Below are 115,022 nucleotides of genomic sequence, written 5' to 3'. Positions count from 1 at the left end.
ACGTCGGACGCTGACGCGGCGATTTCCTTCGCCGTCTGGTCCCTCCCGCTTGATCCCGGCGTATCTTTGCGTCACCTGACCAGCCGACAAGCGATCAGGACACGCGATTTGGCCGAGCGCCCCACCAAGAAAAACGCCCCCCGCGCCTGGCAGCGCATGCTGTCCGGTCGTCGCCTGGATTTGCTGGACCCGTCGCCGTTCGACATCGAGATCGAGGACATCGCCCACGGCCTGGCGCGCGTCGCCCGCTGGAACGGTCAGACCATCGGCGAGCATGCCTTTTCGGTCGCCCAGCACTCGTGCGTGGTCGAAGAGATCGCGGCCCACATCAAGCCCGGCCTGGATCCGAAATGGCGTCTGGCCGCCCTGTTGCATGACGCCTCGGAATACGTCATCGGCGACATGATCTCACCGTTCAAGGCGGCTCTCGGGGCGGGTTACAAGGACTTCGAGGCCAAGCTGGAAGCCGCGATCCACCTGCGCTACGGCCTGCCGCCCAAGACGCCGCAGACGATCAAGACGCTGATCAAGAAGGCCGACAAGGCCTGCGCCTTCTTCGAGGCGACGCAGTTGGCGGGTTTCACCGAAAAGGAATCGCTGGGCTTCTTCGGCAGTCCGCCCGAGGGCTACAGCCTGACGATCGAACCCCAACCCGCGCCGGTCGCCCAGGCCCGCTATCTGGAACGCTATCGCGTCCTGGCGGGCGCAGTCGGCCTGATCCCCGCCGACGACGCCTGGCACACGGAATAGCGCAATGACCCAGGGGGCGGAGGACGGCGTTCGCATCGGTCTGTCGGCGGTCGTGATGACCTTGAAAGACCGACAGGCCGTCGTCCTGACGACCCCGACCGAGGACGGTTCGCGCGCCCTGCCCTTCGGGCCGTTCGATCCGGTGCGCGACCGAACCTTCGAGCGCGCCCTGCGGGACTTCGTGACTGTTCAGACCGGGTTCCGGCTCGGCTTTGTCGAACAGCTCTACACCTTCGGCGACGCGGGCCGCGCCTCGCCGCGCGCCACCCCCGGTCCTGGCCGTCACAGAGAGGTGTCCGTCGGCTACCTGGCCCTGACGCCTGACGCGGCGGAAGGCCAGACACACGACGCCCGCTGGGACGCTGTGTTCGAATTCTTTCCTTGGGAAGACCGGCGCTGCGGTCACGACGCGCGAATCACAGAAGGCTTGCACGCCTGGGCCGATGGCGACGAGCACCGCCTGGCCCGCGCTCGCGCCCTGTTCGCCCTGACGCCCGATCATCGCTGGAACGAGGAGCGGGTCCTGGAGCGCTATGAACTGCTCTACGAAGCGCGTCTGGTCGCCGAGGCCTGGCGCGACGCCGACCTGTCGCCCACGCAGCCTATGCCGGGCCGCATCATGTCCTCGGATCACCGGCGCATCCTGGCGACCGCGCTCGGCCGTCTACGCAGCAAGCTGAAATACCGCCCGGTCCTGTTCGATCTGACCCCTGGCGTCTTCACCCTGTCCCAACTTCAGGCGGGCGCCGAGGCCGTGTCGGGTCTCAGCTTGCACAAGCAGAATTTCCGGCGCGGCGTGGAACGGACGGGGCTGGTCGAACCCACCGGACAGCTGTCTTCCACCACGGGCGGCCGGCCTGCCGAACTGTTTCGATTCAAGGGCGTGGACGCCCAGACCGGCGCCGCGCCGGGCCTCTCTTTGCCCGCGCAAAGATAGCGTCGGATTTCTTTCACAGACGGGTTGCGAAGCGCTGCGGCTCCGACTAGAGAAGCCCCTCGCTCGACCAAGCGATATCGGCGCCGCGGAGAGGTGGCAGAGTGGTCGAATGTACCGCACTCGAAATGCGGCGTGCCTGGAAGGGTACCGTGGGTTCGAATCCCACCCTCTCCGCCACCGGCCTGACGAAGGCCTGAGCCAAGTTCCAATATTCCAGAACCGAGGTTTCGGCCTTTATCTGCGGACAGCTGCGCCTGCACCTCAGCCTCGCTGACATTCCGCGTTGAATGATTATGATACCGGTGTCAGGATTGGTCTCGTCGGATATCATATGGGCGACACAATCGATGATCACGCGACGTAAGGCGCTGCTGAGCAGTTTGGCGACCGGAGGTCTGCTTTCGGTCCCCTCCGGTGTTCTTGCAGCCACGGCCTCAAATCGCCTGGTGACCACCGCCGGGCCGGTCATCGGTCTGCGACAGGACGGGATCAGCGTCTTCAACGGCGTGCGATATGGAGCGCCGACGCGGCGGTTCCAACCGCCAGAAAAGCCGACGCCTTGGCGCGACCCAGTTCGTGCAACACGTTACGGCGCGGCCAGTCCGCAGCGCGGCGATGAGCCGAATCAAAGCGAAGACTGCCTGTTTCTGAACGTCTGGACACCGGGGACCGACGCGGGTCGGCGGCCAGTGATGGTCTATATCCACGGCGGCGCCTATTCGAGCGGATCGGGATCGGACCCGCTGTATGACGGCACACGTCTGGCGGCGCGCGGCGATGTCGTGGTGGTGACGCTGAACCACCGGCTGAATGTCTTCGGCTATGCCTATTTGGCGCGACTGGCGCCGGGGTTCGAAGATTCGGGCAACGTCGGCCAGCTGGATCTGATTCTGGCGCTGCAGTGGATACGGGACAATATCGCGGCGTTCGGCGGCGATCCTTCCAGAGTGATGCTGTTCGGTCAGTCCGGCGGCGGCGCAAAGATCGCCACCCTGATGGCGACGCCGGCGGCGCAGGGTCTGTTCCACCGCGCCGCGACCATGAGCGGTCAGCAGGTGACCGCGTCCGGGCCGATCAACGCCACGACGCGAGCCACGACATGGCTGAAGGCTCTGGGCCTGACACCGGATCGGGCGGCCGAAGCGGCGACGATGCCGGTCGAGCGGCTGCTCGAGGCGCAGAGCGCCGAGGATCCGATCCTGGGCTTTGGCGGCCTGTATTTCGGGCCGGTGCTGGATTTCCGCACCCTGCCCCGCCACCCCTTCTATCCCGATGCGGCGCCGCTGGGCCGGACGATTCCCATGATCATCGGAAATACGCGCGAAGAAACGCTAGGATTTATGGGCAACGATCCGAAAAACGTCGGCCTGACGTGGGACACCTTGGCGGCGCGACTGTCGCCCGGCGTCATGCGGATCGACATCACGCCCGAAGCCGTGATCGCCGGCTATCGCGCCATGCATCCCGAATGGTCGCCCGACCAGGTGCTGATCGCTGCGACGACAGCGGGCCGGTCCTGGCGCGGCGCGGTGATCGAGGCCGAAGAACGGGCCAAGGCCAGCGCACCGGCCTGGGTCTATCAACTCGACTTCCTTGGCGAGTTGGCCTCGGGTCGCAAGGGCGCCTTCCATACCGCCGACATTCCGTTGGTGTTCGACAATGTCGAGGCGCCCGGCTCGCGGACGCGCGGTCCGGGCGCGCAAATCATGTCGGACCGGATGAGCGACGCCTTCATCGCCCTGGCCCGCGACGGCGATCCGAATCATGCCGGACTGCCACGCTGGGACCGCTATGAGCTGCCTCGCCGCCAGACCATGTTGATGGATCTCCAGCCGCGCATGGTCGACGATCCGCGCGGGGACGAGCGGGCTTTCTTCGCGGCCATTCCCTATATCCAGCCGGGAACCTAGAGCGGAAAATCCAGCCGGGCGGCCCAGGCGCGCACTAGATTGGGCCAGACCTGGGCGGGCTTGCCCTGGATCAGGCGGACGCCGAAACCGTGGCCGCCTTCCTGGAACAGATGCGCCTCGGTCCGGACAGAGGCGGCTTTGAGCGCGGTCAGCAGTTGCAGGCTGTTCTCCACCGGCACGGACGCGTCGTCCATGGCGTGCAGCAGGAAGACGGGCGCCGCATTACGCCACTCCATCTGCTCCAGAGAATAGGCCGCGATCCGCTCGGCCGACGGCGTCTCGCCCAGCAGATGCGTCCGCGATCCGGCGTGGACGTACGGGTCCGCCATGGTCGCGACCGGATACATCAGAACGGTCAGATCGGGTCGCAAGGATGCGCTATCGGCGGCATCGACCGGTTCATAGGTCGCGTCCGTCCGGGCGCTGGCCAGCCCCGCCAGATGCCCCCCCGCCGAGGCGCCCAGCACGGCGATCTTGTGTGGATCGAAGCCATAGTCGGCGGCGCGGCTGCGAATCAGCCGGACCGCGCGCTGGGCGTCCTGAAGGGGTGCGTCGGCCCCGGCCGCCCAGCCGTCAGCCGGCAGGCGATACCTCAGGACGAAACAGGTCGTGCCGCTGGCCGCGAAGACGCGCGCGACGTCATACCCTTCCTTGTCCAGCACAGCCCAGCGATAGCCGCCGCCGGGAATGAGGAGCATCGCTGAACCGTTCGGCCGCTCGGGGCGAAAGACGGTCAGGATCGGATCGGTCGTGTACTGGGCGTAGCGGTCGTGGAAGGCGGGATCGGTCGAGCGCTCTGGCACGACCGGCGTGACCGTCACACCTTGCCCACCCGGCGCGCCGTCGGGCCATAGGCGGATGATCTCGGTTGGGTCGGCCGGACCGGCGCGGCCGCCGTCCGCCACTGTCTGCGCCCGCGCCCCGGTTGCGCCAACCACGGCCCCCATCGCCAGACCCAAAAGCGTCCTGCGTTTCACATCCATCACGGTTCTCTCTTCCTGAAAAGACGACGGCCGGACGATCGCTCGCCCGGCCGCAATCCTTGATGACGTCGCGGCGCTGAGCCACGCAGCCTTTCGTTAGACCTTGGCCAGTTCGTATTTCGGCGTGATCAGGTGAATGACCAGAAGCGCGATCAGATAGGCCGAGGCCGCCACGATGAAGATGGGCGTATAGGTACCGATCTTCTCCAGGACGTAGCCGGCGTATTTGGCCATGGCCATGCCGCCGATGGCGCCCAGCATGCCGCCGATGCCGACGACCGACCCCACCGCCGAGCGGGGGAAGACATCGCCCGGCAACGCATAGAGATTGGCCGAAAAGCCCTGGTGCGCGGCCGTCGCCAGTCCGATGATGCCGACCGCGACCCAAAGGTTTGACGCCTCGGCCGCGAAGGCCACCGGCACGGCGCACAGGGCGCAGATCAACATGGTGATCTTGCGGGCCTTGTTGATGCTCATGCCCCTATGCATGAAGCGCGACGACAGCCAGCCCCCGCCAACCGAGCCGATGTCGGACAGGAGATAGATGGCGACCAGCGGCGGGCCGAAGGTCTTCAGATCCAGCCCATAGGTCTTGCCCAGGAAGTCCGGCAGCCAGAACAGGAACATCCACCAGATCGGATCGATCAGGAACTTGCCCAGAGCATAGGCCCAGGTTTCCTTGACCGTCAGCAGTTTGGTCCATTTGACCTTTTCGACAACGTCGGCCGGGTCCTGCTCGATATAGGCCAGCTCAGCCACGGACAGCTTCTTCTGCTCGCGCGGCTTGCGATAGACCAAGAGCCAGATCGGCAGCCAGATCAGGCCCAAGGCCCCGGTGATAACGAAGGCCATCTGCCAGCCGAAGGCCAGCACGAGGCCCGGAACGATCAGAGGGGTGACAATGGCGCCGATATTGGTGCCGGCGTTGAACAGGCCCGTCGCGAAGGCGCGTTCCTTCTTGGGAAACCACTCTGCGACCGCCTTGATCCCGCCAGGGAAACCGCCGGCCTCACCGACGCCAAGGACCATCCGCGCCATCATGAAGTGCGACAGATCTCGCGCCGCACCGTGCATGATATGGCCGATCTGCCAGATGCCGAAGGCGATCCCCAGCCCCCACCGCGCGCCGATCCGGTCCATGATCCGGCCCCACAACAGGTAGGCCACGGCGTAGGACGCCTGGAACCAGAAGACGATGTCGGCATAGTCTGTTTCGGACCAGCCGAACTCGGCTGACAGCGTCGGCTTGAGGAAGCCGATCATCTGACGATCGACGTAGTTGATGACCATGGCCGCGAACAGCAGCCACATGATGATCCAGCGATACTTGCCGGGGGATGGCGCCTTGATCTGGATCGGCGGCGCGACGGAGGCGTCTGACATGGTTATGAAAACCCGTTCCTGAATATTCCTCGACACGTCCCTGCTCTTTTCCGTCCCTGAACGGCGGCGGGGTAGGCGTCTGATGATGTTACTGGGCTTCGGCCCTGACGACCGAACAGTGAAGTTCTGCGATACCCTTGAAGATGCACACGGCCTCGTCGCCCGCGTGAACACGGTGGACGCCGGTGACCGCGCCGGTCGAAACCAGCGTGCCCGCCTTCAGCGGGCGGCCCCAGCGCGCGCAATGTTCCAGCAAAAACCGCACAGACTCCATCGCGCCGCCCGCGAGGGACTGCGACCCTCCGGTGCCGACGCTGGCGCCATTGATCACCGTTTCGACCTCGATGCCGTCCAGACGCTCTCGCCAGTTCTCGACCTCGGGACCGATCATCAGTCCGCCATTGTTGCCGAAATCGGAGGCGACGACGGCTGATCCCAGGTCGTTGATCGTCGAAAGCGGACTGCCGGCCAGCTCGACGCCGATGAAGACCTTGTCCACGACGCCCATGGCGTCCTCGATGGTCCAGTCGGTCTTGGCTGGATCGGCGTCGGCGCCGATCCGAGCAATGAACTCAGCCTCCACCGCCGCGAACCCGCCCTCGATTTCGGGCAAAGGCACGACCGTATCGCCGGGCGCCGGCCAGACGTTGCGCGCGAAAATGGCGCCGGCCAGACGATGGATCCCCAGCTTCGGCTGCTGCTCGGGCGGGACACCGCCCACCTTCCAGCCCACGACCTCATCGGGAAACAGACCGATGGCGACGTCCTGGATGGCGTAGGATTCGGCCATGCTTTGAGGGATCACGCCCGGATAGTCTGGCGTGCTGCGCGCCGCCAGACGCGCGGCGACGAACTGCTGTGCGATCGCCGCCGGGTCGGCCGACAGCGCGTCGTCCTGGCTCGCAAGAGAGGGGGTCGAAGTCAAAGGTGTCGCCTCGTGAATAGGCTGCGATAAGAGCGACGAAGGAAACCGGTGTCAATGCGCTTTAGCGGAGCCCCATGGCGTCGGCCGCGAGTCGCGGCTATGCCTTCAAGCTGCACATAGGGAAGGAGCCGAGCCTTGGCTCAAGACGATCCGCGATCCGGCAAGCCGGGCAAGCGGGCAACCATCAACGATGTCGCCCGTGAGGCGCAGGTCTCCAAGAAGACCGTCTCGCGGGTCATCAATCAGTCGCCGTTCGTCAAGGAAGACACGCGCGAAAAGGTCAACGCCGTCATCAAGGCTCTGGGGTTCACGCCTGATCCACAGGCGCGCGGCCTGGCCTTTCGACGCTCGTTCCTCGTTGGTCTGATCTACGACAACCCCAGCCCGACCTACGTCGTGAACATGCAGCAGGGCGTACTGGATGCGCTAAAGGGGTCCGGCCTGGAACTGGTCGTTCATCCTTGTAATCGCAACTCCCCTACCCTGCTGGAAGACATCAGGGGCTTCGTCGAGCGCCAACGTCTGTATGGCGTCATCATGCCGCCTTCTGTGTCCGAGGACGAACAGGTCATCGACCTGCTGCGCGATCTCGACTGCCCCTATGTCCGCATCGCCTCGGTGGCGTTGGATGAACCTCAGGCGATGGTGGTCACCAATGACTGGATCGGTGCGGCCGAAGCGGCGGCGCATCTGGCCGACCTGGGACACAGACGGATCGGTCTGGTGCGCGGGCCGGACCTGTTCCGGTCATCGGCCGTGCGGGGCAAGGGGTTCCTGGACGCTCTGGCCGAACGCGGGATCCCGCTGGATCCGGCTTACGATTTCAAAGGCGCCTATACGTTCGAATCAGGTGTGGAGGCGGGCCACGCCCTCTTGGCGCTGGAAACGCCGCCGACCGCCATCTTCACCCTCAACGATGACATGGCCATCGGGGTTATGCAGGCGGCGCGAGATCGCGGCCTTGAGCTGCCGCGCGACCTGTCCGTCGTCGGCTTCGATGATCTGCCGATGGCGGCGCGGGTTTGGCCCAACCTGACTTCGGTGCGCCTGCCTATCCGCGACATGGGACGGATGGCGGCTGAAAAGTTGCTGGCGCCGATGCGCGGCGTCGATCCGGCCAAGATGCAGCAGCCGGAAGTTCGACCGGCCCTGGTGGTGCGCAAGTCGGCAATCCCGTCAGTCTGAGTTGGGCCGGCGCGCGTGATCGCGCGCCGACCGCTCTGCCTCAGGCCGTTTCGAGCGCAGGCTTGGCGGCGAGAACGCCCTTCAGATAGTCGCGAATGCCTTCGTCGGTGGCGTTGGCGAAGAAGTAGTCCTGGAATTTCTCGCCGGCGATGGCGGCCTTCAGCAGTTCTTGGTCCATCGTCTTCAGAACCGTCAGCATGTCGTGGCAGGTCACCGACTTCAGGTCGCTGAGCACGCCGCGATTCTTGCGCATGATCTCGGCGCGTTCCTTGGGATAGCCCAGGCCCCGCTCGCCCTCGAACAGCTTGCGATACACGTCCTGCAGATTCAGTTCAGCAGCCCAGCCGAAGCCCTTGGCATAGGGCATCGAGATTGCGTTGCCGTCGTTGATCTGGCCGAACAGGAAGGCGTCGGTCGGGTCGATCACCAAACCGCAGAAGACGCCCGGCATGCTGTTGCAGGCCAGCATCGAGCCCATGCCGGTTCCGCAGCCGGTGACGACGAAATCGGCCGCGCCGGAATTCAACAGAATTCCGGTCAGCAAGCCGTTCATGACGTAGGTCAGCGAGGCCTTATCGTCGGCCGCGTACATTCCATAGTGGAAAACTTCATGGCCTAGCGGTTCGGCGACAGCGGTTAGAGCGGAATGCACCGTCTCGCTTTTGGCGGCCTGGCTGTTTTCGATGATGAGAGCGATCTTCATGGGGGAATCCTCAAGACGGTGGCGAAGCGATGCCGACATATGTGAGCGGCGTTGGTCTAATCGATTGCATCATTATATGACACCGGTTACCTAGTCCACAGAAGGACGGGCGCAAGATCCGTTTCGGTGGCTCGCGCGGCGAGTTCGCAGGGAGACCGGCATGTACGACCCCATGTATGACAAAGTCTATCAGGCCACCCATCCCGATATGATGGAGGGCGCCTCGAACCAGCAGTTGCGCGATCGCTATCTGATCCAGGGCCTGTTCGTTCCGGGCAAGGTCAGCCTGAACTACTCCCACCACGAGCGTATGATCATCGGCGGCGCGACCCCGGTTGAGACCGCCCTGAACCTGCCCACGCAGTCGGAGCCGCCCTCCTTGGCCGGGGCGCCGTTCCTGCAGGCCCGCGAGTTGGGTGTGGTCAATATCGGCGGGGCCGGTTCGATCACCGTTGACGGCGAGACCATCAAACTGGGCTTTCGCGATGGCCTCTATGTGCCAATGGGATCGAGCGAAGTCAGCTTCGCCTCGAACAACCCCGCCGAGCCGGCGAAATTCTATCTGGTCGCCACACCCGCCCACGCCCGCTACGACCTGACAAAGATTTCGATCGACGAGGCCGTGCCGCTGGACATGGGCGCGTTGGAGACGTCGAACGAACGGACCATCTACCAGTATGTCGTGCCGGCGAAGGTGAAGTCCTGCCAGTTACTGCTGGGCGTGACGGTGCTGAAGCCCGGCTCGGTATGGAACACCATGCCGCCTCACATTCATGACCGCCGCTCGGAAGCCTATCTGTATTTCGGTCTGGGCGGAGACGACCGAGTCTTTCACTTCATGGGCGAACCGGACAAGTCGCGCCACATCGTCATTGCCGACGGGGAGGCCGTGATCTGCCCGCCGTGGTCGATCCATACCGGCGCAGGCACTTCGAACTACACCTTCATCTGGGGCATGGGCGGCGAGAACCTCGACTACACCGACATGTACAAACTCGACATCTGCCAGCTGAAGTAATCAGGACAAGAGGAAGAAAAGCATGAGCAATCCATTCGACCTGACCGGCAAGGTCGCGCTGGTGACCGGCGGCAATGTGGGCCTGGGCCAAGGCATCGCCCTGGCTTTGGCTGAGGCGGGCGCAGACATCGTCTCGGTCGCCCTGTCGGACTCTGACGACACGGTCGCCAAGGTACAGGCGATGGGCCGTCGCGCCCACGCCATCAGCGCCGACCTGACCTCGATCGAGCCGGTCGAGCGCGTCGTGCAGGAAACTCTGGCCGCCATGGGTCGGATCGACATCCTCGTGAACAACGCCGGCCTGATTCGCCGCGCCGACGCTGTCGACTTCACCGAGGCGGATTGGGACCTGGTGATGAACATCAACCTGAAGACCGTCTTCTTCATGAGCCAGGCGGTCGCCCGTCTGTTCATCAAACAGGGCGACGGCGGCAAGATCATCAATATCGCCTCCATGCTTTCCTTCCAGGGCGGGATCCGCGTGCCTTCCTATACGGCGTCCAAATCGGGCGTCGCCGGCCTGACCAAGCTGATGGCCAACGAATGGGCGCCGCACCGCATCACCGCCAACGCCATCGCCCCCGGCTATTTCGCCACCGCCAACACCCAGGCTTTGCGAGAGGACCCGGTCCGTTCGGCCGAGATCCTGGGCCGTATCCCGGCCGGGCGCTGGGGCGAGCCGTCGGACCTGGGCGGCGCGGCCGTCTTCCTGGCCAGCCGGGCCTCCGACTACGTCCAGGGCGCCATCCTGCCGGTCGACGGCGGCTGGCAGGCGCGCTGATCCGGGGCTAGCGTTGCGATCATGACCCAGGCTGCATCTTCCCGCCGCATCCTCTGCTTCGGCGAGATGCTGCTGCGGTTTTCGCCCAACGCCAACGAACTGCTGATGCAGTCGCCTGCCCTGACTGTGCGTCCGGCCGGCGCCGAGGCCAATGTCGCCGTGTCGCTGGCCCGCTTCGGCGCGCCGACCGGCATGGCGACGGTCCTGGCCGACAATGCGCTGGGCCGCGGCGTGCGTGACGAGGTGCGCAAGCACGGAGTCGACACCTCTCAGGTCGTCTTCAAACCCGGCCGTATGGGTCTGTATTTCCTGACGCCCGGCGCTGTGCGTCGTCCGTCGGAAGTCCTCTATGACCGCGCCGGTTCGGCCTTCGTCGAGCATATCGACACGGCCTTTGACTGGGACCAACTTCTGGACGGCGTAGAATGGCTGCACGCCTCTGGCGTGACCCCGGCGACAGGGCCGAACGGTTCGACCGCCGCCGTCGCCATCATCGAGGCCGCCGCTAGGAAAGACGTGAAGGTCAGCTACGACGGCAACTTCCGCGGCAAGCTGTGGGAACAGTGGGATGGCGATCCCCCGGCCACGCTCGGCAAGATGCTGGGCGGGGCCACGGTCGCCTTCGCCGACGACCGCGACTTCGCCCTGGTGCTGAAGACGACATTCGACAGCCCGGACCCGGCCCTGCGTCGTCGTGAAGCCGCCAAGGCCGCCTTCGCCGCCTTCCCTCGCCTGCAACGCGTCGCCTGCACCCGGCGCGTTCAGGACAGTGTCGCCGACCAGGCCCTGTCGGCCGTCATGCTGACGCGCGATGGCGACGACGTCATTGAGACTAACGCCGCAGCCATCCATATGGCCGGCGTCGTGGACCGGGTCGGCGGCGGCGACGCCTTCGCCTCCGGCGTGCTGTACGGCCTGTGGAGCGGCTGGTCGGATCAGGAGGCCCTCGACTTCGGCCTCGCCGCCGCTGGCCTCAAGCACTCCGTGCCCGGCGACTTCAACCTTTTCACCGCCGACGAGGTTCGCGCCGCCATGGGCGACAGCGGGTTCGATATCCGCCGCTGAGGCTGCAAACATTGAGATTGGGTGGAGGCCGCATGGAGAAGTCCATGCGGCCTTTTTCAATCGCGCCAAGGGCTAGGAAACCGGTGTCAATCATGCTTCAGTGACGGTTCGAAACGGTCGTTAGAAACCGTGCGAGAGAGGTCACACCAGGAGTTTCCATGTCCGTCACGTCCATGAACCGCCGCGCTCTTCTGGCCGCGAGCGCCGCCGCCACCTTCGTCGCCGCTTCAGGCCCCGCCCTGGCCCAGGCGTCGCCAGAGCGCGCCGCCATTCTGGACACCATGAAGCGCGCCGCTCGGTTCATGAGCGAAGAGGCCGCCGTCGAAGGCGGCTATGTCTGGCAATATCTGCCCGATTTCTCGCGCCGTTGGGGCGAGCTTGAGGCCAACCCGACGATGATCTGGGTCCAGCCGCCGGGCACCGCGACCGTGGGCCATCTGTTCCTGGACGCCTATCACGCCACCGGCGACGAATTTTACTATGAAGCCGCCAAGAAGGCCGCAGACGCCCTGGTCAAGGGTCAGCACCCGCTGGGCGGATGGAACTATGTGATCGATACCGCCGGCGAGGAGTCGCTGAAGCAGTGGTACGGCACTGTTGCCGCCAACGCCTGGCGGTTGGAAGAATTCCACCACTACTACGGCAACGCGACGTTCGACGACGCGGGGACAGCCGAGGCGTCGCAACTGTTGCTGCGGATCTACCTTGAGAAGAAGGATCGCAAATATCTGGCGCCGCTAAACAAGGCGATCAGTTTCGTGCTGGAAAGCCAGTACGAGAACGGCGGCTGGCCCCAGCGCTATCCGTTCGTCGAGAACGGCGGCCTGCACGGCCATGCCGACTATACGCCCTACATCACCTTCAATGACGACGTGGCCGGCGAGAACCTGGAGTTCCTGATCTACGCCTATCACGGCCTGGCGCGGAACGGCCGGAGCGATGCGAGGATTCTGGACGCCATCAATCGCGGCATGGACATCTTCGTAAAGACCCAGCAGCCGCAGCCGCAACCGGCCTGGGGTCTGCAACACTTCCCCGATACGCTGAAGCCGGCGGGCGCCCGGACGATCGAGCCGCAAGCCTTCGTCACCCACACCACCGGCACCAACATCAAGTCGATGATGGGCTTCTATCGCCTGACGGGCGACCGCAAGTATCTGGCCCGCCTGCCCGAGGCCATGGACTGGCTGGATCAGGTCGCGGCCAAGCCGCCGCTGAACACGCCGGGCCGCACGCACCCGACCTTCATCCTGGAAGGCGCCAACACCCCGATCTACATTCACCGGCGCGGGTCCAACATCGCCAACGGCCAGTACTACGCCGACGACAACCCCACCAATCTGATCGTCCACTACGGTTCGTTCCGCAATGTGGATACCCCGGCCCTGCGCGCCGAATACGCGCGCCTGTCGGCCATGCCGGTCGATGAGGCCACGCGCGGTTCGCCGCTGAAGGCTCGCCCCGGCTCGCTGAACCTGCCCAAGTATTTCACGCTTCAGGACGTCGATGTCTGGGACATGTCCAGCGACGCTCGTCGCCCGACCGCGCCTCACGCCGGTCGCGCGGCCGAAGTCATGGCCGGGCTGAATGCGCGCGGCTATTGGCCCACGCCGCTGACCACGACATCAAACCCATACAAGGGCCCCTCCCCCACCGCCGTGACCGGCGGCGAATACCAGATGACCCGCGTCGGCGACCTATGGGACACCTCGCCTTACAATACCGACTTCCCGGTCGAAGGCGTCTCCACCTCGGTCTTCATCCGCAACATGGGCGACCTGATCGAGGCGTTGGGGGCTTAGGACTTGCGAAGATGTGCGTTATCCCCGCTTTCACGTCGGGGATGACGCACTGATCCTGTGTCAGATCGCCAGCATCTCGTGGTTCACGCCCGCGATCGACTTGGCGCCGGTCAGGGTCATGGCGACGCGCATTTCCTTTTCGAACAGGTCCAGCAGATTTTCGACGCCGGCCTGACCGTTCGCCGCTAGGGCGTAGATGAAGGCCCGGCCGAGCAGGACAGCGTCGGCGCCCAGGGCGATGGCGCGGACCACGTCCAGACCATTGCGAATGCCGGAATCCACCAGAATCTTCAGCTCGCCCTTCACCGCGTCGGCGATGTCGGGCAAAGCGCGAGCCGAGGACAGCACGCCGTCCAGCTGCCGCCCGCCGTGGTTCGACACCACGACGCCGTCTGCGCCGAAGCTGACGGCGTCGCGGGCGTCTTGCGGATCCAGAATGCCCTTGATGATCATCGGCCCGTCCCAGAAATCGCGGATCCATTGCAGGTCCTTCCACGAAATCGAGGGATCGAAGTTATTGGCCAGCCAACCGATGTAGTCGGCCAGCCCCGTCGGCTTGCCCAGATAGGCCGAGACATTACCCAGATCGTGCGGTGTGCCGCGCACCCCGACATCCCAGGCCCAGGCCGGATGGGTCATGGCCTGGACCATGCGGCGGATTTCGGCATTGGGCCCGCTCATGCCCGAATGAGCGTCGCGATAGCGAGCGCCCGGCGTCGGCATATCGACGGTGAAGACCAGGGTCTTCACCCCCGCCGCCTTGGCCCGTTCCAGCGCATTCCTCATGAAGCCGCGATCACGCAGCACATAGAGCTGGAACCACATGGGCCGGTCGATAGCCGGCGCGACCTCTTCGATCGGGCAGACAGACACGGTCGACATCGTGAACGGCACGCCGCGCGAGCCCGCCGCCCTGGCCGCCTGAACCTCTCCTCTGCGCGCGTACATGCCGGTTAGGCCGACGGGCGCCAAGATGACGGGCAGGCGCAGGGTCTCGTCGAACAGCTTGGTCTCAAGGCTGAGGCTGGTCATGTCCTGCAGCACGCGTTGGCGCAGGGCGATGGCCTGCCAGTCCTCGACGTTGCGACGCAGGGTCTGCTCGGCATAGGCCCCGCCGTCGATGTAATGGAACAGGAAGGGCGGCAGCTTGCGCCGCGCGGCTTCCCGATAATCGCTCGGCGACGAGATAATCACGGCCCGGCTTTACTGGAAGTTGGCGAAGGCGCCGCCGTCCACCAGCAGCGCCGCGCCGGACATATAGCCCGCCATGTCCGAGGCCAGGAAGGCGACGACCGAAGCGATTTCCTCCGGCCGGCCCAAACGCCCCAGCGGAATGCGGCCCTCCATATATTCGCGCTTCTTCGGATCTGCGAGGTCGTCCTTGTTGATGTCGGTGGCGATGGTGCCGGGCAGGACCGAGTTGCAGCGGATGCCGTGACGCCCCAGGGCGACGGCGCAGGATTGCATCAGACTGTGCACCCCCGCTTTGGTCGGGGTGTAATGGGTCTGCATCTCGCCGCCGACGAGAGCCGAGATCGAACTGATGGCGACGATGGCGCCACCCTCCCGCTGCTTGACCATCTGATTGGCCGCCGCCTGCACCATGTAATAGGCGCCGTGCAGATTGACCTCCATCGTCCGGCGCAGGGTCTCGACCGGCATGTCGAGGAAGGCGTGGAACGGACAAATGCCGGCGTTCGAGACGAAGATGTCCACCCGGCCCAGCGCCTGGACGGCGGCGGCGACGAAGGCTGTGGCGCTCTCGGGCTGGGCCGCGTCGCCGTCGACGGCGATGGCCCGGCGCCCCAGCGCCTCGATCTCGGCGACCACCTGGGCGGCGGCGGTCTCGTCCCGGAATGTATTGAGGGCGACATTCGCGCCCTGGCGTGCAGCTTCGATCGCCGTCGCCCGCCCGATGCCCCGCGATGCGCCCGTGATCAGGACGACCTTGTTTTCAAGCAGCATGCGGGCTCCGGCGGTAGTTCGGTTTCAGGGTTTGGGCGACCAACCGAGGTCGGCGCTGATGGCGTTGGCGGCGTCGGTGACGGTCTTTGTCAGTCCGGCCATCCGCGCGTCGGACATGTATTGCGCGGCCGAGGAGACGCTCAGGGCGGCGACGATCTGTCCGTTCACCGACCGGATCGGAGCGGCGACGCAGCGGATCTGATCCTCGTTCTCTTCCAGATCGAAAGCGTAGCCCTTCTGGGCGTAGCCATGCATCCGCTCAAGCCAGACTGCGCGGGCCGACGAGTCGAAGGCGGCACCCGGCTCGGCGTAGAAGTCGATCCATTCCGGCTCGGTCTTGTCCAGAATCAGCGCCTTGCCCAGGCCTGTCGAGGCGATGGGGTGCCGCTCGCCCAGACGCGAGCCGATGTTGATGCGACGCCGGCCGGCGACCTTGTCCAGATAGAGCGCATGGCGGCCGTCCAGCACGCCGAGGTGCACCGTGTCGTCCGTTTGGGCCGACAGTTGCTCCAGCCAGGGCCGGGCCACGCGCGGCAGATGCATCTGCTGGCTGGCGGCGTGGCCCAGTTCCAGCAGTTTGGGACCGAGGGAATAGCCCTCGCGCGGGCGGAACGACAGCAAGCGACGCTCGACCAGCGCCGAGGCAAGACGGTGCGTCGTGCTGCGCGTCAGCTCCAGCTTTTCGGACAGTTCCGCCAAGGGCAGAGAGCCTTCGATCAGGGCGTCGATGACGTCCAGACCACGCAGCAGGGTCTGGCTGCCGGACGCCTTCGCTCCCGCCTCTTCTTCCCCATCGACCAGCACGGTCTTGATTGACGCCGATCGTCCCATTTCGTAATCCTCATTCTCAGAATGTAGCAAAACGCGCAAGTCGTCTGGGGCTACACAGGGGACATTGACGTGACGCACGGAGGAAAGCCAGTGAAATCCCGCATTATGGGAGCGGATCGCCAGTTTTCGGTGATCATGCCATGAACCGCCTGCCTCGCATCAAACACGTCCGCGCCTTCGTCGTAAAAAATGACGGAACCGGGGGCGGCGCGGACTATCACGATCAGGGCGACGGCCACTGGATCGACGACCATATTGCAACGCCGATGGCGAAATACCCCGAGTACCGCCAGAGCCGCCGCAGCTTCGGCATCAATGTGCTGGGCACCCTGGTAGTGGAGATCGAGGCCGAAAACGGCGTGGTCGGTTTCGCGGTCACGACCGGCGGCGAGCCGGCGGCCTATATCGTCGAGAAGCATCTGGCCCGCTTCTTGGAAGGTCGCGATCCGTCCGAGGTCGAGAAGATCTGGGACCAGATGTATTTCTCGACCCAGTACTATGGCCGCAAGGGTCTGGTGGTGAACGCCATTTCGGGCGTCGATCTGGCGCTGTGGGACCTGCTGGGCCGCCTGCGTCAGGAGCCGGTCTTCGCCATGCTGGGCGGTCCGGTTCGTGACGAACTGACCTTCTACGCCACCGGCGCGCGGCCCGACAAAGCCAAGGAGTTGGGCTTCATCGGCGGCAAGATGCCCCTGCACCACGGCCCCGCCGAGGGTGAGGAAGGCCTGCACAAAAACCTCGCCGAGTTGGAGGCCATGCGCAACGCCTGCGGCGACGACTTCTGGCTGATGTTCGACGGCTGGATGGCGTTGGACCTGAACTACGCCACTCGCTTGGCGCACGAAGCCCACAAACTGGGTCTGAAATGGATCGAGGAGGCGCTCAGCCCCGACGATTACTGGGGCTATCAGGCGCTGAAGAACAACGCCCCCAAGGGGATGCTGGTCACGACCGGCGAGCATGAGGCCACCCGCTGGGGCTTCCGCATGCTGCTGGAAATGGAATGCTGCGACATCATCCAGCCGGACGTGGGCTGGTGCGGCGGCGTCACCGAACTGCAGAAGATTTCGGCCTTGGCGGACGCCAAGGGCGTGCTGATGATCCCGCACGGCTCGTCGGTCTATTCCTACCACTTCGTGGTGACGCGCCATAACAGCCCGTTCGCCGAATTCCTGATGATGGCCCCCGGCGCCGACGAGGTCGTGCCCATGTTCCATCCGCAACTGATCGGCGAACCCGTCCCCGTAAACGGCCGCCTGAAGGTTCCAGATACGCCCGGCTTCGGTGTCGAGCTGAACCGCGACATCGCCCTGCATCGCCCCTACGCGCGTTAAGACGAAAGCCTCTCCGCCACCATGAAACTGCTGCGTTACGGGCCCAAGGGCCAGGAAAAGCCGGGCACGCTGGACGCCGAGGGGCGCATCCGCGATCTGTCGGGCGTTATCGCCGACATCACGCCGGACCAACTGCATGGCCCGGCGCTCGACGCGCTGAAGGCCATCGATCCGACCACCCTCCCTTTGGTCGAAGGCCAGCCCCGCTATGGCGTGCCGGTGAACGGCAGCCGCAAGTTCATCGCCATCGGCCTGAACTTCGCCGATCACGCCGAGGAATCAAACCTGCCGATTCCGGAAGAACCCGTCGTCTTCACCAAGGCGATCACCTGTCTGAACGGGCCGAACGACGATGTGGTGATCCCGCGCGGTTCAGAAAAGACCGATTGGGAAGTCGAACTCGGCGTCGTCATCGGCAAGCCCGCCTCCTACGTCTCCAAGGCCGAGGCGCTGGATCACGTCGCCGGCTACGTCTTGATCAACGACGTGTCCGAGCGCGCCTATCAGACCGAGCGCGGCGGCACCTGGGACAAGGGCAAGGGCTGCGACACCTTCGGCCCCGTGGGCCCCTGGATCGTCACCACCGACGAGGTCGGCGACGTGCAGAACCTGGACATGTGGCTGGATCTGAACGGCAAGCGGATGCAGACCGGGAACACCCGGACCATGATCTTCGGGGTCGCCGAAATCGTCTCCTATCTGTCCGAGTTCATGACGCTGGAGCCGGGCGACCTGATCACCACCGGCACCCCGCCCGGTGTGGGTCTTGGCCAGAAGCCGCCCCTCTATCTCAAACCGGGCGACACGGTCCGTCTGGGCATCCAGAAGCTGGGCGAACAGGGTCAGACCTTCGTGGAGTGGACGCGATGAGCGCCTATCAGGGCCGCTTTTCGGGCCGCACCGCCGTCGTCACCGGCGGCGCGTCGGGTCTGGGTAAGGCCGCCGCCGCCCGCATCGTCTCCGAGGGCGGCAAGGTCGTGCTGTGGGACCTGAACGCCGACGCTCTGACGGCCGCCGCTGCCGAGGTCGGAGCCGTCCATGTGATCGCCCTGGACGTCGCCGACCCCGACGCCGTCGCTGCTGCGGCCAACGCTTCGGCCCAGGCGCTAGACGGCCGCATCGACATCCTGGTCGCCTCGGCCGGCATCACCGGCGCCACCGTGCCGGTACAGGAGTTTCCCGTCGACAGCTGGAGGCGCGTCGTCGATATCAATCTGAACGGCGTCTTCTACTGCTCGCGCGCCATCGTGCCCTTCATGCTGGCCAACGGTTACGGCCGGATCGTCAATGTGGCCTCGGTCGCGGGCAAGGAAGGCAATCCCAATGCCTCAGCCTATTCCGCCTCAAAGGCCGGCGTGATCGGCTTCACCAAATCGCTGGGCAAGGAACTGGCCGGCAGGGGCGTCATCGCCAACAGTCTGACCCCCGCCACCTTCGAAAGCCCCATCCTGGAGCAACTGCCCCAGAGCCAGGTCGACTACATGCGCTCCAAGATCCCAATGGGACGCCTGGGCGAAGTCGAGGAAAGCGCCGCCATGGTCTGTTTCATGGCCTCGGAAGAATGCAGCTTCACCACCGCCTCGACGTTCGACACGTCGGGCGGCAGAACGACATACTAAGGACGAGCGCGTGGCTTCGGACCTTCGCATTGTCGACGGCCACGTCCACCTGTGGGACCTGTCGCGTGCGCGCTATGGCTGGCTTCAGGACGATCCCCTGCCGAACAATCCGGCGGGAGACATGTCGCCCATCGCCAACGCAAACTATCTGCTGGAGGACTACCTGGCCGACACGGCCGGCTGGCGCGTGGACAAGATCGTTCACGTCGAGGCGGGTCAGTCGATGGGCCAGCAGCTGGCCGAGACCGACTGGCTTCAGTCGATCGCTGATGACACCGATTATCCGCACGCCATCGTCGCCGGTGCCGATATGCTGGATCCTGACCTGGACGCTCTACTGGAAGCTCACGCGGCCCGCCCGAATGTGCGCGGCGTGCGCCAGATCGTCTGCTGGCACGAGGATCCGTTGAAGACCTACACCGACCGCGACCTGCTGCGTGATCCGCAGTGGGTCGAGGGCTTCGCCAAGCTGGCGCGCCACGGTCTGTCGTTCGACCTCCAGCTCTATCCGGCACAGATGGAGACCGCCGCGATCATCGCCGCGCGCCATCCCGACATCCCGATCATCGTCAACCACGCCGGTCTGCCGACCGATCGGGACGCGGCAGGGATGGAGCGCTGGCGCACAGGTCTGCGCCTGCTGGCCGCCCAGCCGCAGGTCTCGATCAAGATCTCGGGCCTGGGCATCACCGACCGCGCCTGGACGCCCGATAGCATCCGCCCCATCGTTCTGGAGTGCATCGACGCCTTCGGAACCGAACGGGCCATGTTCGCCTCGGACTTTCCCGTCGAGAGCGTCCACGGAACCTTCGACGCCTTCTATTCCGCTTTCGATGCGATCACGGCCGGCTTTTCGGCGGATGAGCGCGACCGGCTTTTCGCCCGCAATGCCGAGGCGATCTATCGCATCTGACCCATACGCCGAAGCCGCACCAAGACGGCAAGGCCCGAGAAACACCAGGAGAGTATCCCCATGGTCATCGAGACCGACGCCGCCCACACCTCCGGAGGGCTCGCCAAGCCCGCCAGGTCGCTGAAGGGTCCGCTGGCCTTCGCCATCGCCTGCTTCCTGATCTGGGGCCTGGCCTACGGCCTGCTGGACGTGCTGAACAAGCACTTCCAGGAGACGCTGAGCATCAGCCAGGCTGACAGCGCCTGGCTGCAGATCGCCTATTTCGGGGCCTATCTGCTGCTGTCGATTCCGGCAGGCATGCTGCTGCATGCGCGGGGCTACAAGTTCGGCATCGTGTCGGGCCTGACAGTCACCGCCATCGGCGCCTTGCTGTTCATCCCGGCGGCGGGCGCAGGCGCCTTCCTGCCCTTCGTCGGATCGATGTTCGTTCTTGCCGCCGGTCTGTGCATCCTGGAGACCAGCGCCGACACCTACGTCAATGTCCTGGGCGATCCGGCCAAAGCCTCACAGCGGCTGAACCTGGCCCAGTCGTTCAATGCGCTTGGCGTCTTCTTCGGTCCCCTGATCGGCGGCGCGGTCTTTTTCAGCCCGACGACGACCGAAGCCCTGGGCGGCGCGACCCGTTCGATCCAGATCGTGTACGGGCTGATCGCCGTCGGCGTGGTCCTGTTCGCCCTTGCCGTTTGGCGCGCCCGCCTGCCGGAGACCGGTCTGTCCGACCACGGCGGTGCGGTGCAAGGCGACGCCCCTGCCCTGCCCCTGTCCAGACAACCGCACTTCATCGCCGGCGTGATCACCCAGGCCCTCTACATCGGCGCCCAGGTCGGCATCGGCGCCTATTTCATCAATCTGGTGACGCACAACTGGCAGGGCCTGACGTCGCAGCAGGGTGCCTTCATGCTGTCGCTCGCGGCCATCGGCTATCTGGTCGGGCGCTTCTTCGCCACCGCCCTGCTGCTGAAGATCAAGCCACGCGTGCTTCTGACGGCCTATGGCGTCATCAATGTCGTGCTGACGCTGATTGTCGCCGCCGGCATCGACAAGGCCTCGCCCATCGCCCTGCTGGCCGTCTTCTTTTTCATGTCCACCATGTTCGCGACCATCTTCGCCCTGGGCACCGCCGGCCTGGGCGCCGGCACCAAGAAGGCCTCGTCTCTCATGGTCATGGCTATTGGCGGCGGCGTTCTGCTCCCTTGGCCGATGGGCCGGATCGCCGATCTGTACGGTGCCAATGTCGCCTTCCTCCTACCCGCCGCCTGCTTCGCCGTCGTCGCCTGGTACGGCTGGAAAGGTGCGGGGCTGGGGCTGAAGGCGGAGGCGAAGTGATGCGTCTTCGCACCGCCCTCCTCGCCTTCACGCTGTTGGCCGGCCCCACGGCTGCCTGCGCCCAGACAGGGACCCCGATCGTCGCCGTAGCGCCGGCTGCGCCGATCGACCGCCACGCGCTGGTCACGCGCCACAACGTGACCCTGACCGCCATCGATCGCCATGCGCCGATCATGCTGGGCAATGGTAATTTGGGCTTCACCGCCGACATCACCGGACTTCAAACCTTCCCGGAGCAGTATTCGGAACTCGCGCCCCTGCTGACCATGGCCCAATGGGCCTGGCACAGCTTTCCCAACCCAAACGGCTATACAGAACAGGACGGCCTGATCGATGTGCCCGTGCCGGGCCGGGGCGAACAGCCCTATGCCTGGATGAAGTCGTGGTCCGTGGCCGAGACGCAACCCGCCTACACCTGGCTGCGCGCCAATCCGCACCGGTTCTCGCTGAGTCGCATCGGCCTGAGCTTCGCCGACGGCAAAGCGCTGGAATTCGCCAAGATCGCCGACACGCAACAAACGCTGGACCTGTGGTCCGGCGCCCTTACCAGCCGCTTCACATACGACGGCCAGCCGGTCGAAATCGTGACCCGCGTCCACCCGACGGTGGACATGCTCATGGTCGAGATTGCCTCGCCTCTCGTTTCATCTCAGGGCCTCGGCGTCCAGGTCCGCTATCCGGGCGTGAACCCCGCCATCAATCCCGACCCGACGATGTTCCAGAGCGATGGCGACCAGAGCCTGAATATCGTCGCCTCCGACACAGGCGACGTCCACATTCGCCGCATCCTGGACGACACCACCTATTATTCCGGCATCACCGCATCCGGTAAGATCGAACAAAGCGGCCCCGACGCCTTCCGGGTGGCCGCTGCTGGTCGCGACCGGCTGACCGTCATGGTCCGCTTCGATCAGCAGGAGCCCGTTGAGAAGACGTCTGCTTACTCCGCTGGGGTCCAGGCAACGACTGCACACTGGAACAGTTTCTGGACCCAGGGCGGCGCCGTTGATTTCACGGGCTCTACCGATCCGCGAGCGGCAGAACTGGAACGTCGCGTCGTCCTGTCGCAGTACCTGTCGGCGGTGAACGGCGCCGGCGAACTGCCGCCCCAGGAAGAGGGTCTTTTCTCCAACAGCTGGTACGGCAAGTTCCACCTGGAAATGCACCCCTGGCACGCCGGCTGGCAGGCCATGTGGGGCCATCCCGACATGCTTGAACGCAGTCTGCCTTGGTATGTCGGCAATCTGGACAACGCGCGCGCCGAGGCCGCCCGTCACCACGTCAAGGGCGCCTGGTGGCCCAAGATGGTCGGGCCCGAGGGTCGCAATAGCCCCAGCCTGGTCTCGCCCTTCATCATGTGGCAGCAGCCGCATCCGATCCTTTTGGCCGAACTGGTCTGGCGCGCCGACAAGGATCCGGCCGTGCTCGACCGATACGGCGAGGTGGTCGAGGCGACCGCCGACCTGTTGGCCACCTGGCCCATCGAACGCGACGGCCAGTTGAACCTAGGCACGCCGATGATCCCGGCGCAGGAAAACTATGATCCTCTGACCACGGTGAACCCGACGTTTGAAGTCGAGTATTTCCGCTGGGCCCTCGAAACCGCGCAACAGTGGCGCGAACGCAAGGGTCAGGCCCGCCGCATCGACTGGGATCAGGCCCTGGCCAAGATCGCGCCGCCGCCAATGAGGGACGGCCTGTATCTGCCTGTCGAGAGCGTGCCGGACTTCTGGGAGACGGCCATGTCCGAAGCCTGTCGCCGACACGCAGCGGCGGCTCAGTGCAAGAACCGCGACCATCCCTCCTTCCTGATGGCTTATGGCTTCATTCCCGGCGCGCGGATCGATCCCACCACCATGCGCCGCACGTTTGAAGCGGTTGAGCAGAACTGGGACGTCCGCCAGACCTGGGGTTGGGATTTCCCAATGATGGCGATGACGGCCGCTCGCCTTGGCGAACCGGACAAGGCGGTGAACTGGCTGTTCGCCGACCTGAAGAACAATCAGTGGGGCGTAACCGGGATGACCCCGCGCGTTCACCTGGACGAACACGCCGACGAACTGGTGCCCGTCTCGGCCGGCGCCGGCGGCGTGACGATGGCGGTCAATCCCGACGGTCCCGGCTATCGCCGCGCGGCCGAGACCTATTTCCCGTCCAACGGGTCGCTGCTGATGGCCGTGGGTCTGATGGCAGCAGGTTGGGACGGGTCCAGCGGCCATGCGCCCGGTTTCCCAAAGGAAGGCTGGACCGTCCGCGTCGAAGGCCTGACCCCCGCGCCCTAATCCATAAAAACCCGAGAGGACCGCCCCAATGACGACCTCGAGACGCACCGCCCTGAAGGCCCTGCTCAGCGCCCCAGCCGTCGGCGCCTTCGCCACGACGACCGCTCAGGGGCAGGCCACACCGGCCGTCCTACCGGCGCCGGGACAGACCCCCGCCTGGCCCGCGCCCAACACTGCCCCGCCCTCGACTCAAGAGACGCCGGTCGAGCGGCCGCGCTGGGACGGCCCCGTGCCGACCGAGTGGGTCGATCCCAAGACCGGCCATCGCATCCGCCGCGTCTCGCCCGATGGCGGGGGCGGAAAGCCCTATTTCTACAAGAACATGTTCTTGCCCAAGAAGGTTGGGGCGCCCGACCTGATGGTCACCTCGACGCCTCAGGGCATCTCGACCGTCAATCTGGCGACCTGGGCCGTCGATATTCTGGTCCCCGACCATGACGCCGACCTGATGTTCACGGGCCGCAAGGGGCGCAACGTCTATTATTCGGTGACCGCGCCTGGCGAAGGCCAGTTGATGGACCGCGCCAAGACCCTGTTCGTCATCGACGTCGACACCAAGCAGCGTCGCGAGATCGGCCGGATTTCGAACGGCCAGATCAACTCGGTCAATGCGGATGAGACCCTGCTGCTGGGCTTCGTGGCCTTTGACAGCCAACCGCTCCAGCCGACCGTGCCCGATCCGCGCAACCGCCGCTTCGATCAGGCCGAATACGAAGCTGATGGGCCGGACGGAAAGCCGTTGAACTTCGCCCGCGCCAAGGGCGTCCGGATGCTTCAACGCTGGGCCGCGCGCTATCCGATGGAGATCTTCGTCATCGACCTGACGACGGGCGAGCGACGCGTGATCCACAAGACCAACGAATGGATCGGCCATACTCAGTTCTCCCCTACCGATCCCCAGCAGATCATCTTTTGCCATGAAGGCCCCTGGCACCGCGTGGATCGAATGTGGGCTATCCGCGCAGATGGCACGGGCCTGAGAAAGACCCATCAGCGGACGATGAACTTCGAAATCTTCGGCCACGAATGGTTCAGCCCGGACGGCAAACAGGTGCTCTATGACCTGCAAACCCCGCGCGGCCAGGTCTTCTGGGTCGCCTCGGTCGATCTGGAAACGGGCCGCCGGGTCTATCGTCGGGTCGAGCAGAACGACTGGTCGGTCCATTACAACGTCTCACCGGACGGCCGTCTGTTCGCTGGCGACGGCGGCGACGGCGACATGGTCGCTCATGCGCCCGACGGTAAATGGCTGGTCCTGCTGCGCCCCGAACCGATCGTCGATGAAGATCCGTCCAGCGACAAGGACAACCAGATCTTCGTCGAATATCTGCGCTCCGAGCGGCTCGTGGATCTGTCCAACCACGACTACCGGCTTGAGCCGAATCTGACTTTCACGCCGGACGCAAAATGGATCGTCTTCGTGTCGAACATGCACGGCGCCAACCACGTCTATGCTGTCGAAATCGACCGTGATGCTTAGAAAAATCGCCAATCGCTCGAACCCTAACGCCTGAGATGTCGAGGATTTACCGACGTACTCAGCGGAATCTCTCGGCCCTGACATCACCTTGTTGCAAAATGCGGGAAGCTGTTGCAATAAGCGACACGTCGCCAATCCGAATATACGCGACAGCATGCCACAAAATGACACCGGTGCCAGATGGACGCCGGGATGGGGAGAGAACGAATGCGACGGATCAACACCCGGACTCTGTGCGCGGTTGGCGTATCCCTGGCGGCCCTGATGGGTGCGTCGGCGGCTGCGGCTCAGGCGGTTCCTGCCTCAGAACCCATCACGCAAGACGCCGCCCAAGATGCAACCGTGGTCGATGAAATCGTCGTCACCGGCTTCCGGTCCAGCCTGCAACAGGCGCTGAACATCAAGCGCCGCGAAGCCGGAGCGGTGGACGCCATCCTGGCTGAAGACATGGCCGACTTCCCCGATCAGAACTTGGCCGAAGCGATCCAGCGCCTGCCCGGCGTGACCATCGACCGCGTCAACGGCCAGGGCACCACCATCTCGGTGCGTGGTTTGGGTTCCGATTTCACCCGCACCCGCATCAACGGCCTGGAAGCCCAGGCTGCGTCTGGCGGCAACCGCAACCGCAGCTTCGACTTCTCGATGTTCGCGTCCGAATTGTTCAACAGCATCAAGGTTCGCAAGACGCAATCGGCCGAGATCGAGGAGGGCTCGCTGGGCGCCACGGTCGATCTGCAGACGGGTCGCCCCTTGGACTTCGGCGGCAGCGGCCTGAACTCCGCCCTGTCTGTACAGGGTTCGTACAATGATCTGTCCGAGAAGACGGTGCCGCGGCTCGCGGGTCTGCTCAGCTGGTCGAACGAGGACCGAACTTTCGGCGCCCTGGTGTCAATTGCCTATTCCGAGCGGTCGCCAATCCTGGGCAGCTTCAACACGACGCGTTGGCAGAAGGGCGACCCGTCAAACGTCAACGCCGCCGGCAATCCCTATGGGCGCGGCCAGAACTTCGGCGGCTGCATTCCCTGCACCACGACGGCGCAACGTGACGCCGTCCTGAACGCCTTCTATCCCCGCATCCCGCGCTACACCTTGGGCAATACTCAGGAAGACCGCCTGGGCATGACGGGCGCGCTGCAATGGCGGCCAAGCGACCGCACCGAGGCGGTGCTGGACGTCCTGTGGTCGCGTTTCAACTCGGAACTGGAAAGCCCCAACATCGAAGCCTGGTCGTTCAGTCGCGCCAACGTCAACAGCGTCGTCGTGCGCGATTATGCGATCGACGCCGACAAGAACATCCTGTCCTACGGGGTGTTCGACAACATGCTGGTGCGCGCCGAAAACGGCTTCACCCGCAACGAAAGCAACTTCTACCAAGCCTCTCTGAACGTCCGCCACGATTTCAGCGACCGCTTGCATGGCAATCTGAAGGTCGGCGCCAACCGATCCGAAGCCCGCACGCCGCTCAATGTCGCCTATGCCTTCGAGGCCGCAGGCATAAACGGCTACACCTTCGACTTCCGCGAGGATGATCGCCGGCCGCGCATCAACTACGGCTTTGACGTCACCTCGGGTCAGCGCTTTACCCTGGTCAATGCGACGCGCAGCAACGCCGGCGGCAACTTTGACAATAAGGTCGGCGCCGGCTCCTTGGCCTACGACTGGTCCGACTCCCTGACCTTCAAGATCGGCGGCGAGTATCGCACATATGGGTTCGAGACCTTCGGCCTGACGCGGACCAAAACGTCTCCGACCGGCGCCGATCGGCTTACCGGGGTCGACAGCATCGGACGCGTCGTCAGCATCGGGGACGGTGTAAGCGCCGGCGCAGGTTCGGACCTCAGCTTCATCGTTCCGGACATTTCCAAGATTGCTGACTTCCTCAGCTTCTATGACGATCCCCTTGTCCCTAATCGCAGCGAGCGTGAAGTGGACGAAACGGATAAGGGCGTCTTCTTCCAGGCCGACTTCAATACGACTGTTGGAGGTATGGTCCTGCGCGGCAATGCGGGCATCCGCTATGCCCAGACCGAGGTCACGGCCAAGGGCTGGCAAACCATTGCGGTGGGGACGCCGCCGGTCACGACCTATGACTATGTCACGACCGACAACGACTATGACGACGCCTTGCCGTCCTTCAATCTGGCGCTGGAGCCGCGTGACGACGTCGTGATTCGCCTGGGCGCCGCCAAGGTGATGTCCCGTCCGACTCTCGGCGATCTGACCCCGGGCGGCAGCGTCTCACCGACAACCCGCACCGTCTCCTACGGAAACCCGCTTCTCGATCCGTTCCGCGCCACCAACTACGATTTCTCCGTCGAGTGGTATTTCCAGACTGAGGGCCTTTTGGCCGCCGCCGTCTTCTACAAAGACATCGACAGCTTCATCACATCCGAAACCGTCGGCATCCCCTACAACCAGCTGGGCCTGCCCAACGAACTGCTTCAGGGCGCTGCAAGCCCGACCGACATCTTCCAGGTCACGCGCCGCCTGAACGGCGAAGGCGGCGCGCTGAAGGGGATCGAAATCCAATATCAGCAACCCTTCACCTTCCTGCCTGGCCTTTTGTCCAACTTCGGCTTCACCGGGAATGTCACCTGGGTTGATTCCGAGGTCAGCTACGGCACGGCCGGCAAAAACCGTCTGACAGGCCAGTCGAAGAACACCGCCAACGCGACCCTGTACTACGAGGACGGCCCATTCCAGGCCCGCGTCTCGGTCGCACACCGCAGCCAGTATCTGCTGTCCTTCCCTGGCGCGAACGGCAACTCCAAAGAAGGGGTCAACGACACCACCAATGTCGATGCCTCGATGTCCTACGAGTTCACGCCGAACCTGACCTTCTCGCTCGAAGGCATCAATCTGACGGACGCCTACACCGACCGTTATGTCGACGTGACCAACCGCGTGTCCGACTACCGTCACACCGGCCGAGAGATCGCCGTGGGATTGCGCTGGAAGTATTGAGCCTCCCTCCCTGACGCCTCCAGCGCGACAAACTAAAGGCCCGGAGCGAACATCTCCGGGCCTTCTTTTTAGCCAAGCAAAAAGCGGCGATTGAGGTTTTCGGATCCCTCGCCGCCTCTACAAATACGCTCCGACCTGCCAGGGCACGAACTCGTTGTCGCCGATGCCGAGGGCTTCGGATTTGGATGGCTCGCCTGAGGCCACATCGAGCATTTTCTGGAAGATGACCTCGCCGACCCCGGCCAGGCTGGTCCCGGTCAGGATGGGCGAGGCGTCGATGTCCATGTCCTCGTCCATCCAGTTCGCCAGTTTGGCGTTGGAGGCGACCTTGATCGACGGGGCGGGCTTGGCGCCGAAGACCGAGCCCCGGCCGGTGGTGAAGACGATCAGATTGGCGCCCGAGGCGATCTGGCCCGTGGCCGAGCACGGGTCGTAACCGGGGCTGTCCATGAAGCTGAGGCCCTTGGCCTGGAGCGGTTCGGCGTATCCGATCACGTCGTTCAGCGGGGTCGAACCGGACTTTGCCACCGCGCCCAGCGACTTTTCCAGGATGGTGGTCAAACCGCCCTTCAGATTGCCGGGCGACGGATTGTTGTTCAGCTCCATCTGATGACGGTCCGCATAGTCGCGCCACCACACCAGGCGCGCATTCAGCTTGTCCGCCACATCCTGAGACGCCGCACGCCGCAGCAGCAGATGTTCCGCGCCCCAGATTTCGGGCGTTTCCGACAGCATGGCCGAGCCGCCGTGCGCGACCAGCAGATCGACCGCTGCGCCCAGGGCCGGATTGGCGGTGACGCCGGACCAGCCGTCAGAACCGCCGCATTGCAGACCGACAGTCAGGTGAGATGCGGAAACAGGTTGGCGCTGGACCTGCGCCGCCTCGGCGACCAGGTCGCGAACGATGTCGATCCCGGCCTCAATCGCACGAGCCGTGCCGCCGGCCTCCTGGATCGTCAGGGCGCGCAGCCGCGGGCCGGATTGAAGGCCTTCATTGGCTAGCCAGGCGGGAATCTGATTGGCCTCGCAGCCCAAGCCCACGATCAGGATGGTATGAAAGTTCGGATGCTTTGCATAGCCCGCTAAAGTCCGCTGCAGCAGCGTCACGTCGCTGCTGAGCGACGAGCCGCCGCAACCGCCTTGGTGAGTGAATGCGACCACGCCATCGACACCCGCAGGCAGACTGGAGTCCAAGAAGGCGTCGGCGATGCGGCGCGCCACGGTGGCAGAACAGTTCACGCTGGTCAGGACGCCGATGTAGTTGCGTGTGCCGACGCGGCCGTCGGGGCGAACGATGCCGTTGAACGTCGCGCCAGACAACGGCGCCGGCGGACGCAAGTCGGCCCCGACCTCAGCTTCACGTCCGTCCTCGGCCATAGCCAGGTTGTGAATGTGGACATGATCGCCGGCCGCGATGGCGACCTTCGCGCGCCCGATCACCTGACCGTAGCGGCGGACCAGACCGCCCTCCTCCACCGCATGACGGGCGATCTTGTGGCCGGTGGCGATGTCGGCGCGCGCCGGCGCGTTCAGACCATCGGGCGTATCGCCGCTGGCGATTTCGTCCAGGGCGATGGCGACGTCGTCGGCGGGGTTCAGGATCAGGACGCGAGACATGGACTACTCCGCGACCAGACGCGCGGCCTCGACGGCGCCGTTCTGGCTGAGCGACAGATAGGCGGACGTGACCGCTGCGGCGAACCGGTCGTCAGCGGCCAGCGCGGGCGGGAAGACGGCGGACAGGCTCAGCAAGGCCGAAACGCGCGACTGATCAGTGTCGGCGCCAGCCAACAGTTCAGAGGTCCTGGCCGCCAGAGGATCGTCGACGACGACCTTCTCGCCCGTTTCGGTCACGCCCGACTGCCACTTCATCCAGGCGGCGACGCCCAAGGCCATGGCCGGAATGCCCTGCCCGGCCGCCAGACGTTCGGCGGCGCCGGCCAGCAGGCGCTGAGGCAGCTTTTGCGAGCCGTCCATGGCGATCTGGCGGGTGCGATGCATCAGGGCCGCATTGGAGAACCGGGCCATCAGCGCCTCGCCATAGGCGGGGATGTCCAGACCCGGCGGCGGGTTCAGCGTGGTTTCGGCCTCGTCCCACAGGGCCTCGACATAGGCGCGGAATGCCGGCGCCGCGACAACCTCGTGGACATGTTCATAGCCCGACAAGGCGCCCAGATAGGCGATGGCTGAGTGTGCGCCGTTAAGAAGGCGCAGCTTGGCGTCCTCCCACGGCTCGACCGCGTCGGTCAGTTGCACGCCGAGAGAGGCGAAGTCCGGCCGCTCGCCGGCGAACCAGTCCTCGATCACCCACTGGGTGAAGGGTTCGGCCTTGACCATGCCCCGGTCCTCGGCTCCGAGACGCGCGGTCAGGCGAACGATGTCGTCGGAGGTGGTCGCCGGGACAATCCGATCGATCATCGTCTGGGGGAAGGCGCCCTCGGCTTCGATCCAGTCCGCCAGCGACGGGTCGATCCGGCGCGCCATGGCTATGACCCCGGCACGGATACGCTTGCCGTTGTGGGGAAGGTTGTCGCAACTGATGACGGTGAAGGGCTTCCGCCCCGCCGCCCGTCGCGCCTGCAACGCCGCGACGATGAATCCAGGCGCGGTACGGGGCGCGGCGATATCAACCAGATCGGCCGCGACATCAGCGTCGCTCAAAAGCAGGTCGCCGGTCGTCGGATCGAGGCGATAGCCCTTTTCCGTCACAGTCAGGGTGACGATATGGACATCGGCGTCGGCCATGGCGGCGACCAGGGCGGCGGGGTCTTCCGGCCCGACCAGAACGCCGCGACAGGCTCCGATCACGCGCAGATGTTCCTCCGACCCATCGCGCACGACCAGGGTGTACAACCCGTCCTGCGGGTTCAGTTGATCGCGCACGCCGGGCGATCGCAGCGACGCCCCCAGCACGCCCCAGCGCGGATCGCCCGACCTGATCGCATCGTCGAACACGACTGCCTGGTGGGCGCGGTGGAAGGCGCCGATGCCCAGATGGACGACACCCGTCTTCACCTGGGCGCGGTCGTAGCCGGGGACGGCGACGTCGGCGGGCAGCCCCTTCAGAACGGCTGGATTCAGTCTGCTCACAGCTTGTAGGCCGCTTTGACCAGGCCATAGGTCAGGGCGTGGGCCAGTTCGTGCGCCTCGTCCTCCTCCATCCGGTGCTCGACGACCAGTTTGGCCAGGAAGCCGCAGTCCATGCGCCGCGCCACGTCGTGGCGGGCGGGTATGGACAGGAAGGCGCGGGTGTCGTCGTTGAAGCCGACCGTATTGTAGAAGCCGGCCGTTTCGGTGACCTGTTCGCGGAAGCGACGCATCCCCTCGGGACTGTCGTGGAACCACCAGCTGGGCCCCAACTTCAGCGCCGGATAGTGGCCGGCGAGCGGCGCAAGTTCGCGGCTATATGTGGTCTCGTCCAGGGTGAATAGGATCAGAGACAGACGCCTGTCCGAGCCGAAACGATCCAGCAGCGGCTTCAGCGCGCGGACGTAATCGGTCTGGGTCGGGATATCGCAGCCCTTGTCACGGCCGAAGCGATTGAAGACGGTGGCCGAGTGGTTGCGGAAGCTGCCGGGGTGAAGCTGCATCACCAGACCATCCTCGACCGACATGGCGGCCATTTCGGTCAGCATCTGGCCGCGGAATAGTTCAGCGTCGGCGGCGCTGGCAGGGGCGGTCGAGACGCGCCGGAACAGGGCCTCGGCTTCGGGCTTGGGCAGGTCGGCAGTGAAGGCTGTCGGGTGGCCGTGATCGGTCGAGGTGGCGCCCATTTCGATGAAGAAGGCGCGGCGGGCGCGCAGGGCCTGCAGGTATCCATCCCAGCTCAGCGTGTCCCGGCCGGTCTGTTCGGCCAGGATTTTCAGATTGTCGCGGAAGCCTTCATATTCGGGATCCAGAACCGGATCCGGACGATAGGCGGTCAGCACCCGTCCCTTCCAGCCCGAGGCTGCGATGGTCCTGTGATGCTCCAGCGTGTCCAGCGGGCTCTCGGTCGTGGTCAGGACCTCGATATTGTAGCGATCGAACAGGGCGCGCGGCCTGAAGGCGTCGGTCTTCAGGGCCGCATCGATCAGGTGGTAATAGTGATCCGCCGTCTCGGCCGACAGGCGCACGTCGATGCCGAAGGCCTCGGCATAGACCCAGTCGTGCCACATCCGCGAAGGCGTCCCCCGGAACAGGTGATAGTTCTCGGCGAAGCGCCGCCAGATTTTGCGCGGATCGGTCTCGACCGGCCCGCCATCGGCGCGCGGCACGCCCAGATCCTCCATCGCCATGCCCTGCGAGTGCAGCATGCGAAAGACATAGTGGTCGGGCGTGATCAGAAGTTCGGCCGGATTGGCGAAGGGTTCGTTCAACGCAAACCAGCTCGGGTCCGTATGGCCATGCGGGCTGATGATCGGCAGCCCCTTGATCTCACCATACAGACGACGCGCGATCGCCCGGGTGTCGGCGTCCGCCGGAAACAGGCGATCGGGGTTCAGTTTGAGCGGATGAACCATAGCGTTCCTCATGGCCTCGTGGCGGAGGCTTGGTTCGCCTCTCGATCTTGATCCAACAAACCTACAACATGGGCTGCAAAAAGACACCGGTTACCGTAGTCAAACCTCAGCTTGTTTTCGGCGTCAGACGTCGGATTTTTCGCAAGCCTGCTCTGGCGCCTTGCGTCCGGACGCGAGGCTGGACATAAGGGCCGCTCACCGCCCGTGCGGGCCGGCTTAGCTCAGTTGGTAGAGCGCCAGTTTTGTAAACTGGATGTCGCGGGTTCGATTCCTGCAGCCGGCACCACGCCTTTCGACCATCGGGGACATGGCCGACACCACCAACAAGCTGGGCCACAAGATCGGTGCGCGAGGCGGCAGAACCCGCCAGGCGATTCTGGACGCGACCCAACGCCTGTTGAACGAGCGGCATTACGGTGAAATCCGCGTCGCCGATCTGGCCTTGGCCGCCGGTGTATCGCCTTCCAACTTCTACACCTATTTCAAGACGGTCGAAGAACCTGTTCTGGCGTTGTGCGAGGTCGCCGCGACGGATTTTCAGGGGCTGGCGGCGCATTTCCAGGCCGACTGGCCGGGCGACAAGGCCTTCGTCATCGCGCGCGCCTTCATTCTGGATGTGATGTCCATCTGGCGCAGCCACGGTCAGGTGCTGCGTGTCGAACATATGCTGGCCGACAATGGCGACGCCGCCTTCGTCGAAAGCCGGGTGCGCCGTTTGCGCCGGCTGCACTTGTCGATCGAACGCCGTGTGGCCCAGGCCCACGCCAGCGGCCTGCATCCCAGGGACTATAATCCGCGGCTCGCCTCGTACCAGATCGCCTCCATCGCGGAATCGACGGCGGCCAGTTTCGATCTGTTGCGGCGGGCCGATACGCCCGAAGCCATCCTGGATACGGCGGCCATCATTATCGTGAAGCTGACGACGGGACGTTAGAGGCCCAAAGGCCCATACAGCCAGGTCAACCAGATCCCGACGGCCAGGAAGACGCCGAAGGGCAGCTTCTCCGATCCGCTGACGCTGCGCCGGACCACCAGAATACCGAAGACCAGACTGAGCCCGACCGCGCAGGCCCACAGCAGCACGCTGGGCAGGCCCATCCAGCCGACCCAGGCCCCTGCTCCTGCGAACAGGAAGGGGTCGCCTCCCCCCAGTCCCTGGTGTTTTCGGACGAGCTGGTACAGCCAGCCGACCAGCCACAGACCACAAAATCCGACAGCCGCGCCAATCAGATTGGATAGACCGAGGCCCCAATCCAGAATCAGCGCGACCGTGACGCCTGTAGAGATTAAGGGCAGCGTCAGACTGTCCGGCAGCCAGAAGTGTTCACCGTCGACGATGGCGATCAGCAACAGCTGCCAACCCAGAACGGCCGTGGCGGCGATCATGAATGCCGAGGCGGCGCCTGTCGCGCCCCACACCCCCGCCCAGATCCCGACTCCGGCCGACGCCAGTTCGATCAGCGGATAACGCGGCGAAATCCGCGTGTGGCACCGCGCGCACCGCCCGCGCAAACCAAGCCAGCTGAAGACCGGCACAAGCTCCCAGGAACGGAGCGTCTGATCGCATCCCCGGCATCGCGAACGCGCGACGACGATGTCCTCGTCGCGCGGCAGGCGAACGCTGACGGCGGCGATCAAACTGCCGACGATCAGGCCCAGCCCGCCCATCACGGCGGCGGCGAGTACAGGGTTCATCAGGGCGTCCAGACGGCGGCGAACCGTTCAGGCTTAACCGCCTCCGAGCGCCACCGCCACATGATAGGTCACCAGCGACGCCAGATAGGCCAGACCGAACATGTAGCCGATCATGATCCACGTCCATTTCAGCGAGTTGGTCTCGCGCCGCACCACGCCCAAAGTGGCCACACACTGGGGCGCAAAGATGTACCAGGCCAGGAAGGACAAGGCCGTCGCCAACGACCAATGCGACGCCAGGGTCGAGGCCAGAAGGCCCGTCGCATTCTCTGCGTCTGCTATGGCGTAGGTCGTGCCCAGCGCCGCCACCGCGACCTCGCGCGCTGCCATGCCGGGGATCAGGGCGATCACCATTTGCCAGTTGAAGCCGATGGGCGCGAAGATCGGCTCCAGCGCCCGGCCGATCATGCCCGCGAAGGAATAGTCGATGGCCGGCAGGGTCGCGTTCTCAGGCGGATAAGGGAAGGTCGCCAGCACCCACAGAATGATCACGAGCGGCAGGATGATGCGGCCCGCGCGGTTCAGGAAGATCTTGGCCCGGAGCCACAGATTGAAGCCGACGCTGCGCAGATCCGGCGTCTTGTAGGCCGGAAGCTCCATCATGAAGGGCTCGACCGCCCCTCGCCAGAACACCTTGCGGATCAGCAGTGAGACGATCAGGGCGCTGACGATCCCGGCGGCGTAGAGGCCGAACATCACAAGGCCTTGCAGGTTTGCGAAGCCCCAGACCGTCTCATTCGGAATGAAGGCGGCGATGATCAGCGTATAGACCGGGATGCGCGCCGAGCAGGTCATCAGCGGGGCGACCAGGATGGTGGTCAGGCGGTCTCGGCGCGAATCGATCACCCGCGCCGCCATGACGCCGGGAATGGCGCAGGCGAAACTGGACAGCAGGGGTATGAAGGCCCGACCGTGCAGCCCCGCGCCGCCCATAATCTTGTCCATCAGGAAAGCCGCGCGGGCCATATAGCCGAAGTCTTCCAGCGCGATGATGAACAGGAAGAGGATCAGAATCTGCGGCAGGAACACCAGCACGCTGCCGACGCCGGAAATGATGCCGTCCACGATCAGGCTTTGCAGCAGACCGTCGGGCAGGACGTTGGCGACCAAGCCGCCCAACCAGGCGATGCCGGCCTCGATCCCGTCCATTACGGGCGCGGCCCAGCTGAACACGGCCTGGAACATCACGAACAGCAGGGCGAACAGGATCAGCAGCCCGCCGACCGGATGCAGCAGCACCGAGTCGATTTTGCCGGTAAGGGTATCGGGCCGTTCAGGCGGCCGGACACAGGCCTTCATGATCCGCTCGGCTTCGCGGGCGGCGGCTCGTAGCTCGGCGGCGTCCGGACTGCGCCATTGGCTTTCGGTCACGGCCGCGACGGCGGCCTGGTCCTCTATGGCGGCGACCAGATCGTCGATGCCGCGCTTGCGCGTGGCCACGGTGGTGATGATCGGCACGCCCAGTTCGGCGCGCAATCGCTCCAAATCTATGCGCATGCCCTGTCGCTGGGCGATGTCATACATGTTCAACGCCAGAACCATCGGCCGGCCGACGGCCTTCAGCTCCAGAATCAAACGCAGGACCAGGCGCAGATTGGTGGCGTCGGCGACGCAGACCACGACGTCGGGCGGCGTCTCGCCGGCCAGTCGCCCCAGAACGGCGTCGCGCGTGACCTCCTCGTCCGGGCTGCGGGCGCGCAGGGAATAGGTGCCGGGCAGATCAAGCACCGACATCGTGCGGCCCGAAGCGGCGCGGATCAGGCCTTCCTTACGCTCCACCGTCACGCCGGCGTAGTTGGCGACCTTCTGGTGGGCGCCGGTCAGGGCGTTGAACAGAGCCGTCTTGCCGCTATTGGGATTGCCGACCAGCGCGACACGAGCCGTCTTCAGCGCGATGTCCATCAGGCGGCGCCCAGCCGGATCGAAAGGCTTTCCGCCTCGTGGCGACGCAGGGCCACGCGCATGTCGTCCACCTTCATGGCGATGGGGTCGCGTCCGAACAGACCTTCGTGCAGCAGTTCGATCTGCGCGCCTTCGACAAAGCCCAGTTCCAGCAGACGGCGTTCCAGCTCGACCGCCTCGCCCTGATGGTGACAATGGGCGCCCACCTGAACGATGACGCCGCGATCGCCGCGTCGGGCCTGGCTCAACTTGATGGTGTCGGTCAATTCTACGCTCGCACGGGCGAGGCCGCTCCCCAACGGCTCCGCGTTTCTTTGACACTGATTATCAGGTGCGAGGGGGCTACGTCCAGCAGGACAGCTTGACCAATTGCCGCGCCGGTGCGTTGCGCTATCACAAGGCAAACAGGAAGCCGCCATGACCCGCCACGCCCTCGTCGCCCCCCTTCTTCTGGCCCCGCTTTTGACCCTGGCCGCCTGTGGTCAGGGTGAGCCGTCCGCAACCACGCCTGCCGCGCCGGTCCACGTGCTGACGGATGTGGAAAAGGCGACACTGCTGGCCTCCCTGCCCGCCCCCTACAATGCGGGCGATCTCGAGAACGGGCGTCGGGCGTTTGCCCGCTGTCGCGCCTGCCACACCATCGGCGAAGGCGGCCCAGACATGGCAGGGCCAAACCTGTACGGCGTGTTCGGCCGCAAGGCGGGAGATCGCCCGCGCTACAACTATTCCAACGCCATGCGCACGGCGACCTTCACCTGGGACGCCGAGAAGCTGGATCACTGGTTGGAAAACCCGCGCACCTTCCTGCCCGGCAACAAGATGACCTTCCCCGGTCTGCCCGACGCCACGGATCGCCGCGACGTGATCGCCTTCCTGAAGGTGGAGACGGGCTACAAGCCGGAACCTGCGCCCGCCGCTTGACCCGTCAGGCCTCGGGCAATTCCCTGGGGCCGCCTTCGCGCAGTTCCTGGGCTTCCCACTCCTCGATCTTGCGGGCGGTCCATTCCGGCGACTTGGTGAAGCGCGCCAGGACGCCATAGATCACCGGCACGACGAACAGAGTAAGGACGGTGGCGAAGATGGCGCCGGTGAAGATCACCACGCCGATCGTCTGACGGCTGCCGGCGCCGGCGCCTTGCCACAGCACCAGCGGCAGGGCGCCGAAGGCGGTTGCGATCGAGGTCATGATGATCGGACGCAGACGCAAGGACGACGACTCGATGATCGCCTCCCGGATCGTCCGCCCCTGGTCGCGCAGCTGATTGGCGAACTCGACGATCAGAATGCCGTTCTTGGCCGCCACCCCGATCAGGATGATCAGACCAATCTGGCTGTAGATGTTCAGGCTGGAGCCCGCCATCAGCAGGCCGAACAGACCGCCCGCCGCCGCCAGGGGCACCGTCAGCATGATGACCGCAGGCGTGATCCAGCTTTCGAACTGGGCCGCCAGAACCAGGAAGACGAGCAACAACGCCAGACCGAAGGCCGCGAACACGGCCCCGCCCGCCTCCTGTTGGTCGCGCGCCGCCCCGCCCCACTGGGTGACGACGGCGCCTTGCGGCTGCTTGGCCGCCTCGGCGTTCAGGAACTGGATCGCGTCGTCGATCGTGGTGCCGGGATTGAGGTCGGCCTGCAGGGAGATCGCGCGCTGTCGGTCCAGTCGGCGACGGTCGGGCGTGTCGCCGCTGGTCTTGGTCGTGACCACGGCTGACAGCGGCACCAGTTGGCCGCCCCCAGTTGCAACATACAGGGCTTCCAGGTCGGCGACCTCGCGACGATTGTCGCGCTCGGTCTGCAGGATGACATCGTATTCCTGACCGCCCTTGATGTAGGTCGTGGCGCGGCGAGAGCCGAACATGGTCTCCAGCGTGCGGCCGATGGACTGAGACGAAACGCCCAGCGCGGCAGCTTTCTGCGGATCGACATCGACCAACAGACGCGGCGAGTTCGGCTCATAGTTAAGGCGTGGACGCGAGAAGCCGGGATTGGCCTGGGCGGCGGCCAGCATGGGCTGAAGCCAGGCGTAGATCTGCTGATAGTCGCTGCCGGTCGCGATCAACTCGATGGAGTTGGAGTTGCCGCCGCCCCGCTGGAAGGCGCCGGGAGTAGAGGCGTTGACTTGGGCGCCGGTCTGGCCGCGCAGCTTGCCGTTCAATTCCTGAGCGATCTCGGCCGCCGAGCGGTCGCGCTTGGACCAGTCGGCGAGCGTAAGGACCGCATTGCCCGAGTTGAAGCTGCCGCCGCCGAAGCCGGGCGCGGACACCAGATAGCTGTCGGCCTCGCCGCTGGTCTTGTATTCGGCCAGCAGGGGCTCCAGCCCCAGCATGATCTTGCGGGTGTAGTCGAAGCCCGCGCCTTCGGGCCCGGCGACGCGCACCGTGACCCGGCCGCGATCCTCGTCCGGCACCAGTTCGTTGGGCAGGGTCAGGAAGATACCGCCCGCGCCCGCAGCAACTAGCAGGATCAAGGCGCCGACGCCGATCACGGCGATGCGACGGCCCAACAGCATGTCCAGCGACCGGCCATAGGACGACTTCAGCCGGTCCATACCCCAGTCGACCTTGCGCGCCACCCAGCCGCCGCCATGGGCGGGTCGCAGAATCTTGGAGGCCAGCATCGGCGACAGGCTGAGCGCCAGGAAGGCGGAGAAGGCCACGGCCGCCGCGATCGCCGCCGCCAGCTCTACGAACAGACGCCCGACATATCCGGGCAAGAACAGCAGGGGCGCGAAGACCGATAGCAGCACGATGGTCGTGGCCACGACCGCGAAGAAGACCTGGCGCGCGCCGCGTTCGGCCGCGACCAGGGGCGGTTCGCCCAGGTCCAGGCGACGCTGAATATTCTCGACCACGACGATGGCGTCATCCACAACCAGGCCGATCGCCAGCACCAGAGCCAGCAGCGTCAGCAGATTCAGCGAAAAGCCCAGCGGCGCCAAGACGATGAAGGTCGCCAGCAGACAGATCGGCGCCACGATGGACGGGATCAGCGCGGCCCGCAGACTGCCCAGGAAGATGAAGTTGACCAAGGCCACCAGGGCCATGGAAATGCCGATGGTGATCCAGACCTCGTCGATCGCGTGCGAGGTGAAGACCGAGTTGTCGGATCCGACCTCGATGGTTACGCCCGGCGGCAAGGTCGGCCGGATTTCCTCGATCATCTTGTGGACGCCGTCCGAGATGGCGAGGTCGTTCGACTGCGCCTGCCGGGTCACGGCCAGGCCGATCTGATCCATCCCGTTGCCGCGGAACAGACGACGATCTTCTTCCGGCGCCTCCTCGACGCGGGCGATGTCGCCCAGGCGCGTCACATAGGTCGGCTGCCCCTGGATTATGGCAGACGAGCCGCTGCCGGTCCCTGTGGCGACTGTCGCCGAGGTCGAGGCCGAGCCGCGCGTGCCGATTGGCAGTTGGCGGAAGTCTTCCGGTAGGGCGTAGGTGCGCGCCACGCGGACGGTGTAGTCCTTGTCCGTCGATTCCAGCGAGCCGGCGGGCAGTTCGACGTTCTGGTTCGTCAGGGCCGTCTCGACGTCGTTGACCGTCAGGCCCCGCGCCGCCATGGCCGCGGAATCCAGCCAGATGCGCATCGAGTAGCGCTGCTCGCCATAGATGTTGACCTGGGCCACGCCGGGCACCGTCGCCATCCGGTCGATCAGATAGCGGTCAGCGTAATCGGTCAGCTGAAGCCGGTTCATGCTGGTCGAGCGCAGGAAGACGATGATGATCGGCTGGCTGTCGGAATCGGCCTTGGCAACCTCGGGCGGATCGGCCTGATCCGGCAGGCGGCCGACCACGCGGCTGACGCGGTCGCGCACGTCGTTGGCGGCGTCATCGATATTGCGGTCCAGCGAGAACTCGATGTTCACGTTGGAGCGCCCGTCGCGGCTGGTCGAGTTGATGCGCTCGACGCCCTGGATGCCGGCGATCTGCTGCTCTACCGGCTCGGTGATGCGGCTCTCGATCACCTCGGCCGAGGCGCCGGCATAGCTGGTGTTGACCGAGACGATGGGCGGATCGACGTCCGGCAGTTCACGCACGGGCAGGAAGAAGAAGGCCGCCGCGCCGATGACGCACAGCACAATGGCCGCGACGGCCGCGAAGACGGGCCGCCGGACCGAAACGTCGGACAGCATCATTTGGCGGCGCCCGACTTGCGACCCTGGCTGCCCACGCTGACCGGGGCGCCCGGCTGAATACGGTTCAGGCCCGACCCGACGATGCGGTCGCCCGCCTCGATGCCAGACAGAATCTCAACAAAGCCGTTCTCGACGGCCCCAGTCTCGACCTCGACCCGCTGGGCGGTGGAGCCGTTCTGGCCGGGCGCGATGCGATAGACGAAGGCGCCGGCGCCTTCGTATTGCACAGCCGACTCGGGTACGGCGGCGCTCTGACGCTGGCCCTGCTGGACCGCGACACGCATCAGCATGCCGGGACGGATGCGACCGCCGGGGTTGGGGAACTCCGCGCGTGCGGTTGCGGCGCGGGTCGTTTCGTTGACGCGTGTGTCGATCAAGGCGATCCGGCCCGTGAACGGCTCGTCGCCATAGGCGTCTGCCGTCGCCGTCAGCTGGGCGCCGGGACGCAGCAGGTTCAGATGGCGCTCAGGCAGGGGGAAATCGACGCGGATCGTCGAGGTGTCGTCCAGCGTCGTGATCACCGCGCCCGGGTTGATCAGCGTGCCGGGCGTCACCGTGGTCAGACCGACACGACCGGAGAAGGGCGCCCGGATCACCCGGTCGCCGCGACGCGCCTGGGCCGCCTGCAACGACGCCTGGGCGGTTTCGAGCGCGGTCTCGGCCTGTTCCAGCATGACCTGGGGCGCGACGCCCCGGTCGGCCAGGGCCTTGTAGCGATCGTATTCGCGCTGAGCCTGATTGACGTTGGCGCGGGCCTCGATAATGGCCGCGTCTTCCTCGCGCGCCTGAAGCTCGACCAACGGCGCACCGGCCGAGACATACTGGCCGTCCGCGAACAGGACGCGGGTGATCAGTTCGGTGGTCGAGGAGGTGACGTTCACCGACCGCTCGCCGCGCGCCACGCCCAAAACGCGAACCTGATCGGAGAAGGGTCGCTGCGCCACGACGGCCTCGGACACCTGCTGCGCTCCGCGTCCGCGACCGCCGCCCGGCCCTGCCGCCTTCTTTTCATCTCCCGCGGAGACTTTGACGATGGCGGCGACGACCATCAGAGCGAGCAGGACAGCGGCGGCGACGAGGAAGAAGTGACGTTTGATCACGCGGGGGTCTCTCGGTCAGGGGGACGCCGCATGCATTACCGGGTAATGAAGTGCGCGCAATGTTACGTATCAGTAACGTGCCGGATCACATTATCCGTCGCAGAAAACTTCCCTAAAATCGTCGCCAGATCGCAATAACGGGCCCGCGGCTTATAGAAATCTCCTGGCCTGCGACGGTTTGTCTCCATCCGGCCTGCATGCTCCACGCGCCGAAATTGCGCACGACCGAGGCTTCCAGCGAGAGCCAACGCGCGCCGCCGTCGGCCGCGCCGCCGAACGCCTGACCCAGCACCATCCAATCCTCGCCGATCCGGGCGCCCGCCGTGGCGTCGATGCGGGTTTCATCCGGCAGACCGTCACGCAGACGGCGTGCCGCCTGAAGCTCGACAAATGCGCCGTCCATTCCCAAGCGCTCGCCCATGTCGCCGAGGGACCGGCCGACCGAGACTCGCGCCTCCCAATCGTGATCGCCGACGCCCGGCGCGGCATAGCCGGCGTTGCGCCCCTCCCCGGCCTGAGTATAGCCGCCGTAAAGGCTGACGGCGTTTCGGTCGTCGCGCCAGACCTGCCAGGTCGCACCGATCTCGATGGGGCCGCGCCCGCTGTACTCGACGAAGGCGTCCTCGCCGTCCTGCCAGTCCGCCTTCAGCTGAAGCGTCAGCCGATCCGCCACGCCGTATTGGGCGAACAGAGCCAAGGTCGCGTCACGCCGCCGGCCAGGCAGGTCACGCTCATCGCCAGCAGCGTCGAAGCCGGCGTCGGCGCTCAGCCGCTCGTATTTGACGATGGCCTGGCCCTTGCCCTTCGGCTGGGTCCAGGCGCCGGCGAGCGCTTGGGTCGGCGTCAGCGCCGCGAGGACCAGCGCCCCCGCGATAAAGGGAACTAGGCGTCGTAGCCCGGCGACTTGCGATCCAGCTGTCGCAACGCGCCCGGCCAGGCCAGAGACGAGATGAAGCCGATGCCGCGCCCCTGCTCTTTGGTCTCGGCCTGCGCCTCGTCCGGCGCCAACAAAATATGCTCGCGCCCGCCAGACAACGCCGCAACCTGCTGCGCGCAGGCTCTCTCCAGAAAGAAGATGCCGATCCATGCCTGAGCCGCCGTTTCCCCGACCGCCAGCGTGCCGTGGTTTCGCAGCAGCATCAGCGGTTTGTCCCCCAGGTCGGCGACCAGACGTTCGCGTTCGTCATGGTTCAAGGCCAACCCCTCGTATCCATGATACGCAACCTGATGCTGTAGTAAACACGCGTTCTGACTGACGGGGAGCAAACCTTCAGCCTGAGCCGCAACGCCCACCCCGTTCACCGTATGCAGATGAATGACGAACTTGGCGTCCTCGCGCGCGGCGTGGACGGCCGAATGGATCGTGAAGCCCGCCGGATTGATGAAATAGGGCGTGTCCTGGACGATATTCCCTTCCAGATCGACCTTCACCAGCGACGAGGCCGTGATCTCGTCGAAGTAGAAGCCGTAGGGATTGATCAGGAAATGATGCTCCGGCCCGGGCACGCGCGCCGAGATATGGGTGAAGATCATGTCGTCCCAACCGTTCAGGGCGACGAGCCGATAGAGGGCCGCCAGCTCGACGCGGACCTGCCATTCAGCTTCGGACACGCGCGACTTGATCGAGGGACTGGTGCCGTCCGCCATGATTTCCTCCTGCCTCTGGATGGGCTTTTACAAACCGTCACCCCGCGCGGTCGCGTCGTCAAGCCGACAAGGCCGCCGTTGACGTGACGTCACCCGCTGCGGCGACCTTGCTTAACCCGGTCTTCATCACGCAAGCATATGGTTAAGCATCGTCGCCGGTTCGGGGAGCCGCCTTGTCTGTCGTTCAACTGGAGCCGCCCCGCGACGCCTGGGACGACCGGACTGTGTCTGAGCTTCTGGCGCTGGCCAGCAGCCGTTCGGCCGACGACCGTCAGCGCCTGCTGCTCAAGGTCACCTCCCTCTGTGAATCCAATCCGCCGCCGCCCAAGGTCGCGCCGCTGCTCAGCGACATCTTCCTCGCTCTGACAGCCCAGGCCGAGCGGGATATTCGCCTGGCCCTGTCCGAACGGATCGCGGGCGTCGACTGGGCGCCGCCAGCCTTGGTCAACATGCTGGCGCTGGATGAGATCGAGATCGCCCGCCCGGTAATCACCTCCAGCCCGCTTCTACAGAACGCCGACCTGATACGCCTGCTGATCGAAGCGACGCTGGAGCATCAGATCGCCGTCGCCCGGCGCCCGCAGCTGGCGCGGCCGGTCGTGGACACCATCGTCGATCGCGCCGAACCCGTCACCATGACGGCGCTGGCTTCCAACCGCACGGCCGACATCAGCGAAGACGCCATGCGCAAGCTGGTCGATCACTCCCGCCGCATCGCGGGCCTGCGCGCGCCGTTGACGCGTCACCCCAGGCTGAACGAGCAATTGGCTCAGCAGCTTTATCAATGGGTCGGCCAGGCTCTGCGCCAGTCGATCGGCGAACGCTTCCGCATCGACGACGCCCAGTTGAATGCGGCGGTTCAGGACGCGGCGGCGAAGGCTGTCGGCAGCCCGGAATGGCGCGCCATGTCCGCCCGGATGACCGAGGATCGCGCACGCATCGACGCGGAACGACGACTGGTGGAAAAACTTCAATCCGCCGGTCAACTGCGTCCTGGCCTGCTGGTCCGCGCGCTGCGAGAACAGCGTTTCGAACTGTTCGAACAAACCCTGGCGGTCCTGGGCGGCTTCAGCGAGGCCCAGGTGCATCAAGCCATCCGCGCGCCGACCGCCGAGCCGCTTTACCTGGCCTGCATCGCCGTGGGCGTGGACAAGGCCGTCTTCGCCTCCCTGTTGGTCGAGGTGCGCAAGCTTTCGGGCGGAATGCCTGCCGACGGCGGCTGGAAGGCGACGCCGATGAGCGCGCACGCCGCCTCTCGCGCCTTCCATCAGATGATGCACAAGCCCACGACCGTTTGACTCTGGGCCCAAGCTCGGGCCACGTCGCCAAGTGACTCAGTCAAGCCCCACTCCCCTGCCGTCATCGCCGCGATTGGCCTTCGTCGCCAGCGACCGGCCCGAAGCCCAAGCGGCGCGCAAGGCCCTGATCGCCCGCTATGGCGCCGTGCCAGAAGACGAGGCCGATGTGATCGTGGCCCTGGGCGGCGACGGGCAGATGCTGGAAACCCTTCACGGCAACCTGCGCCAGCGCACGCCGGTGTACGGGATGAACCGGGGGTCGGTCGGCTTTCTGATGAACGACTACGCCCACAACGGTCTGCTGGAGCGAATCGCGACGGCTGAAAGAACGGTCATCCACCCGCTTCAGATGGACGCCTGGACCGAAAGCGGCGAGGTGCACACCGGCCTGGCCATCAACGAGGTGTCGCTGCTGCGCCAGACACGCCAGTCGGCCAAACTGCGGATCACCGTCGATGAGCGCGTGCGGCTTGAAGAACTGTCCTGCGACGGCTGCCTCGTGGCGACGCCTGCGGGATCGACCGCCTATAACCTGTCCGCGCACGGCCCAATCATCCCTCTGGACGCCCGCATCATGGCCCTGACGCCGATCAGCGCCTTCCGTCCCCGTCGCTGGCGCGGCGCCCTGTTGTCGCACGGCGCCAAGGTGCGGTTCGAGGTTCTGGAGGCCGACAAACGCCCGGTCTCTGCGACCGCCGACAACTTCGAGGTCCGCCGCGTCGCCCGCGTCGAGGTGCGCGAGCGTCGTGACGTCACCCTGACCATGCTCTTCGATGCGGGCCGGTCGTTCGACGAGCGGGTGATGGCCGAGCAGTTCGCCAACTGATCGGTCACGGCTTCTTAAGCCCGCTACCGTATCTTGGCGTGAACGTCCTATGGAGCCCGCCATGAGCAATCCGGCGCAGATCACCCCTCCGACCAACTCGCTGCGGCTCAAGGTCGGCGGCGGCTTCGGCATCAACGCCGACGCCATCGCCAAGGCTGAGGAGGCGCTGAAAGCCATGTCGGCCCAGTTCGGCCAATGGCTGAACGACGAGATCGTCAAGCTGGACAAGGCCCAGGCCGACATCCGTGAGCAGGGCTACACCCCCGTCACCGCCGAGGCTCTGTATTTCCGCGCTCATGATCTGAAGGGCTTGGGCACGACCTATGAATATCCGCTGGTGACGCGCATCGCCGGTTCGCTGTGCAAGATGCTGGACGACGCCGATCGCCGCATGACTGCGCCCATCGCCATCCTGGACGCGCACATCGACGCCATCCGCGCCGTCGTCCGCGACCAGATCAAGACCGACGAACATCCGACCGGCCGCGCCTTGGCCGAGACCCTGGAAGCCCGCGTCGCCGATCACCTCGCAGACTGAAGTCCCTCCAGCCGTTTGCGAAGGCCCGTCGTCTCCGGCGGGCCTTTTCTTTGAGCCTGATCGGTTGAGACGAATCGCTTCGCGATCTCGTCGATACCGTGAATCAGGCTCTCAGGATCAGGCTGCGCTGGCGGCGGTCAGGCTGAGCGACGGCGACTGATCCAGCCGCTCCATCAGATAGGCCAGATCGTCGCGCAGCACCGCCGGACGCTGGGTCAGGAACCGCTCCAGCATCTGATCGCGGAAATAGGCGCTCGATGTATCGATCCCCTCCGCCGCCAGCGCGCGCCAGGTGTCGACGCCCGCGCGGAAGGCCTGGAACAGGCGCGGCGGCAAACCCGCGCGATCATAGATGGCCTTCAGCCCAAGCGGACCGGCGTCGTGCACCATCAACCAGGCGCGGTGATGCGGCGTGTTGGCCAGTTCGGCCAGCCCGTACTCGAACATCGCCATCTGACCCCGCGCCAGTCCGCGCAACAGCAGTGAAGCGTTCAGGACGCGACGGGCGTTCAGCTGGGCCATGAACGCCGCCAGATCAGTGCTGACGCTGGCCTGATCGACCAGATCGACCGTCATCCGCTCACGAGAGTATTGGGCCAGACGGATCGCGGTTTCCGGCGCCACAGCGTGATGGCTGATCAGATGTTCGCGCACCGCCTCGCTGGCCAGTTGGATCAACCGTTCGGTCACATGCAGCGGCAGGACCTGGCGATAGGCCACGGCGGTCAGGACTTCGGGCGCTTCGGCGAAACGATCGACGACCGTCGCCAACGCGCCTTCGGACAGGTCGGCGTTGTCATTCGCCGCCAGGGTGCGAACCGACTGCTCGCATCCTTCTGCCGCCAGCACGGTCGCGACATCGCGCGACACCCGCGCCCGCCCCGCCACGGCGACTTGGCGCACGACCGATCCGGCGCGCACGATCTCGATCAGATCCTCGTCGCTGAACGCCGGCGACGAAGCGATGACCGGCAGGGCGATGCTGTCCAGATCGCCGGCCAGCTTGCGCGCCACGTCGTTGGGAATCAGATCGGACGCCTTCAGCGTGACGGCCATGGCGCGACGCACCAGTTCGGCCGCGTCATTGGCCAGCAGACGCAGGATTTTCTGCACCGCCGCCCGGTCGTCCTCATTCAGTTCCGCGCGCTCCATGTTTCGGCACAGCTTGTGCGCCGCCTCGGCCCGCTCATCGTCGTCCGTCGCCTTGATCAGGCGTCGAATGTCCACTTCTGTCAGGCGGGCGCGGAAGGCGGTCATGGACGGCTCGTGATGGAATCGGACGTTGATCCCAGAATGAGACTGCCATGCTTAACGGGCGGTTTACCATCGGTTGCAATGCAACGACTCAGGTTGTTTCCTTGCCATTTGGCGAGAAAGCGCCGCCGAAGCCGCTGCTCGACGATCCGTCCTGACCGAGCAGTAGCGCAAGCAGCCCTTGATCCTGCTTCAGCCGATCCAGACGCGCGGCCAGCATCTGGTCCTTGTCGCTCAGATTCGGCACAGCGTATTTCGTCTCGCCGGCTCCGGCGGCGGGTGCGCCCTCGCCGGCTGTGCGCTGAAGATTGGCGTGGACCTCGGCGACCGTGGCGGCGCGTCCATTGCGATAGAAGATGCTGCGATTGGCCCGTGCAGCGTCCGGGAACAGGGCTGCGGCGCTGCCGCCCGGATTGCGATCCATCGCCTCCATAAGCCCCGCCGCACCGGCCGGCCCCAGGAAGTGGGCCGCATACAGATCGCCCGCGCCCGGTTCCTTGCCGGTGCGTCCGCGCAGATAGGCGGCGTTGGACGCCGTCAACTCAGCCGCCATGGTCGAGGCCGCATGAGGATCGAACCGCAGGTCCAGCACCACATTGCGCGCCGAACCCTCGACGCGCCAACGGCCGTCCGAACCGCGATGGATCAGGTCGGCGTACTGGCCATAACCGTGCTGGGCCCCGTGCTGCTTGACCGTGCCCAGCCAGGTCTGTTCGATGAATTGAAACAAGCCGGCGGCCGACGAGGTCGGAGCCTTGGCCGACGGGTTCATCGCGCTCTCGCGCCGCGCGGTCTTGACCAGGAAGTCATAGTCCACGCCAACGGCGTTCGACGCGCGCCGGATGGCCGCTTCTACCCCGCCTGTCGATGGAATCGCTCCGATACCCATGTGCGAAGGGTCGGCGAACGTAGTTAATCAACTCTTAATTCTTAACGGCCGCGTTAACGCCTCGACCTTCGTCGAACGGGAAAACTTCGCCGTAAAGCCGCCACAACCTGCGCGCTCAACTTCCAGTTACGGGCGCTGCGGGGGCGGTGAACGAGGGAGTGACGTTATGATGATCCGTGCTGCCGGTGGTCCCGCCTTGATCAGCCCGATCGACTTCGGGGAACGCAAGAAACCTATCCCGCGCTGGATGCTGGGCGCCATCGGCGTGTCGGTGGTCCTGCACGTCGCGGCGGGGGTGGCGCTTTATAATCAACGGTTCGAGTTGAGTGCGGCGCCCATCGAAGACATCCTCGACCCGCCGGTCTCGGTGATGATGGCGCCGCCCAAACCCAAGCCCTTGCCCACGCCTGAAACGGCGGCGCCGCCAACGCCCATTCACAAGTCGGCGATCCCCGTGCCCTCGACGGTGCAGACGATCCCGCTGACGCCGCCCGAGCCGGGCGTCGTGACCGCTCAACCCGGTCTGCCGACCATCAGCGTCGCCCCCACCGGCGTCGAAGGCGGCACGGCAACCGTCGAGACGCCGCCGCGTCCGCCTTCGGTGATCAACAATCCATCTTGGGCCAGTCGCCCATCGGCGGCCCAGATGGCGCGGGCCTATCCGACTCGCGCGGCGGAAAACGGCACGCCGGGTTCGGCGACGCTCAGTTGCGTGGTCAATGCGGACGGCGGCCTGAACGGCTGCCGGGTCGTGGGAGAGACGCCGAGCGGCCAGGGCTTCGGCCGCGCCGCGCACGGCCTGACGCGGTCGTTCCGCATGAACCCGCGCACCGTGGACGGCCGACCTGTCGACGGCGCGACCGTCAACTTCACCGTCCGGTTCGCGATGGAGGGCTAGAATCGACCAGGGTCGAGGGCGCGGGCGTGCGGCGACGCCGTCCGCCCCTCGATCGCATCGGCGACCACGGCGCCGACCAAGGGCCCCAGCAACCAGCCGTTTCGACGCGGCGCCAAGGCCATGAACAAACCCTCTTCACCAGGCGCTGCGCCCGCAAGCGGCAGACCATCAGCCGTCGCGCCCCGGATTCCGACGCGCCATTCGATAGACAGCGGCTGAGGCGACCGACCCAGCGCAGCCCAAGCCGCCTGCGTCAGGCGCTCGGACGCCTCGGCATCCGGCGCCGTATCCCGCCGCCCCGGCTCCATCGTCGCTCCGATGACCGCGCCAGACGCCATCGGCGCGACATAGGCGCCCGGCCCGCGCACGACATGATCGACAAGATGTCCGGCTGCGACGCCGATCTGTCCCCGGATCGGCTCGATATCTGCGATCAAACGGCGCGCGGTCTCGGGCAGACCCGCAATGGCGTCACCAGCACCGGTGGCCAGCACGACCGCCTCCGCATCCAGCCACTGATCGCCGACTTCGAGCCGCCAGCCGCCATCGGTGCGGGCGATCGTCGTCACCCTTCCCGCGATCACAGCCTCGCCCAGCGACTGCCTCAGCGCCTCTAGAGCCTGTGCTGGCTCGACCTGATAATCGTCATCGGTCGTGACGCCGGCGCCGTCGCGCCGCGCGTCGAAGCCCAGCGCGCGCAACCGCGTCTCCATCGCCTCCAAGTCGCCGGCTCGCCATTCGGCGGGTCGATGCGCCAGAGCGATGCCGGCTGCCGTCGCGAACGCGGGCCACAAATCACGGCCTACTCGGAACAGCCGCGCGCGATCAACGGATACGTCGTCGATGGCCGATTCCATCGCCGGGGCGATCATCCCGGCAGCCACCAGGGAGGCGTTCACCTCGCCCGGATCAACCACCATTGCCGCCCGGCCGCGCCGATGCAGTTCAAACGCCGTGCAAAGGCCCAGCACGCCGGCGCCGACAATCACGATGGGAGAGGAAGACGTCACGGGTCGTCTGATCGACCCGCGACGATCCTATTGCAAGATGGCGTTCGCCTATTCCGCCGCCATCGAGGCCGCGCCGGCGTCGTCCAGACGCGCGACCAAGGCCGAGTGCTGGTCCCACAGGGCAGTCGGCAGACGATCGCCGAACTGGCGATAGAAGTCGGGGATCAGCGCCGCCTCTTCGGCCCAGACGCCCGCATCGACGTCCAGCAGGGTCGACAATTGAGCCGGCGTCAGGTCCAGGCCTGACAGGTCCAAGGCCGTGACTGACGGCACGCGCCCGACCGCCGTGTCGACCGCCTCGGCGTCGCCGTCGATGCGCTCGCTGATCCACTTCAGCACGCGCGCATTGTCGCCGAAACCGGGCCAGACGAAGCGGCCGTCCTGATCCTTCCTGAACCAGTTGACGAAGAAGATGCGCGGCAGTTTCGAGGCGTCTCGCCCCTGGCCAATCTTCAGCCAGTGGGCGAAATAGTCGCCCATATTGTAGCCGCAGAAGGGCAGCATGGCGAAGGGATCGCGGCGCAGTTCGCCCACCTTGTTCTCAGCCGCCGCCGTGCCTTCGGACGCCACGGTCGAGCCCATGAAGACGCCGTGCTCCCAATCGAACGCCTCCGTCACCAGCGGCACGGCGCTGGCGCGACGCCCGCCGAACAGGATCGCGTCGATCGGCACGCCCTTGGGATCTTCCCACTCCGGCGCGATGGCCGGGCACTGGCTGGCGGGCGCCGCGAAACGGGCGTTGGGATGGGCCGCCGGCTCGCCTGACGACGGATCGTGCGGACGGCCCTTCCAGTCGGTCAGGCCTTCGGGCGTCTCCTTGGTCAGACCCTCCCACCAGACGTCCCCATCGCTGGTCAGGGCGGTGTTGGTGAAGATGGTGTTGGAGGCCAGGGTTTCCAGCGCATTGTGATTGGTGTTGCGGCTCGTGCCTGGCGCGACGCCGAAGAAGCCGGCCTCGGGATTGACCGCATACAGTCGCCCGTCATCGCCGAACCGCATCCAGGCGATGTCGTCGCCGATGGTCTCGGCGGTCCAGCCCGGCAGGCTGGGCTGCAGCATGGCCAGGTTGGTCTTGCCGCAGGCGCTGGGGAAGGCGGCGGCGACGTATTTCGCCCGGCCCTTCGGATCCGTCAGCTTCAGGATCAGCATGTGCTCGGCCAGCCATCCCTCATCGCGAGCCATGATCGAGGCGATGCGCAGGGCGTAGCATTTCTTGCCCAACAGGGCGTTGCCGCCATAGCCCGAACCATAGGACCAGATTTCCCGCGTCTCGGGGAAATGAACGATCCATTTGTCGTCGTTGCAGGGCCAGGCCACGTCCGCCTGACCGTCGGCCAGCGGCGCGCCCAGCGTATGGACGGCCGGCACGAAGACGCCCTTATCGCCCAACTGATCCAGCGCCGGCTTACCCATGCGGGTCATCACACCCATCGACAGGGCGACATAGCCGCTGTCGGTGATCTCGACGCCCAGGGCGCTGATCTCGGACCCCAGCGGGCCCATGCAGAACGGGACGACATACATCGTCCGCCCGGCCATGCATCCGTCGAACAGACCATCCAGACGATCCCGCATCTCGATCGGATCGGCCCAGTTGTTGGTCGGACCGGCGTCAGCCTCGTCGTCCGAGCAGATGAAGGTGCGGCTCTCCACGCGCGCGACGTCGCGGGGATCCGAGGCGGCGTAGTAGCAGCCCGGCCGCTTAGTCTGATCCAGCGCCTTCAGGGTGCCCTTGGCCAGCAGGTCGGCGGTGATGGCCTCTTTCTCGGCCTCGGAGCCGTCGCACCAATGGACCTTGGCGGGCTTGGTCAGGGCGGCGATCTGCTCGACCCAGGCGATCAGCCCGGCATGGGCGGTGGGCGCCGGGCGCAAGCCAGGCGTGGAAGGATTGGACAAGGACGTCTCCTGAGCAAAAAGAGCCCGGCGATCTGACGCCGCCATGACCCGACACATAACGATCACGCACTGTTACAAGCGAAATGCGCCGTCGTATCCGCCGCGTCAAACCGCGCACGAAAGCGCCGATGTCCACCGGTGTCGTCGGCAAAAGATCGCAGATGCGATCGCGGCTTCAGAGCGGTAGAAGGGCCTGTGCAAACACTGGATTCTCTCACTGTGCTGCCTGATGGCGCGCTGACTTCGCCCGCCGCGCGTCGAAACGCCGAGGCGATTCTTCGCGTGCTCCGCGCCCATCTGCCGGCGCGTGGATCGGTGCTTGAGATCGCGTCCGGATCGGGCGAACACGCCGCCGCCTTCGCCGCCGCCCTGCCGGATCTGGATTGGACGCCTAGCGATCCCAGCGACCAGGCCCGCGACAGCATCGCCGCCTGGAGCCGTCAGTTCGCTGTGTCGAACCTGAACCCGCCGCTGGCCCTCGACGCCGGCGACCCTATGACTTGGCCGACCGACACGTTCGACGCTCTCTATTGTGCGAACATGACTCACATCAGCCCTTGGTCGGCGACCGAGGGTCTGATGGATCTGGCCGGTCGGGTCTTGAGACGCCCCGGCGGCCTGCTGGCGCTTTATGGCCCCTACTGCGAGGCCGAGGTTCCGCTGGCGGACTCGAACGCGGCCTTCGACGCCAGTCTGAAGGCGCGAAACGTAGACTGGGGTTTGCGTGATCGCGAAATGGTCGAGGCCCTCGCCCGCTCGCATGGCCTTGCGGCCACGCTGCGGGTTCAGATGCCGGCGAACAACCTGATCCTGCTGTTTCGCGCCGTCTGATCAGACGATCGCGCCGACCAGCTTCGACAACTCGGCCCGCTCGTTCAGCAGGGTCACCCCCCCGTCCTTGAACACCGCGCCCTCGGCATTGGCTGACACGCCGAAGCTATCGGCCGCCAGCGCGACGCCGTCCGCGAAGGCGATGACGGTCAGGCCATTCACGCGCGCCAGCTCGATCAGCGACCGCACGGCCGCCAGCGACGCCTCGTCCGTCGAACCGCCTGGCACGACCAGACCCTTCAGACGCCCCTCGGCGATATCCTTGGCCGTTGCGGTGGCCAGCACGGTCACGCCGCCGGCGATCAGGCTGGCGTCGCCCGTTGAGATCGGGGCCAGGCCCACGCCCTCGGCCCGCAACGCGCCCTCCACGTCGCCTAACTCGCCAAACGCCATGTCACGCCGCATCACCAACCCCATGCGCAGACGGGTGGGAACAGGACGGTTGTAACCGGTGCGACGGGGGCCTGAGGAAGATTTGTTTTGAGCGAACAAGACGTCTCCTTGAGATGTTTCAATACTGATACAGATCCGACAAGCGACGCTGTCGAACCACCCACGCCGATGACCAGAAAAAAGAAAATCGACGGGTCCGACGCGTATCGTCCCGCACTCTTGATCATTTGTGGAATGCCGCCAGATATAGTGGAGATCCCGTCTGGATCAACCTGCCAGTTCGAACAGAATGGTTTTGCTGATCCTGAAAATGGCGACCCGCTTGCTCGCGATCCCGCCCGGCTTTAGACACCCGCATCGACTGGACGACGGAATCGCATGGCCTTCACCCGCACCTATGACGGCGACGAACCCGTTCGCGTGAACAAGTGGCTGGGCCAGACCGGCGTCTGTTCGCGGCGCGAGGCCGATACCCTGATCGCCAATGGTCTGGTCTCCATCGATGGCGAGACGATCAGCGACGCCGGCCGAAAGATTCAACCCGGCGAAACCCTGACCCTGAACGAAACCGCCCAGGCGGCCTTGGCGACGGGCATGACCCTGGTGCTGCACAAGCCGGTCGGTTACGTCTCGGGCCAGCCCGATCCGGGCAAGACCCCGGCCGTGCGACTGCTGAAGACGCCCAATCGTATCGGCGAGGGCGAGACGCCTGCCCGCGACGCCTCCCTGCCCCCCATCGGCCGGCTGGACGAAGATTCACGCGGCCTGCTGCTGCTGTCATCGGACGGCGTCGTCGCCAAGGCGGTGATCGGCCCGGCGTCCGAACTGGACAAGGAATATCTGGTCGTCGTCGAAGGCCAGATCACCGAAGGCAAGCTGAGCAAGCTGCGCCACGGCCTGTCGCTGAACGACAAGCCGCTGAAGCCCGCCCGTGTGACCCAGACGGGTCCGCAAAGCCTGCGTTTCATCCTGACCGAGGGCAAGTATCGCCAGATCCGCCGCATGTGCGAACTGGTCGGGCTGGAGGTCGTGGATCTCTATCGCATTCGCATCGGCCCGCTGGAGCTGGGCGACCTGCCCGAGGGTCGCTGGCGCCACCTGACCGATCAGGAACGCGCGATGCTGATCGCGGCCTCGACGACGCCGCCCGCGCCCTGATCGAGCGCCCTAATCAAGCGCTCTGAACCACCGGTCAAGCAGTTGGGCCTCCGCACGGCGCGCCTCGGTGCGCTCGGCGGCCTCGGCGTCCACGCCCCACTGCTCTTCCTGGAACAGTTCGTCGATCCGCGACAGGTCGAACGCCGCCCCGCCATCCAACGCCCCCTGCTCCACCGCCAAGGCCAGCACAGCCGACCCCAGCAGCGGCACGGCCGTCGCCAGACCGGTCAGGCGGAAATCGTCCAGCGACAGGGCATGCGCTTTCACCTTTGCGATGGCGTCCGGAGACTGCGGTCGATGCACGATGCCTTCGACCGGCTCCAGCGCCACACCCATCTCGCGCGCGGCCCAATCGCGCCAGGGACCCCACTCCCGCGCCTGCCGTTCGACCAGCGGCGTCGGATGCTCAGCCAAGTAGCAGACCACGTCCGATCCGGCATAGGCGGCGATCTCGTCCGCCACCGGCTCGCGCGCCTGACCGATCCGGTCGATCGCGGTCGAGGCCAGCCGCGTCGCCGGCATGGTCGACGGATCCAGAAACTGCCCTTGGGCCGCCCATTCGTCGGCGACCAACTGCGCCGCAGCCTGGTTCGGCAGAACCAGCGGAGCTTTGGCCGGGGTCTTGGGCGCACGGCCATCTAACAGCACGGCCCAGCCCCCGTCTGCATGCGGCCCGACGCCCGCCTCGGTCCAGAAGCGGGAGATGCGATCCGGCGACTGTTCGACGAAACGCGGGCGATGCGGGGTGGCTTGGTCGGTCATCAGAAGGTCCGTTCAAATCAGGCCGGCACGACGTCGAACGCCAGCGTCAGACGCGACGCCTCGCCGCCGAACGGCTGGGTGCCATGCCACATATAGGAAGGAAACAGCACCAACGTGCCGGGTTGGGGCTGCACATAGTGTTCGGGTGCCAAGCTCGGCAGGCCGGGCGGCGCGCCGAACCGCAACCAGCCCTCGCGGCCCTCGCCCTGCACCGCCGGCGGCAGTTCGATATGGCAGGCCGAGGACAGCCAGCCGTTCGAATGGATATGATCGGCGTGAAATCCGTTCGGCCTCAACCGCACCGACCAACTACCCTGGATGCGATAGTCGCCCGTATTGCGCGCTCTCAGCGGATCGTCGCCACGGCCCAGCGCCGCCATATAGTCGCGGATTGGCTTGTCGATGGCCTGGAAGAAGGCGCGAATGGCCGGATCGTCGTTCTGGGCCAGGGACGCGCTGGTCTGCGATCCCCCGCGCAGCGACTGGCCTACCGGATGGGTCTTCAATGTGTGCAGATCGTGCAGCGCCTTTGCCAGATCGACCAGATAGGCCTCCAGTGACGCCCACCCTTCCGGCGCCTCCAGCCGACACGGCCGCACGAAGGCGTCGTAGTCATACAGCTCACAGTATCGAGGATCGCCCAGCATCCGCCACGCCGTCGCCTGAAAGGCCAGCACATGCTGGTTCAGCGGCTCGCGCGTCCGCAACGCCTCGATCGGGATCAGCGCCGCCTCGGCCTGACCCAGAGCCAGCAGGCATTCGGCCTGGGTCACCATAATCGCCGCGACCTCGCCGCCGGCCAGCGCCGCCGCCCGGTTTGCGTGGTCCAGCGCTCGGCGCGGATCCCGCTTCAGGCACGCCTGCGCCGCCGCCAATTCCCCCGGCCCATCCAGCGGCCCGGCGACCAAGGTGCGATAGGCCCGGTCACCCTGCCCTGCATATTCCAGCAGCTTCGCCTTGATCTGGCGCAGCAAAGGCGTCGTTGGCGATACGGCGATGGCGGCGTCCAGCGGCGCGCAGGCGCCCTCCAGATCGGCGTCGCGCATCCAGATCAACTGGCTGAGATCGCGCAGCGCGTCGCCATAGCCGGGCCGCCGCAGCAGCGCCTGACGATAGGCGTGCTCGGCCTCTTCGAAGCGGCTCTGCGCCTGCAACGCCCGCGCCAGCACCAGCCAGGTTTCCGGCGCATCGCCGCCGATCGACATGGCGGCGCGACACGCGACTTCGGCCTCGGCCGCCCGCCCAAGATCGCCGAGGGTGGACGCCAGATTATGCCACGCCGGCACGCTCTGCGGCCGAACCTCGACGAGGCGCTGCGACAGCGCCGCACTCTCGACCAGACGCCCCGCCCGCTTCATCAAATCAGCCTGAACCGACAGCGCCTGCCACGGCGCATCGGCCTGCCGCGCTATCGGCGCCAGCATATCCAAGGCCGCATTAAGCTGCCCGGCGGCGGCCAGAGCCTTGGCCCCTTCGACCCTCGCCTGCCAAACCTGCGCTTGGAGGCCCGACGTCACTGGATTCGCTTCACGCCCAGGAAGGGATCGTCTTCGGCCTCGTCCTCGGAGAAACCGAAGTGGGCGAAGCCGGCTTTCATCTCGGGGCTCAAGGGAGCGGTGACCTTGAGAACGCCGCCGCGTGGGTGGTCCAGTTCGATGCTGCGGGCGTGCAGTTGCAGCTTCAGGGGGCCTGACAGTTCGCGCGATTTCTCGTCGCCGTATTTCGGATCGCCCAGGATCGGATGGCCGATCCCCGCCATATGGGCGCGCAGCTGATGCGTCCGGCCTGTGAAGGGGCGCAGCGCCATCCATGACGCCCGGTGCGAGGCGCGGCTGATGGTCGAGAACGCTGTTTCGGCCGGTTCGGCGCGCGGGTCCTTGCGCTCGGCCGGTCGCATCATTTCGAAGTCGTTGATGCCGGTCTTCTTCAGCGGCATGTCGATCTGACCCGAATAGGGTTTCGGATTGCCGATGACGATGGCCCAATAGGTCTTCTTGGCCTGCCGCCGCGCAAAGGCGCCCGCCAGTCGCTTGGCCGCCTCCGGCCCCTTGCCCAGCAGCAGGACGCCCGAGGTGTCGCGGTCCAGCCGGTGGACCAGGCGCGGTCGCTCCAATCCCTCGCCCCAGGCCGACAGCAGACGATCGACGTGACGCCTCGTCTTGGTCCCGCCCTGCACCGCCAGGCCATGCGGCTTGTTCAAGGCGATGACCATGTCGTCTTCGTACAGCACCAGCGACTTGGCGAAGGCGATGTCCCTTTCGGACAAGGTGTGGGCGTCCCCCGCTTGGCGAGAAGTGTCATCGGGGATCGGCGGCACGCGCACGGCGGCGCCGGCGGTCAGTCGGCCTTCGGGCTTGATGCGGGCGCCGTCCACGCGGATCTGACCGCTGCGGGCCATTTTTTGCACCTGGATGTTGGACAGGTGCGGCCAGCGCCGGCGGAACCAGCGGTCCAGCCGGATGCCGTCCTCGTCCTCGGCGACATAGATCGTCAGGACTTCGCGTTTGGGCGCATCTGCTGCGGGCGGCTGATCGGTCAAGCTGGAACTCCAAAGGCGCGGCGGGCGACCATCAGGCCGACGAACAGGGCCGCGATCGCCAGAACCACCGAGCCAATCACATAGGCCGCGGCCAGGCCGATCTGGCGGCGCTCGATCATCTGCACCGCTTCAAGCGAATAGGACGAAAAAGTCGTGAACCCGCCCAACACGCCGACGGCGGCGAACAGGCGCACCATCTCCTGCTGCGCCCCGCCCCGGAACGCCAGCCAGCCGACGAGCAAACCCATCAGCAGACCCCCGGCGACATTGGCGGCGAAGGTGCCCACGGGCCAACCGGCATTGGGTGCGAGCCGCCCGGCAGCGAGGCCAAGGCCATAGCGCGCCATGGAGCCGATGGCGCCACCTGCCGCAACGAGAAGAAAACGTGTCATCGTGCGGCGATATATACGCCGCCCGCGCCGAAAGCGATGGTCAGCGCGGGATGGAGCTCTGGACCGCGCGCGCGTCATAGGCGTTCGGACGATCCGGCTTCTGGCCGCGTCCCAAAACGACTTCCAGCGTCGTCGAGGTCGGCTGCGGTCCGCTGAAGTTCAGACCGACGCCCACGCCGACGCCCGAGGCCGAATAGCCGCCATATCTGCTGCTGCCGCCGCCGATGGAAACGCTCGGGCTGACGCCGCCTGCGCCTCCCGGCCGCCCGTCGGTCCAGCTCTGCGTCACCTCGAACCAGTCGTAGCCTTGTTCGGTGGTCAGGTCGGCGGCGCGCACCAGCGCCCAATCAGCGACACGGCCCGCGGCGCCGACGCCGTTGTAGGTGACACGGTAGCGGTTGGATTCAATCCGCTGCTCGGAATACCCCTGTCCGTTCGGTCCCATCTGCGCGCCATAGGGCGCCAGGCTGGCGCAGGCGGTCAAAGCCAGGGCGGAAAGGCCAGTCAGGGCAAGGGCGAGACGCTTCATCAGAGGTATCCTTTCAACGACATAGCGCCGAAACGCACACGGCGTTCCCTGAAGCGCCCGCGCCTAAAGACCCAACGCCGCCCTGAGCGTCGCGAAATCCTCAGGCGGCGGGGCTTCGACCGTGGTCGTCCCGCCCTCGGGATGCGGAAAGCTCAGTTTAGCAGCGTGCAGCATCAGGCGCGGCGCCGGCCCGACCGCCGTGGTCAGGGCGCCGCCGTAGCGCACGTCCCCGATCAACGGCCGACCGATATGGGCCATGTGCACACGCAGCTGATGCATCCGCCCGGTCAGCGGCTCCAGCTCGACCACGGCCCCTTCAGGTCCTGCGGCCAAGGTCCGATAGCGGCTCTGCGACCCTTGCGCGCCCGGCGCGTCAAAGGTGACGACCCGCATATAGCTCTCGCGCCCAATCTCCTCGCGGCGCAACGGCGCGTCGATGGTCGCCGCCTTGGGATCAGGCGCGGCCGACAGCAGGGCCAGATACTGTTTCCTGAAACGCCGCATCTGCAACGCCTTGCCCAGAAAACTGGCCGCCGGCTTGGTCTTGGCCGCCAGGATCACGCCCGAGGTGTCGCGATCCAGCCGATGCACCAACTCCGGCCGCTTGCCGTTTGACCGCGCGAACGCCCACAGCAGGTCGTCCAGCGTATGCGCCTTGATCCGCCCGCCCTGACTGGACAGGCCCGGCGGCTTTGAGAAGGCGATGACGTGCGCATCCTCGTGGATCACCCACGACCGGACGGCGGCGATATCATCGGATGAAAGATCGGCAGGAACGCGGGTCACGGGGCGTCCATACGCGACGGCGCGCCCTGCGTCAGCCCATCAGCGCAGCACGCCGCGTTTGCGCATATTGAACGCATAACCAAAAAGCAGAATCGCAATCAGCAGGATGACGATCGGCATCCAGCTCATGGCCGCCAGTTCGGGCGACGCCGGCGGCGGAGGATCGATCAACTTGCCATAGATCAGGCTGATCAACGCGCCCACTAGCGACAGGCCGAAAGCCGGAACCGCCCAGCGCCGGCGCAGAAGCAGCATCACCGAACCGATCACCGCACCCCACACTCCCAGCGTCCACGGCAGATACATCCAGCCGGGCATGGCCTCGTAATAGGCGACCATGGCGTCGTCGAAACCCGCCGCCCGCATGTAGGCCTCGCCCCGCGTCGTAGTCTGGATGAAGTCGAACGCTCCGAACCCGTTCCACAACAAAGACAACACGCCCACCAGCCACAGATGCCAGGGCGTTTTAACCGTCTCGATCATCGTCCCCTCCCAAGGATGTCAAGCCGGAACGCTAACCCCCTTATCGACTGGCAACAATGAACAGCGTTCAGTCAGTCGCCGGACGCGTCCGCCCCCAGCCGTGCTCGCATCTCGGCCCAGCGCTCCAAACGCGCCTTGACCTTCTCTTCGTGACCCTCGCCCTTGGGCTTGTAAAAGGTGCGACGGTCCATCTCGTCGGGAAAGAAGTTGGCGCCCGAGAAGCCCTCGGGCGTGTCGGGGTCGTATTGATAGCCCTTGCCGTACCCCAGCGACTTCATCAGCTTGGTCGGGGCGTTGCGGATATGGGCGGGCGGCATCAGCGAGCCTGTCTCATAGGCCGCCTTCTTGGCCGCCTTGAACGCCTCATAGACCCCGACGGACTTGGGCGCCGTGGCCAGATGCACCACCGCCTGAGCCAGGGCCAGTTCACCCTCGGGACTGCCCAAGAAATCGTAGGTGTCCTTGGCGGCATTGGCGACCAGGATCGACAGCGGATCGGCCTCGCCGATGTCCTCGACCGCCATCCGCACGATCCGACGCGCCAGATAAAGCGGATCCTCCCCCCCGTTCAGCATGCGCGCCAGCCAATAGAGCGCCGCGTCGGGGTCGGAGCCGCGAACCGATTTATGCAGTGCGGATATGAGGTTATAGTGTTCTTCTCGGCTCTTGTCGTAGGCGGGCGCCCGGCGTTGCAGCACGCCCGCCAGCCCCTGCACGTCCAGCTTTTCGCCCTCAGGCAGGTCGAACAGCACCTCCGACATGGTCAGCAGATACCGCCCGTCGCCGTCGGCCAGGGCCAGCATCGCCTGACGGGCCTCCGGCGTCAGCGGCAGGGTCCGGTTCATATGCGTCTCGGCCCGGCTCAGCAGTTGATCCAGCGCCGCATCGTCCAGCCGTTTCAGCACATAGACCTGACTGCGCGACAAGAGGGCGCCGTTCAGCTCGAAGCTGGGGTTCTCGGTCGTGGCCCCGACCAGTGTCACCACGCCTGCCTCGACGAACGGCAAAAACCCGTCCTGCTGGGCGCGGTTGAAGCGGTGAATCTCGTCCACAAACAGCAGCGTGCTCTGTCCCGCCGCACGCCGCATCCGCGCCGCCTCGAACGCCTTCTTCAGGTCGGCGACGCCCGAAAACACCGCGCTGATCGCCTGGTATTCATAGCCCGCGGCCTGGGCCAGCAGGCGCGCAATCGTGGTCTTGCCCGTCCCCGGCGGTCCCCACAGGATCATCGATCCCAACCGCCCGGCCTCGATCATGCGCCGGATCGGCCCGCCTGGCCCCAGCAGATGATCCTGCCCCACCACCTCGTCCAGCGTGCGCGGACGCAGGCGGTCGGCCAAGGGGGCGTCGGGGGGCAGAATGCCGGAGGCTTCAAACAGGTCGCTCATGGGTGCGACCTATGTAGGCGTTCGCCAACGGCTTTTCACGCGCTAGTATCGCATCCCGACACGGAGACCGCCCTCATGACCGACGCCAAGCCCAACCAGGGTCCGACTTCCGGTGTGACGCCCCACCTGACCATCCCGTCGCGCGGGGCCTCTGCGGCGATCGACTTCTACATCATCGCCTTCGGGGCCGAGGTGTTGGACCGCCGTCTCGCCGACGACCGCGAGCGACTGATGCACGCTCACCTGAGGATCAACGGCGCCAGCGTCATGTTGAATGACGAGTTTCCGGAATACGGCGGTTCCCAAGATGTCCGCCCGGCCGGCGTGACCCTGCACCTTCAGGTCGCCGATCCCGACGCCTGGTGGACCCGCGCCATGACCGTCGGCGGCGCCGAACCAGTTCTGGACATGGCGGACCAATTCTGGGGCGACCGCTACGGCGTCCTGCGCGACCCCTTCGGCCACACCTGGTCGATCGGCGGGCCGACGAAGGCCTGACGACCTATCTCAGCACGCCGCGGATCTGACGGCCGCCACGGTTGACGACGACCTCCCAAGGACCGCGACCGGAACTGGCGACCTCGACATCGCGGGCTGAGCCGATGGCGCGGCCATTGATGCTGACGATCAGGTCGTTCTGGCGGAAGCCCGCACGGGCCGCATAGCCGCGGCCGGACACGCCGGTCACGATGACGCCCGTTGCAAACGGATCGCCCCCCAGGCGGTCCGCCAGAGCGGGGCTAAGCGCCACGACCTCGGCGCCGGCGAAGGGACCGGACTGGATCGTCACCCCCTGCTTGGGATCGGCGTCGCCCGGCAAGGTCTGAACCCGCGCGGTCAGCGTCTGCGCCCGACCGTCGCGCAGAATAGACACCTGCACCTGATCGTTCGGATTGCGCGAACCGACGCGGTAGTTCAGCCCGTTCTGGTCGTTGATTTCCTGACCATCGACGGCGGTAATGACATCGCCCTGACGAATACCGGCGCGCGCGGCCGGACCGTTGGCGTAGACGTCGGTGACCACCAAACCCTGCGGCCGGCTCAGGCCCAGGCTGCCAGCGATATCGCCGGTGACGGTGTCCCCCTTCACGCCCAGCCAGGGCCGAACCACAGCTGTCGCGCCGCCCAGCGCGCTGTCGACCACCCGCTTGACCATAGCCGCCGGCACCGCGAACCCGACCCCGGCCGAGGAGCCTGACCGCGAGAAGATGGCGGTGTTGATGCCGATCAGGTCGCCGTCCATGTCCACCAGCGCCCCGCCCGAGTTGCCGGGATTGATGGCCGCATCGGTCTGGATGAAGGACCCACTATCGGAAATGCCGGTCTCAGTCCGATTCAGGGCCGAGATGATGCCGTTGGTCACCGTCTGGCCCACGCCGAACGGATTGCCGATGGCCAGGACCAGATCACCGACCTGCTGCTCTTCCTGATCGTCGATGGCCAGCACTGGCAAGCGGTCGCTGACGTTTTCCAGCCTCAGCACCGCAATGTCGCTGCGTTCGTCGGCCAGGATGACGGTGGCGGGAAACTCGCGACGATCGTTCAGCACGACCTTGATCTGCTGGGCGCCGTCGATGACGTGGTTGTTGGTCACCACAATCCCGTCAGAGCGGACGATCACACCAGAACCGACCGATTCCGCCACCCGCGCCTGGGGAATGCCGCCGCCGAAGAACTGGAAGAACGGATCGGCCTGCACTCGCTGCACGCTGCGCGCCGAGATATTGACCACGGCCGGCGCGGCGGATCGCACCACCGGCGCGAAGCTGGACTTCATCCCCGCCGCATCGGCCGGGGCGGTGCGTGTCGGCTGGGCGAAATCGCCCTCCTGCGCCTTCGAATTCGAGGGATTGCCGCACGCCGACAGGGCGAAGGCGGCGGCGAGCACGATCGATCGGGTCTTCATGGGCATCCGAGACTGGGGCATCCGAGACTGGCAAGAGTAGAATGACGCCATTCCGCACCCCGTTTCGGGCCGGATCAAGGCGTGTGACTGTCATCAACGGACAAGCTTTACAGCCGTTCCGTTCGGCCCTGTGCCTGCCATATTTGCCCTTCGCGCGCAGGATCGCTACATCCGGCGCAACTCCCCATTCAGACGAACCCGAAGGGCGCACCGCACCTCATGGCGCAGCAATATATTTTCCAGATGCAGGGTCTGACCAAGACCTTCCCCGGCGGCCGCAAGATCTTCGAGAACATCTGGCTCAGCTTCTACAACGACGCCAAGATCGGCGTCGTCGGCGTCAACGGCTCGGGTAAGTCCACCCTGCTGAAGATCATGGCTGGCCTGGACAACGAGTTCAACGGCGAGGCCCGCGCCGCCGACGGCATTAAGCGCGGCTATCTGGAGCAGGAGCCCCAGCTCGATCCGGGCCTGAACGTGCGTCAGAACGTCGAGGCCTGGTGCGAAGAGAAGCAGTGGGTCAACCGCTTCAACGAAGTCGCCGCCGAACTGGGCGAGAACTACACCGACGAGCTGATGGAGGAGATGACCTCCCTCCAAGAAAAGATCGACGCTGGCGACGTCTGGGACATCGACGCCCGGATCGACCAAGCCATGGGCGCCCTGCGCTGCCCCCCCGACGACTGGGAAGTCACCAACCTGTCCGGCGGTGAAAAGCGCCGCGTGGCCCTGGCCCGCCTGCTGCTGTCCAAGCCCGACATGCTGCTGCTCGACGAACCGACCAACCACCTGGACGCCGAATCCGTCGCCTGGCTGCAGCACCACCTGGAAAACTTCCCCGGCTGCGTCATCCTCGTGACCCACGACCGCTACTTCCTGGACCTCGTCACCAAATGGACGCTGGAGCTGGATCGCGGCAAGGGCCACCCGCACGAGGGCAACTATTCCTCGTGGCTGGAAGCTAAGACCAAACGCGTCGTGCAGGAACAGTCGGAATCCGAAGCCCGCCAGCGCGCCCTCACCCGCGAATTGGAATGGGTCCGTTCGGGCGCCAAGGCCCGTCAGGCCAAGTCCAAGGCCCGTCTGGCCGCCTACGAGCGGATGGTCGAGGAACAGGAATCGATGCGCGGCGCCCAGACGCACGCCCACATCCAGATCCCGCCTGGCCCGCGCCTCGGCAACGTCGTTCTGGAAGTCGAGGGTCTGCAAAAGACCTATGGCGACAAGACGCTGTTCGACAACCTGACCTTCAAACTGCCGCCCAACGGCATCGTCGGCGTCATCGGCCCGAACGGCGCCGGCAAGTCGACCATGTTCAAGCTGATCACCGGCCAGGAACAGCCCGACGGCGGCACGATCAAGGTCGGCGAGACGGTCAAACTGGCCTATGTCGACCAGTCACGCGACGACCTGAAGCCGGATGAAACCATCTGGCAGGCCATCTCGGGCGGCACCGACGTGATGATGGTCGGCAAGCGCGAGATCAACACCCGCGCCTATGTCGGCAGCTTCAACTTCAAGGGCGGCGACCAGCAGAAGAAGGTCGGCCAACTGTCCGGCGGTGAGCGTAACCGCGTGCACCTGGCCAAGACCCTGGCCTCGGGCGGCAATCTGATCCTGCTCGACGAACCGACCAACGACCTGGACATCGAAACGCTGCAGAACCTCGAAGAGGCTCTGGAAGAGTTCGCCGGCTGCGCCGTGGTCATCTCCCACGACCGTTGGTTCCTCGACCGCCTGGCCACTCACATCCTCGCCTTCGAGGGTGACGGCCATGTGGAATGGTTCGAGGGCAACTTCGAAGCCTACGAACAGGACAAGATGCGTCGCCTGGGCGCCGACAGCATCATTCCCAAGCGCATCCAGCACCAGAAGTTCGGCCGCTGATCGCCTGACCTGACAAGAGGAGCCGCTGCATGACCCAACGCCCCGCCGTTCTCATCATGCAGCGGCATCTCGCCCCGCTCTCGGGATTTCTGGAGAGCGCCTACAACGTCTATCGCTTCTGGGAAGGTCCGCCGATCGAGGCCGCCCACGACATCCGCGTCATGGTCGTCGCCGGCGAGGCGACGCTGGACAAGGCGCTGATCGAACGCCTGCCCAATCTCGACCTGATCGCCTGTTTCACCTCCGGCTATGACGGGATCGACATTGACTGGTGCCGCCAGCGCGGCCTGCCCGTCACCCACGCTCCCGGCGTCAATCACGAGGATGTCGCCGATCACGCCCTGGGCCTGATCCTGGCCGCGCGCCGTCAGATCGCCTCAGGCGACCGTCAGGTTCGCGCTGGCGGCTGGACCTTCGAGACCCGCACCATCACGACGTCGCTCGCCGGACAGAAGCTGGGCATCGTCGGCTTGGGCCACATCGGCAAGGCCGTCGCCGACCGCGCCGAGGCCTTCCGCATGGCGGTCAGTTGGTGGGGGCCGCGTCCCCATGACGCCAAATGGCCGCGCGCCGACAGCCTGCTGGCGCTCGCCAAGGCCAGCGACATCCTTGTCGTCGCCTGCAAGGCGGATGAGACCAATCGTGGCCTGATTTCACGGGACATTATCGAGGCGCTTGGCCCCGACGGCCTGCTGGTCAACGTCTCCCGCGGCCAGGTCGTGGACGAGGATGCACTGATCGCCGCCCTTAAATCAGGAACATTGGGTCAGGCCGCCCTGGACGTCTTCGTCGAAGAGCCGACAGATCCGGCCCGCTGGGCCGACGTGCCCAATGTCATTCTCACGCCCCACACCGCCGGGGCCACGACCGCCGGGGTGCAGGGCATGCTGATGCTGCTGATCGAAAATCTGCAGGCGCATTTCGCGGGCGAGCCGCTGAAGACCCCCGTCGTCTGACTTCAGCGGGGACGCTGCGGCCGCTCGTCCGCCGTCACCACGCCGTCGCCGTTCTTGTCCATCGCCTTGAAGGCGGCGGCGAGGCCCACATCGAATTCCTCGCGAGTGATGCGTCCGTCCGCATCGGCGTCGAAGCGCGTCAGCATCCGGCCGCCGCGCGCATTGGCCAGTTCGCTGGCGTCGATCACGCCGTCTTCATTGGCGTCAAGGCGGTTGAACATTTGGGTCATGCGCGCCTGCATCTGGGCCAGATTTTCGCGCTCCGGCGGCCGCATCTGTCCGCCCAAAGGCTGCCCTGACATTTCAGGAGCCGAAGTCTCTGGAAAGTCGCTCTGGGCCAACGCCGGACTGGCGGCGGCGACAGCAAGAGCGGCGATGAACAGGCTACGCATGAGATCACTCCAAGACGGGTCTGCTGGCTTTAACGCGCGCACGAACCATTCCCGTCGATGCGTTTCAAAGAAACCGATTTCACTTGCCAAATCATATAAGGATATCTTTATATGAGCATATGAGTTTGTCCGCCGATCAGACTGTCGAAGCCCTCCGCGCCGCCGGCGAACCCACCCGTTTGCGCCTTTTGTCGCTGCTGGCGGGCGAAGAGCTGTCGGTCATGGAAATGTCGCGCATTCTGGACCAGAGCCAACCCCGGGTGTCGCGCCATCTGAAGTTGATGACCGACGCCGGGCTCATCGAGCGCTTTCCCGACGGCGCCCGCGTCTATTACCGCCTTTCGCATGACGCCCAGGCGCGCCGGTTGATCGACACGGTGCTGGACATCCTGGCCGAAGATGCCGGCGAGGCCGACCATCGGCGTCTGGACGAGGTCCGCAAGGATCGCGAGGAAGCCGCCGCCAGCTATTTCGAACAGGTCGCGCCCCAGTGGGACCGTTTGCGTTCGCTCTATGTCAGCGAAAGCGCTGTCGAGGCGGCGCTGGAGAAGGCTGTGGGGCCCGGCCCCTTCGAACGCGTCGTCGATCTCGGCACGGGTTCTGGCCGGATGCTGACCTTATTCGGCAAGAAGGCCAAGATGTCGGTCGGGCTGGACCTCAGCCAGAACATGCTGAACATCGCCCGCACCAACGTCACCAAGGCGGGCGTGGAGCAGGTCGAACTGCGTCACGGCGATATCTTCGCCACCCGTCTTCCCGCCGCCAGCGCCGATCTGGTGATCGTGCATCAGGTGCTGCACTACCTGTCCGATCCGTCCGCCGCCGTCGCCGAGGCCGCGCGTCTGGTCAGCCCGGGCGGCCGCCTGGTCATCATCGACTTCGCCCCGCACGACTTCGAACATATGCGTGAGGCGCATCAGCATCGCCGCCTGGGCTTCGCCGACAGCGAGATCAACGGCTGGCTGATTGACGGCGGCCTGACGCCATCGGCCCCCATCGCCCTGCCCCACGACGCCGAGGGCCTGACCGTGACCATCTGGACGGCGGAACGCCGCGTTCAGGATAGAAAGACCGCCTGATGGCCTCCTCCGCCTCCCTCAACCTGGCCGACGCCCGCGCCCTGCTGCTGTCGCCGCTTGGCCCCGTCGCCCGCGCCGGATCGAACCGCGACGCCGTGCGCGTCTCGTTCGAATTCTTTCCGCCCAAGACCGATGAGGCCGAGGCCAATCTGTGGAAGGCGATCCGCCGTCTGGAGCCGCTGAACCCCGCCTTCGTCTCCGTTACCTACGGCGCCGGCGGTTCGACCCGCGAGCGGACCCACCGCACGGTCCAGCGCATCATTACCGAGACTTCGCTACGTCCCGCCGCCCACCTGACATGCGTCGAGGCCAGCCGCGAAGAGGTCGATGAGGTCATTGAAGGCTACAAGACGATAGGCGTCGATCACATCGTGGCCCTGCGCGGCGATCCGCCTGGCGGCGCAGGGATCGGCGGCGTCTATCAGCCGCGCGCCGACGGCTATGCCAACGCCACCGAACTGACCACCGCCATCAACCGCATCGGCGGCTTCGACGTGACAGTGGGCGCCTATCCCGAACGCCATCCCGAAAGCCCCTCTATCGATCACGACATCGAGGTGCTGAAGGCCAAGGTCGACGCCGGAGCAACCCGCGCCGTCAGCCAGTTCTTCTTCGACATCGACGCCTTCCTGCGGTTCCGCGACCGGGTGCGGGCGGCGGGCGTCACCATCCCCCTGATCCCCGGCGTCATGCCGGTGTCCAACTTCGCCGGCCTTCAGCGGATGTGCGGCGCGTGCGGCGCCAGCATTCCCGACTGGCTGAAGGCGCATTTCGACGGCCTGGACGACGATCCTGAGACCCGCAAACTGCTGGCCGCCTCCGTCGCCGCCGAGACCTGCGCGCGTCTGCAGGAAGAGGGCTTCTCGGACTTCCACTTCTACACCCTGAACCGCGCCGACCTGGTCTATGCGATCTGTCGCGTTCTGGGCGTGCGCGAGACGGCGGCAGCCCAATGACCCGCGGGCAACGCATCGCCGCCCTGCATCAGGCGGCCAAGGAGCGCATCCTGGTCCTCGATGGCAGTTGGGGTGTCATGATTCAGCGTCGCGGGCTGGACGAAGCCGACTTCCGCGCCGACCGCTTCGTCGCCGGCAATGGCTATGACGAGAAACATCAGATGAAGGGGAACAACGACATCCTCTGCATCACGCGGCCCGATGTCATCGCCGACCTACACGACCAGTATTTCGCCGCCGGCGCCGACATCAGCGAAACCAACACCTTCTCCGGCACCACCATCGCCCAGGAGGACTATGCCCTGGACGCCCAGGCGGTGTGGGACATCAATCTGGAGGGCGCGAAACTGGCCCGCGCCTCGGCCGACCGCTGGACGGAAAAGGAGCCGCACAAGCCGCGGTTCGCCGCCGGCTCCATCGGCCCGCTGAACAAGATGCTGTCGATGTCGTCCGACGTGAACGATCCTGGCGCCCGCAGCGTGACCTTCGACCAGGTCTATGAGGCCTATCGCCATCAGGTGAAGGCGCTGAACGAAGGCGGGGTCGATCTCTATTTGATCGAGACCATCACCGACACGCTGAACTGCAAGGCCGCGATCAAGGCAATCAAGGACCTGGAAGACGAAGGCATGGACGCCCTGCCCATCTGGATCAGCGGCACCATCACCGACCGCTCGGGCCGCACCTTGTCGGGCCAGACGGCCGAGGCCTTCTGGAACAGCGTACGCCACGCCAAACCGTTTGCCGTCGGCTTCAACTGCGCCCTGGGCGCCGACCTGATGCGACCCTTCATCGCCGAGCTTAGCCGCGTCGCCGACACCCTGGTCGCCGCCTACCCGAACGCCGGCCTGCCCAACGCCATGGGCCAATACGACGAGGAGCCGCACGAGACCGCCCACTTCATCGAGGAATGGGCCGCCTCCGGCCTGGTCAACATCGTCGGCGGCTGCTGCGGGACGACGCCGGACCACATCCGCCACGTCGCCGAAGAGGTCGCGCCGCTGAAGCCCCGCACCATCCCGGAACGGCCCGTGGCCCTGCGCCTGAGTGGCCTCGAACCTTTTGAATTGGTAGCGTAAGTGCGTCCTGTCTTCATCAACGTCGGCGAACGGACCAACGTCACCGGCTCGGCCAAATTCCGCAAGCTGGTGGTCGAGGGCGACTATTCGGCCGCGCTGGATGTCGCTCGCCAGCAGGTCGAGGCCGGCGCCCAGATCATCGACGTCAATATGGATGAAGGGCTGCTGGACGGCGTTGTCGCCATGCGGACCTTCCTGAACTTGATCGCGGCCGAGCCCGACATCGCCCGCGTGCCGGTGATGATCGACAGCTCCAAATGGGAGGTGATCGAGGCAGGCCTGAAATGCGTTCAGGGCAAGCCCATCGTCAATTCGATCAGCATGAAGGAAGGCGAACAGGCCTTCCGCGACCATGCGATCAAATGCCTCCGCTATGGCGCCGCCGTCGTGGTCATGGCCTTCGACGAGGTGGGCCAGGCCGACACCGCCGCCCGCAAGATCGAAATCTGCACCCGCGCTTACGACATTTTGGTCAACGAGGTGGGCTTCCCGCCCGAGGACATCATCTTCGACCCCAACATCTTCGCCGTGGCGACGGGAATCGAGGAGCATGACAACTATGCCGTCGACTTCATCGAGGCCACGCGGGAGATCAAACGCACCCTCCCCTACGCTCGCGTCTCGGGCGGGGTGTCGAACGTATCGTTCAGCTTCCGCGGCAACGAGCCGGTGCGCCGCGCGATCCACAGCGTCTTCCTGTACCACGCTATCAACGCCGGCATGGACATGGGCATCGTCAACGCCGGCGACCTGCCGGTCTATGACGACATCGACGCCGAACTGCGCGAGGCGGTCGAGGATGTGATCCTGAACCGGCCGCAGCGGACCAATGTCTCGAACACCGAGCGGCTGGTCGACATGGCGCCCCGCTACAAGGGCGAGAAGGGCCAGGCCCGCGTCGTCGATCTGAAATGGCGCGAACAGCCGGTCGGCAAACGGATCGAACACGCCTTGGTCAACGGCATCACGGAGTTCATCGAGGCCGACACCGAAGAGGCGCGCCTGGCGTCCGAGCGCCCGCTGCACGTCATCGAAGGCCCGTTGATGGACGGGATGAACGTGGTCGGCGACCTGTTCGGCTCGGGCAAGATGTTCCTGCCGCAGGTGGTGAAGTCCGCCCGCGTGATGAAACAAGCCGTCGCCTGGCTGGAGCCCTTCATGGAGGCCGAAAAGGCCGGCAAGCCTCGCGAGCAGGCGGGCCGCATCCTGATGGCGACCGTCAAGGGCGACGTCCACGACATCGGCAAGAACATCGTCGGCGTCGTGCTGCAATGTAACAACTACGAGGTCATCGACCTGGGCGTCATGGTCCCGGCCGACCGCATCCTGGACGAGGCCAAGGCTCACAATGTCGATATCATCGGCCTGTCCGGCTTGATCACGCCGTCGCTGGACGAAATGGTCTTTGTCGGCGCCGAGATGGAACGGCGCGGCTTCGACATACCCCTGCTGATCGGCGGCGCCACCACCAGCCGCACCCATACGGCGGTCAAGATCGAGCCCGCCTATCGCCGGGGTTCGACCACCTATGTCGTCGATGCGTCGCGCGCCGTCAGCGTCGTTTCGGGGCTGCTGTCCAAGACCGAGCGCGCGAAGAACGAAGCCGCCACCCGCGATGAATACATCCGCATCCGCGAGCAATATGCCCGCGGCCAGGAGGTGAAGGCCCGCGCCACCCTGGCTCAGGCGCGCGAGAACCGTTTCCGCATCGACCCCGACCAGCCCATGCCCGGCAAACCGTCCTTCCTCGGCGTGAAGGCGTTCGAGGCCTGGGACCTGCAGGATCTGGCCGACCACATCGACTGGACTCCCTTCTTCGCCAGTTGGGAGCTGATCGGCCGCTATCCGCTGATCCTGGACGACGAGATCGTCGGCGAGGCCGCCCGCGACCTGTTCGCCGACGCGCAAGTTATGCTGAAGCGGATCATCAACGAAAAGTGGTTCACGGCCAAAGGCGTCGTCGGCTTCTGGCCCGCCCGCGCCGACGGCGACGATGTCATCGTCTACGCCGACGAAGGCCGCGACGCCGAGATCGCCCGCTTCCACACACTGCGCCAGCAGATCAAGAAGTCGAACGGCAAGCCGAACCTGGCCCTGTCCGACTTCATCGCGGATGAGGGCGACGACTATATCGGCGCCTTCGCCGTCACCGCCGGTCACGGCGAGCTGGAGATCGCCAAACGGTTCAAGGACGCGGGCGACGACTATTCCGCCATCCTCGCCACCGCCCTGGCCGACCGCCTGGCCGAGGCCTTCGCCGAACGGCTGCACAAGGAGGTCCGCACCACCCTGTGGGGCTATGCCGCCGATGAGACGGCCGATATCGATGCTCTGATCGCCGAACAATATCAGGGTATCCGCCCTGCCCCTGGCTATCCGGCCCAGCCCGATCACACAGAAAAAGCCACCCTCTTCCGCCTGCTCGACGCCGGAAACCAAGCCGGCATGGCCCTGACCGAGAGCTACGCCATGACGCCGCCGGCGTCAGTGTCGGGCCTCTACTTCGGCCATCCGGGCAGCCACTATTTCGGCGTCGGCAAGATCGATCTGGACCAGGTCGAGGACTACGCCCGGCGCAAGGGTTGGGACATCGCCACGGCTGAGCGCTGGCTGGCCCCCATCCTCAACTACGATCCCTACGCCGCCAAACGCGAAACGGCGGCTTGAGCCGGGCTCAAGCCGCCGTCTGTCATCCGGTAACCGCCGAACCGATCAGTTGATGCCGACGCTCTCCAGGGTTGCGGGCGGCGTGGTGATGTTGTCGCGCAGGCGGCGCGCGGCATGCTCGCACCGGCCCGGCAGACCAAAGAACAGGCCGAACGACTGGCTGCGCGCCTCGGCATCAGGATTGGCCATCAGCGGGGCCCACTGCGCCTTGACCGCAGCGACGGCCTGCTCGGCCTCGGCCTTCGAAGCCGCCGATTGGCGCGGCGCGGCCACGGCCAGGGCGCTGCGGAAATCCTGGGCTTCGAGACGGCCCAGACGCACCAGCTCGACATCCTCCGGCGCGCGCGACGTCAGCGTCTCGCCCAGATCGGCATGGCCCGTCACCAGGGCATCACACCACGCCACCAGCGGATAGTCTGCGCTCGGCGCGCCCCGCGGCAACGGCCGTGCATAGGCGATGGCCTCGCGCGTCTTCAACGCATCGGCGGTCTCGCCCGAGCGATTGCCCGTCACGATCGGTCCATCCTGCGTTTGAGCGACCGCCGCGCCGGCGGCCAGCAGCGACAGGACCGACAGTCCGGGAACGACAAATTTCAGCATGATCTTCCTTGGAGGGGTACGCCGCAAACAGGCGACGATCCGTAACGCTCGCCTGCCCAAATGGTTTTTCTACGGCGCCGCTTAAACGAAAAAGGCGGCGGAGCGTTGCTCCGCCGCCTCAGTTTCGATGACCCAATAAGGATCAATACTTCAGGCGTGCACCCACGAAGAAGTAGCGGCCGACCACGTCGAAGTTGTTCGGGTCGGTGTTGCCGTCGTTCGCGTTGTCGAACACGGGCGGGGCCTTGTCCGCCAGGTTGCGAACGCCGCCGAAGATCTCGACGTTGTCGTTGAAATCATACGAGGCGCTGACGTCGTGGTACCAGTAGGAGTCGGTGCCGACATAGCCGCCGTCCTGGAAGTCAGGGATGTTGCCCTGGTTGTCCATGGCGTCAATGTAGGTGCCGGAATAGTTCACGCGGACCGGACCGAAGTCGTAGCCGAGCGAAACGTTTGCCTTCCACTCCGGCAGGCTGGCGCTGATGTTGTAGGCGCCAACCGTGCCCTTATACTCGATACCATCTAGCTCGTAGCTGTCGAGGTAGGTCAGGTTGACCGCGACATCCAGCTTCTGACCCCAGAAGCCGCCACCCCACGGCACGTTCCAGCCGTAACGCGTCGAGAAGTCCACGCCGCTGGTCTGCAGTTGCGAGACGTTGCCCAGCGGTGCGCGCGCCTTCAGGTTTCCGGCCGGATCACGATAGATCAGAGGCAGACCGATGCCGGCGTTGTTGCACTCTGCAACCGCCGAGACCGGAGCACCCGTCGTGCCCGAAGCTGCGGCGCCAGCCGCGAAGCACTGGTTCACGATGCCGGAGACGCCGCCGAAGATGGTGCCGATGTAGTCCTCGACCTTGATGTCATAGTAATCGAGCGACATCGACAGGCCCGGAACGAAGGTCGGCTGCCAGACGGCGCCCAGCGTGACCGTATCCGACGTTTCTTCGGTCAGGTTCGGGTTGCCGTAGAAGAACGACTCCGTTTGTGTGTTCTGGGCGACGAAGCCGGTGGCCACCGGATCGAAACCGAGTTGCGCGGTGCAGAAGTTGCGCACGCCGGCCGACAGGGTACGAGCGGCGCCCGACGACGGGTTACGCGTGGTGCAAGGGTCCAGAACCGCCGGGAAGCCTTGGTCGTTGGCCTGGAACAGCTCAAAGACGTTCGGCGCACGCACGGCGCGTTGATAGATGCCGCGGAAGCGCAGGCTATCGACGGGCTCCCACGAGCCGCCAGCCTTGTAGGCGTAGATCTTGCCGACCGTGTCGTAGTCGGCCATGCGGGCGCCGACTTCCAGCTCCAGCGACTTGATGAACGGCACATCGCGAACCAGCGGGATCACAGCTTCCGCATAGAGCTCCTTCGATTCCGTACGACCCGCGACAGGGCGCTCGGCGTTGAAGCCGAAGATGTCGCCCGAAGCCTTGGCGGCGTCCGGCGTGAAGCTCAGCTTGTCTTCACGATATTCGGCGCCGAAAGCGACTGACAGCGGACCGGCGGGCAGTTCGAAGGCGGTGCCGGTGACGTTGAAGGTCAGGTTCTGACGTTCAAAGATGCTGGTGTCGGCGAAGTTCAGGCGAATGAAGTTTGCGGCCTGCGGGGTGATGGTGCCGGCGCCGAACAGATTGACCGGAACACAGCCCGGGAAGAGTTGCAGCGAGGACGCGGCGCAGCTCGTCGCCGTACCGCCGGCGGCCAGCGCGGCGGCCAGTCGCGAACGCGACACATCGTTTTCGATCGAGGTGCGCAGTTCCGTTCGGCCGTAGGCATAAACGCCTTCAGCCTTCCAGTCGCCGCCCAGGTTGGCGCGAAGTCCGCCATTGAACTGAAGGACGTTGGTGTCGTGGCTTTCGACGCGGGCGCCGACTTCAGCCATACGGCGATCGAAGTTCAGCGGAGCCGTCGGATTGGGGCGCGAATTGGCGTAGGCAAGCAGCGCGGGGTAGTTCTGAACGAAGTAGTTGCCGTACGGGATGTTGATCCCGGTCGCCGGCGTCGGCGCCAGCTGAATGTTGTTGCGGGTGTTGGTGTAGAAGACTTCGGTGAACGCCGTGAAGGTGTCGTTGATGTCGTAGTGACCCAACAGAACCGCATTGTAGCGTTCCGACGGCGACTGCAGCAGGTTGACCGGTGCGAAATCGTAACGATCGCTGGAAGCGCCCAGGCCAAAGTCGTTGTTGAACTGTCCGGGGACGCCAGCAGTACGGAACGAGCGGCGGCAAGGGGTCGGCGCCGTCGAGCAGCCGACGGCCGTGTAGTTGTTGGTGCCGAGGTTGTTCAGACCGCCGTAGATGCCGGTGCCGGAACCGCCTGCGTTGCTGCTGAGCGCCCAGGGACGATCTTCGTTCGGCAGGAAGCCGTCACGGTCGGCATAGCCCACGAAGCCGGTCACATTGCCGCGACCATCAGCGATATTGGCGCCGAACATGGCGGAGGCGTTGAACTGCTCGCCGTCGCCGAAGCCGGAGACGCCGTACTGCGTGTTGACCGCCAGACCTTCGAAGTTGTCCTTGAAGATGAAGTTGACGACGCCGGCCAGAGCGTCGGAGCCGTAGGTCGCCGAGGCGCCGCCGCTGACGACTTCCACGCGCTCGATCAGCGCGGCGGGAATGCTGTTCAGGTCGACGGCATTCGATTTGTCGTAGGGAACGAAGCGACGGCCGTTCACCAGCACCAGGGTGCGGCTCGGGCCGAGGCCGCGCAGATCGACGGTCGCCGAACCGTTGGCCGGGTTATTGGAGTTGGCCGACAGACCCGGCACGACCTGCGGAAGTTGGTTGAGGATTTGTTCAACGTTCACATCGCCGCGCGCCTGAATCTGCTCGGCGCTGACGGTGGCCACGGGGCTGTTTGCGACATAGTCCTGGCGCACGATCCGCGAGCCGGTCACGACGATTTCACCGACCTCGGTGGTGCCGTCCTGCGACTGAGCGAATGAAGGGCTAGCCGCCATAGCCAATGCAACGCCGCCAATCATAGTGGTGGCCAGCAAGCTGCGGCGATATTTGACGTTATTCAAGGATAGCTCTCCCATGATCGATGTAGAGCCGCGATTGCAGCCCACCGAATCCATATCCGTGTGCCAGCCGAATAGCTGGTTGCGCGAGAGAGCATACCAACGCTTGAAGTAAGTCCAGCGCGAAGACGCATTCACGCCACAAGTGAGACGGACCTGTCACAGAGACGACACACCCGCTCTAGCAGGCATAAAATCGACCGAAGGCGCGCTTCTCGCACCTGCTTCGTTGTCGGCATCTCCCAAGTGTCAGTATATATTCAACGTTGGATCATCACCCGCGCCGCATAGGGCGCCGGTTCCGGCGTGCAGGAGGCGGCGATCAGTTGCACTGCGGCGAGACACAGGATCGCCGCCGCGACGAACGGGAACCGATTTGATACAGCGTTGGCGATCGAACGGGCCATTGTGGGCGCTCCAGGCATGATTACCGAGACGTTAACGCAAGCTCTGCGCCAAACGCGGCCGCGACGATGATCCCGTTCGTAAGGGCGTTCGACTTCGCCTATGGGCGGCGCGATCAGGTGTCGCCATTGATCCAGCGCGTGATCGCCGACAATGCGGGGCCTTTCACCTTCACCGGGACGGGGACCTATATCGTCGGCCGACCGGACCAAGGGGCCGAGGTCGCGGTGATCGATCCGGGGCCGCTCGATCAGGCGCATCTGGCGGCGCTGATGGCGGCGGTCGAGGGGCGGCGGGTCAGCCATGTTCTGGTGACGCATACGCATCGGGATCATGCGCCTCTGGCCCGGCCGTTCGCCGAGGCGACCGGAGCGCGGATTTGGGCGGCCCGACCTCCGGTGCGGGAAACGCATGCGTCGGGTGCGCTCGATGAAGATGACGATGCCGATTTTGCGCCCGATGCGGTGCTGACGGGCGGTGAGGCAGTCGAGGGCGACGGCTGGACGATCGAGGCGATGTTCACGCCCGGTCATGCGTCAAATCATATGGCTTTCGCTCTGCGTGAAGAGAACGCGCTGTTTTGCGGCGATCATGTCATGGGCTGGTCGACGACGGTCGTGGCGCCGCCGGATGGGAGCATGCGCCAGTATATAGCCAGTCTGGACGCGGTTATCGCACGCGACTTCGACGTGTTGTGGCCGACGCACGGAGCGCCGGTGACGCAGGTGCGGCCGTTTCTGGAGGCCTATCGCGCTCATCGGCGGGGGCGGGAAGCGCAAGTGCTCCAACGGCTTGCGGCGGGGGACCGCACGATCGCGGAGATGGTCCCGGTTCTGTATGCCGCCGTCGATCAGCGGCTGTGGCCGGCAGCGTCGCTGTCGGTCCTGGCGCATCTGATCAAGCTGATCGAGGACGGCGCGGCGATCAGCGATGGCGCGCCCGGCCTGTCGGCGCAGTTCCGGCTGGCTTAGCGTCCCGCCTCCAGGTTTCGCGTGATTTTTGCGGCGAGGCGGCAGGTGGCGCCGCCGTCGGGACGGCTGCCGCGTGCGGCGACGCGGATGTCGGTGCGGCCGGGGCGGATGCGGACGACCGCGTCGGTGGCGAAGCCGAACCAGGCGCCGGCGTGCACGGCTTCGACCTGGAAGGTTGTCGCGCGGGTGACGACGAAGCCGGCGTCGACCAGCGCCGAGGTCGCCTGCTGGGCCAGGACCTGGGTCGGGACGGCGTCCACGCCGTCACAGGTCTGCGGCGCGCCGCTGCGCACGCCGGCGGCGCGCGGCAGGCCGGGCGGCTCATTTAGATTGGTGCTCACGTCACGTGGATGGGGCGTCGCATCCTGACCCTGACGCAGCACGAAGCCGGCGACGGTCCCGCCCGCCAGGACCAGCGCCGCCAACGCATAGACCCCCCTGCCCTTCAGATCGCGCAGCGCCAGCACCGCCGCCGTCAGAGCCGCCGCCAGACCGACCCAGGCCAGGAGGCGGGCCACGGTCCAGGTCAGCAGGTCATAGCCGATCGCCAAATCGAGCCCGCCGAACCGCGTCGCCGTAACGGCCGCCACGATCAGAACAAAGGGCGCCGCCGCGAGCGCCGTCAGCCAGGGCAGAATGGCGGGTACGGGCTTTCTTGTCGGCATTCAGGCTCCGGTTCTCACTTAGGCAGCGGTCGGCAGACGATAGTCCTTCATCCGATCGCGCAGAAGCTTCTTGTCGATCTTGCCGGTTGCGCCCAGCGGGATGTCGTCCACGACGACCACGTCGTCGGGCATCCACCATTTGGCGATCTTGCCGATCAGGAAGTCCAAATGCTCCTGCTTGTCCAGCGTCTCGTCGGGCTTCAGCTTCAGGATCAGCACGGGCCGTTCGTCCCATTTGGGGTGAGCCGCGCCGATGACGGCGGCGATCTCGACCTTGGGGTGACCCACGGCGATGTTCTCGATCTCGATGGAGCTGATCCACTCGCCGCCAGACTTGATCACGTCCTTGGCGCGATCGGTGATCTGCATGAAGCCCAGGTCGTCGACGGTGGCCACATCGCCGGTGTCGAAGAAGCCTTCGTCGTCCAGAATCGAGCCGTCTTCCTTGAAGTAGGCGCGGCTGATCGTCGGCCCCTTGACCATCAGACGACCGAAGGTCGCGCCGTCGTGAGGCAGTTCGGCGCCCGCCTCGTCCTTCAGCTTCAACTCGACGCCCAGCGGCGGCACGCCCTGCTTCAGGCGGTATTTCATCTGCTCGTCGTACGAGAGCTTCAGGATTTCGGGCGGCAGGTTGGCGATGGTGCCGATGGGCGAGGTCTCGGTCATGCCCCAGGCGTGGGTGACCTCGACGCCGAAATCGTCCTGGAAGCCGCGGATCAGGCTTTCGGGGCAGGCCGAACCGCCGATTAGCACGCGCTTCAGGGTCGAGAAGCCCAGACCGTTCTGTTTCATGTGGGCGAACAGCCCCTGCCAGACGGTCGGCACGGCGGCCGAGAAGGTGACGCCCTCCTGTTCGATCAGCTCATAGATCGACTGACCATCCATCTTGGCGCCCGGCATCACCAGCTTGGTGCCGGCGGCAGGGCCGGCGAAGGCGATGCCCCAGGCGTTAGCGTGGAACATCGGCACCACCGGCAGGATAACCTCCTTGGGCGTGGCGCCCATCACCGTGGCTTGAAGACCCATGAAGGTGTGCAGGAAGTTGGAGCGGTGCGAATACAGCACCCCCTTCGGATTGCCCGTCGTGCCGGAGGTGTAGCAGAGGCCGCAGGCCGTCTGTTCGTCGAAGTCGCCCCAGACCACGTCGGTCGATTGACCGTCGATCGCGTCCTCATAGGCGACGGCCTTGGGCAGCTTCGTCTGCGGCATATGGGCGGCGTCGGTCATGATGACGACGCGCTCGACCTTGGGGATATGCGGCAGGATGGCTTCCAGCAGCGGCACGAAGGTCAGGTCGACGAAAATGATCCGGTCTTCGGCGTGATTGATGATGTAGACGAGCTGTTCGGGGAACAGACGCGGGTTCAGGGTGTGGCACACCCCGCCGATGCCCATGATTCCGTACCAGGCCTCGATGTGGTTGGCGGTGTTCCAAGCCAGGGTGGCGACGCGGTCGCCCGGCTTGATCCCCCAATCCTTCAGGGCGCTGGACACGCGTTTGGCCCGCTCGTGGATCTGGGCGTAGGTCGTGCGAACGATGGGCCCTTCGACCGAGCGCGTCACCACTTCGCGCTCGCCATGCCAGTTCTTGGCGTGGTCGATAATCTTGTCGACCGTCAGCGGCCAGTCCTGCATCAAGCCCAGCATGTCGTATCCTTGTCCCTTGGATGCGTCTGCTTTGATGCGACGCTTGAACCGACGCTAACATCGGTGATCGGCGATAAGCAACGTGACCCAACGTCAACTGGGGCGTGAGCCACGGCGCGGCGGATCGTCGCCGGTGGCGCTGGCGGCGCGACCGCTCTAGAAGGCCGCTCATGACCATATTGATTGCAATCACGGGGGGCTCCGGCTCCGGCAAGAGCACCCTGGCGGAGGCGCTGGTCTCGGCCCTTCCGGAAGGGTCGGCCGTACTGGTGCGCGAGGACAGCTATTACAAGGACGCGGCTTCCCTGCCCGGCTTCGACGCCGCGACCTTCGACTTTGACGATGTGACGGCGCGCGATCACGACCTGATGATCGCGGACCTGAAGGCATTGAAGGCCGGGCGCGCGGTGACGGCGCCAGTCTATTCCTTCATCCACCACGGCCGCGAGCCGGGCGGCGAGCCGATCCCGGCGGCCGAGGTGGTGATCGTCGAGGGCACGCACGTTCTGTGTACCCCCGACCTGACCGTCCTGTTCGACATCCGGGTCTTCGTGGACACCCCCGCCGACATCCGCTTCATCCGCCGCCTGCTGCGCGACCAGGCCGAGCGGGGCCGGTCGGCGGATTCGGTCGTGGCGCAGTATCTGGCCACGGTGCGTCCGGGCCACGAGCGTTTGACCGAACCGTCGCGCACCCACGCCGACTTCATTGTCGCCGATGCGACGGCGGCGGTGCGTCTGGAAGATCCCCAAGCTGTAGTGCGTCTGGCTGCACCGGTCCTGGCCCATCCGCTGCTGCAGGCGCTGCTGGACGACTAGCGAAGACATCTCCGACCCGAAATTCGGCGGGGCGAAGCGCGACCGGCTCAGCGGCGGATGACCATTCATCGCCCTGATGCGCGCCCGTTCGGCGGCTTCGGCCTGTTTCTCGACCAGGATGGCGTCGAGCCGGATATATTCGCGTTCCAGCAGGGCGCGAAGGCGGTCATCCTCAGCCTCTTCCTCGGGCGTCCGTCTGTAGAGTGGCGGCAGGCCGCGCCCGGGTTTGGGACGGCGAGGTTTGGGGCGGGCCACGCGGGTCTCCGGACAGGGGTGATCGGCCTCGCGCTTTCGCAGCGAAGTTGGTGGAGGGCTGGGCGGAGCGCCGGGCCTTCGCCCGGAGTTGATTTGTAGTGTTACCGTTTCGACGAAGGGTGTGACGCTCCGCGCGGGGGGGTTGGCCTGCAAGCTCGGGGCGAGCGGTGGCGGTCTTATCGCCTAACCCCATAAGCCTGTGACGGGTCGGCGGTCCCTGCGAGGACCGTTCCGAGTGCGGCCGAGTATCCCCCTCGACCCAGCGACGCGACTGCGGACGCCGGGGGCGATTCCCCGACCGATCAGCCTCGGCGCCGCGATGGGATTTCACCATCGCCCCCGTTCCTTCCGCTCCCGCCGCCGCAAGGTCGCAGGCCAGGCGAGCCCTCCATGCGACGAGACGGGGCTATTATGGGGTGGTTTGACCCCGTGTATGGGAGACGGGGGATATAAATCGGCAAGCGGTTGAAATCGCTGCGGATGAACCAGCGGCATTGCGATGGCGGAGCATCGTCTCCTCCCCATTTCATGGGGAGGTGGCTCGAAGCGCAGCGGAGAGACGGAGGGGCTCTTCACCGCATCGCGGGCGCCGGTGGGATTTCAAGAACCCTCCACCGCTTCGCGGCCCCCCTCCCCGCCAAGCGGGGAGGAGACGGTTGGATCAGATCAGTCCCGCCAGCGGCGACGACGGGTCGGCATACATCCGCTTGGCCATCCGGCCGGCCAGATAGGCGTCGCGGCCGGCGATGACGGCGTGTTTCATGGCGCGGGCCATGCGGATGGGGTCCTTGGCCCCGGCGATGGCGGTGTTCATCAGGACGGCGTCGCAGCCCAGCTCCATCGCGCGGGTCGCATCCGAGGCGGTGCCGACGCCCGCGTCGACCAGAACCGGCACCTTGGCCTGTTCGACGATGAGGCGGACATTGACCTCGTTCTGGATGCCCAGGCCCGAGCCGATCGGGGCGGCGGCGGGCATGATGGCGGCGGCGCCGGCGTCTTCCAGCCGCTTGGCCATCACCACGTCGTCGGTGCAATAGACCATGACGTCGAAGCCGTCCTTGATCAGCAGATCCAGCGCCCGCAGCGTCTCGATCATGTCGGGATACAGGTGGGCGGTGTTGGACAGCACCTCCAGCTTGACCAGGCTCCACCCGCCGGCCTCGCGCGCCAGGCGCAGGGTCCGGACTGCATCCTCACCCGTGAAACAGCCGGCGGTGTTGGGCAGGAAGGTGAAGCGGTCCGGCTTTACATAATCGACCAGCATCGGCTGGGTCGGATCCGACAGGTTCACACGGCGAACGGCGACGGTGACGATCTCGGCCCCAGCCGCCTCGGCGGCGGCGGCGTTCTGGGCGTAGTCGGCATATTTGCCGGTGCCCACGATCAGGCGCGAGTTGAAGGTGCGGCCGGCGACGGACCAGGTTTCGTTGGCTGTATCGGTCATGGATGCTGACCTAGGCCTCTCCGGCGCGCGGGGGAACCCGTCGTAGCCCGATTTGATCTAATCAACCGCCGCCGACGAACTGGACCAGTTCGATACGGTCGCCTGCGGCCACCGGCGTGGCGGCATGCAGGGACTTGGGCACGATCTCGAGATTGCGTTCGACGGCGACCTTGCGCGGGTCCAGCGACAGTTCCTCGACCAGGGCCAGGATGGTGGCGGCCTGGACCTGACGTGGCTCGCCGTTGAGATGGATCTGGTGCACGCGCGTTCTCCCTGGGCCTTCGCGCGTCAGATAAAGGCTGACAGGCCGCTTCGCCAGACTGTGCGCTCAGCCCGCCTCGAACAGGAAGGCGCCGATCGCGACGGCCAGGGCCGCGAAGGTCGCCACCACGGCTCTCAGGATCAGTTTGCCGTCCTGGCGCATCCTCGGCGCTCCCTCAGGCCGTCCCGACCAGGGACGATGGCAGCCGGCGCTGCGAAATCCACGCCATCGCACATAACGTCGGGTAAGGTTCAACGCCGCGAGCGTTTGACCCACGCCCTGCGTCCGCTAAAAGGCCCCTCTTGCGCCGCGCTGCGCCGGATCGATTCTGGAACCATGGCCGAAACGCCCGTCATTCATGTGCTGAACGGCCCCAATCTGAACCTGCTCGGGGTTCGGGAGCCGGACATCTATGGCCGCGACACCCTGGCGGACATCGAGCAACGCTGCGTCCGGGCGGCCGGTGAAGCGCAGATCGTGTTTCGCCAGACCAACCATGAAGGCGTGCTGGTGGACTGGATCCAGGAGGCGCGCGAGGGCGCCGACGCCTTGATCCTCAATCCGGCGGCCTATGGGCATACGTCGGTGGCGCTGCACGATGCGCTGAAGACGCTGTCGATCCCGGTGATCGAGTTGCATCTGTCCAATCCGGCGGCGCGCGAGGCGTTTCGCCATCACTCCTATGTGTCCTCCGCGGCGACCGGCGTCATCGCCGGCTTCGGCGCGGCGGGCTATGAACTGGCCGTCCAGGCGGCCCTCACCCAGGTTCGGGAACGCGGCTGAGCCCCGTCCCGTTTATCAAAGACCACGAAAGACAAGGCGCAACTCCAATGGCCGATGACAAGAAACACGCCGAAATCGACGCCGCCCTGGTTCGCCAGCTGGCCGAGATCCTGAACGAGACCGATCTGACGGAAGTCGAGGTCGAGCGCGGCGAACTGCGCATCCGCGTGGCGCGCGAAGTCACCGTCAACGCCGCCCCGGTCCAGTACGCCGCCGCCCCCGCTCCGGTCGCCGCTGCGCCCGCCGCCGCTGCTGCGCCGGCCGCCATGCCGTCGGATCCCGCCACGATCGTCGCCCGCGCGGGCGAAGAGGTGAAGTCGCCGATGGTCGGCACAGCCTATCTGCAGGCCTCGCCGGAGGCCCCGGCCTTCGTCCAGCCCGGCGACAAGGTCAAGAAGGGCCAGACCCTGCTGATCGTCGAAGCCATGAAGACGATGAACCCGATCCAGGCGCCGCGCGACGGCGTGGTGGCCGAAATCCTGGTCGGCGACGCCCAGCCGGTCGAGTTCGGCGAACCCCTCGTCCTGCTGGAAGCCTAAGCCGTGTTCAACAAGGTCCTGATCGCCAACCGCGGCGAGATCGCGCTGCGCATCCACCGGGCGTGCAAGGAGATGGGCATCTCTACCGTTGCCGTACATTCCGAAGCCGACCGCGGCGCCATGTGGGTGCGGCTGGCCGACGAGAGCGTCTGCATCGGCCCCGCCTCGGCCGCCAAGTCGTATCTGAACATCCCCTCGATCATCGCGGCGGCGGAAATCACCGGCGCCCAGGCCATCCACCCCGGCTACGGCTTCCTGTCCGAAAACGCCCGCTTCGCCGAGATCGTCGAGGCCCACGGCATGAGCTTCATCGGTCCCAAGCCCGAACATATCCGGGTCATGGGCGACAAGATCAGCGCCAAACAGACGGTCAAGGACGCCGGCATCCCCGTCGTTCCCGGCTCGGATGGCGAGGTCGAGACCGTCGAGGCCGCGATCGAGGCGTCCAAGTCCATCGGCTTCCCCCTGATCGTCAAGGCGGCGGCGGGCGGCGGCGGACGCGGCATGAAGGTCGCCCTGACGCCTGACGATCTGGTCGAGGCGGTCCAGACCGCCCAGTCGGAAGCTCTGGCCGCCTTCGGCAACGGCGCCGTCTATATGGAGCGCTACCTCCAGAAGCCGCGCCACATCGAGATCCAGGTCATCGCCGACAGCCACGGCAATGTCGTGCACCTGGGCGAACGCGACTGCTCGCTGCAACGCCGTCACCAGAAGGTGCTGGAAGAGGCCCCCTCGCCCGCCCTGTCGGCCGAGGGTCGCAAGAAGATCGGCGAGACAGTCAACAAGGCCATCGCCGCCATCGGCTATCTGGGCGTCGGCACCATCGAGTTCCTGTGGGAGGACGGCGAGTTCTTCTTCATCGAGATGAACACCCGCCTGCAGGTCGAACACCCGGTCACCGAAATGATCACCGGCGTCGATCTGGTGCGTGAACAGGTCCGTATCGCCGCCGGTCTGCCGCTGTCCTTCACCCAGGACGACATCCACTTTGAGGGTCACGCCATCGAGGTGCGGATCAACGCCGAGAACCCGGAAACCTTCACCCCGTCGCCGGGCAAGATCACCGATTTCCACGCTCCGGGCGGCCTGGGCGTGCGTCTGGATAGCGCCATCTACGCCGGCTATTCGATCCCGCCCTATTACGACAGCCTGATCGGCAAGCTGATCGTCCACGGTCGCGACCGCGAAGAGGCCATCGCGCGCCTGAAGCGTTCGCTGAACGAGGTCGTCATCGGCGGCGTCGATACGACCATCCCCCTGTTCCAGAAGCTGCTGGCCGAGCCGGACATCCTGTCGGGCGATTATGACATCCACTGGCTGGAGAAATGGGCGGCCCGTCAGAAGGGCGACGCCTGACCGACCCCGATTTTAGCGCCAGCGGGCCTTTCGGCGGTTTCGGCGTCGAGGACCTGCTGGCCTGCTACGCCCGCGGCGTGTTTCCGATGGCCGAGGCGCGTGACGATCCGCGCGTCTTCATCATCGAGCCGGAACAGCGGGGCATCATCCCGCTGGACGCCTTCCACATCCCCAGCCGCCTGCGTCGCACCGTGCGGGGCGAACCGTTTGAGGTGCGGGTCGACACCGCATTCGAAGCGGTGCTGGACGGCTGTGCGGCGGCGCAAGGGCCCGATCGCGAAGACACCTGGATAAACGGCCCGATCCGGCGGCTGTACGCCGCCCTGTTCGCCATGGGCTTCGTCCACTCCATCGAAATCTGGCGTGACGAGCGGCTCGTCGGCGGGCTTTACGGCGTGTCGCTTGGCGGGGCCTTCTTCGGCGAGAGCATGTTCAGCCGCGAGCGGGACGCCTCCAAGGTCGCTCTGGTGCATCTGGTCGCGCGCCTGCGAAAGGGCGGCTGGACCCTGTTGGACGCCCAGTTCCTGACCGACCATCTCAGCCAGTTCGGTGCGGTCGAAACACCTCAAGCAGCCTATCTAGAGCGGCTTCAGCCCGCGCTGTCGGTCAGGCCTCACCAAGAGGCGTTGCGCGCGCCCCTGACCGGCGCAGAGGCGGTCGCCTTAGCCAGCGCCTAGGTTCGATCAACACACATTCTGCTAACGTCATTCCGGGGCGTCCGAAGGACGAACCCGGAACCCAGGAGAGGCTCACCGGCCGTTCAATGGGGCGGGCAACGCGCGCGTGGCTCTGGGTTCCGGGTTCTTCGCTCCGCTCAGCCCCGGAATCACGAACTGAGAAGATCTGTCCGGACACGATTTGGGGCCTGTCCCGACAGGTTCGGATTGGCGTCTTCGGCCGGCCTGACGGTCAATGGCGGCATGACCCAGACCCCGCCCAAAGCCCCGTCCCGTCCGTCGCTTCTTCGCGAGGTGCGCGAGATCGCCCTGACGCTGATCTTCGCCATCATCCTGGCGCTGGTGATCCGCATCGTGCTGTTCCAACCCTTCACCATCCCCTCGTCGTCGATGGAGCCGGGGCTGGTGACCGGCGACTATATCGTCGTGTCGAAATATCCCTATGGCTGGAGCACGGCGTCTCTGCCGTTCAATCCGGCGATGTCGCCGGGGGGCTGCTGGGGCGCGAACCGAGACGCGGCGACGTGGTGGTGTTCCGCCTGCCGCGCGACCCCAGCGAGGCCTGGATCAAGCGCGTCGTCGGCCTGCCGGGCGATACGGTTCAGGTGCGGGGCGGCGTCGTCTTCGTCAATGGCGATCCGGTGCGCCAGACCCGGCTGGATGTCGTCGCCGACCACGATGCGCCGCAGCGACGGGTCCAGCAGGTGCGTGAAACCCTGGCCGACGGACGATCCTACCTCACCTATGACGACGGGCCGGGTCTGCCGGGCGACGACACGCCTGTGCGCCGGGTGCCGGCGGGCTGCTATCTGATGATGGGCGACAATCGCGACAACTCGCTGGACAGCCGCTGGCCGGCCGAGATCGGCGTCGGCCTGCTGCCGGCCGAAAACATCATCGGCCGGGCCGAACTGGTGCTGGCCTCATGGAAGCCGGGCGCCGGCCTGTTCAAGCCCTGGACTTGGCTGAACCTTCAGTGGGATCGGTTCCTGGTCCGCATCCGCTAACGCGCGCGGTACTCATCGAAGCTGACGACGCCGTCGTGATTGCGGTCCAGCCGGTCGAAGTCGGCGCGGGTGGGCGACGACTGTGCCAGGGAGGGCGCGGCGACGGCGCCCAGCGCCAGGCCCGCGACAGCGGCGGCCAGCAGGGGCCGCCAGCTCAGGCGGGGTTGAGGACGCGCGGATGACGTCGCGTTCAACTCGGCGTCTATGAAGCGGCGAATGGCGTCGCTGGCTGTCCGGCCGTCGTCACGGCACCGGGCCATGAAGGCGGTCTTGGTCGCGTGCGGCAGTCGGATTTCGACCGTTTCGGTCTTTTTGGGCGGCTTGTTGCGATCCATGGCGCGCCTCCTCGCGGCGTCAGAGCTCAGTTCTTACAGCCGACGACCCAGGCGTCGTAGTAGGGGTTCTGGATGCCGCTGACGGCGGGCGACGAGCCGAACATCCAGCCGCGGAAGATCTGGCGGCCTTCCTGCCGGCCGCGCGCCTGAAGCGAGACGTCCATATAGGCGATGGCGTCTTCGGTCAGTTCGTCGGGCGTCGTCACCTCGCAGGCGCGGGCCGCGAAGATCAGATTCTGGTTGAAGCGCACGGGGCGACCTCCGACCTCGACCTCGAACTTCATCGTCTCGGCGGTGACCTTGTCGATGGCCTGGATGATCGCGAATTTGCGACGCTGGCGGCGCGCAGGCGTGGCGGGCTGGTCGATGGCCTTGGTCGCGACGGGCTTCTCGGCCGCGACTTCCGCCTCGGCCTTTTCCTCGACGGCGGCGTCCTCGGCGATTACGACGTTGGGCGGCGGGGCCACGGCGACCGGAGAACGCGGAGCCGGTGCGCCCGCGGGCGGCGTCTCGGTCGGGACCGAGGGCTGGGCCGGGGTGGTGCGCAGAATGTCGCCGATCGGATCCTGGACCGGACGTGCATCGCGCGGCGCGTCCTGAAGCACGCTGGCGGTCACCGCGCCCGCGCTCAGCACGGCCGCGACGGACGCCGCGCCCAACAGGATGCGGCGGATTTTCACTCGGGCGTCCAGGCCTGATAGTCGCCAGTCGCGGCCGGGCGCTTGGCGTCGCCGGCCAGCGAGCCGGGCGGACGCCAGGCCAGGGGCGTGCCGGTCAGATTGGGCAGGTGCTCCTTCTCCCAGGCGCGACGCGGCAGCGGCTGCTCAGTCGGCGGCTGGTCGAAGGTGTAGTGCAGCCAGCCGTGCCAGTCGGGCGTCACCTTGGACGCCTCGGCATAGCCGTCATAGATGACCCAGCGACGCTTGCGGCCGTCGTAGCTGACGTTGTCGCGGCTCTCGTAATAGCGATTGCCGTTCTCGTCCTGGCCGACGAAGCGACCGCGCTTGGCGATGGTGAACCGGGTGCCGATCGTGGCGCCCTCCCACCAGCCGAAAATCTTGCTCAACACGTCGTGGAATCCAACCGTAAGGGGTCGCCGGAAAGGGAGGCGGCGTCTGGTGCGGATCATAGAAACCCGCGCCCTCTTCGTCCAGCGTTCAAGCGCCTCGTCATGAATCGATATCTTGTGGGCAAACCCGCCCTGCGACACCAGATGTATTGGCTAAGGCGCGAGCGCATCCTAGGCTTGCCCGAACCTTTCGGAGAGACGCCGCCATGCGCTTTCAATCCGGCTTCGCCGCTCGCGCCGAACGAGTCGCGATGGAGACCCGCGCCATCGAGCCCCTATCCGGCGTGCAAAAGGTCCTGGCCCCCGCCGGCTGGTCCGACGTCCGGATCGAGGCCTGGCTGGACTGGGTCGAGGCGGAAGGGTTCGCAACGCCCCTGTCGGGCGACTGGCTGAACGGCGGCGTCGACGCCTGGGCGGAGCGACTGGCGGCGACAGGCGTGGCCGAGGGGGTGTTCGACCGGGCCGAGGCCGCTGCGTTCGTCGAAGAGCTGTCAGGCGCCTTCAGGCTGGGCCTGGTGACGCCGGCGGCGTCTGGCCCGGCGGCCGTCGGCGTCATCGATCTGAACGATCCTGGCGCGGCGGCGCGATTGAAGGCGCACGCCGGACGCCGCGCGGCCGCGCGTCTGGGGGCCCAGGCGGCCGACGCCCTGGCCGAGGCGCTGGCCGGCGTGGCCGACGCGGTAGATCGCTGCGAAGGCCCGCGCGGCGACTGCGGCGACCCTTCGCGCAATCCGGCCCTGGGCCGTGCGGCGGCCTTGGCGCGGCGGTGCGGCGCCAGCGATGCCGATATCCTGAGAGCCATCGACGGCGAACGGCCCACAATGGCCCTGGAACCGATGGTCGAAGGCGCGCCTCTGGTCGCTCTGGCGGACCGGACCCAGATCGCGGCGGGCGCGCCCGAAGCCCTGCTGGCGGCTGAGGCGGCGCTGGACGGCGGCCTGATCGTCGCGTTCAACCCCCGCGATGCGGAAACCGCGACCGCGCAGACCGCGCGGGCCTTGATCGACCTAGGCGCCGTCCTGGCGCTCGACGGAGACATGGCGACCAATCTGGCGGATCTGACCCGCCTGCTGACGGTGGCGCTGGACCTACAGTCCACGCAGCCCGGTCCCATCGCGTTCGGACTGGACGGCCTCTTGGAGGCCCTCGCGGCTGACGACGACCGCTCGTCTCAGGCGCAGACATTCGCGGAACTGGTCGCGGCGACGGCGGCCCAGACCTCGGCCGAACTTGCGAGCCTGCGCGGTCCCTGCCTCGACTGGGAAGACCCGGAGACGTCGCGTCGCCATTCGGCCATCGGCCTGTTCGTCGAGGATGCGGAGGCGCGGCTGCGACTGGGCCTCGGCCGCGTCGCGGCGGTCGACGTGTTCCAGACGGCCGACGGCGAGATCGGTCGCCGGCTGCATCCCGCGCTTGCCTCGGCCATCACGGCGGCGGGCGGCGATGTTCAGGCGGCGGAACGATGGACCTTCGGTCGTCGCACCCTGGTCGAGGCGCCAGGCATCGACCATACAGCCCTGCGGGCGCTGGGCTTCACCGACATTGAACTGGCCGCCATCGAGACCGCCCTGGGCTGGGCGGAGGATTTCGACACGGTCTTCGCCGCCCCGGTCCTGGACCCCGGCTTCATCCGCGACGTCCTGGGTGTTGAAGACGGCGATGGTCTGCTGCTGACCCTGCTGGGCGTGTCGGAAGAGGCGGAGACGGCGGCGGCGCGCTGGGTCTTCGGTCATGGCGATCTGCGCGACTGGCCCGAGGCGCCTGCCTGCGTCGCCGCTCTGCTGGCCGATCCGGCAGCGGCGGCGGCCGAGCTGCGGCGCGCCGTCGAGCCGTTCAGCGATATGCCGGACCTCGCGATCGAAACGATGGACTGGCGCACGACCTCGAATCAGGCCGCGCGCCTGTTGAGCCAGGGCGCGCTGGACGGCCGACGCACCCTTCGCCTGTCCCGCGCCGCGCCGCCCGCTGGCCAACTGCTATCCCTGCCAAACATCGACGCCGCCCGTCCTGAACCTGCCCGCGACGCGCCTCGCCCAGGTCCGACGGAACGGGTCGTCGAACGCGTGGTCGAGCGCGAACGCGCGCGCCGCAAACTGCCCGACCGGCGCAAAGGCTACATCCAGAAGGCCGCCGTCGGGGGCCACAAGGTCTATATCCACACCGGCGAATACGAAGACGGCGAACTGGGTGAGATCTTCATCGACATGCACAAGGAAGGCGCCGCCTTCCGCAGCCTGATGAACAACTTCGCCATCGCCATCTCGATCGGCCTGCAATACGGCGTGCCGCTGGACGAGTTCGTGGACGCCTTCGTCTTCACCCGGTTCGAGCCGGCCGGCCGCGTCACCGGCAACGACTCCATCAAGTCGGCGACCTCGATCCTGGACTACATCTTCCGCGAACTGGGCGTCTCCTATCTGGACCGCGTCGAGCTGGCCAATGCCGGGACCGACGACCTGAACGCCGACGGACTGGGGGACGGCAAACCCGACGCCAACGCGGCCGTGCCCGCCGCCCGCTTCATCTCAAAAGGGTTCGCGCGCGGTTCCGCGCCCGACAACCTAGTAGTCCTGCCCTTCGGCAAGAAGGGCGAGCCGGAAGCCCGCGCCGCCGCCAACAGCGAGGCCGTCGCCTGCCCCGCCTGCGGCGATTTAAGCCTGCAGCAACGCGGCGCGGCCTGGGTCTGCGACACCTGCGGGGCGGCCCCGGCGCTTCAGGGCGGCGATCAGGGCTAGGTTAAGGGTTATGGCCTAGGGTTTGCTGACAGACGATCGAACGTCGGAGCCCGGTCCATGAAACGCACACTTTCCCTCGGCCTGATCGCCGCCCTGCTGGCCGTCGCCGCGCCGGCCCTGGCTCAGAACGCGGGTCAGATCGCCAGCGTGCGACGCGGCGCCTCCTGCGCCGGTTGCAATCTTTTTCAGGGCGACTTTTCGGGGCTGGAGGCGCGGGGCCTGAACCTGGCCGGTTCACGCCTGCGTCAGGCGGACCTGAGCCTGTCGGTGATGAACCGCACGCGCTTCTCCAACACCGACATGCGCGACGTCGAGGCCTATGGCGGCGTCTTCTCCGGCTCCAACTTCTCGCGCGCCAACCTGACCAACGCCAGCTTCGTCGGCGCCTATCTGGAGGGGTCCAGCTTCGCCGGCGCGACCCTGTCGGGGACCAATCTGTCGGGCGCCCAGCTGGCGCGGGCCACCGGCCTGACCCAGGCCCAACTGAACCGGGCCTGCGGCGACGGCTCCACCGTTTTGCCTCGGGGCTTGCGCATTCCGGCCTGCTGAGCGGCGCCGACCTTGCCTCGAGTTCATGAAGTTACCTCGATTTAAGTAGGTGTCGCCGGGCTTTCGAGGCATTCAGAGTGCGTGAAACAGATCGCTGAACATATCCGGGCCCGCCCCACTTTGGCCCTGCTGACGCTGGGACTGGCGCTCGCCGCCTCCCCCGCCTTCGCCGGGGTCGAGATGTCGATGCAGGACCGCGACGTGGCGCGTTCGGTATCGCTGGGCGGATCGTGCAACCGCTGCGAACTGTCCGGCCGCAATCTGTCCGGCGCCACCTTCACCGGCGCCAGCTTCATGAACGCCACCCTGGTCGGCGCCAATCTGCGCGGCGCCGAGATGATGGGCTCCAACTTCACCGGCAGTGATTTCAGCCGCGCCAACATGGGCGGCGTCGAGATCGTCGGCGCCAACTTCACTCTGGCCAACTTCACCGGGGCGCAGATCAATGGGGCCGAGGCGCAAGGGTCGTCCTTCGTTCGCGCCAACCTGACCCGCGCCAATCTGTCCGGCAGCGAGATGCACGGGGTCAACTTCACCGGCGCCACCCTGTCTGGAGCCAACTTCTCCAACTCGGAACTGTTCGGCGCCACCCTGGCCAATGTCCGGGCGTCCGGCGCCAACTTCTCCAACGCCGAAGTCACGGCCTCGAACCTTTCGGGCGGCGATTTCTCCAGCGCGGATTTTTCGAACGCCAGCCTGGATGGGGCGCGGTTGACCGGCGGCAGCTTCTCGCGCGCCGACTTTTCCAACGCCTCGCTGCGTCGCACGGACATTCGCGGCGCCGACCTGTCGGGCGCGCGCGGCCTGACCCAAGACCAGATCAGCGAAGCCTGCGGCGACGGCTCGACCCGCCTGCCCGGCCGCCTGACGCCCCAGGCCTGCCGCAGCAGCTCGATCCGCGTGATCCGTACTCCGCCCACGCCGCCTATCCCGCCCCGCGTGCGCAACTTCGTCAACGCGCAGAACTAGCGCGCCCAGGCGCTCCTCGCTTCAGGGCGGGACCACTCACAAAACTCGTCAGCGATCCCGAAGCCGGAGCGGCCCCAAGCCCAACCGGACCGCAGCAAGACGCGGCCCAATGCCGTCTTGGCGGCTGCCGTGGCTCATTCAGTCTGCCGATCACCTAGACAGCAAAACGGCCCCCGGATTGCTCCGGGGGCCGTTCTGTTACGCTACTTTGTCTTTGGCCTATGCGCGCCTCGCGGAGGCGCGCGGCTTGAGGCCGTTTAGCTTAGGCGATGATCTTGGCCACGACGCCGGCGCCGACGGTGCGGCCGCCTTCACGGATGGCGAAGCGCAGGCCCTGGTCCATCGCGATCGGGGTGATCAGTTCGACGTTCAGCTCGGCGTTGTCGCCCGGCATGATCATCTCGACGCCTTCCTTCAGCTGAACGATGCCGGTCACGTCCGTCGTGCGGAAGTAGAACTGCGGGCGATAGTTCGTGAAGAACGGGGTGTGACGACCGCCTTCTTCCTTGGTCAGGATGTAGGCTTCGGCCAGGAACTTGGTGTGCGGGGTGATGGAGCCCGGCTTGCACAGCACCTGGCCGCGCTCGACGTCTTCACGCTTGGTGCCGCGCAGCAGCACGCCGACGTTGTCGCCCGCTTGACCTTGGTCCAGCAGCTTGCGGAACATTTCCACGCCCGTGCAGGTCGTCTTCTGGACCGGACGGATGCCGACGATCTCGACTTCCTCACCGACCTTGATGATGCCCTTCTCGACGCGGCCCGTGACCACGGTGCCGCGGCCCGAGATCGAGAACACGTCTTCGACCGGCATCAGGAACGGCAGGTCGACCGGACGCTCCGGCTGCGGGATGTAGGCGTCGACGGTTTCCATCAGGGCCAGAACGCGCTGTTCGCCGATTTCCGGGTTCACGCCGTCGGTCGCGGCCTTGGCCGAACCCTTGGTGATCGGAATGTCGTCGCCGGGGAACTGGTAGCTGCTCAGCAGCTCGCGCACTTCCATCTCGACCAGTTCCAGCAGTTCTTCGTCGTCGACCAGGTCGACCTTGTTCATGAAGACCACCAGGGCCGGCACGCCGACCTGACGGGCCAGCAGGATGTGCTCGCGGGTCTGCGGCATCGGGCCGTCAGCGGCCGACACCACCAGGATCGCGCCGTCCATCTGCGCGGCGCCGGTGATCATGTTCTTCACATAGTCGGCGTGGCCGGGGCAGTCGACGTGGGCGTAGTGACGGTTGGCCGTCTCATATTCCACGTGCGCGGTGTTGATCGTGATGCCGCGCGCCTTCTCTTCCGGCGCAGCGTCGATGTCGGCGTAGTTCATCGCCTTCGCGCCGCCGGCCTTCGCCAGCGTCATCGTGATCGCAGCCGTCAACGTCGTCTTGCCGTGGTCAACGTGACCAATCGTGCCGATGTTGCAGTGCGGCTTCGTCCGTTCGAACTTTTCCTTGGCCATTTTCTAGCTCCTAAGGTCCCCGAACCGGGGTTCCTGCAGTTTGGGGGGTTAAGGACGCCCGGTCCTTACGGTCCGGGCGCATATAGGCGGGCTTTCCGAAAAGGGAAAGCTTAGGCGTACTTCTTGATCACTTCGTCGGCGACGTGTTGCGGCACCGGCTCGTAGTGGTCGTATTGCATGGTGAACTGGGCGCGGCCCTGCGACATGCCGCGCAGCGTGTTCACATAGCCGAACATGTTGGCCAGCGGCACGAAGGCGTTCACAACGGTGGCGTTGCCGCGCATGTCCTGACCCTGGATCATGCCGCGACGGCCGTTCAGGTCGCCGATGACCGAGCCGAGGTATTCCTCGGGGGTCACGACTTCCACCGCCATGATCGGCTCGAGCAGCTTGGGCGAACCCTTTTCCTTCAGTTCGCGGAAGGCGGCGCGGGCCGCGATTTCGAACGCCAGCACGCTGGAGTCGACGTCGTGGAACTTGCCGTCCGTCAAGGTCGCCTTGAAGTCGATCAGCGGGAAGCCGGCCAGCAGACCGTTGTCCTTGGCCGAGTTCAGGCCCTTTTCGACGCCGGGGATGTATTCCTTCGGCACCGCGCCGCCGACGATCGAGTTCTCGAACACGAAGCCCGAGCCCGGCTCGCCGGGTTCGAAGGTGATCATGACGCGGGCGAACTGGCCCGTACCGCCGGTCTGCTTCTTGTGCGTGTAGTCGATGTCGACCTTGCGGCCCAGCGATTCACGATAGGCGACCTGCGGCGCGCCGATGTTGGCCTCGACCTTGTAGGTGCGCTTCAGGATGTCGATCTTGATGTCCAGGTGCAGCTCGCCCATGCCCTTCAGAATCGTCTGGCCCGACTCGTGGTCGGTCGAGACGGTGAAGGAGGGATCTTCCGAGGCCAGCTTGGCCAGGGCGACGCCCAGCTTCTCCTGGTCGCCCTTGGTCTTGGGCTCGACCGAGATCTCGATGACCGGCGCCGGGAATTCCATCTTCTCCAGGATGACGGGCGACTTGATCGGGTCGCACAGGGTGTCGCCCGTGCGGGTTTCCTTCAGGCCGGCCAGGGCGACGATGTCGCCGGCGTAGGCTTCCTTGACGTCTTCACGGTTGTTGGAGTGCATCTGCAGCATCCGGCCGACGCGCTCTTTCTTGTCGCGGCTGGAGTTCAGCAGGCTCATGCCCGTTTCCATCTTGCCCGAGTACAGGCGGCAGAAGGTCAGCGAGCCGACGAAGGGGTCGTCCATGATCTTGAAGGCCAGGACCGACAGGGGCTCTTCGTCCGAGGCCTTACGCACGACGGGCTCTTCGGTCTTGAAGTCGATGCCCGGGGTCGGCGGGATGTCCAGCGGCGACGGCAGATAGTCGACGACGGCGTCCAGCAGCGTCTGCACGCCCTTGTTCTTGAAGGCCGAGCCGCACAGGATCGGATAGAAGGCGCCGGTCAGAACAGCCTTACGGATGCACTTCTTGATGGTGGCTTCGTCAGGCTCGTTGCCTTCGAGGTAGGCTTCCATCGCCTCGTCGTCCAGCTCGACGGCGTTGTCGATCAGGTACTGACGCGCGGCGACCGCCTTTTCCATCAGGTCGTCCGGGATCGGCACGTCCTTGTAGGAGGCGCCCAGGCCGTCGTTGTCCCAGACCACGCCGGTCATGCGGACCAGGTCGACCAGACCCGACAGCGAGGATTCGGCGCCGATCGGGAATTGGATCGGCACGGCCTTGGCGCCCAGACGGTCGCGGATCGACTCGACCGAGGCGTCGAAATCGGCGCCGATCTTGTCCATCTTGTTGACGAAGACGATGCGCGGAACCTTGTACTTGTCAGCCTGGCGCCAGACGGTTTCGGTCTGCGGCTCTACGCCGGCGTTGCCGTCCAGCACCGTCACGGCGCCGTCGAGGACGCGCAAGGAACGCTCGACTTCGATGGTGAAGTCCACGTGTCCTGGGGTGTCGATGATGTTCAGACGCTTGTTCTGCCAGAAGGCGGTCGTCGCGGCGGATGTGATGGTGATGCCGCGCTCCTGCTCCTGGTCCATCCAGTCCATGGTGGCGGCGCCGTCGTGGACTTCGCCGATCTTGTGGGATTTGCCGGTGTAATACAGGATCCGCTCGGTCGTCGTCGTCTTGCCCGCGTCGATGTGGGCCATGATGCCGAAGTTGCGGTAGTCCTGGAGCGCGTGCGTACGTGCCATGGAAACGTGCCTTGAAAGTTTTCAGGACGCTTAAGGGCGCCCACGGAAGGATGTCGGTGTTCGGATAAGCGAGTGCGGGCGATTTAGCTCAAACCGCCCGCACCGGAAACCCTTAGATAGTCAGCGCAGATGACGCTTTGAAGGCGTTACCAGCGATAGTGGCTGAAGGCGCGGTTGGCTTCGGCCATCTTGTGGGTGTCTTCGCGCTTCTTGACCGCGGTGCCGCGGTTGTTCGAAGCGTCCAGCAGTTCGGCGGCCAGCTTTTCGGTCATGGTGTTCTCGCCGCGCTTGCGCGCAGCGTTCACCAGCCAGCGGATAGCCAGGGCGCGACGACGGTCCGGACGGACTTCGACGGGCACCTGATAGGTGGCGCCGCCGACGCGACGCGAGCGCACTTCGACCGACGGAGAGACGTTTTCCAGAGCGGCGTGGAAGGTCGCGACCGGCTCCTGGTCCTTCTTCTTCTCGGCCAGGATATCGAAGGCGCCGTACACGATGTTCTCGGCGACGGCCTTCTTACCTTCGTACATGACGTAGTTCATGAACTTGGTGACGACCAGGTCCCCGAACTTGGGATCCGGCAGAACTTCACGTTTCTGGGCGCGGTGACGACGCGACATGGGGTATTCCTTGCAGTGCCCGACCAGCGCCGGGATGATCTCGAAAAGGCCTCCGGGCGCGACGGCCCGGAGAAGAATGGCTTACTTCGGACGCTTGGCGCCGTAGTGCGAACGACGCTGCTTACGGTCCTTGACGCCTTGGGTATCCAGAACGCCGCGCAGGATGTGGTAGCGAACGCCGGGCAAGTCCTTCACGCGGCCGCCGCGGATCAGAACAACCGAGTGTTCTTGCAGGTTGTGGCCTTCGCCGGGGATGTAGCACACGGCTTCGTAGCCGTTCTTGGCCAAACGGACCTTGGCGACCTTACGCAGAGCCGAGTTCGGCTTCTTCGGGGTCGTGGTGTAAACGCGGGTGCAGACGCCGCGACGCTGGGGCGAACCCTCCAGAGCCGGCACCTTGTTGCGGGTGGGCTTGGGCTTGCGCGGCTTGCGGATCAGCTGGTTGATCGTAGGCATTCGAAACTCGTCTCGACTTCTGATGGAGGCGTGTGTCTTTCGACCGAAGCGCCTCTCGCCTTCTTGTGAACGGGGGACCATCCCCTCGCCCGGGTGTCATCGAGACTGAGATGTGACAGGGACAAACAGAAAAACCGGAACGCGCGCTTTGGGCGTTCCGGCGGGCACAGCCCGTCCGTTCGATTGTCACGATCTCAGCGACCGGCGAACCGGCCACGCCTCGAAAGTGGGCGGCTTCTACGCGCGATGGGCGCGAAGGTCAAGGCGGAGACGTTAACACTCCAGAATGCAGCCGATTCAATGATGCCTAGCGGTCTTCAATAGAGCGACCTTTCGCCTGAAACCCGCCACGCTTCGCGCTCAGCTTGACGACACGACCAACCGGGGATGGGTCATGGCGGGGCTGGCCAGAACAGGGGCGATTGCGCTCTCGCTTGCGGTGAACGCAAGCCTGCTGACGCTGCTTGCGGTGGAGGACCGCCGCCCGCCGCCACGTCGGGTTCCGGGACACTCGCCTCTCTACATCGAGATCGAGCCCGTGGTCATAGGGGCCAAGGCCCGCAAAGCGCCGGCGGCCGCGCCGCAAGCGCAAGACGAGCGTCGGGCGCCAGTCCGTCCGCGCGATTCTGATACTGCGGGACCGGCGCCGACCGTGACGCCGACATCGGATCGTCCGGCCGCGCCCGCCTATGACCCGCGCTGGACGGTCCGACCAAGCCACTCACCCGACGCCGCCTGGCCGACGGGAAATGCGGCGCGCAATGGCGAACCGGATTGCCGCCCCCAAAACCGCGCGGTCCACGCAGGACCGTCACGCTTGCCGTGCGCTGGCGATCGCGGCCGATGAATCATCGCCGCCGATGGTGCGCTCCGGCGATGAGGAAAGGACGGCGGGCTTTGCAAAAGAAGCCGCCGTCAAGAAACGCTGGCGCGACTACCGCGAGGGCGACGGCGCCTACCCCGGGCTGCGGTCTCTGTTCGGCAGGAACTGACGATGGCAGCCGTTGACATTGGACCTGGGGCGATGACGCCGACAAAGCCGCCCCGCCGTCCTGACTGGCGCAAGGCGGGCTTTGCGGCCTCAGCCGTGGGGCTGAATGCAGGCGCCGTGGTGCTTCTATCCATGACGGATCCGGGGCTGCGCGCGCGTTCGCTGCGGCCTGCGCCGATGATCGTCTATCTTGAGGACGCCTGGCCATCCCTGGCCCGCGCGCCAAGAGCTCGGTCTGTCACGTCCTCTGAGGACGCCGTGGCCGCGACCCGACGCGCGCAGGCGTTGCAAGGGGATGCGCCGATCAGAGGCGATCCGGCGATGTCGGCGCCCCCACTCACGTGCATGACCCAGGCGAAAGCGGACGATGGGATCGACGCCCGCTGGCGGGTCGGCGGCGCTCTTGCCGAGCCGAGTTTGTCTTCCCTTTCGTGCAACGCCCCGCACCGCCTCGCGCCCGACGACCGCCGCCGCTGCGAGCAACGCTGGAACGGCGGCGAAGCCACCCCTGTCATCCGGGGAACGGGGAATGCCAAGCGCGACGCCGCCTTCGCGCGACAGGGAGCGCGTCGTCTGGCGGCCTGGGAAGCGCAACGCGCCGATCCGCCACGCGTCCGGAGATCGTGCGAAGATCCCAACCCTGTGGCAGGTTGCCCCGACGTGGATATTCGGATCGAACTCTTTTCTAGGCAGGACGGCTTCCTGCCCAATCTCCGAAAGAGTCGCGAATGACCGCCGCCTCCGCGCCCTCCCCTGGCCCAAGGTCGCAACGAACTCGCCCGAACTGGCGAAAGGTCGCCTTGGCGACAGCCTCGGTCGCCATCAACGCAGGGCTGATCGCCACCTTATCTCTCACCGCGCTGGGGATTGACGCGCCGCCGAGCGCGCCCGATCCACGTCCCCTCTACATCGACATCAGCCCGCGCCCTCTGCTGCCGGACGAGCGGCCTCGCCCTGCGATGCAGACGCCCGAGCCCGTCACCATGTCCGCATCGCGTGATGCTGGAGCCATCGACGCTGCTCCCACAAACAGGGTCGCGTCCGCGCCAGACAGTCGCCCCGCCCCGATCCGTCCGCGGATCGCCGCGCCCACCCCCCAGGGCGCGCCCGCGCCGCCGGACGCCTGGACGGTCAATCCGAACGACCGCGCCGGCGCCATGTCCCGCGTCCTGCGTCAGGGCCTGATCGGCTGCACCACGCCCCAACAGCTCAACGCCGCCGAGCGCGCCCATTGCCGCGAGGACGCCATGCGACGCGGCATGAACGCCGCTCCGATCACCGGCACGGGCAACCCCGAGCGTGACGCCGCCTTTGCCCGCGAGGGCGCACGGCGTCTGGCCGAATGGGAGGCGCGACGTCGTCCTCTGTCCGGCGGTGTCGGCGTGGTGGGTCCGGCGGACTGCGTCGGCTCGAACTTCGGCACGGGCTGCGCCGGCGCCCTAATGCCTGACGTTCCCGGCGTTGACATGCGTCAAGGCGCGGAGACGACGATCAATCGAGGCGAACGCCGCCGCCAAGGCTTCTCAGCCAGCATCGGCGGACTACGAGTTGGCGGTAAAGACTGACAACGAGGTCAGCGATGATCCTGGCAATGGATGTCGTGCATCACCTCGCCAAGATGCATTGCGGCCACGGATAGACCGACGTAGCCCACCCCGCACCAGAGGACGATATTGAGGGCCATCACGACGGGCAAAGTCCGCTTCTTGGTCATAACGCATCCTCTCCTCTCACAATCAGAAGGAAAGCTCGCCCACAATCGCGGCACGGTCAACGCCTCACAGAAAAAGGGCGGCGCCGTCGCCGGCGCCGCCCTCTTCATGTCTTCGCTCGGGAAGCGGAAGATCAGCTCTCGCTGCTCTCCAGCTCCAGTTGCAGATCGGCCGGCAGCGGCTCGATCGCTTCTTCCAGGGCCGAGGTCAGTTCTGCATCACGCGCGTTGGCGATCTTCTGCAGGCTGCGCAGGTAGGCGCCGGTGCCGGCCGGGATCAGGCGGCCGACGATGACGTTTTCCTTCAGGCCTTCCAGCATGTCCTTCTTGCCGTGGACCGAGGCGTCGGTGAGGACGCGGGTGGTCTCCTGGAAGGACGCCGCCGAGATGAAGCTGCGGGTTTGCAGCGACGCCTTGGTGATGCCCAGCAGGACGGGCTGGGTGGTGGCCAGACGGCCGCCGCGCTTCTCGACCTTGGCGTTTTCCAGAACGGCTTCGGCCACTTCGACGGTGTCGCCGCGGATCAGGGTGGTTTCACCCGAATCCAGCACTTCCACCTTCTGCAGCATCTGACGCACGATGACTTCGATGTGCTTGTCGTTGATCGGCACGCCCTGCAGTCGATAGACCTCCTGCACTTCGTTCACCAGATACTCGGCCAGCGCCTCGACGCCCTGGATGCGCAGCAGATCGTGCGGATCCGGGTTGCCGTCGATGATGTAGTCGCCCTTCTGGATCAGATCGCCGTCGTGGACGGAGATGTGCTTGCCCTTCGGGATCAGGAACTCGACCGGTTCGCCCTGCACGCCGTCGGCGTTGGGCTCGGGCGTGATCTTGATGCGACGCTTGTTCTTGTAGTCACGGCCGAATTCGACGCGACCATCCATCTCGGCGATGACCGCGCAGTCCTTCGGACGGCGAGCTTCGAACAGTTCGGCGACGCGCGGCAGACCGCCGGTGATGTCGCGGGTCTTGGCGCCTTCGGTCGGAACGCGGGCGATGATCTCGCCCGGCTTGACCTCATCGCCGTTCGACACGGACAGAACCGCGCCCACGGGCAGCAGATAGCGGGCGTCCGAACCGGACGACAGCTTGGCGTAGGCGTCGCCCAGGGTGACGCCCATGGCCGGACGCAGGTCCGAACCACGCGGGCTGGCGCGCCAGTCGCTGACGACGCGCTGGGCGATGCCCGTCGCTTCGTCGGTTTCTTCCTTGACCGACAGGCCTTCGACCAGGTCTTCGAAGCGCACGACGCCGCCGACTTCCGTCAGGATCGGGGTGGTGTAGGGGTCCCACTCCGCCAGGCGTTGGTTCTTCTTGACCTCGTCGCCGTCCTTGACGCGGATGCGGGCGCCGTAAGGAGCCTTGTGCGTCTCGCGGTCCTTGCCGTCGACGACCACTGTCACGATGACGTTGCGGCTCATGGCCACCAGGTCGCCGTGGGCCGCGACGACGGTCGGGCCGGTGACCTTGGCCGTACCGGCGTTGGTCGCCTCCATGAAGGAGGTTTCCGCCACCTGGGCCGTACCGCCGATGTGGAAGGTCCGCATCGTCAGCTGGGTGCCCGGCTCGCCGATCGACTGGGCGGCGATGACGCCGACCGCTTCGCCGATGTTGACGTTGGTGCCGCGCGCCAGGTCACGGCCGTAGCAGTGGGCGCAGATGCCGGCGTCCGCCTCGCAGGTCAGGGCCGAACGGACCTTGACCGACTGGACGCCCGCAGCCTCGACGGCCTCGGCGACTTCTTCCACCAGATAGGTGTCGGCGGGGAACAGGACGGTATCGGTGCCCGGCTCCTTGATGTCCTCGGCCGCATAGCGACCCAGGATGCGCTGGCCCAGCGAGACCAGCACGTCGCCGCCTTCCATCACCGCACGCAGGGTGATGCCGCGCGTCGAGCCGCAATCCTGCTCGGTGACGATGGAGTCCTGCGCCACGTCCACCAGACGACGGGTCAGATAACCCGAGTTGGCGGTCTTCAGCGCGGTGTCGGCCAGACCCTTACGGGCGCCGTGGGTGGAGTTGAAGTATTCAAGGACGGTCAGGCCTTCCTTGAAGTTCGAGGTGATCGGCGTCTCGATGATCTCGCCGGACGGCTTGGCCATCAGGCCGCGCATGCCGCCCAGTTGCTTCATCTGCGCCTGCGAACCCCGGGCGCCGGAGTTGGCCATCATGAAGACCGAGTTGATGTCGGGGTTTTCACCCTCGATCAGCACGCGCGGTTGCGCGATCTCGCCCATCATGGCGTCGGCGATCCGGTCCGTGGCCTTGGACCAGGCGTCGACCACCTTGTTGTACTTCTCGCCGCGCGTGATCAGGCCGTCGGCGTACTGTTGCTCGTACTCCTCGACCTGGGTGCGGGTCTCGGCGACCAGCTCGACCTTCTTGGCCGGGATCACGATGTCGTCCTTGCCGAACGAAATGCCGGCCTTGGCGGCTTCGCGGAAGCCCAGGCCCATCATCTGGTCGGCGAAGATGACCGTCGCCTTCTGACCGCAGTGGCGATAGACCACGTCGATCAGATTGCCGATTTCCTTCTTGGTCAGGTTCTTCTCGAGCAGGCGATAGCCGACGTTCGGGTTGCGCGGCAGCAGGGCGGCCAGCTTCATGCGACCCGGCGTGGTGTCGATGACCTTGGTCACCTCCTTGCCTTCGGCGTCCTGTTCCGTCCAGCGCGCCTTGATGCGTGTGTGCAGGGTGACGACCTTGGCGTCCAGCGCCGCATCAATCTCGCCGATGTTGGCGAACAGCTTGCCTTCGCCCGGCTCGCCGTCCTTGACCAGCGACAGATAGTACAAGCCCAGGACGATGTCCTGCGACGGCACGATGATCGGCTTGCCGTTGGCGGGCGACAGGATGTTGTTGGTCGACATCATCAGGACGCGCGCTTCCAGCTGGGCCTCGAGGCTCAGCGGGACGTGAACGGCCATCTGGTCGCCGTCGAAGTCGGCGTTGAAGGCGGTGCAGACCAGCGGGTGCAGGCGGATGGCCTTGCCCTCGATCAGCTTGGGTTCGAACGCCTGGATGCCCAGACGGTGAAGCGTCGGCGCGCGGTTCAGCAGAACCGGGTGCTCGCGGATGACCTCGTCCAGGATGTCCCAGACGGCGGGCTGCTCGCGCTCGACCATGCGCTTGGATTGCTTGACGGTGCCCGACAGGCCCTTGGCGTCCAGGCGCGCATAGATGAACGGCTTGAACAGCTCCAGCGCCATCTTCTTGGGCAGGCCGCACTCGTGCAGCTTCAGTTCCGGACCCACGGTGATGACCGAACGGCCCGAATAGTCGACGCGCTTGCCCAGCAGGTTCTGACGGAAGCGACCCTGCTTGCCCTTCAGCATGTCGGCCAGCGACTTCAGCGGACGCTTGTTGGCGCCGGTGATCACGCGACCGCGACGGCCATTGTCGAACAGGGCGTCGACCGACTCCTGCAGCATCCGCTTTTCGTTACGGATGATGATGTCCGGCGCGCGCAGCTCCATCAGGCGCTTCAGGCGGTTGTTGCGGTTGATGACGCGGCGATACAGGTCGTTCAGGTCGGAGGTCGCGAAACGACCGCCGTCCAGCGGCACCAGCGGACGCAGTTCCGGCGGGATGACCGGCACGATCGTCAGGATCATCCACTCGGGCTTGTTGCCCGATTCCAGGAAGGCCTCGATCAGCTTCAGGCGCTTGGACGCCTTCTTGGCCTTCATTTCCGAGGGATTGTCGGCCAGCTCGGCGCGGTGCTTTTCGGCTTCCGCGTTCAGGTCGATGCCCATCAGCAGGTTGCGGACGGCCTCGGCGCCGATCTCGGCGGTAAAGCCGTCATCGCCGAACTCTTCCTGGTAGCGATAGAACTCGTCTTCCGTCAGCAGTTGGTTCTGCTTCAGCGGCGTCAGGCCCGGCTCGGTGACGATGTAGTTCTCGAAGTACAGGACGCGCTCGACGTCCTTCAGCGCCATGTCCAGCATCAGCGAGATGCGGCTGGGCAGCGACTTCAGGAACCAGATGTGGGCGACCGGCGCAGCCAGGTCGATGTGACCCATGCGCTCGCGGCGAACGCGGGCCAGGGTGACTTCGACGCCGCACTTCTCGCAGATGATGCCCTTGTACTTCATGCGCTTGTACTTGCCGCACAGGCATTCGTAGTCCTTGGTCGGGCCAAAGATACGTGCGCAGAACAGGCCGTCACGCTCGGGCTTGAACGTGCGGTAGTTGATGGTTTCCGGCTTCTTGATCTCGCCGAACGACCACGAACGGATCTTCTCGGGCGAGGCCAGGGCGATCTTGATCTGGTCGAAGGTCGGGGTGACCGGGACCGGGTTGAAGATGTTCAGGACTTCCTGGTTCATCTTGATTCCTTCTGCGGGGCTGACCCGCGAAAATTATTCAGAACGGAGAAAAGCGGAGGGATCGCCCTCCCCCGCCGTGGCGAGAGAGGGCTCGTGATCCGGATCAGCTGTTCCCCAGCTCCACGTTCAGACCCAGCGAACGCATTTCCTTGATGAGCACGTTGAAGCTCTCGGGAATGCCGGCCTCGAAGCTGTCGTCGCCACGGACGATGGCCTCGTAGACCTTGGTCCGGCCGGCCACGTCGTCGGACTTCACCGTCAGCATCTCCTGCAGGGTGTAGGCGGCGCCGTAAGCTTCCAGAGCCCAGACCTCCATTTCCCCGAAGCGCTGACCGCCGAACTGCGCCTTGCCGCCCAGCGGTTGCTGGGTGACCAGCGAGTACGGGCCGATGGAGCGGGCGTGGATCTTGTCGTCGACCAGGTGGTGCAGCTTCAGCATGTAGATGTAGCCGACCGTGACCGGACGCTTGAACTGCTCGCCGGTCTGGCCGTCGTACAGGATCGACTGGGCCGACTTGTTCAGCCCCGCCTCTTCCAGCAGACGCTCGATGTCGCTGATGTGGGCGCCGTCGAAGACCGGGGTCGCGAAGGGCACGCCCTTGGACAGGTTCTTCGCCAGTTCGACCAGTTCTTCCTCATCTTCCGGCAGCGGGGTTTCCGGGCCGTAGATTTCGGTCAAACGCTCGACCAGAGCCTGCTTCTGACCCCCCCCTTGCCAGGCTTCCAGCAGACCGGAGATCTGCTTGCCCAGACCGGCGGCGGCCCAACCCAGGTGGGTCTCGAAGATCTGACCGATGTTCATGCGCGACGGCACGCCCAGCGGGTTCAGAACGACGTCGACGTGCGTGCCGTCTTCCAGGTGCGGCATGTCCTCGATCGGCAGGATCTTGGAGATGACGCCCTTGTTGCCGTGACGGCCGGCCATCTTGTCGCCGGGCTGAAGCTTGCGCTTCACGGCCACGAAGACCTTGACCATCTTCATCACGCCGGGGGGCAGTTCGTCGCCGCGTTGCAGCTTCTCGACCTTGTCTTCGAAACGACGGTCCAGTTGCTTGCGAGCGTCCTCGAACTGGCGCTTCATCGCTTCCAGCTCGCCCATGGCTTTTTCGTCGTCCAGGGCGATCTGCCACCACAGACCACGGCTGACCTCGGCCAGCTTCTCTTCGGTCAGTTCGCCGCGGCCGATGCCCTTGGGCCCCGACACGGCGTTCTTGCCGACGATCAGCGGCTTCAGGCGGCCATAGACGTTGCGCTCGAGGATCTTGAGCTCGTCATCGCGGTCCTTGCCCAGACGTTCGATCTCGGCGCGTTCGATCGCCATGGCGCGCTCGTCCTTGTCGACGCCGTGACGGTTGAAGACGCGAACGTCCACGATCGTGCCGGCGACGCCGGGCGGCAGGCGCAGGGAGGTGTCGCGCACGTCCGAAGCCTTCTCGCCGAAGATGGCGCGCAGCAGCTTCTCTTCCGGCGTCATGGGCGACTCACCCTTCGGCGTCACCTTGCCGACCAGGATGTCGCCCGGCTGGACCTCGGCGCCGATGGCCACGATGCCCGCTTCGTCGAGGTTGCGCAGGGCTTCCTCGCCGACGTTGGGGATGTCGCGCGTGATTTCCTCAGGGCCAAGCTTCGTATCGCGGGCGGCGACTTCAAACTCTTCCAGGTGGATCGAGGTGAAGACGTCGTCGCGCACGATGCGCTCGGAGATCAGGATGGAGTCTTCGAAGTTGTAGCCGTTCCAGGGCATGAAGGCGACCAGGGCGTTGCGGCCCAGAGCCAGTTCGCCCAAGTCCGTCGACGGGCCGTCGGCGATGACATCGCCGCCCTTCACCTGATCGCCCACGCGCACGATCGGGCGCTGGTTGATGCAGGTCGACTGGTTCGAACGCTGGAACTTCGACAGGCGGTAGATGTCGACGCCCGAGCGGGCGGCGTCCACGTCGCCGGTGGCGCGCACGACGATCCGGGTGCCGTCGATCTGTTCGACAACGCCGTCACGACGTGCGACCACGACGGCGCCGGAGTCCACGGCCACGACCGCTTCCATGCCGGTGCCGACCAGCGGCGCGTCCGACTGCACCAGAGGCACGGCCTGACGTTGCATGTTGGCGCCCATCAGCGCGCGGTTGGCGTCGTCGTTTTCCAGGAACGGGATCAGGGCGGCGGCGACCGAAACGACCTGTTTCGGCGACACGTCCATCATGTCCACGGCGTCCTTGTTCAGGAGCTGGGATTCACCGTTGATCCGGCCGGGGACCAGGTCCTCGACGATCTGGCCGTTCTTCAGTTCGATGTTGGCCTGAGCGATCGTGTACTTCGACTCTTCCATGGCCGAGATGTAGACCACCTCGCCCTGGGCCTGGCCGTCCTTCACGCGACGGTACGGGCTCTCGATGAAGCCGTACTTGTTGACGCGCGCGTGGGTGGCCAGCGAGTTGATCAGGCCGATGTTCGGGCCTTCCGGCGTTTCGATCGGGCAGATGCGGCCGTAGTGGGTCGGGTGCACGTCGCGGACTTCGAAGCCCGCGCGCTCACGCGTCAGACCGCCCGGGCCAAGCGCCGACAGACGACGCTTGTGGGTGATTTCCGACAGCGGGTTCGTCTGGTCCATGAACTGCGACAGCTGCGACGAACCGAAGAACTCGCGAACCGCGGCGGCGGCCGGCTTGGCGTTGATCAGGTCGTGCGGCATGACCGTGTCGATATCGACCGAGGACATGCGCTCCTTGATGGCGCGCTCCATGCGCAGCAGACCGACGCGGTACTGGTTTTCCAGCAGCTCGCCGACCGAACGGACCCGGCGGTTGCCCAGGTTGTCGATGTCGTCGATCTCGCCGCGGCCGTCCTTCAGGCCGACCAGGATCTGCAGCACCTTCAGCACGTCTTCCTTGCGCAGGACGCGGATCTCGTCGGAGACCTCGGGGCTTTCCAGACGCATGTTCATCTTGACCCGGCCGACGGCCGACAGGTCGTAGCGTTCGCTGTCGAAGAACAGCGAGTTGAACATGGCCTCGGCGGCTTCCGGGGTGGGCGGCTCGCCCGGACGCATCACGCGATAGACGTCGAACAGGGCGTCCTCGCGGTTGTCGTTCTTGTCCACGCGCAGGGTGTTGCGCATGTAGGCGCCGACCGTGACGTGGTCGATGTCCAGCACTTCGATGGTGGTGAAGCCGTTTTGCTCCAGCACTTCGATGGTCGGGGCGTCCAGTTCGTCGCCGGCCTCGGCGAAGATCTCGCCGGTCTCGAAGTTGACGGCGTCATTGGCCAGATACTTGGTGACCAGGGCGTCGGCGGCCAGCGACAGCGAGGTCGTCGTCTCGCCCAGCTTCTTGGCGGCGCGGGCGCTGATCTTCTGACCGGCCTGGGCGACCACTTCGCCGGTGTCGGCGTCGATCAGGTCGAACTCCGGCTTAACCCCGCGCCAGCGCTCGGCCTTGTAAGGCGTGACCCAGCCTTCGCCGCGCTTCTCGTAAGGCACGGTCTCGTAGAAGGTCTTCAGGATTTCTTCGCCGTCCATGCCCAGACCCATCAGGAAGGTCGTGGCCGGCAGCTTGCGGCGGCGGTCGATGCGCACATAGACCACGTCCTTGGCGTCGAACTCGAAGTCGAGCCACGAGCCGCGGTACGGGATCACGCGGGCGGCGAACAGCAGCTTGCCCGAGCTGTGCGTCTTGCCCTTGTCGTGGTCGAAGAAGACGCCCGGCGAACGGTGCATCTGCGAGACGATCACGCGCTCGGTGCCGTTGACGATGAAGGTGCCCTTGTCCGTCATGAGCGGGATGTCGCCCATGTAGACGTCCTGCTCCTTGATGTCCTTGACCGAACGGGCTCCCGTTTCCTCGTCGGTTTCGAACACGATCAGGCGCAGCTTGACCTTCAGCGGCGCGGCATAGGTCATGTCGCGCTGAATGCACTCCTCGACGTCGTACTTCGGCTCTTCGAACTCGTACGAGACGTATTCCAGGATGGCGCGCTCGTTGAAGTCCTTGATCGGGAACACCGACTTGAAGACCGCCTCGATGCCTTGCTCCTTACGGACGCCCGGACGGACCTCGCGCTGCAGGAACTGTTCGTAGGAAGCGCGCTGAACCTCGATCAGGTTCGGCATCGCGATCGCTTCGGGGATACGCCCGAAGGATTTGCGGATGCGCTTCTTGCCGGTGAACGAGGTGGCGGAAGCGATCTGACCGTTGATGGCGAGATCGTGGGCGACGTCAGTCATTCAGTGTTTCCCATGGCGCACGTCCCGGGGAAGACGTGCGTGAAATGCAGCAGCCACGGCGCGCGTTTCCGCGTCCGCAGCCAGGGTTTCGGCATCCACCCTCGGCCCGCTGCCGGGCCAGGACGCCTGAAATGGACCGGCTCCCTGGGAAGGAGCCGCGCCTTCGCTCGGTCGGAGGGCGACGGACCGGGCCTCGGCGCTTGCGCGCAGACTCATGTGGAGTGTTGCGGAGCGCGCACATATACGCGCATTCGCGACGAAATAAAGGCCCCAGGGAACCTTTTCGACGGAGCCGAGCAATCTCGTTGCGAGCGACGATGGGCTGATCTAGCGTCGCCTTATGACACGGATCGCCCTGCCCCTTCTCGCCGCTCTCGCCCTCTCCGCCTGCGCCACCCATCGCGAGCCGGTGACCTATGCCGAGACGGCTTCGGCCGCCGCGCGCGCCGCCGATCAGGTCAATGGCCAGGGCGCCCTGACGCCGCAGCAGGCCTGGGACGCCGGCAATACCGCCTACCTCGCCTGGAACGGCGCCCGACGCGGCTGGACCACCACCGAAAGCGGCCTGCAATATCGCCGCGTCGGCAAGGCGCACCCCGAGGGCGCTCAGCCCAAGGCGACCGACACGGTCAAGGTCCACTATCGCGGCACCTTCATCGACGGGCGCGAGTTCGACAGCTCCTACGCCCGCAACGAACCGGCCGAGTTCCCGCTGAACCGCGTCATCAAGGGCTGGACCGAGGGCGTGGCCTTGATGCGCGTCGGGGAAATCTACGAGTTCGTCATCCCCGCCTCGCTGGGCTACGGCTCGCGCTGGGTCGGCGGCGACGAACTGCCCCCCAACTCCACCCTGCGCTTCTCTGTCGAACTGCTGGACGTCAAGCCGGCCTGAAGACCGAAACACGATGGCTGGCGACCGCGCCCCATCCTATTTCGACACCCTGACCGCGGCCTATTCAACGACTTATGCGCTCGAAGCGTCATTGTTCCGGCCATAGCCGACGCCGCCCGCATCATGGGCGGCATGACCGATGACATCTGCGATCCCAATCCGAATTCGCCCGACTGGACCCGACGGTCCGCCGCAACCTGGGCCGCCGCGCGCAAAGACTATCTCGCCGGGGGTTTCGCCCAGGAGGTCTGCGCGCGCCACGGCCTCAGCCTGTCGACCTTCCGTTGGCGCGCTCGTACGGAAGGATGGCGCCGATCGGACCAGCCGCACGGCGCGGCTTTCGAACCGCTGGACGCCTATGAGTTGGACGCCATCGACCAGCGCCTGCCCTGCAACGCCGCCGACATGGCGCGTCTGGCCTGGGCCAATGCTTCACGGGCGATGATCGACGGCAAGCTGATCGAGGCGCGGGGCTGGTCCCGGCTGCACAAGGATCTGGAGGCCATCGCCAAGATCGACGACCATGCCGTGCGCTATTACCGGGGCATGGCCAACGACCCGAAACGGCAGCACAATCTGCCCACCACGCCGCCCCTGCGTCCGATGGAGGAGGACTGATCCCAATTGCACGTCCTTGCATTTTGCACGCGTTTTCGGGGTGCAGTGCAATTTCGGATCAGCGCTGACGCTTGACGCCCCGCCCCCTGCGTCGGACTGTCGCGGCTCCCCCAGTCGCCTGAAGAGTCCTCGATGATCCGTTCTTGCCTGCGCGCCGCCCCTCTCGGCCTCGCTCTTCTGCTCGTCTCGACCGCCCCGGCCGCCCTGGCGCAGCAGGCCTCGACCACGCCGCCCGCCTTGCCCGCGCCCCTGCCTGCGATTCCGGACGCGCGGGACGTCGCCTATCCCGGCGTCATCACCCTGGACGTCGACGCCACCAATCTGGCCCAGCACATCTTTGCCGTGAAGGAAACGATCCCGGTCGCCCAGGCGGGCCCGATGACGCTGTTCTTCCCCGAATGGCTGCCGGGCAACCACGGCCCCGTCGGCCCCATCGCGCAGCTGGCCGGCATCGAGATTACGGCAAACGGTCAGCGGGTGCAGTGGGTTCGCGACACCCTGCATCCCTTCGCCTACCACGTGGTCGTCCCGGCCGGCGCGACCGCGCTGGACATCACCCTGCAGCATCTGTCGCCGACGACCGGCAATCAGGGCCGCATCACCATGACGCCCGAGATGCTGAACATCCAGTGGGAGAAGATGCTGCTCTATCCCGCCGGCCACTGGTCGCGGAACATCACGGTCCAGCCCACGGTCAAGTTCCCCGCCGGATGGCAGTTCGGCACGGCGCTGGAGCCCGAAAGCAAGGCCGGCGACGTCCAGACGTTCAAGCCCGTCAATCTGGAGGTGCTGATCGACAGCCCGGTCTTCGCCGGCGTCCACTATCGCCAGATCGACCTCGATCCCGGCGGCCGTTCGCCCGTTCGCGCCAACATCGTCGCGGACAAGGCCGACAGCCTGAACGCGACGGACGAGCAGATCCAGATCCTGCGCAATCTGGTCGATCAGATGGACCGGCTGTATGGCGCGCGCCATTTCGACCACTACGACTTCCTGATCGCCATGACGGACAAGCTGGGCGGCATCGGGCTGGAGCATCACCGCAGTTCGGAAAACTCGGTCGATCCCGCCTTCTTCACCGGCTGGGATACCCATCTGTCCGACCGCGACCTGCTCAGCCACGAAATGAACCACTCCTGGGACGGCAAATGGCGCCGCCCCGCCGACCAGTATGTGCCCAACTTCAACAGCCCCCTGCAGAACAGCCTGCTGTGGGTCTATGAGGGTCAGACGCAGTACTATGGCCAGGTGATCGCCGCCCGCTCGGGTCTGCTGACCAAGCAACAGGCGATGGACTCCTTGGCCATGACCGCCGCGACGTTCGACACGCGCGTCGGCCGCGAATGGCGCGCGATGCAGGACACGACCAACGATCCGATCATCAGTCAGCGTCAGCCCAAGGGCTGGCTGTCGTGGCAACGCGACGAGGACTACTATTCCGAGGGCCAGTTGATCTGGCTCGACGTCGACACGACGATCCGCGAAAAGACCGGCGGCCGGAAGTCGCTCGACGACTTCGCCCGCGCCTTCTACGGCGTCCAGGACGGCAGCTACACGCCCGCTCCCTATACGTTCGAGGATGTGGTCGCGGCCCTGAACGGCGTCGTCGCCAACGATTGGGCGACCTTCCTGCGCACCCGCCTGGACGCCGACGGCCCCGAGGCCCGCGCCCCGCTGGACGGTCTGGCGCGCGGCGGGTGGCGGCTGGCCTATTCGGACAAGCCCACCGATTATATGAAGACCCTGTACTCCGAGCTGAAACGCAACGACTTCACCTATTCGCTGGGCTTCCAGACCGGCGAGGGCAACAAGATTCGCAGCGTCCAGTGGAACGGCCTGGCCTTCAAGTCGGGCCTGGCCGCCGGGATGGAGATCGTCGCCGTCAACGGGCAGGCCGCCAGCGCCGAACGCCTGGCCGAGGCCGTCACCGCAGCCAAGGATCCGTCCACGCCCATCACCCTGATCGTCAAGGATGACGAGCAATACCGCACCGTCGTCTTCGACTACCACGACGGCCTGCGCTACCCCCGCCTGGAACGCATCCCCGGCACGCCCGACCGCCTTGGCGACATCCTGACGCCGCGTCGGCGCTGAGTTACTGCCCTTCTCCCGTTGGGAGAAGGTGGCCCCGAAGGGGTCGGATGAGGGTCGGATGGCGGGCCGACTCGCGCACCCGACCCTCACCCTTTCGCGCCAGTACGCCGGCTTCGCCGTCGCGCGCTCAAGCCCTCTCCCAACGGGAGAGGGTTCAGGGTCGCGGCCATCTGTCCCTTGACGCATCGCCCCTCGCCCCCGACGGTGCGGCTCCCCTGCCGATGTGGATGACCGAATGCCGCGTAACCGCCTGACCCCCGCCTGCTTCGCCGTTTTGATGACGGCCGCCGCTTCGCCAGTTTTGGCTCAGACCTTCCAGTCCACTCCGGTCGTCACCGATGCGACCCAGGCGCCGCTGGCCCTGCCCCGCGCCCAGCCGGCCATCCCGGCGCCGCAGGACAAGCCCTATCCGGGCGTGATCCAGTACCGCGCCGACATCACCGACCTGGACCGCCGCATCATCCGCGTCAGCCAGACCATACCGGTCGCCGGCCCCGGCCCGCTGACCCTGCTCTATCCCAAGTTCCTGCCCGGCAACCACGCCGCCACCGGCCCGATCCAGCTGTTGGCCGGCCTGACCGTCACCGCCGACGGCCGGCGGATCGAGTGGCTGCGCGACACCCTGGACCCTTACGCCTTCCACCTCGACATCCCGGCGGGCGTGACCAGCATCGAGGTGCAGTTCCAGCAACTGACCCAACCCGACGCCTCCAACTGGCGCGTGCTGATGACCCCGGCCATGGTCAATCTGCAGTGGGAGAAGGCCATCCTCTATCCGGCCGGCTATTTCAGCCGCCAGATCCAAGTCGCCCCTTCGGTGGTCCTGCCCGCCGGCTGGAAATACGGCACCGCCCTGACCACGGCGTCCCAGGACGGCGACGTGGCGACCTTCGCGCCCACCGACCTCTACACCCTGATCGACAGCCCCATCTTCGCCGGCGCCCATTATCGCCGCGTCGACATCGACCCCAGCGGCGCCCCGTCTGAATCAAGGGTCCACCTGAACATCCTGGCCGACGAGGCCAAGGGGCTGGCCGCCACCGACGACCAGTTGAAACTGTTCGAGAACATGGTCCAGCAGGCCGACCGCCTGTTCGGCGCCCGCCACTTCGACAACTACGAATTCCTTTTCGCCCTGACCGATCAGATGGGCGGCATCGGGCTGGAGCATCATCGCTCGTCCGAGAACACGGGCGCGCCCGACTTCTTCACCAACTGGACCAAGAGCGCCGGCGACCGGGGCCTGCTGCCCCACGAGTACACCCACTCCTGGAACGGCAAGTTCATGCGTCCGGCGGATGAGCTGACCGCCAACCACAACGTCCCGACCCAGAACACCCTGCTGTGGGTTTATGAGGGTCAGACCGAATATTGGGGCGATGTCCTGGCCGCCCGTTCGGGCCTGCATTCCAAGGACGTGGCCCTGGCCACCCTGGCCAGCGTCGCCGCCTTCTATGACAACCAGCCGGGCCGCCAGTGGCGCGCCTTGCAGGACACCAACAACCATAATCTGCTGGGCTATCGCGTGCCGGGCCAGTTCACCTCATGGATGCGCGGCACCGGCGACTACTACCGCGAAAGCCTGCTGGTCTGGCTGGACGCCGACACCCTGATCCGCGAGGGCACCAACGGCCGCAAGTCGTTGGATGATTTCGCCAGGGGCTTCTTCGGTCATGACGACGGCGAATGGGCGCCTCAGGGCTACACATTCGAAGACGTCGTCGCGGCCCTGAACGCCGTCTATCCTCACGACTGGGCGGCCTTCCTTCGCACCCGTCTGGACGCCGTCGGTCCTGACGCCAGGGCGCCGCTGGCCGGGATCGAGCGTGGCGGCTGGCGACTAACCTACACCGACACGCCCTCGGCAGCGGAGAAGTCGGTCCAGAGCGGCTGGGCCAACGACTTCCAGTATTCGCTGGGCTTCACCCTGTCTGGCGACAAGCTGACCAACATCCGTTGGGGCGGCCCCGCCTTCGACCAAGGCCTCGGCGCCGGCTGGAGCCTGGTCGCCGTCAACGGCAAGGCCGGCTCGGCCGAGGTGTTGCGCGACGCCGTCACGACGGCGAAAGGGACCAACGCTCCGATCGAGCTGTTGCTGAAATCCGGCGATCGCTTCCGCACGGTGGCCTTCGCCTACCACGACGGCCTGCGCTACCCCCGCCTGGAGCGGATCGAGGGCGCGCCGGATCGCCTGTCCGACATCCTCGCGCCTCGACGGCGCTAACTCTGGGCGACTGTCTCCTCCCCACTCGGTGGGGAGGTGGCGCGGCGCGCCTTCGCGTCGCGACGGAGGGGCTCTATAGGTCTGTGGGACTTCAAGAACCCCTCCACCGCTTAGCGCTCCCCCTCCCCGCATCGCGGGGAGGAGACAGTTTTTCCTTACGCTTTCAACAGCTTCAGAAGCGCCTCGGCCGCCGCGTGCGACGAGCCGGGGTTCTGGCCGGTCACCAGCTTGCCGTCGGTCAACACATAGGAGCCCCAGTCCGGCCCCTTGGAGTAGTCGCCGCCGTTGGCGGTCAGCACGTTCTCGACCAGGAACGGCACCACGTCGGTCAGGCCCACGGCCTCCTCTTCGGAGTTGGTGAAGCCGGTCACCTTGCGGCCGTTGACCAGCGGCTTGCCGTCCGGCCCGTTCACCGACTTCAACACGCCGGGCGCATGGCAGACGAAGCCGGTTGGCTTGTCCGCCTTGGCGAAGGCCTCGATCAGGGCGATGGAGTCGGCGTCGTTCGCCAGGTCCCACAGCGGTCCGTGTCCGCCGGGATAGAAGACGGCGTCGAAATCCTCGGCCTTCACCGACGACAGGACGACGGTCGAGGCCAGGGCGGCCTGGGCTTCGGGGTCGGCCTTGAACCGGCGCGTATCGTCGGTCTGGGCGTCGGGGTCGTCGCTCTTGGGGTCCAGCGGCGGCTGACCGCCCTTGGGCGAGGCCAGCACGATCTCCGCGCCCGCATCCTTCAGCGCGTAATAGGGCGCCGCCAGTTCTTCCAGCCAGAAGCCGGTCTTCTTGCCCGTGTCGCCGAGTTGATCGTGCGACGTCAGCACCAACAGAATTTTCATAGGGGATGGCTCCGTCTTGGGGTGTCCACAGATGGGAAGCCGCACGGCGCCGCTCAAGACTGGCCTCGATGCCGAAAACATCCCACCCTGCCGGCCTCGATCAGCGGAGACGACGTCGCATGAAGCCTTGGTTCGGTCTGTTCGCCGCCCTGATGGGCCTGATGATCTTCAGCCCGTCGGCGCAGGCGGCCGGCCCCTGCAACATCGGACAGTCGGGCGCGACCCAGGCCGTCGCCATCGGCCGCACCGGACGCACCATGCGGATCCACCTGCCCATCGGTTTTGACCCCGCAAAGCCGGCGCCTCTGGTCTTCCTGCTGCACGGCAGCGGCGGCACGGGAGAGAAGATGCTGGCGTCTT

General features: G+C 65.8%; 100 protein-coding genes, 2 tRNA genes and 1 pseudogene (2 of these 103 cut by a window edge). 53 read left to right on the top strand and 50 right to left on the bottom strand.

What is annotated here, in order from left to right; translation table 11 throughout:
- The 5 genes from KAK88_RS07660 to KAK88_RS07640 form a co-directional block, all read left to right on the top strand.
- Positions 1 to 14 carry the 3' portion of a methyltransferase type 11 gene (locus KAK88_RS07660; protein WP_242078515.1) on the top strand. The gene continues 784 nt to the left of window position 1, outside the view, so the window shows 14 of its 798 coding nt (coding positions 785-798); the start codon falls outside the window, past its left edge; it ends in the stop codon at positions 12 to 14.
- A 94-nt stretch (positions 15 to 108) separates the two neighbouring features.
- Positions 109 to 750, top strand: coding sequence for a YfbR-like 5'-deoxynucleotidase (locus tag KAK88_RS07655; RefSeq protein WP_017505221.1), 642 nt, complete (start codon positions 109 to 111; stop codon positions 748 to 750).
- A gap of 4 nt (positions 751 to 754) precedes the next feature.
- Positions 755 to 1,687, top strand: a complete 933-nt coding sequence (locus tag KAK88_RS07650; RefSeq protein WP_242078514.1) for an NUDIX hydrolase — start codon at positions 755 to 757, stop codon at positions 1,685 to 1,687.
- A gap of 87 nt (positions 1,688 to 1,774) precedes the next feature.
- Positions 1,775 to 1,864, top strand: a tRNA-Ser gene (locus tag KAK88_RS07645).
- Between the two features lie 170 nt (positions 1,865 to 2,034).
- Positions 2,035 to 3,597: a carboxylesterase/lipase family protein gene (locus tag KAK88_RS07640; protein WP_242078513.1), complete on the top strand. Its 1,563-nt coding sequence runs from the start codon at positions 2,035 to 2,037 to the stop codon at positions 3,595 to 3,597.
- On the opposite strand, the gene KAK88_RS07635 is transcribed toward KAK88_RS07640, so the two are convergent.
- The 3 genes from KAK88_RS07635 to KAK88_RS07625 form a co-directional block, all read right to left on the bottom strand.
- Entirely contained in the window at positions 3,594 to 4,580 is a 987-nt protein-coding gene (locus KAK88_RS07635; protein ID WP_242078512.1) for an alpha/beta hydrolase, read from the bottom strand. The genes KAK88_RS07640 and KAK88_RS07635 overlap by 4 nt on opposite strands.
- Before the next feature lie 96 nt (positions 4,581 to 4,676).
- A complete protein-coding gene (locus KAK88_RS07630; protein ID WP_242078511.1) occupies positions 4,677 to 5,963 on the bottom strand; it encodes an MFS transporter in 1,287 nt (428 codons plus the stop codon).
- A gap of 88 nt (positions 5,964 to 6,051) precedes the next feature.
- Positions 6,052 to 6,888: a 2-keto-4-pentenoate hydratase gene (locus KAK88_RS07625; protein ID WP_045811473.1), complete on the bottom strand. Its 837-nt coding sequence runs from the start codon at positions 6,886 to 6,888 to the stop codon at positions 6,052 to 6,054.
- 135 nt (positions 6,889 to 7,023) lie between these two features.
- Here KAK88_RS07625 and KAK88_RS07620 point away from each other — a divergent pair, with 135 nt between their 5' ends.
- Complete coding sequence (locus KAK88_RS07620; RefSeq protein WP_242078510.1) at positions 7,024 to 8,073, top strand: LacI family DNA-binding transcriptional regulator; 1,050 nt, start codon at positions 7,024 to 7,026, stop codon at positions 8,071 to 8,073.
- A gap of 40 nt (positions 8,074 to 8,113) precedes the next feature.
- Here the strand turns inward: KAK88_RS07620 and KAK88_RS07615 are convergent, their stop codons facing one another.
- Complete coding sequence (locus KAK88_RS07615; protein ID WP_242078509.1) at positions 8,114 to 8,776, bottom strand: RpiB/LacA/LacB family sugar-phosphate isomerase; 663 nt, start codon at positions 8,774 to 8,776, stop codon at positions 8,114 to 8,116.
- A 172-nt stretch (positions 8,777 to 8,948) separates the two neighbouring features.
- Here KAK88_RS07615 and kduI point away from each other — a divergent pair, with 172 nt between their 5' ends.
- The 4 genes from kduI (at position 8,949) to KAK88_RS07595 (ending at position 13,442) form a co-directional block, all read left to right on the top strand.
- A complete protein-coding gene (kduI, locus tag KAK88_RS07610) occupies positions 8,949 to 9,794 on the top strand; it encodes a 5-dehydro-4-deoxy-D-glucuronate isomerase (protein WP_242078573.1) in 846 nt (281 codons plus the stop codon).
- Positions 9,795 to 9,816: 22 nt separating this feature from the next.
- The gene (gene kduD / locus KAK88_RS07605; RefSeq protein WP_091747405.1) at positions 9,817 to 10,575 is read left to right on the top strand and encodes a 2-dehydro-3-deoxy-D-gluconate 5-dehydrogenase KduD; all 759 of its coding nucleotides are present in this window, start codon (positions 9,817 to 9,819) and stop codon (positions 10,573 to 10,575) included.
- A gap of 21 nt (positions 10,576 to 10,596) precedes the next feature.
- Positions 10,597 to 11,640, top strand: a complete 1,044-nt coding sequence (locus KAK88_RS07600; protein WP_242078508.1) for a sugar kinase — start codon at positions 10,597 to 10,599, stop codon at positions 11,638 to 11,640.
- 158 nt (positions 11,641 to 11,798) lie between these two features.
- Positions 11,799 to 13,442, top strand: coding sequence for a pectate lyase (locus KAK88_RS07595; protein ID WP_242078507.1), 1,644 nt, complete (start codon positions 11,799 to 11,801; stop codon positions 13,440 to 13,442).
- Between the two features lie 60 nt (positions 13,443 to 13,502).
- On the opposite strand, the gene lldD is transcribed toward KAK88_RS07595, so the two are convergent.
- The 3 genes from lldD to KAK88_RS07580 are packed head-to-tail and all read right to left on the bottom strand — an operon-like array spanning position 13,503 to position 16,238.
- Positions 13,503 to 14,636, bottom strand: coding sequence for an FMN-dependent L-lactate dehydrogenase LldD (gene lldD / locus KAK88_RS07590; RefSeq protein WP_242078506.1), 1,134 nt, complete (start codon positions 14,634 to 14,636; stop codon positions 13,503 to 13,505).
- Between the two features lie 9 nt (positions 14,637 to 14,645).
- Complete coding sequence (locus tag KAK88_RS07585) at positions 14,646 to 15,407, bottom strand: SDR family NAD(P)-dependent oxidoreductase (protein ID WP_242078505.1); 762 nt, start codon at positions 15,405 to 15,407, stop codon at positions 14,646 to 14,648.
- Positions 15,408 to 15,431: 24 nt separating this feature from the next.
- On the bottom strand, positions 15,432 to 16,238 hold the full coding sequence (locus KAK88_RS07580; protein WP_242078504.1) for an IclR family transcriptional regulator: 807 nt from the start codon (positions 16,236 to 16,238) through the stop codon (positions 15,432 to 15,434).
- A 140-nt stretch (positions 16,239 to 16,378) separates the two neighbouring features.
- On the opposite strand from KAK88_RS07580, the gene rhmD reads away from it, so the two are divergent.
- The 8 genes from rhmD (at position 16,379) to KAK88_RS07540 (ending at position 28,156) form a co-directional block, all read left to right on the top strand.
- Entirely contained in the window at positions 16,379 to 17,572 is a 1,194-nt protein-coding gene (rhmD, locus tag KAK88_RS07575) for an L-rhamnonate dehydratase (protein ID WP_242078503.1), read from the top strand.
- Between the two features lie 21 nt (positions 17,573 to 17,593).
- On the top strand, positions 17,594 to 18,442 hold the full coding sequence (locus KAK88_RS07570; RefSeq protein WP_242078502.1) for a fumarylacetoacetate hydrolase family protein: 849 nt from the start codon (positions 17,594 to 17,596) through the stop codon (positions 18,440 to 18,442).
- Positions 18,439 to 19,191, top strand: coding sequence for an SDR family NAD(P)-dependent oxidoreductase (locus KAK88_RS07565; RefSeq protein WP_242078501.1), 753 nt, complete (start codon positions 18,439 to 18,441; stop codon positions 19,189 to 19,191). The genes KAK88_RS07570 and KAK88_RS07565 overlap by 4 nt, the downstream gene beginning before the upstream one ends.
- 10 nt (positions 19,192 to 19,201) lie before the next feature.
- Positions 19,202 to 20,104, top strand: a complete 903-nt coding sequence (locus KAK88_RS07560; RefSeq protein WP_242078500.1) for an amidohydrolase family protein — start codon at positions 19,202 to 19,204, stop codon at positions 20,102 to 20,104.
- A 60-nt stretch (positions 20,105 to 20,164) separates the two neighbouring features.
- Positions 20,165 to 21,430 carry an MFS transporter gene (locus tag KAK88_RS07555; protein ID WP_242078499.1) on the top strand — a complete coding sequence of 422 codons (1,266 nt, stop codon included), beginning with the start codon at positions 20,165 to 20,167 and terminating at the stop codon, positions 21,428 to 21,430.
- The gene (locus KAK88_RS07550) at positions 21,430 to 23,712 is read left to right on the top strand and encodes a hypothetical protein (RefSeq protein WP_242078498.1); all 2,283 of its coding nucleotides are present in this window, start codon (positions 21,430 to 21,432) and stop codon (positions 23,710 to 23,712) included. The genes KAK88_RS07555 and KAK88_RS07550 overlap by 1 nt, the downstream gene beginning before the upstream one ends.
- Positions 23,713 to 23,740: 28 nt before the next feature.
- Positions 23,741 to 25,192, top strand: a complete 1,452-nt coding sequence (locus KAK88_RS07545; protein ID WP_242078497.1) for an oligogalacturonate lyase family protein — start codon at positions 23,741 to 23,743, stop codon at positions 25,190 to 25,192.
- A 207-nt stretch (positions 25,193 to 25,399) separates the two neighbouring features.
- A complete protein-coding gene (locus KAK88_RS07540; protein ID WP_242078496.1) occupies positions 25,400 to 28,156 on the top strand; it encodes a TonB-dependent receptor in 2,757 nt (918 codons plus the stop codon).
- Positions 28,157 to 28,273: 117 nt separating this feature from the next.
- On the opposite strand, the gene KAK88_RS07535 is transcribed toward KAK88_RS07540, so the two are convergent.
- From KAK88_RS07535 to uxaC, 3 genes are read right to left on the bottom strand one after another with little or no spacing between them, the layout of a single operon-like run.
- Positions 28,274 to 29,773, bottom strand: a complete 1,500-nt coding sequence (locus tag KAK88_RS07535) for a UxaA family hydrolase (RefSeq protein WP_242078495.1) — start codon at positions 29,771 to 29,773, stop codon at positions 28,274 to 28,276.
- Between the two features lie 3 nt (positions 29,774 to 29,776).
- The gene (locus KAK88_RS07530; protein WP_242078494.1) at positions 29,777 to 31,246 is read right to left on the bottom strand and encodes a mannitol dehydrogenase family protein; all 1,470 of its coding nucleotides are present in this window, start codon (positions 31,244 to 31,246) and stop codon (positions 29,777 to 29,779) included.
- The gene (uxaC, locus tag KAK88_RS07525) at positions 31,243 to 32,658 is read right to left on the bottom strand and encodes a glucuronate isomerase (protein WP_242078493.1); all 1,416 of its coding nucleotides are present in this window, start codon (positions 32,656 to 32,658) and stop codon (positions 31,243 to 31,245) included. Before uxaC ends, KAK88_RS07530 begins: the two co-directional genes overlap by 4 nt.
- Positions 32,659 to 32,868: 210 nt before the next feature.
- Here uxaC and KAK88_RS07520 point away from each other — a divergent pair.
- Both KAK88_RS07520 and KAK88_RS07515 read left to right on the top strand, forming a co-directional pair.
- A tRNA-Thr gene (locus tag KAK88_RS07520) sits at positions 32,869 to 32,944 on the top strand.
- Between the two features lie 21 nt (positions 32,945 to 32,965).
- Complete coding sequence (locus KAK88_RS07515; protein WP_242078492.1) at positions 32,966 to 33,592, top strand: TetR/AcrR family transcriptional regulator; 627 nt, start codon at positions 32,966 to 32,968, stop codon at positions 33,590 to 33,592.
- Here the strand turns inward: KAK88_RS07515 and KAK88_RS07510 are convergent.
- The 3 genes from KAK88_RS07510 to KAK88_RS07500 are packed head-to-tail and all read right to left on the bottom strand — an operon-like array spanning position 33,589 to position 36,521.
- The gene (locus KAK88_RS07510; protein WP_242078491.1) at positions 33,589 to 34,353 is read right to left on the bottom strand and encodes a prepilin peptidase; all 765 of its coding nucleotides are present in this window, start codon (positions 34,351 to 34,353) and stop codon (positions 33,589 to 33,591) included. The genes KAK88_RS07515 and KAK88_RS07510 overlap by 4 nt on opposite strands.
- Before the next feature lie 33 nt (positions 34,354 to 34,386).
- Entirely contained in the window at positions 34,387 to 36,255 is a 1,869-nt protein-coding gene (feoB, locus tag KAK88_RS07505) for a ferrous iron transporter B (protein WP_242078490.1), read from the bottom strand.
- Positions 36,255 to 36,521, bottom strand: coding sequence for a FeoA family protein (locus tag KAK88_RS07500; protein WP_055754847.1), 267 nt, complete (start codon positions 36,519 to 36,521; stop codon positions 36,255 to 36,257). The genes feoB and KAK88_RS07500 overlap by 1 nt, the downstream gene beginning before the upstream one ends.
- Positions 36,522 to 36,672: 151 nt before the next feature.
- Between KAK88_RS07500 and KAK88_RS07495 the strand changes: the two genes are divergently transcribed.
- Positions 36,673 to 37,176: a c-type cytochrome gene (locus KAK88_RS07495; protein WP_242078489.1), complete on the top strand. Its 504-nt coding sequence runs from the start codon at positions 36,673 to 36,675 to the stop codon at positions 37,174 to 37,176.
- A 4-nt stretch (positions 37,177 to 37,180) separates the two neighbouring features.
- Here KAK88_RS07495 and KAK88_RS07490 read toward each other — a convergent pair whose 3' ends face one another.
- The 4 genes from KAK88_RS07490 to KAK88_RS07475 form a co-directional block, all read right to left on the bottom strand.
- The gene (locus KAK88_RS07490; RefSeq protein WP_242078572.1) at positions 37,181 to 40,387 is read right to left on the bottom strand and encodes an efflux RND transporter permease subunit; all 3,207 of its coding nucleotides are present in this window, start codon (positions 40,385 to 40,387) and stop codon (positions 37,181 to 37,183) included.
- Complete coding sequence (locus tag KAK88_RS07485; protein ID WP_242078488.1) at positions 40,387 to 41,490, bottom strand: efflux RND transporter periplasmic adaptor subunit; 1,104 nt, start codon at positions 41,488 to 41,490, stop codon at positions 40,387 to 40,389. The genes KAK88_RS07490 and KAK88_RS07485 overlap by 1 nt, the downstream gene beginning before the upstream one ends.
- Before the next feature lie 112 nt (positions 41,491 to 41,602).
- Entirely contained in the window at positions 41,603 to 42,187 is a 585-nt protein-coding gene (locus KAK88_RS07480) for a hypothetical protein (RefSeq protein ID WP_347265475.1), read from the bottom strand.
- A gap of 185 nt (positions 42,188 to 42,372) precedes the next feature.
- Complete coding sequence (locus KAK88_RS07475; RefSeq protein WP_055754843.1) at positions 42,373 to 43,137, bottom strand: class II aldolase/adducin family protein; 765 nt, start codon at positions 43,135 to 43,137, stop codon at positions 42,373 to 42,375.
- A gap of 173 nt (positions 43,138 to 43,310) precedes the next feature.
- Here KAK88_RS07475 and KAK88_RS07470 point away from each other — a divergent pair, with 173 nt between their 5' ends.
- The 3 genes from KAK88_RS07470 (at position 43,311) to KAK88_RS07460 (ending at position 45,799) form a co-directional block, all read left to right on the top strand.
- Positions 43,311 to 44,435 carry a DUF2336 domain-containing protein gene (locus KAK88_RS07470; RefSeq protein WP_242078487.1) on the top strand — a complete coding sequence of 375 codons (1,125 nt, stop codon included), beginning with the start codon at positions 43,311 to 43,313 and terminating at the stop codon, positions 44,433 to 44,435.
- 73 nt (positions 44,436 to 44,508) lie between these two features.
- Positions 44,509 to 45,261, top strand: coding sequence for an NAD kinase (locus KAK88_RS07465; RefSeq protein ID WP_242078486.1), 753 nt, complete (start codon positions 44,509 to 44,511; stop codon positions 45,259 to 45,261).
- A gap of 61 nt (positions 45,262 to 45,322) precedes the next feature.
- Positions 45,323 to 45,799 (top strand): Hpt domain-containing protein, encoded by a 477-nt coding sequence (locus KAK88_RS07460; protein WP_242078485.1) that lies wholly within the window; start codon positions 45,323 to 45,325, stop codon positions 45,797 to 45,799.
- A gap of 117 nt (positions 45,800 to 45,916) precedes the next feature.
- On the opposite strand, the gene KAK88_RS07455 is transcribed toward KAK88_RS07460, so the two are convergent.
- Positions 45,917 to 47,056: a DUF2336 domain-containing protein gene (locus KAK88_RS07455; RefSeq protein WP_242078484.1), complete on the bottom strand. Its 1,140-nt coding sequence runs from the start codon at positions 47,054 to 47,056 to the stop codon at positions 45,917 to 45,919.
- A gap of 88 nt (positions 47,057 to 47,144) precedes the next feature.
- Positions 47,145 to 47,942 (bottom strand): transglycosylase SLT domain-containing protein, encoded by a 798-nt coding sequence (locus KAK88_RS07450; protein ID WP_026108427.1) that lies wholly within the window; start codon positions 47,940 to 47,942, stop codon positions 47,145 to 47,147.
- 169 nt (positions 47,943 to 48,111) lie between these two features.
- On the opposite strand from KAK88_RS07450, the gene KAK88_RS07445 reads away from it, so the two are divergent.
- The gene (locus tag KAK88_RS07445) at positions 48,112 to 48,840 is read left to right on the top strand and encodes a TonB family protein (RefSeq protein WP_242078483.1); all 729 of its coding nucleotides are present in this window, start codon (positions 48,112 to 48,114) and stop codon (positions 48,838 to 48,840) included.
- Here KAK88_RS07445 and KAK88_RS07440 read toward each other — a convergent pair.
- Positions 48,837 to 49,850, bottom strand: a complete 1,014-nt coding sequence (locus KAK88_RS07440) for an NAD(P)/FAD-dependent oxidoreductase (RefSeq protein WP_242078482.1) — start codon at positions 49,848 to 49,850, stop codon at positions 48,837 to 48,839. The two genes, KAK88_RS07445 and KAK88_RS07440, sit on opposite strands and share 4 nt — an antisense overlap.
- Positions 49,851 to 49,898: 48 nt before the next feature.
- The gene (locus KAK88_RS07435; protein WP_242078481.1) at positions 49,899 to 51,746 is read right to left on the bottom strand and encodes a phosphoenolpyruvate carboxykinase (GTP); all 1,848 of its coding nucleotides are present in this window, start codon (positions 51,744 to 51,746) and stop codon (positions 49,899 to 49,901) included.
- A gap of 282 nt (positions 51,747 to 52,028) precedes the next feature.
- Here KAK88_RS07435 and KAK88_RS07430 point away from each other — a divergent pair, with 282 nt between their 5' ends.
- Positions 52,029 to 52,577, top strand: a complete 549-nt coding sequence (locus KAK88_RS07430; protein WP_242078480.1) for a DUF938 domain-containing protein — start codon at positions 52,029 to 52,031, stop codon at positions 52,575 to 52,577.
- Here the strand turns inward: KAK88_RS07430 and KAK88_RS07425 are convergent, their stop codons facing one another.
- A complete protein-coding gene (locus KAK88_RS07425; protein WP_242078479.1) occupies positions 52,578 to 52,982 on the bottom strand; it encodes a hypothetical protein in 405 nt (134 codons plus the stop codon).
- Positions 52,983 to 53,348: 366 nt separating this feature from the next.
- On the opposite strand from KAK88_RS07425, the gene KAK88_RS07420 reads away from it, so the two are divergent.
- Positions 53,349 to 54,128, top strand: coding sequence for a pseudouridine synthase (locus tag KAK88_RS07420; RefSeq protein WP_242078478.1), 780 nt, complete (start codon positions 53,349 to 53,351; stop codon positions 54,126 to 54,128).
- Positions 54,129 to 54,137: 9 nt separating this feature from the next.
- Here KAK88_RS07420 and KAK88_RS07415 read toward each other — a convergent pair whose 3' ends face one another.
- The 8 genes from KAK88_RS07415 to KAK88_RS07380 form a co-directional block, all read right to left on the bottom strand.
- Positions 54,138 to 54,890: an ATP12 family chaperone protein gene (locus tag KAK88_RS07415; RefSeq protein WP_242078477.1), complete on the bottom strand. Its 753-nt coding sequence runs from the start codon at positions 54,888 to 54,890 to the stop codon at positions 54,138 to 54,140.
- 17 nt (positions 54,891 to 54,907) lie between these two features.
- Positions 54,908 to 56,407 (bottom strand): putative 2OG-Fe(II) oxygenase, encoded by a 1,500-nt coding sequence (locus tag KAK88_RS07410; RefSeq protein ID WP_242078476.1) that lies wholly within the window; start codon positions 56,405 to 56,407, stop codon positions 54,908 to 54,910.
- The gene (locus KAK88_RS07405) at positions 56,404 to 57,429 is read right to left on the bottom strand and encodes an RluA family pseudouridine synthase (RefSeq protein WP_242078475.1); all 1,026 of its coding nucleotides are present in this window, start codon (positions 57,427 to 57,429) and stop codon (positions 56,404 to 56,406) included. Before KAK88_RS07405 ends, KAK88_RS07410 begins: the two co-directional genes overlap by 4 nt.
- Complete coding sequence (crcB, locus tag KAK88_RS07400) at positions 57,426 to 57,821, bottom strand: fluoride efflux transporter CrcB (RefSeq protein ID WP_039247210.1); 396 nt, start codon at positions 57,819 to 57,821, stop codon at positions 57,426 to 57,428. The genes KAK88_RS07405 and crcB overlap by 4 nt, the downstream gene beginning before the upstream one ends.
- Positions 57,822 to 57,861: 40 nt before the next feature.
- A complete protein-coding gene (locus KAK88_RS07395; RefSeq protein ID WP_039247208.1) occupies positions 57,862 to 58,350 on the bottom strand; it encodes a CC0125/CC1285 family lipoprotein in 489 nt (162 codons plus the stop codon).
- 63 nt (positions 58,351 to 58,413) lie between these two features.
- A complete protein-coding gene (locus KAK88_RS07390) occupies positions 58,414 to 59,136 on the bottom strand; it encodes an RluA family pseudouridine synthase (RefSeq protein ID WP_242078474.1) in 723 nt (240 codons plus the stop codon).
- A gap of 39 nt (positions 59,137 to 59,175) precedes the next feature.
- The gene (locus tag KAK88_RS07385; RefSeq protein ID WP_242078473.1) at positions 59,176 to 59,619 is read right to left on the bottom strand and encodes a hypothetical protein; all 444 of its coding nucleotides are present in this window, start codon (positions 59,617 to 59,619) and stop codon (positions 59,176 to 59,178) included.
- 71 nt (positions 59,620 to 59,690) lie between these two features.
- A complete protein-coding gene (locus KAK88_RS07380) occupies positions 59,691 to 61,007 on the bottom strand; it encodes a replication-associated recombination protein A (RefSeq protein ID WP_242078472.1) in 1,317 nt (438 codons plus the stop codon).
- 75 nt (positions 61,008 to 61,082) lie between these two features.
- On the opposite strand from KAK88_RS07380, the gene KAK88_RS07375 reads away from it, so the two are divergent.
- Positions 61,083 to 61,505: a VOC family protein gene (locus KAK88_RS07375; RefSeq protein ID WP_242078471.1), complete on the top strand. Its 423-nt coding sequence runs from the start codon at positions 61,083 to 61,085 to the stop codon at positions 61,503 to 61,505.
- 4 nt (positions 61,506 to 61,509) lie between these two features.
- Here KAK88_RS07375 and KAK88_RS07370 read toward each other — a convergent pair whose 3' ends face one another.
- The gene (locus KAK88_RS07370; protein ID WP_242078470.1) at positions 61,510 to 62,913 is read right to left on the bottom strand and encodes a Do family serine endopeptidase; all 1,404 of its coding nucleotides are present in this window, start codon (positions 62,911 to 62,913) and stop codon (positions 61,510 to 61,512) included.
- A 219-nt stretch (positions 62,914 to 63,132) separates the two neighbouring features.
- Between KAK88_RS07370 and ettA the strand changes: the two genes are divergently transcribed.
- Both ettA and KAK88_RS07360 read left to right on the top strand, forming a co-directional pair.
- Positions 63,133 to 64,800, top strand: a complete 1,668-nt coding sequence (gene ettA / locus KAK88_RS07365) for an energy-dependent translational throttle protein EttA (RefSeq protein ID WP_242078469.1) — start codon at positions 63,133 to 63,135, stop codon at positions 64,798 to 64,800.
- Between the two features lie 29 nt (positions 64,801 to 64,829).
- Positions 64,830 to 65,756, top strand: coding sequence for a 2-hydroxyacid dehydrogenase (locus tag KAK88_RS07360; protein ID WP_242078468.1), 927 nt, complete (start codon positions 64,830 to 64,832; stop codon positions 65,754 to 65,756).
- Between the two features lie 2 nt (positions 65,757 to 65,758).
- Here KAK88_RS07360 and KAK88_RS07355 read toward each other — a convergent pair whose 3' ends face one another.
- Positions 65,759 to 66,148 carry an EF-hand domain-containing protein gene (locus KAK88_RS07355; RefSeq protein ID WP_242078467.1) on the bottom strand — a complete coding sequence of 130 codons (390 nt, stop codon included), beginning with the start codon at positions 66,146 to 66,148 and terminating at the stop codon, positions 65,759 to 65,761.
- Between the two features lie 119 nt (positions 66,149 to 66,267).
- Here KAK88_RS07355 and KAK88_RS07350 point away from each other — a divergent pair, with 119 nt between their 5' ends.
- Genes KAK88_RS07350 through metH form a run of 4 tightly spaced genes read left to right on the top strand, consistent with a single transcriptional unit; the run spans position 66,268 to position 71,929 of the window.
- Positions 66,268 to 67,227, top strand: a complete 960-nt coding sequence (locus KAK88_RS07350) for an ArsR/SmtB family transcription factor (protein WP_242078466.1) — start codon at positions 66,268 to 66,270, stop codon at positions 67,225 to 67,227.
- The gene (metF, locus tag KAK88_RS07345) at positions 67,227 to 68,183 is read left to right on the top strand and encodes a methylenetetrahydrofolate reductase [NAD(P)H] (RefSeq protein WP_242078465.1); all 957 of its coding nucleotides are present in this window, start codon (positions 67,227 to 67,229) and stop codon (positions 68,181 to 68,183) included. The genes KAK88_RS07350 and metF overlap by 1 nt, the downstream gene beginning before the upstream one ends.
- On the top strand, positions 68,180 to 69,262 hold the full coding sequence (locus tag KAK88_RS07340; protein ID WP_242078464.1) for a homocysteine S-methyltransferase family protein: 1,083 nt from the start codon (positions 68,180 to 68,182) through the stop codon (positions 69,260 to 69,262). Before metF ends, KAK88_RS07340 begins: the two co-directional genes overlap by 4 nt.
- Entirely contained in the window at positions 69,263 to 71,929 is a 2,667-nt protein-coding gene (gene metH, locus KAK88_RS07335; protein ID WP_242078463.1) for a methionine synthase, read from the top strand. It abuts the gene before it with no gap.
- A 45-nt stretch (positions 71,930 to 71,974) separates the two neighbouring features.
- On the opposite strand, the gene KAK88_RS07330 is transcribed toward metH, so the two are convergent.
- The 3 genes from KAK88_RS07330 to KAK88_RS07320 form a co-directional block, all read right to left on the bottom strand.
- Positions 71,975 to 72,529: a hypothetical protein gene (locus tag KAK88_RS07330; protein WP_242078462.1), complete on the bottom strand. Its 555-nt coding sequence runs from the start codon at positions 72,527 to 72,529 to the stop codon at positions 71,975 to 71,977.
- 142 nt (positions 72,530 to 72,671) lie between these two features.
- A complete protein-coding gene (locus tag KAK88_RS07325) occupies positions 72,672 to 75,545 on the bottom strand; it encodes a TonB-dependent receptor plug domain-containing protein (RefSeq protein WP_242078461.1) in 2,874 nt (957 codons plus the stop codon).
- Positions 75,546 to 75,802: 257 nt separating this feature from the next.
- A complete protein-coding gene (locus KAK88_RS07320; protein ID WP_242078460.1) occupies positions 75,803 to 75,949 on the bottom strand; it encodes a hypothetical protein in 147 nt (48 codons plus the stop codon).
- A 66-nt stretch (positions 75,950 to 76,015) separates the two neighbouring features.
- Between KAK88_RS07320 and KAK88_RS07315 the strand changes: the two genes are divergently transcribed.
- Positions 76,016 to 76,918, top strand: coding sequence for an MBL fold metallo-hydrolase (locus KAK88_RS07315; protein WP_242078459.1), 903 nt, complete (start codon positions 76,016 to 76,018; stop codon positions 76,916 to 76,918).
- On the opposite strand, the gene KAK88_RS07310 is transcribed toward KAK88_RS07315, so the two are convergent.
- Complete coding sequence (locus KAK88_RS07310) at positions 76,915 to 77,583, bottom strand: DUF1499 domain-containing protein (RefSeq protein ID WP_242078458.1); 669 nt, start codon at positions 77,581 to 77,583, stop codon at positions 76,915 to 76,917. The two genes, KAK88_RS07315 and KAK88_RS07310, sit on opposite strands and share 4 nt — an antisense overlap.
- 18 nt (positions 77,584 to 77,601) lie before the next feature.
- A complete protein-coding gene (locus KAK88_RS07305) occupies positions 77,602 to 79,230 on the bottom strand; it encodes a long-chain-fatty-acid--CoA ligase (protein WP_242078457.1) in 1,629 nt (542 codons plus the stop codon).
- Positions 79,231 to 79,400: 170 nt separating this feature from the next.
- On the opposite strand from KAK88_RS07305, the gene udk reads away from it, so the two are divergent.
- Positions 79,401 to 80,048, top strand: a complete 648-nt coding sequence (gene udk, locus KAK88_RS07300) for a uridine kinase (protein ID WP_242078456.1) — start codon at positions 79,401 to 79,403, stop codon at positions 80,046 to 80,048.
- A gap of 916 nt (positions 80,049 to 80,964) precedes the next feature.
- Here udk and KAK88_RS07295 read toward each other — a convergent pair.
- Positions 80,965 to 81,747 (bottom strand): HisA/HisF-related TIM barrel protein, encoded by a 783-nt coding sequence (locus tag KAK88_RS07295; RefSeq protein ID WP_039247919.1) that lies wholly within the window; start codon positions 81,745 to 81,747, stop codon positions 80,965 to 80,967.
- A 61-nt stretch (positions 81,748 to 81,808) separates the two neighbouring features.
- A complete protein-coding gene (thiS, locus tag KAK88_RS07290) occupies positions 81,809 to 82,009 on the bottom strand; it encodes a sulfur carrier protein ThiS (RefSeq protein WP_112861800.1) in 201 nt (66 codons plus the stop codon).
- A 336-nt stretch (positions 82,010 to 82,345) separates the two neighbouring features.
- Between thiS and aroQ the strand changes: the two genes are divergently transcribed.
- The 6 genes and pseudogenes from aroQ (at position 82,346) to lepB (ending at position 86,371) form a co-directional block, all read left to right on the top strand.
- Positions 82,346 to 82,792: a type II 3-dehydroquinate dehydratase gene (gene aroQ / locus KAK88_RS07285; RefSeq protein WP_066629845.1), complete on the top strand. Its 447-nt coding sequence runs from the start codon at positions 82,346 to 82,348 to the stop codon at positions 82,790 to 82,792.
- Positions 82,793 to 82,839: 47 nt separating this feature from the next.
- Positions 82,840 to 83,331 (top strand): acetyl-CoA carboxylase biotin carboxyl carrier protein, encoded by a 492-nt coding sequence (gene accB, locus KAK88_RS07280; protein ID WP_055808514.1) that lies wholly within the window; start codon positions 82,840 to 82,842, stop codon positions 83,329 to 83,331.
- 3 nt (positions 83,332 to 83,334) lie between these two features.
- Positions 83,335 to 84,687, top strand: coding sequence for an acetyl-CoA carboxylase biotin carboxylase subunit (accC, locus tag KAK88_RS07275; protein WP_242078455.1), 1,353 nt, complete (start codon positions 83,335 to 83,337; stop codon positions 84,685 to 84,687).
- An 86-nt stretch (positions 84,688 to 84,773) separates the two neighbouring features.
- A complete protein-coding gene (gene aat / locus KAK88_RS07270) occupies positions 84,774 to 85,364 on the top strand; it encodes a leucyl/phenylalanyl-tRNA--protein transferase (protein WP_242078570.1) in 591 nt (196 codons plus the stop codon).
- 243 nt (positions 85,365 to 85,607) lie between these two features.
- Positions 85,608 to 85,757: pseudogene (locus KAK88_RS16105) on the top strand (signal peptidase I); the annotation flags it as partial.
- 131 nt (positions 85,758 to 85,888) lie between these two features.
- Positions 85,889 to 86,371 (top strand): signal peptidase I, encoded by a 483-nt coding sequence (gene lepB / locus KAK88_RS16100; protein WP_347265474.1) that lies wholly within the window; start codon positions 85,889 to 85,891, stop codon positions 86,369 to 86,371.
- Here lepB and KAK88_RS07260 read toward each other — a convergent pair.
- From KAK88_RS07260 to KAK88_RS07250, 3 genes are read right to left on the bottom strand one after another with little or no spacing between them, the layout of a single operon-like run.
- Positions 86,368 to 86,706, bottom strand: coding sequence for a hypothetical protein (locus tag KAK88_RS07260; RefSeq protein WP_242078454.1), 339 nt, complete (start codon positions 86,704 to 86,706; stop codon positions 86,368 to 86,370). The two genes, lepB and KAK88_RS07260, sit on opposite strands and share 4 nt — an antisense overlap.
- 26 nt (positions 86,707 to 86,732) lie before the next feature.
- A complete protein-coding gene (locus tag KAK88_RS07255) occupies positions 86,733 to 87,386 on the bottom strand; it encodes a DUF2155 domain-containing protein (RefSeq protein ID WP_242078453.1) in 654 nt (217 codons plus the stop codon).
- Positions 87,383 to 87,775 carry an NADH:ubiquinone oxidoreductase subunit NDUFA12 gene (locus KAK88_RS07250; protein ID WP_039247905.1) on the bottom strand — a complete coding sequence of 131 codons (393 nt, stop codon included), beginning with the start codon at positions 87,773 to 87,775 and terminating at the stop codon, positions 87,383 to 87,385. Before KAK88_RS07250 ends, KAK88_RS07255 begins: the two co-directional genes overlap by 4 nt.
- Before the next feature lie 206 nt (positions 87,776 to 87,981).
- Between KAK88_RS07250 and KAK88_RS07245 the strand changes: the two genes are divergently transcribed.
- From KAK88_RS07245 to KAK88_RS07235, 3 genes are all read left to right on the top strand, one after another.
- Positions 87,982 to 90,510 carry a TSCPD domain-containing protein gene (locus KAK88_RS07245; RefSeq protein ID WP_242078452.1) on the top strand — a complete coding sequence of 843 codons (2,529 nt, stop codon included), beginning with the start codon at positions 87,982 to 87,984 and terminating at the stop codon, positions 90,508 to 90,510.
- A 57-nt stretch (positions 90,511 to 90,567) separates the two neighbouring features.
- Positions 90,568 to 91,059 (top strand): pentapeptide repeat-containing protein, encoded by a 492-nt coding sequence (locus KAK88_RS07240; RefSeq protein WP_242078451.1) that lies wholly within the window; start codon positions 90,568 to 90,570, stop codon positions 91,057 to 91,059.
- A gap of 81 nt (positions 91,060 to 91,140) precedes the next feature.
- Complete coding sequence (locus KAK88_RS07235) at positions 91,141 to 92,028, top strand: pentapeptide repeat-containing protein (RefSeq protein ID WP_242078450.1); 888 nt, start codon at positions 91,141 to 91,143, stop codon at positions 92,026 to 92,028.
- Positions 92,029 to 92,290: 262 nt separating this feature from the next.
- Here the strand turns inward: KAK88_RS07235 and tuf are convergent, their stop codons facing one another.
- The 4 genes from tuf to rpsL form a co-directional block, all read right to left on the bottom strand.
- Positions 92,291 to 93,481, bottom strand: a complete 1,191-nt coding sequence (gene tuf / locus KAK88_RS07230; RefSeq protein WP_017506879.1) for an elongation factor Tu — start codon at positions 93,479 to 93,481, stop codon at positions 92,291 to 92,293.
- Between the two features lie 110 nt (positions 93,482 to 93,591).
- The gene (fusA, locus tag KAK88_RS07225) at positions 93,592 to 95,670 is read right to left on the bottom strand and encodes an elongation factor G (protein WP_039248504.1); all 2,079 of its coding nucleotides are present in this window, start codon (positions 95,668 to 95,670) and stop codon (positions 93,592 to 93,594) included.
- A 146-nt stretch (positions 95,671 to 95,816) separates the two neighbouring features.
- Positions 95,817 to 96,290 (bottom strand): 30S ribosomal protein S7, encoded by a 474-nt coding sequence (rpsG, locus tag KAK88_RS07220; protein WP_017506744.1) that lies wholly within the window; start codon positions 96,288 to 96,290, stop codon positions 95,817 to 95,819.
- Between the two features lie 81 nt (positions 96,291 to 96,371).
- On the bottom strand, positions 96,372 to 96,746 hold the full coding sequence (gene rpsL, locus KAK88_RS07215; RefSeq protein ID WP_008260482.1) for a 30S ribosomal protein S12: 375 nt from the start codon (positions 96,744 to 96,746) through the stop codon (positions 96,372 to 96,374).
- Between the two features lie 761 nt (positions 96,747 to 97,507).
- Between rpsL and KAK88_RS07210 the strand changes: the two genes are divergently transcribed.
- Genes KAK88_RS07210 through KAK88_RS07200 form a run of 3 tightly spaced genes read left to right on the top strand, consistent with a single transcriptional unit; the run spans position 97,508 to position 99,302 of the window.
- Entirely contained in the window at positions 97,508 to 97,738 is a 231-nt protein-coding gene (locus KAK88_RS07210) for a hypothetical protein (protein ID WP_242078449.1), read from the top strand.
- 32 nt (positions 97,739 to 97,770) lie between these two features.
- Complete coding sequence (locus KAK88_RS07205) at positions 97,771 to 98,469, top strand: hypothetical protein (RefSeq protein ID WP_242078448.1); 699 nt, start codon at positions 97,771 to 97,773, stop codon at positions 98,467 to 98,469.
- A complete protein-coding gene (locus tag KAK88_RS07200; protein ID WP_242078447.1) occupies positions 98,466 to 99,302 on the top strand; it encodes a hypothetical protein in 837 nt (278 codons plus the stop codon). Before KAK88_RS07205 ends, KAK88_RS07200 begins: the two co-directional genes overlap by 4 nt.
- 8 nt (positions 99,303 to 99,310) lie before the next feature.
- Here KAK88_RS07200 and KAK88_RS07195 read toward each other — a convergent pair whose 3' ends face one another.
- From KAK88_RS07195 to rpoB, 3 genes are all read right to left on the bottom strand, one after another.
- On the bottom strand, positions 99,311 to 99,451 hold the full coding sequence (locus tag KAK88_RS07195; protein ID WP_242078446.1) for a hypothetical protein: 141 nt from the start codon (positions 99,449 to 99,451) through the stop codon (positions 99,311 to 99,313).
- A gap of 131 nt (positions 99,452 to 99,582) precedes the next feature.
- Positions 99,583 to 103,779 (bottom strand): DNA-directed RNA polymerase subunit beta', encoded by a 4,197-nt coding sequence (gene rpoC / locus KAK88_RS07190; RefSeq protein ID WP_161640102.1) that lies wholly within the window; start codon positions 103,777 to 103,779, stop codon positions 99,583 to 99,585.
- A gap of 103 nt (positions 103,780 to 103,882) precedes the next feature.
- Positions 103,883 to 107,998, bottom strand: a complete 4,116-nt coding sequence (rpoB, locus tag KAK88_RS07185; RefSeq protein WP_199060940.1) for a DNA-directed RNA polymerase subunit beta — start codon at positions 107,996 to 107,998, stop codon at positions 103,883 to 103,885.
- A 340-nt stretch (positions 107,999 to 108,338) separates the two neighbouring features.
- Here rpoB and KAK88_RS07180 point away from each other — a divergent pair, with 340 nt between their 5' ends.
- From KAK88_RS07180 to KAK88_RS07165, 4 genes are all read left to right on the top strand, one after another.
- On the top strand, positions 108,339 to 108,890 hold the full coding sequence (locus KAK88_RS07180; RefSeq protein ID WP_242078445.1) for an FKBP-type peptidyl-prolyl cis-trans isomerase: 552 nt from the start codon (positions 108,339 to 108,341) through the stop codon (positions 108,888 to 108,890).
- A 132-nt stretch (positions 108,891 to 109,022) separates the two neighbouring features.
- Positions 109,023 to 109,508 carry a hypothetical protein gene (locus KAK88_RS07175; RefSeq protein WP_242078444.1) on the top strand — a complete coding sequence of 162 codons (486 nt, stop codon included), beginning with the start codon at positions 109,023 to 109,025 and terminating at the stop codon, positions 109,506 to 109,508.
- A 132-nt stretch (positions 109,509 to 109,640) separates the two neighbouring features.
- The gene (locus tag KAK88_RS07170) at positions 109,641 to 111,602 is read left to right on the top strand and encodes a M61 family metallopeptidase (protein WP_242078443.1); all 1,962 of its coding nucleotides are present in this window, start codon (positions 109,641 to 109,643) and stop codon (positions 111,600 to 111,602) included.
- Between the two features lie 235 nt (positions 111,603 to 111,837).
- Positions 111,838 to 113,826 carry a M61 family metallopeptidase gene (locus tag KAK88_RS07165; protein ID WP_242078442.1) on the top strand — a complete coding sequence of 663 codons (1,989 nt, stop codon included), beginning with the start codon at positions 111,838 to 111,840 and terminating at the stop codon, positions 113,824 to 113,826.
- A 155-nt stretch (positions 113,827 to 113,981) separates the two neighbouring features.
- Here KAK88_RS07165 and KAK88_RS07160 read toward each other — a convergent pair whose 3' ends face one another.
- Positions 113,982 to 114,662 (bottom strand): type 1 glutamine amidotransferase domain-containing protein, encoded by a 681-nt coding sequence (locus tag KAK88_RS07160; protein ID WP_039248442.1) that lies wholly within the window; start codon positions 114,660 to 114,662, stop codon positions 113,982 to 113,984.
- A gap of 119 nt (positions 114,663 to 114,781) precedes the next feature.
- Between KAK88_RS07160 and KAK88_RS07155 the strand changes: the two genes are divergently transcribed.
- On the top strand, positions 114,782 to 115,022 hold the start of the coding sequence (locus KAK88_RS07155) for an alpha/beta hydrolase family esterase (protein ID WP_242078441.1). Its footprint extends 677 nt past the window's final position; only the first 241 of its 918 coding nucleotides appear in the window; it begins with the start codon at positions 114,782 to 114,784; its stop codon lies beyond the right edge, outside the window.

The sequence above is a fragment of the Brevundimonas diminuta genome, assembly GCF_022654015.1.
In the GTDB taxonomy this organism is placed as follows: Bacteria; Pseudomonadota; Alphaproteobacteria; order Caulobacterales; family Caulobacteraceae; genus Brevundimonas; species Brevundimonas diminuta_C.
The sequence above is the reverse complement of the archived record's forward strand: the minus strand, read 5'-3'. Positions and strand labels throughout refer to the sequence as shown.

What these genes read in the sequence shown, in the direction of transcription:
- KAK88_RS07340 (WP_242078464.1), top strand. Translation starts at nt 68,180, where the DNA reads ATGACCCGCGGGCAACGCATCGCCGCCCTGCATCAGGCGGCCAAGGAG.
- KAK88_RS07210 (WP_242078449.1), top strand. Translation starts at nt 97,508, where the DNA reads ATGGCGAACCGGATTGCCGCCCCCAAAACCGCGCGGTCCACGCAGGAC.
- uxaC (WP_242078493.1), bottom strand. Translation starts at nt 32,658, where the DNA reads ATGGTTCATCCGCTCAAACTGAACCCCGATCGCCTGTTTCCGGCGGAC.
- udk (WP_242078456.1), top strand. Translation starts at nt 79,401, where the DNA reads ATGACCATATTGATTGCAATCACGGGGGGCTCCGGCTCCGGCAAGAGC.
- KAK88_RS07650 (WP_242078514.1), top strand. Translation starts at nt 755, where the DNA reads ATGACCCAGGGGGCGGAGGACGGCGTTCGCATCGGTCTGTCGGCGGTC.
- kduI (WP_242078573.1), top strand. Translation starts at nt 8,949, where the DNA reads ATGTATGACAAAGTCTATCAGGCCACCCATCCCGATATGATGGAGGGC.
- KAK88_RS07475 (WP_055754843.1), bottom strand. Translation starts at nt 43,137, where the DNA reads ATGGCGGACGGCACCAGTCCCTCGATCAAGTCGCGCGTGTCCGAAGCT.
- KAK88_RS07630 (WP_242078511.1), bottom strand. Translation starts at nt 5,963, where the DNA reads ATGTCAGACGCCTCCGTCGCGCCGCCGATCCAGATCAAGGCGCCATCC.
- kduD (WP_091747405.1), top strand. Translation starts at nt 9,817, where the DNA reads ATGAGCAATCCATTCGACCTGACCGGCAAGGTCGCGCTGGTGACCGGC.
- KAK88_RS07170 (WP_242078443.1), top strand. Translation starts at nt 109,641, where the DNA reads ATGATCCGTTCTTGCCTGCGCGCCGCCCCTCTCGGCCTCGCTCTTCTG.
- KAK88_RS07165 (WP_242078442.1), top strand. Translation starts at nt 111,838, where the DNA reads ATGCCGCGTAACCGCCTGACCCCCGCCTGCTTCGCCGTTTTGATGACG.
- KAK88_RS07370 (WP_242078470.1), bottom strand. Translation starts at nt 62,913, where the DNA reads ATGAAGACCCGATCGATCGTGCTCGCCGCCGCCTTCGCCCTGTCGGCG.
- KAK88_RS07260 (WP_242078454.1), bottom strand. Translation starts at nt 86,706, where the DNA reads ATGGATCGCAACAAGCCGCCCAAAAAGACCGAAACGGTCGAAATCCGA.
- KAK88_RS07315 (WP_242078459.1), top strand. Translation starts at nt 76,016, where the DNA reads ATGATCCCGTTCGTAAGGGCGTTCGACTTCGCCTATGGGCGGCGCGAT.
- KAK88_RS07395 (WP_039247208.1), bottom strand. Translation starts at nt 58,350, where the DNA reads ATGAAGCGTCTCGCCCTTGCCCTGACTGGCCTTTCCGCCCTGGCTTTG.
- KAK88_RS07595 (WP_242078507.1), top strand. Translation starts at nt 11,799, where the DNA reads ATGTCCGTCACGTCCATGAACCGCCGCGCTCTTCTGGCCGCGAGCGCC.
- KAK88_RS07350 (WP_242078466.1), top strand. Translation starts at nt 66,268, where the DNA reads ATGAGTTTGTCCGCCGATCAGACTGTCGAAGCCCTCCGCGCCGCCGGC.
- KAK88_RS07635 (WP_242078512.1), bottom strand. Translation starts at nt 4,580, where the DNA reads ATGGATGTGAAACGCAGGACGCTTTTGGGTCTGGCGATGGGGGCCGTG.
- rpsL (WP_008260482.1), bottom strand. Translation starts at nt 96,746, where the DNA reads ATGCCTACGATCAACCAGCTGATCCGCAAGCCGCGCAAGCCCAAGCCC.
- KAK88_RS07305 (WP_242078457.1), bottom strand. Translation starts at nt 79,230, where the DNA reads ATGCTGGGCTTGATGCAGGACTGGCCGCTGACGGTCGACAAGATTATC.
- aat (WP_242078570.1), top strand. Translation starts at nt 84,774, where the DNA reads ATGGCCGAGGCGCGTGACGATCCGCGCGTCTTCATCATCGAGCCGGAA.
- tuf (WP_017506879.1), bottom strand. Translation starts at nt 93,481, where the DNA reads ATGGCCAAGGAAAAGTTCGAACGGACGAAGCCGCACTGCAACATCGGC.
- KAK88_RS07375 (WP_242078471.1), top strand. Translation starts at nt 61,083, where the DNA reads ATGACCGACGCCAAGCCCAACCAGGGTCCGACTTCCGGTGTGACGCCC.
- KAK88_RS07205 (WP_242078448.1), top strand. Translation starts at nt 97,771, where the DNA reads ATGACGCCGACAAAGCCGCCCCGCCGTCCTGACTGGCGCAAGGCGGGC.
- KAK88_RS07240 (WP_242078451.1), top strand. Translation starts at nt 90,568, where the DNA reads ATGAAACGCACACTTTCCCTCGGCCTGATCGCCGCCCTGCTGGCCGTC.
- KAK88_RS07180 (WP_242078445.1), top strand. Translation starts at nt 108,339, where the DNA reads ATGACACGGATCGCCCTGCCCCTTCTCGCCGCTCTCGCCCTCTCCGCC.
- rpsG (WP_017506744.1), bottom strand. Translation starts at nt 96,290, where the DNA reads ATGTCGCGTCGTCACCGCGCCCAGAAACGTGAAGTTCTGCCGGATCCC.
- KAK88_RS07360 (WP_242078468.1), top strand. Translation starts at nt 64,830, where the DNA reads ATGACCCAACGCCCCGCCGTTCTCATCATGCAGCGGCATCTCGCCCCG.
- KAK88_RS07580 (WP_242078504.1), bottom strand. Translation starts at nt 16,238, where the DNA reads ATGGGACGATCGGCGTCAATCAAGACCGTGCTGGTCGATGGGGAAGAA.
- rpoB (WP_199060940.1), bottom strand. Translation starts at nt 107,998, where the DNA reads ATGACTGACGTCGCCCACGATCTCGCCATCAACGGTCAGATCGCTTCC.
- feoB (WP_242078490.1), bottom strand. Translation starts at nt 36,255, where the DNA reads ATGGACATCGCGCTGAAGACGGCTCGTGTCGCGCTGGTCGGCAATCCC.
- KAK88_RS07445 (WP_242078483.1), top strand. Translation starts at nt 48,112, where the DNA reads ATGATCCGTGCTGCCGGTGGTCCCGCCTTGATCAGCCCGATCGACTTC.
- rpoC (WP_161640102.1), bottom strand. Translation starts at nt 103,779, where the DNA reads ATGAACCAGGAAGTCCTGAACATCTTCAACCCGGTCCCGGTCACCCCG.
- fusA (WP_039248504.1), bottom strand. Translation starts at nt 95,670, where the DNA reads ATGGCACGTACGCACGCGCTCCAGGACTACCGCAACTTCGGCATCATG.
- KAK88_RS07355 (WP_242078467.1), bottom strand. Translation starts at nt 66,148, where the DNA reads ATGCGTAGCCTGTTCATCGCCGCTCTTGCTGTCGCCGCCGCCAGTCCG.
- KAK88_RS07535 (WP_242078495.1), bottom strand. Translation starts at nt 29,773, where the DNA reads ATGTCTCGCGTCCTGATCCTGAACCCCGCCGACGACGTCGCCATCGCC.
- KAK88_RS07640 (WP_242078513.1), top strand. Translation starts at nt 2,035, where the DNA reads ATGATCACGCGACGTAAGGCGCTGCTGAGCAGTTTGGCGACCGGAGGT.
- KAK88_RS07585 (WP_242078505.1), bottom strand. Translation starts at nt 15,407, where the DNA reads ATGCTGCTTGAAAACAAGGTCGTCCTGATCACGGGCGCATCGCGGGGC.
- KAK88_RS07565 (WP_242078501.1), top strand. Translation starts at nt 18,439, where the DNA reads ATGAGCGCCTATCAGGGCCGCTTTTCGGGCCGCACCGCCGTCGTCACC.
- metF (WP_242078465.1), top strand. Translation starts at nt 67,227, where the DNA reads ATGGCCTCCTCCGCCTCCCTCAACCTGGCCGACGCCCGCGCCCTGCTG.
- KAK88_RS07415 (WP_242078477.1), bottom strand. Translation starts at nt 54,890, where the DNA reads ATGACCGACCAAGCCACCCCGCATCGCCCGCGTTTCGTCGAACAGTCG.
- KAK88_RS07615 (WP_242078509.1), bottom strand. Translation starts at nt 8,776, where the DNA reads ATGAAGATCGCTCTCATCATCGAAAACAGCCAGGCCGCCAAAAGCGAG.
- accB (WP_055808514.1), top strand. Translation starts at nt 82,840, where the DNA reads ATGGCCGATGACAAGAAACACGCCGAAATCGACGCCGCCCTGGTTCGC.
- KAK88_RS07515 (WP_242078492.1), top strand. Translation starts at nt 32,966, where the DNA reads ATGGCCGACACCACCAACAAGCTGGGCCACAAGATCGGTGCGCGAGGC.
- KAK88_RS07490 (WP_242078572.1), bottom strand. Translation starts at nt 40,387, where the DNA reads ATGCTGTCCGACGTTTCGGTCCGGCGGCCCGTCTTCGCGGCCGTCGCG.
- KAK88_RS07385 (WP_242078473.1), bottom strand. Translation starts at nt 59,619, where the DNA reads ATGATCGAGACGGTTAAAACGCCCTGGCATCTGTGGCTGGTGGGCGTG.
- KAK88_RS07425 (WP_242078479.1), bottom strand. Translation starts at nt 52,982, where the DNA reads ATGCGGCGTGACATGGCGTTTGGCGAGTTAGGCGACGTGGAGGGCGCG.
- KAK88_RS07510 (WP_242078491.1), bottom strand. Translation starts at nt 34,353, where the DNA reads ATGAACCCTGTACTCGCCGCCGCCGTGATGGGCGGGCTGGGCCTGATC.
- KAK88_RS07195 (WP_242078446.1), bottom strand. Translation starts at nt 99,451, where the DNA reads ATGACCAAGAAGCGGACTTTGCCCGTCGTGATGGCCCTCAATATCGTC.
- KAK88_RS07460 (WP_242078485.1), top strand. Translation starts at nt 45,323, where the DNA reads ATGAGCAATCCGGCGCAGATCACCCCTCCGACCAACTCGCTGCGGCTC.
- KAK88_RS07310 (WP_242078458.1), bottom strand. Translation starts at nt 77,583, where the DNA reads ATGCCGACAAGAAAGCCCGTACCCGCCATTCTGCCCTGGCTGACGGCG.
- KAK88_RS07330 (WP_242078462.1), bottom strand. Translation starts at nt 72,529, where the DNA reads ATGCTGAAATTTGTCGTTCCCGGACTGTCGGTCCTGTCGCTGCTGGCC.
- KAK88_RS07420 (WP_242078478.1), top strand. Translation starts at nt 53,349, where the DNA reads ATGGCCTTCACCCGCACCTATGACGGCGACGAACCCGTTCGCGTGAAC.
- crcB (WP_039247210.1), bottom strand. Translation starts at nt 57,821, where the DNA reads ATGACACGTTTTCTTCTCGTTGCGGCAGGTGGCGCCATCGGCTCCATG.
- KAK88_RS07380 (WP_242078472.1), bottom strand. Translation starts at nt 61,007, where the DNA reads ATGAGCGACCTGTTTGAAGCCTCCGGCATTCTGCCCCCCGACGCCCCC.
- KAK88_RS07200 (WP_242078447.1), top strand. Translation starts at nt 98,466, where the DNA reads ATGACCGCCGCCTCCGCGCCCTCCCCTGGCCCAAGGTCGCAACGAACT.
- KAK88_RS07245 (WP_242078452.1), top strand. Translation starts at nt 87,982, where the DNA reads ATGCGCTTTCAATCCGGCTTCGCCGCTCGCGCCGAACGAGTCGCGATG.
- rhmD (WP_242078503.1), top strand. Translation starts at nt 16,379, where the DNA reads ATGAACCGCCTGCCTCGCATCAAACACGTCCGCGCCTTCGTCGTAAAA.
- KAK88_RS07160 (WP_039248442.1), bottom strand. Translation starts at nt 114,662, where the DNA reads ATGAAAATTCTGTTGGTGCTGACGTCGCACGATCAACTCGGCGACACG.
- KAK88_RS07570 (WP_242078502.1), top strand. Translation starts at nt 17,594, where the DNA reads ATGAAACTGCTGCGTTACGGGCCCAAGGGCCAGGAAAAGCCGGGCACG.
- KAK88_RS07540 (WP_242078496.1), top strand. Translation starts at nt 25,400, where the DNA reads ATGCGACGGATCAACACCCGGACTCTGTGCGCGGTTGGCGTATCCCTG.
- KAK88_RS07295 (WP_039247919.1), bottom strand. Translation starts at nt 81,747, where the DNA reads ATGACCGATACAGCCAACGAAACCTGGTCCGTCGCCGGCCGCACCTTC.
- KAK88_RS07555 (WP_242078499.1), top strand. Translation starts at nt 20,165, where the DNA reads ATGGTCATCGAGACCGACGCCGCCCACACCTCCGGAGGGCTCGCCAAG.
- KAK88_RS07455 (WP_242078484.1), bottom strand. Translation starts at nt 47,056, where the DNA reads ATGACCGCCTTCCGCGCCCGCCTGACAGAAGTGGACATTCGACGCCTG.
- KAK88_RS07450 (WP_026108427.1), bottom strand. Translation starts at nt 47,942, where the DNA reads ATGGGTATCGGAGCGATTCCATCGACAGGCGGGGTAGAAGCGGCCATC.
- aroQ (WP_066629845.1), top strand. Translation starts at nt 82,346, where the DNA reads ATGGCCGAAACGCCCGTCATTCATGTGCTGAACGGCCCCAATCTGAAC.
- KAK88_RS07545 (WP_242078497.1), top strand. Translation starts at nt 23,741, where the DNA reads ATGACGACCTCGAGACGCACCGCCCTGAAGGCCCTGCTCAGCGCCCCA.
- KAK88_RS07600 (WP_242078508.1), top strand. Translation starts at nt 10,597, where the DNA reads ATGACCCAGGCTGCATCTTCCCGCCGCATCCTCTGCTTCGGCGAGATG.
- KAK88_RS07175 (WP_242078444.1), top strand. Translation starts at nt 109,023, where the DNA reads ATGACCGATGACATCTGCGATCCCAATCCGAATTCGCCCGACTGGACC.
- KAK88_RS07550 (WP_242078498.1), top strand. Translation starts at nt 21,430, where the DNA reads ATGCGTCTTCGCACCGCCCTCCTCGCCTTCACGCTGTTGGCCGGCCCC.
- ettA (WP_242078469.1), top strand. Translation starts at nt 63,133, where the DNA reads ATGGCGCAGCAATATATTTTCCAGATGCAGGGTCTGACCAAGACCTTC.
- KAK88_RS07320 (WP_242078460.1), bottom strand. Translation starts at nt 75,949, where the DNA reads ATGGCCCGTTCGATCGCCAACGCTGTATCAAATCGGTTCCCGTTCGTC.
- KAK88_RS07495 (WP_242078489.1), top strand. Translation starts at nt 36,673, where the DNA reads ATGACCCGCCACGCCCTCGTCGCCCCCCTTCTTCTGGCCCCGCTTTTG.